This is a genomic window from Emticicia sp. 21SJ11W-3 (assembly GCF_024138715.1).
In the GTDB taxonomy this organism is placed as follows: Bacteria; Bacteroidota; Bacteroidia; order Cytophagales; family Spirosomataceae; genus Emticicia; species Emticicia fluvialis.
On record NZ_CP092074.1, the window covers coordinates 3,171,147 to 3,286,489 of the forward strand.

The 115,343-nt window shown below is 43.3% G+C and carries 113 protein-coding genes, 1 pseudogene and 1 CRISPR repeat array; of the genes and pseudogenes, 58 read left to right on the plus strand and 56 right to left on the minus strand.

From position 1 onward, the window contains the following. Window positions 1-387: 387 nt before the first annotated feature. Window positions 388-582, plus strand: a complete 195-nt coding sequence (locus MB380_RS13410; protein ID WP_253523794.1) for a hypothetical protein — start codon at window positions 388-390, stop codon at window positions 580-582. Between the two features lie 274 nt (window positions 583-856). Next, complete coding sequence (locus MB380_RS13415) at window positions 857-1,933, plus strand: TlpA disulfide reductase family protein (RefSeq protein WP_253523797.1); 1,077 nt, start codon at window positions 857-859, stop codon at window positions 1,931-1,933. 284 nt (window positions 1,934-2,217) lie between these two features. On the opposite strand, the gene MB380_RS13420 is transcribed toward MB380_RS13415, so the two are convergent. Both MB380_RS13420 and MB380_RS13425 read right to left on the minus strand, forming a co-directional pair. Further along, a complete protein-coding gene (locus MB380_RS13420; protein ID WP_253523800.1) occupies window positions 2,218-3,228 on the minus strand; it encodes an NAD-dependent epimerase/dehydratase family protein in 1,011 nt (336 codons plus the stop codon). 64 nt (window positions 3,229-3,292) lie between these two features. Then, a complete protein-coding gene (locus MB380_RS13425; RefSeq protein WP_253523815.1) occupies window positions 3,293-3,868 on the minus strand; it encodes a Crp/Fnr family transcriptional regulator in 576 nt (191 codons plus the stop codon). Window positions 3,869-4,110: 242 nt separating this feature from the next. On the opposite strand from MB380_RS13425, the gene MB380_RS13430 reads away from it, so the two are divergent. After that, window positions 4,111-4,641, plus strand: a complete 531-nt coding sequence (locus tag MB380_RS13430) for a histidine phosphatase family protein (protein WP_253523818.1) — start codon at window positions 4,111-4,113, stop codon at window positions 4,639-4,641. Between the two features lie 546 nt (window positions 4,642-5,187). Beyond that, window positions 5,188-6,573: a DHA2 family efflux MFS transporter permease subunit gene (locus MB380_RS13435; RefSeq protein ID WP_253523836.1), complete on the plus strand. Its 1,386-nt coding sequence runs from the start codon at window positions 5,188-5,190 to the stop codon at window positions 6,571-6,573. 260 nt (window positions 6,574-6,833) lie between these two features. Here MB380_RS13435 and MB380_RS13440 read toward each other — a convergent pair whose 3' ends face one another. Then, window positions 6,834-7,046: a hypothetical protein gene (locus MB380_RS13440; protein ID WP_253523839.1), complete on the minus strand. Its 213-nt coding sequence runs from the start codon at window positions 7,044-7,046 to the stop codon at window positions 6,834-6,836. 763 nt (window positions 7,047-7,809) lie between these two features. Here MB380_RS13440 and MB380_RS13445 point away from each other — a divergent pair. Together MB380_RS13445 and MB380_RS13450 are read left to right on the plus strand one after the other, a co-directional pair. Next, complete coding sequence (locus tag MB380_RS13445) at window positions 7,810-8,856, plus strand: hypothetical protein (protein ID WP_253523842.1); 1,047 nt, start codon at window positions 7,810-7,812, stop codon at window positions 8,854-8,856. Window positions 8,857-9,039: 183 nt separating this feature from the next. Beyond that, window positions 9,040-9,591 (plus strand): cupin, encoded by a 552-nt coding sequence (locus MB380_RS13450; protein ID WP_253523845.1) that lies wholly within the window; start codon window positions 9,040-9,042, stop codon window positions 9,589-9,591. A gap of 191 nt (window positions 9,592-9,782) precedes the next feature. On the opposite strand, the gene MB380_RS13455 is transcribed toward MB380_RS13450, so the two are convergent. Further along, window positions 9,783-11,297, minus strand: coding sequence for a tyrosinase family protein (locus MB380_RS13455; RefSeq protein ID WP_253523853.1), 1,515 nt, complete (start codon window positions 11,295-11,297; stop codon window positions 9,783-9,785). Between the two features lie 447 nt (window positions 11,298-11,744). On the opposite strand from MB380_RS13455, the gene MB380_RS13460 reads away from it, so the two are divergent. After that, the gene (locus MB380_RS13460; protein ID WP_253523867.1) at window positions 11,745-12,944 is read left to right on the plus strand and encodes a hypothetical protein; all 1,200 of its coding nucleotides are present in this window, start codon (window positions 11,745-11,747) and stop codon (window positions 12,942-12,944) included. 4 nt (window positions 12,945-12,948) lie between these two features. Beyond that, window positions 12,949-13,335 carry a hypothetical protein gene (locus MB380_RS13465; RefSeq protein ID WP_253523870.1) on the plus strand — a complete coding sequence of 129 codons (387 nt, stop codon included), beginning with the start codon at window positions 12,949-12,951 and terminating at the stop codon, window positions 13,333-13,335. Between the two features lie 84 nt (window positions 13,336-13,419). Here MB380_RS13465 and MB380_RS13470 read toward each other — a convergent pair whose 3' ends face one another. Next, entirely contained in the window at window positions 13,420-13,665 is a 246-nt protein-coding gene (locus tag MB380_RS13470; RefSeq protein WP_253523872.1) for a hypothetical protein, read from the minus strand. Window positions 13,666-14,100: 435 nt separating this feature from the next. On the opposite strand from MB380_RS13470, the gene MB380_RS13475 reads away from it, so the two are divergent. The 6 genes from MB380_RS13475 to MB380_RS13500 all read left to right on the plus strand — a co-directional run bounded on the left by MB380_RS13475 (window position 14,101) and on the right by MB380_RS13500 (window position 21,329). After that, window positions 14,101-15,219, plus strand: coding sequence for a hypothetical protein (locus MB380_RS13475; RefSeq protein ID WP_253523903.1), 1,119 nt, complete (start codon window positions 14,101-14,103; stop codon window positions 15,217-15,219). Between the two features lie 12 nt (window positions 15,220-15,231). Beyond that, window positions 15,232-15,861 (plus strand): hypothetical protein, encoded by a 630-nt coding sequence (locus MB380_RS13480; RefSeq protein ID WP_253523907.1) that lies wholly within the window; start codon window positions 15,232-15,234, stop codon window positions 15,859-15,861. 12 nt (window positions 15,862-15,873) lie between these two features. Further along, entirely contained in the window at window positions 15,874-16,686 is an 813-nt protein-coding gene (locus MB380_RS13485) for an N-acetylmuramoyl-L-alanine amidase family protein (RefSeq protein WP_253523910.1), read from the plus strand. Between the two features lie 978 nt (window positions 16,687-17,664). Then, on the plus strand, window positions 17,665-19,764 hold the full coding sequence (locus MB380_RS13490) for a hypothetical protein (protein WP_253523913.1): 2,100 nt from the start codon (window positions 17,665-17,667) through the stop codon (window positions 19,762-19,764). A gap of 370 nt (window positions 19,765-20,134) precedes the next feature. Beyond that, on the plus strand, window positions 20,135-20,776 hold the full coding sequence (locus MB380_RS13495) for a hypothetical protein (protein ID WP_253523916.1): 642 nt from the start codon (window positions 20,135-20,137) through the stop codon (window positions 20,774-20,776). A gap of 184 nt (window positions 20,777-20,960) precedes the next feature. Further along, complete coding sequence (locus MB380_RS13500) at window positions 20,961-21,329, plus strand: helix-turn-helix domain-containing protein (RefSeq protein WP_253523919.1); 369 nt, start codon at window positions 20,961-20,963, stop codon at window positions 21,327-21,329. A gap of 212 nt (window positions 21,330-21,541) precedes the next feature. Here MB380_RS13500 and MB380_RS13505 read toward each other — a convergent pair whose 3' ends face one another. From MB380_RS13505 to MB380_RS13520, 4 genes are all read right to left on the minus strand, one after another. After that, on the minus strand, window positions 21,542-21,988 hold the full coding sequence (locus MB380_RS13505) for a hypothetical protein (protein WP_253523931.1): 447 nt from the start codon (window positions 21,986-21,988) through the stop codon (window positions 21,542-21,544). Between the two features lie 5 nt (window positions 21,989-21,993). Beyond that, the gene (locus MB380_RS13510) at window positions 21,994-22,593 is read right to left on the minus strand and encodes a Panacea domain-containing protein (RefSeq protein WP_253523934.1); all 600 of its coding nucleotides are present in this window, start codon (window positions 22,591-22,593) and stop codon (window positions 21,994-21,996) included. A 139-nt stretch (window positions 22,594-22,732) separates the two neighbouring features. Further along, window positions 22,733-23,458 (minus strand): LytTR family DNA-binding domain-containing protein, encoded by a 726-nt coding sequence (locus MB380_RS13515; RefSeq protein WP_253523941.1) that lies wholly within the window; start codon window positions 23,456-23,458, stop codon window positions 22,733-22,735. Continuing rightward, window positions 23,451-24,485 (minus strand): sensor histidine kinase, encoded by a 1,035-nt coding sequence (locus MB380_RS13520; protein WP_253523958.1) that lies wholly within the window; start codon window positions 24,483-24,485, stop codon window positions 23,451-23,453. The genes MB380_RS13515 and MB380_RS13520 overlap by 8 nt, the downstream gene beginning before the upstream one ends. Window positions 24,486-25,012: 527 nt before the next feature. Between MB380_RS13520 and MB380_RS13525 the strand changes: the two genes are divergently transcribed. After that, on the plus strand, window positions 25,013-25,576 hold the full coding sequence (locus MB380_RS13525; RefSeq protein ID WP_253523961.1) for an isochorismatase family protein: 564 nt from the start codon (window positions 25,013-25,015) through the stop codon (window positions 25,574-25,576). Window positions 25,577-25,644: 68 nt separating this feature from the next. Here MB380_RS13525 and MB380_RS13530 read toward each other — a convergent pair whose 3' ends face one another. Together MB380_RS13530 and MB380_RS13535 are read right to left on the minus strand one after the other, a co-directional pair. Continuing rightward, window positions 25,645-26,286, minus strand: a complete 642-nt coding sequence (locus MB380_RS13530) for a YceI family protein (protein WP_253523964.1) — start codon at window positions 26,284-26,286, stop codon at window positions 25,645-25,647. A gap of 60 nt (window positions 26,287-26,346) precedes the next feature. Continuing rightward, the gene (locus MB380_RS13535; RefSeq protein ID WP_253523967.1) at window positions 26,347-27,438 is read right to left on the minus strand and encodes an exo-alpha-sialidase; all 1,092 of its coding nucleotides are present in this window, start codon (window positions 27,436-27,438) and stop codon (window positions 26,347-26,349) included. A gap of 515 nt (window positions 27,439-27,953) precedes the next feature. On the opposite strand from MB380_RS13535, the gene MB380_RS13540 reads away from it, so the two are divergent. Then, window positions 27,954-29,441 (plus strand): DUF1593 domain-containing protein, encoded by a 1,488-nt coding sequence (locus MB380_RS13540; RefSeq protein ID WP_253523970.1) that lies wholly within the window; start codon window positions 27,954-27,956, stop codon window positions 29,439-29,441. A 432-nt stretch (window positions 29,442-29,873) separates the two neighbouring features. Here MB380_RS13540 and MB380_RS13545 read toward each other — a convergent pair whose 3' ends face one another. The 5 genes from MB380_RS13545 to MB380_RS13565 form a co-directional block, all read right to left on the minus strand. Further along, window positions 29,874-31,607 carry an asparagine synthase-related protein gene (locus tag MB380_RS13545; protein ID WP_253523973.1) on the minus strand — a complete coding sequence of 578 codons (1,734 nt, stop codon included), beginning with the start codon at window positions 31,605-31,607 and terminating at the stop codon, window positions 29,874-29,876. Beyond that, window positions 31,604-31,759, minus strand: coding sequence for a hypothetical protein (locus MB380_RS13550; protein ID WP_253523975.1), 156 nt, complete (start codon window positions 31,757-31,759; stop codon window positions 31,604-31,606). The genes MB380_RS13545 and MB380_RS13550 overlap by 4 nt, the downstream gene beginning before the upstream one ends. 229 nt (window positions 31,760-31,988) lie before the next feature. After that, the gene (locus MB380_RS13555) at window positions 31,989-32,408 is read right to left on the minus strand and encodes a hypothetical protein (protein WP_253524004.1); all 420 of its coding nucleotides are present in this window, start codon (window positions 32,406-32,408) and stop codon (window positions 31,989-31,991) included. A 240-nt stretch (window positions 32,409-32,648) separates the two neighbouring features. After that, complete coding sequence (locus tag MB380_RS13560; RefSeq protein WP_253524007.1) at window positions 32,649-32,972, minus strand: nuclear transport factor 2 family protein; 324 nt, start codon at window positions 32,970-32,972, stop codon at window positions 32,649-32,651. Window positions 32,973-33,264: 292 nt separating this feature from the next. After that, a complete protein-coding gene (locus MB380_RS13565; protein ID WP_253524015.1) occupies window positions 33,265-34,056 on the minus strand; it encodes an SDR family oxidoreductase in 792 nt (263 codons plus the stop codon). 127 nt (window positions 34,057-34,183) lie between these two features. Here MB380_RS13565 and MB380_RS13570 point away from each other — a divergent pair, with 127 nt between their 5' ends. Continuing rightward, entirely contained in the window at window positions 34,184-34,567 is a 384-nt protein-coding gene (locus MB380_RS13570) for a helix-turn-helix domain-containing protein (RefSeq protein WP_253524018.1), read from the plus strand. 134 nt (window positions 34,568-34,701) lie between these two features. Next, complete coding sequence (locus MB380_RS13575; protein WP_253524032.1) at window positions 34,702-35,325, plus strand: DUF3267 domain-containing protein; 624 nt, start codon at window positions 34,702-34,704, stop codon at window positions 35,323-35,325. Window positions 35,326-35,416: 91 nt separating this feature from the next. Here the strand turns inward: MB380_RS13575 and MB380_RS13580 are convergent, their stop codons facing one another. After that, window positions 35,417-35,935, minus strand: coding sequence for a hypothetical protein (locus tag MB380_RS13580; RefSeq protein WP_253524035.1), 519 nt, complete (start codon window positions 35,933-35,935; stop codon window positions 35,417-35,419). A 236-nt stretch (window positions 35,936-36,171) separates the two neighbouring features. On the opposite strand from MB380_RS13580, the gene MB380_RS13585 reads away from it, so the two are divergent. The 6 genes from MB380_RS13585 to MB380_RS13610 all read left to right on the plus strand — a co-directional run bounded on the left by MB380_RS13585 (window position 36,172) and on the right by MB380_RS13610 (window position 39,745). After that, window positions 36,172-36,888: a DUF1080 domain-containing protein gene (locus MB380_RS13585; RefSeq protein ID WP_253524038.1), complete on the plus strand. Its 717-nt coding sequence runs from the start codon at window positions 36,172-36,174 to the stop codon at window positions 36,886-36,888. Between the two features lie 982 nt (window positions 36,889-37,870). After that, window positions 37,871-38,047, plus strand: a complete 177-nt coding sequence (locus MB380_RS13590; protein WP_253524055.1) for a hypothetical protein — start codon at window positions 37,871-37,873, stop codon at window positions 38,045-38,047. 223 nt (window positions 38,048-38,270) lie between these two features. Beyond that, the gene (locus MB380_RS13595) at window positions 38,271-38,426 is read left to right on the plus strand and encodes a hypothetical protein (RefSeq protein ID WP_253524058.1); all 156 of its coding nucleotides are present in this window, start codon (window positions 38,271-38,273) and stop codon (window positions 38,424-38,426) included. 109 nt (window positions 38,427-38,535) lie between these two features. After that, window positions 38,536-38,697 carry a hypothetical protein gene (locus MB380_RS13600; RefSeq protein WP_253524061.1) on the plus strand — a complete coding sequence of 54 codons (162 nt, stop codon included), beginning with the start codon at window positions 38,536-38,538 and terminating at the stop codon, window positions 38,695-38,697. A gap of 338 nt (window positions 38,698-39,035) precedes the next feature. Further along, entirely contained in the window at window positions 39,036-39,191 is a 156-nt protein-coding gene (locus tag MB380_RS13605; protein ID WP_253524064.1) for a hypothetical protein, read from the plus strand. Window positions 39,192-39,499: 308 nt separating this feature from the next. Beyond that, window positions 39,500-39,745, plus strand: a complete 246-nt coding sequence (locus MB380_RS13610; protein ID WP_253524067.1) for a hypothetical protein — start codon at window positions 39,500-39,502, stop codon at window positions 39,743-39,745. Window positions 39,746-39,846: 101 nt separating this feature from the next. Here MB380_RS13610 and MB380_RS13615 read toward each other — a convergent pair whose 3' ends face one another. From MB380_RS13615 to MB380_RS13625, 3 genes are all read right to left on the minus strand, one after another. Further along, window positions 39,847-40,848, minus strand: coding sequence for an IS110 family transposase (locus MB380_RS13615; protein ID WP_253523137.1), 1,002 nt, complete (start codon window positions 40,846-40,848; stop codon window positions 39,847-39,849). A 463-nt stretch (window positions 40,849-41,311) separates the two neighbouring features. Beyond that, window positions 41,312-42,313 carry an IS110 family transposase gene (locus MB380_RS13620; RefSeq protein WP_253523137.1) on the minus strand — a complete coding sequence of 334 codons (1,002 nt, stop codon included), beginning with the start codon at window positions 42,311-42,313 and terminating at the stop codon, window positions 41,312-41,314. A gap of 723 nt (window positions 42,314-43,036) precedes the next feature. Next, a complete protein-coding gene (locus tag MB380_RS13625) occupies window positions 43,037-44,038 on the minus strand; it encodes an IS110 family transposase (RefSeq protein WP_253523137.1) in 1,002 nt (333 codons plus the stop codon). 303 nt (window positions 44,039-44,341) lie between these two features. Here MB380_RS13625 and MB380_RS13630 point away from each other — a divergent pair, with 303 nt between their 5' ends. Next, complete coding sequence (locus MB380_RS13630; RefSeq protein WP_253524069.1) at window positions 44,342-44,905, plus strand: transposase; 564 nt, start codon at window positions 44,342-44,344, stop codon at window positions 44,903-44,905. A 419-nt stretch (window positions 44,906-45,324) separates the two neighbouring features. Here the strand turns inward: MB380_RS13630 and MB380_RS13635 are convergent, their stop codons facing one another. Beyond that, window positions 45,325-46,326: an IS110 family transposase gene (locus MB380_RS13635; RefSeq protein ID WP_253523137.1), complete on the minus strand. Its 1,002-nt coding sequence runs from the start codon at window positions 46,324-46,326 to the stop codon at window positions 45,325-45,327. Window positions 46,327-47,062: 736 nt separating this feature from the next. On the opposite strand from MB380_RS13635, the gene MB380_RS13640 reads away from it, so the two are divergent. Further along, window positions 47,063-48,064: an IS110 family transposase gene (locus tag MB380_RS13640; protein WP_253523137.1), complete on the plus strand. Its 1,002-nt coding sequence runs from the start codon at window positions 47,063-47,065 to the stop codon at window positions 48,062-48,064. A gap of 321 nt (window positions 48,065-48,385) precedes the next feature. On the opposite strand, the gene MB380_RS13645 is transcribed toward MB380_RS13640, so the two are convergent. The 14 genes from MB380_RS13645 to MB380_RS13710 all read right to left on the minus strand — a co-directional run bounded on the left by MB380_RS13645 (window position 48,386) and on the right by MB380_RS13710 (window position 57,648). Next, window positions 48,386-48,850: a cysteine peptidase family C39 domain-containing protein gene (locus MB380_RS13645; protein WP_310587329.1), complete on the minus strand. Its 465-nt coding sequence runs from the start codon at window positions 48,848-48,850 to the stop codon at window positions 48,386-48,388. 4 nt (window positions 48,851-48,854) lie between these two features. After that, the gene (locus tag MB380_RS13650; protein WP_253524079.1) at window positions 48,855-49,943 is read right to left on the minus strand and encodes a TlpA family protein disulfide reductase; all 1,089 of its coding nucleotides are present in this window, start codon (window positions 49,941-49,943) and stop codon (window positions 48,855-48,857) included. 446 nt (window positions 49,944-50,389) lie between these two features. Next, complete coding sequence (locus MB380_RS13655; protein ID WP_253524100.1) at window positions 50,390-51,196, minus strand: IS3 family transposase; 807 nt, start codon at window positions 51,194-51,196, stop codon at window positions 50,390-50,392. A 14-nt stretch (window positions 51,197-51,210) separates the two neighbouring features. Next, window positions 51,211-51,504 carry a transposase gene (locus MB380_RS13660; RefSeq protein ID WP_253524107.1) on the minus strand — a complete coding sequence of 98 codons (294 nt, stop codon included), beginning with the start codon at window positions 51,502-51,504 and terminating at the stop codon, window positions 51,211-51,213. Window positions 51,505-52,077: 573 nt separating this feature from the next. Next, the gene (locus tag MB380_RS13665) at window positions 52,078-52,218 is read right to left on the minus strand and encodes a hypothetical protein (RefSeq protein ID WP_253524110.1); all 141 of its coding nucleotides are present in this window, start codon (window positions 52,216-52,218) and stop codon (window positions 52,078-52,080) included. Between the two features lie 95 nt (window positions 52,219-52,313). Further along, window positions 52,314-52,820: a hypothetical protein gene (locus MB380_RS13670; protein WP_253524113.1), complete on the minus strand. Its 507-nt coding sequence runs from the start codon at window positions 52,818-52,820 to the stop codon at window positions 52,314-52,316. Between the two features lie 130 nt (window positions 52,821-52,950). Continuing rightward, the gene (locus tag MB380_RS13675; protein ID WP_253524116.1) at window positions 52,951-53,475 is read right to left on the minus strand and encodes a hypothetical protein; all 525 of its coding nucleotides are present in this window, start codon (window positions 53,473-53,475) and stop codon (window positions 52,951-52,953) included. A gap of 16 nt (window positions 53,476-53,491) precedes the next feature. Next, window positions 53,492-53,902, minus strand: a complete 411-nt coding sequence (locus MB380_RS13680) for a hypothetical protein (RefSeq protein WP_253524119.1) — start codon at window positions 53,900-53,902, stop codon at window positions 53,492-53,494. A gap of 11 nt (window positions 53,903-53,913) precedes the next feature. Next, window positions 53,914-54,396: a hypothetical protein gene (locus MB380_RS13685; RefSeq protein WP_253524122.1), complete on the minus strand. Its 483-nt coding sequence runs from the start codon at window positions 54,394-54,396 to the stop codon at window positions 53,914-53,916. Then, window positions 54,387-54,707 (minus strand): hypothetical protein, encoded by a 321-nt coding sequence (locus tag MB380_RS13690; protein WP_253524125.1) that lies wholly within the window; start codon window positions 54,705-54,707, stop codon window positions 54,387-54,389. The genes MB380_RS13685 and MB380_RS13690 overlap by 10 nt, the downstream gene beginning before the upstream one ends. Then, window positions 54,707-55,036 (minus strand): DUF6706 family protein, encoded by a 330-nt coding sequence (locus MB380_RS13695; RefSeq protein ID WP_253524128.1) that lies wholly within the window; start codon window positions 55,034-55,036, stop codon window positions 54,707-54,709. The genes MB380_RS13690 and MB380_RS13695 overlap by 1 nt, the downstream gene beginning before the upstream one ends. Window positions 55,037-55,047: 11 nt before the next feature. Continuing rightward, a complete protein-coding gene (locus MB380_RS13700) occupies window positions 55,048-56,130 on the minus strand; it encodes a major capsid protein (RefSeq protein ID WP_253524131.1) in 1,083 nt (360 codons plus the stop codon). Window positions 56,131-56,331: 201 nt separating this feature from the next. Then, window positions 56,332-56,913: a hypothetical protein gene (locus MB380_RS13705; RefSeq protein WP_253524138.1), complete on the minus strand. Its 582-nt coding sequence runs from the start codon at window positions 56,911-56,913 to the stop codon at window positions 56,332-56,334. Between the two features lie 12 nt (window positions 56,914-56,925). Continuing rightward, a complete protein-coding gene (locus MB380_RS13710) occupies window positions 56,926-57,648 on the minus strand; it encodes a hypothetical protein (RefSeq protein WP_253524153.1) in 723 nt (240 codons plus the stop codon). A gap of 139 nt (window positions 57,649-57,787) precedes the next feature. Here MB380_RS13710 and MB380_RS13715 point away from each other — a divergent pair, with 139 nt between their 5' ends. Both MB380_RS13715 and MB380_RS13720 read left to right on the plus strand, forming a co-directional pair. Then, the gene (locus MB380_RS13715; protein WP_253524156.1) at window positions 57,788-57,994 is read left to right on the plus strand and encodes a hypothetical protein; all 207 of its coding nucleotides are present in this window, start codon (window positions 57,788-57,790) and stop codon (window positions 57,992-57,994) included. Between the two features lie 262 nt (window positions 57,995-58,256). Continuing rightward, window positions 58,257-60,098, plus strand: coding sequence for a M20/M25/M40 family metallo-hydrolase (locus MB380_RS13720; protein ID WP_253524169.1), 1,842 nt, complete (start codon window positions 58,257-58,259; stop codon window positions 60,096-60,098). A gap of 150 nt (window positions 60,099-60,248) precedes the next feature. Here the strand turns inward: MB380_RS13720 and MB380_RS13725 are convergent, their stop codons facing one another. Further along, complete coding sequence (locus MB380_RS13725; protein ID WP_253524172.1) at window positions 60,249-61,133, minus strand: hypothetical protein; 885 nt, start codon at window positions 61,131-61,133, stop codon at window positions 60,249-60,251. A gap of 143 nt (window positions 61,134-61,276) precedes the next feature. Between MB380_RS13725 and MB380_RS13730 the strand changes: the two genes are divergently transcribed. Then, the gene (locus tag MB380_RS13730) at window positions 61,277-63,943 is read left to right on the plus strand and encodes an outer membrane beta-barrel family protein (protein ID WP_253524173.1); all 2,667 of its coding nucleotides are present in this window, start codon (window positions 61,277-61,279) and stop codon (window positions 63,941-63,943) included. A gap of 32 nt (window positions 63,944-63,975) precedes the next feature. On the opposite strand, the gene MB380_RS13735 is transcribed toward MB380_RS13730, so the two are convergent. Continuing rightward, window positions 63,976-64,959, minus strand: coding sequence for a Gfo/Idh/MocA family protein (locus MB380_RS13735; RefSeq protein WP_253524188.1), 984 nt, complete (start codon window positions 64,957-64,959; stop codon window positions 63,976-63,978). A 184-nt stretch (window positions 64,960-65,143) separates the two neighbouring features. Between MB380_RS13735 and MB380_RS13740 the strand changes: the two genes are divergently transcribed. Then, entirely contained in the window at window positions 65,144-65,725 is a 582-nt protein-coding gene (locus MB380_RS13740) for a hypothetical protein (protein ID WP_253524196.1), read from the plus strand. A 189-nt stretch (window positions 65,726-65,914) separates the two neighbouring features. Beyond that, window positions 65,915-67,483 carry a glycoside hydrolase family 43 protein gene (locus tag MB380_RS13745; RefSeq protein ID WP_253524211.1) on the plus strand — a complete coding sequence of 523 codons (1,569 nt, stop codon included), beginning with the start codon at window positions 65,915-65,917 and terminating at the stop codon, window positions 67,481-67,483. A 202-nt stretch (window positions 67,484-67,685) separates the two neighbouring features. Here MB380_RS13745 and MB380_RS13750 read toward each other — a convergent pair whose 3' ends face one another. Together MB380_RS13750 and MB380_RS13755 are read right to left on the minus strand one after the other, a co-directional pair. Beyond that, complete coding sequence (locus MB380_RS13750) at window positions 67,686-68,411, minus strand: LytTR family DNA-binding domain-containing protein (protein WP_253524214.1); 726 nt, start codon at window positions 68,409-68,411, stop codon at window positions 67,686-67,688. Next, window positions 68,408-69,469, minus strand: coding sequence for a sensor histidine kinase (locus tag MB380_RS13755; protein ID WP_253524253.1), 1,062 nt, complete (start codon window positions 69,467-69,469; stop codon window positions 68,408-68,410). The genes MB380_RS13750 and MB380_RS13755 overlap by 4 nt, the downstream gene beginning before the upstream one ends. A 276-nt stretch (window positions 69,470-69,745) precedes the next feature. Beyond that, a CRISPR array of direct repeats spans window positions 69,746-71,231; the repeat unit is 30 nt; unit sequence CTTTTAATCGCACCATGTAGGAATTGAAAC. Window positions 71,232-71,257: 26 nt separating this feature from the next. On the opposite strand from MB380_RS13755, the gene MB380_RS13760 reads away from it, so the two are divergent. Further along, window positions 71,258-71,590 (plus strand): DUF4113 domain-containing protein, encoded by a 333-nt coding sequence (locus tag MB380_RS13760; RefSeq protein WP_253524271.1) that lies wholly within the window; start codon window positions 71,258-71,260, stop codon window positions 71,588-71,590. A gap of 416 nt (window positions 71,591-72,006) precedes the next feature. Here MB380_RS13760 and MB380_RS13765 read toward each other — a convergent pair whose 3' ends face one another. The 3 genes and pseudogenes from MB380_RS13765 to MB380_RS21970 form a co-directional block, all read right to left on the minus strand. Next, window positions 72,007-72,474: a hypothetical protein gene (locus MB380_RS13765; protein WP_253524299.1), complete on the minus strand. Its 468-nt coding sequence runs from the start codon at window positions 72,472-72,474 to the stop codon at window positions 72,007-72,009. A gap of 396 nt (window positions 72,475-72,870) precedes the next feature. Then, window positions 72,871-72,963 (minus strand): annotated as a pseudogene (locus MB380_RS21965) (hypothetical protein); the annotation flags it as partial. A gap of 426 nt (window positions 72,964-73,389) precedes the next feature. After that, window positions 73,390-73,494, minus strand: coding sequence for a Rha family transcriptional regulator (locus MB380_RS21970; protein WP_409014576.1), 105 nt, complete (start codon window positions 73,492-73,494; stop codon window positions 73,390-73,392). A gap of 534 nt (window positions 73,495-74,028) precedes the next feature. On the opposite strand from MB380_RS21970, the gene MB380_RS13770 reads away from it, so the two are divergent. Then, window positions 74,029-74,205: a hypothetical protein gene (locus MB380_RS13770; protein ID WP_253524302.1), complete on the plus strand. Its 177-nt coding sequence runs from the start codon at window positions 74,029-74,031 to the stop codon at window positions 74,203-74,205. A gap of 34 nt (window positions 74,206-74,239) precedes the next feature. Here MB380_RS13770 and MB380_RS13775 read toward each other — a convergent pair whose 3' ends face one another. Continuing rightward, complete coding sequence (locus tag MB380_RS13775; RefSeq protein ID WP_253524317.1) at window positions 74,240-74,578, minus strand: zinc ribbon domain-containing protein YjdM; 339 nt, start codon at window positions 74,576-74,578, stop codon at window positions 74,240-74,242. Window positions 74,579-74,751: 173 nt separating this feature from the next. On the opposite strand from MB380_RS13775, the gene MB380_RS13780 reads away from it, so the two are divergent. After that, window positions 74,752-75,027, plus strand: coding sequence for a hypothetical protein (locus MB380_RS13780; protein WP_253524320.1), 276 nt, complete (start codon window positions 74,752-74,754; stop codon window positions 75,025-75,027). A gap of 24 nt (window positions 75,028-75,051) precedes the next feature. Here MB380_RS13780 and MB380_RS13785 read toward each other — a convergent pair whose 3' ends face one another. After that, window positions 75,052-75,603: a hypothetical protein gene (locus MB380_RS13785; protein ID WP_253524323.1), complete on the minus strand. Its 552-nt coding sequence runs from the start codon at window positions 75,601-75,603 to the stop codon at window positions 75,052-75,054. Next, window positions 75,600-76,253 carry a hypothetical protein gene (locus MB380_RS13790; RefSeq protein WP_253524326.1) on the minus strand — a complete coding sequence of 218 codons (654 nt, stop codon included), beginning with the start codon at window positions 76,251-76,253 and terminating at the stop codon, window positions 75,600-75,602. The genes MB380_RS13785 and MB380_RS13790 overlap by 4 nt, the downstream gene beginning before the upstream one ends. A gap of 260 nt (window positions 76,254-76,513) precedes the next feature. Between MB380_RS13790 and MB380_RS13795 the strand changes: the two genes are divergently transcribed. The 3 genes from MB380_RS13795 to MB380_RS13805 all read left to right on the plus strand — a co-directional run bounded on the left by MB380_RS13795 (window position 76,514) and on the right by MB380_RS13805 (window position 80,559). After that, window positions 76,514-76,939, plus strand: coding sequence for a very short patch repair endonuclease (locus MB380_RS13795; RefSeq protein WP_253524329.1), 426 nt, complete (start codon window positions 76,514-76,516; stop codon window positions 76,937-76,939). Between the two features lie 254 nt (window positions 76,940-77,193). Continuing rightward, window positions 77,194-77,964 carry an HNH endonuclease gene (locus MB380_RS13800; protein ID WP_253524337.1) on the plus strand — a complete coding sequence of 257 codons (771 nt, stop codon included), beginning with the start codon at window positions 77,194-77,196 and terminating at the stop codon, window positions 77,962-77,964. A 168-nt stretch (window positions 77,965-78,132) separates the two neighbouring features. Beyond that, window positions 78,133-80,559, plus strand: coding sequence for a TonB-dependent receptor domain-containing protein (locus tag MB380_RS13805; protein WP_253524340.1), 2,427 nt, complete (start codon window positions 78,133-78,135; stop codon window positions 80,557-80,559). 160 nt (window positions 80,560-80,719) lie between these two features. On the opposite strand, the gene MB380_RS13810 is transcribed toward MB380_RS13805, so the two are convergent. Then, entirely contained in the window at window positions 80,720-82,105 is a 1,386-nt protein-coding gene (locus tag MB380_RS13810) for a phage portal protein (protein ID WP_253524343.1), read from the minus strand. 273 nt (window positions 82,106-82,378) lie between these two features. On the opposite strand from MB380_RS13810, the gene MB380_RS13815 reads away from it, so the two are divergent. Continuing rightward, window positions 82,379-82,921, plus strand: coding sequence for a cupin domain-containing protein (locus MB380_RS13815; protein ID WP_253524346.1), 543 nt, complete (start codon window positions 82,379-82,381; stop codon window positions 82,919-82,921). Between the two features lie 40 nt (window positions 82,922-82,961). Beyond that, complete coding sequence (locus MB380_RS13820; protein ID WP_253524351.1) at window positions 82,962-83,786, plus strand: AraC family transcriptional regulator; 825 nt, start codon at window positions 82,962-82,964, stop codon at window positions 83,784-83,786. A 74-nt stretch (window positions 83,787-83,860) separates the two neighbouring features. On the opposite strand, the gene MB380_RS13825 is transcribed toward MB380_RS13820, so the two are convergent. Both MB380_RS13825 and MB380_RS13830 read right to left on the minus strand, forming a co-directional pair. Continuing rightward, on the minus strand, window positions 83,861-85,417 hold the full coding sequence (locus MB380_RS13825) for a hypothetical protein (RefSeq protein ID WP_253524354.1): 1,557 nt from the start codon (window positions 85,415-85,417) through the stop codon (window positions 83,861-83,863). Further along, window positions 85,410-85,877 (minus strand): DNA-packaging protein, encoded by a 468-nt coding sequence (locus MB380_RS13830; RefSeq protein WP_253524357.1) that lies wholly within the window; start codon window positions 85,875-85,877, stop codon window positions 85,410-85,412. Before MB380_RS13830 ends, MB380_RS13825 begins: the two co-directional genes overlap by 8 nt. A gap of 952 nt (window positions 85,878-86,829) precedes the next feature. Here MB380_RS13830 and MB380_RS13835 point away from each other — a divergent pair. From MB380_RS13835 to MB380_RS13845, 3 genes are all read left to right on the plus strand, one after another. After that, a complete protein-coding gene (locus MB380_RS13835) occupies window positions 86,830-89,076 on the plus strand; it encodes a TonB-dependent receptor (protein ID WP_253524360.1) in 2,247 nt (748 codons plus the stop codon). Between the two features lie 160 nt (window positions 89,077-89,236). After that, window positions 89,237-90,661 (plus strand): serine hydrolase, encoded by a 1,425-nt coding sequence (locus MB380_RS13840; RefSeq protein WP_253524375.1) that lies wholly within the window; start codon window positions 89,237-89,239, stop codon window positions 90,659-90,661. A 159-nt stretch (window positions 90,662-90,820) separates the two neighbouring features. Beyond that, window positions 90,821-91,540, plus strand: a complete 720-nt coding sequence (locus MB380_RS13845) for an RHS repeat domain-containing protein (protein ID WP_253524378.1) — start codon at window positions 90,821-90,823, stop codon at window positions 91,538-91,540. Window positions 91,541-91,580: 40 nt separating this feature from the next. On the opposite strand, the gene MB380_RS13850 is transcribed toward MB380_RS13845, so the two are convergent. Beyond that, window positions 91,581-91,949, minus strand: a complete 369-nt coding sequence (locus MB380_RS13850) for a helix-turn-helix domain-containing protein (protein WP_101726620.1) — start codon at window positions 91,947-91,949, stop codon at window positions 91,581-91,583. Between the two features lie 127 nt (window positions 91,950-92,076). Between MB380_RS13850 and MB380_RS13855 the strand changes: the two genes are divergently transcribed. Beyond that, on the plus strand, window positions 92,077-92,946 hold the full coding sequence (locus tag MB380_RS13855; RefSeq protein WP_253524392.1) for an SDR family oxidoreductase: 870 nt from the start codon (window positions 92,077-92,079) through the stop codon (window positions 92,944-92,946). 139 nt (window positions 92,947-93,085) lie between these two features. On the opposite strand, the gene MB380_RS13860 is transcribed toward MB380_RS13855, so the two are convergent. From MB380_RS13860 to MB380_RS13870, 3 genes are all read right to left on the minus strand, one after another. Then, window positions 93,086-94,054: an alpha/beta hydrolase gene (locus MB380_RS13860; RefSeq protein WP_253524395.1), complete on the minus strand. Its 969-nt coding sequence runs from the start codon at window positions 94,052-94,054 to the stop codon at window positions 93,086-93,088. A gap of 1,441 nt (window positions 94,055-95,495) precedes the next feature. Then, window positions 95,496-96,602, minus strand: a complete 1,107-nt coding sequence (locus MB380_RS13865; RefSeq protein ID WP_253524398.1) for an acyltransferase — start codon at window positions 96,600-96,602, stop codon at window positions 95,496-95,498. Between the two features lie 338 nt (window positions 96,603-96,940). Next, window positions 96,941-97,315 carry a hypothetical protein gene (locus MB380_RS13870; protein ID WP_253524401.1) on the minus strand — a complete coding sequence of 125 codons (375 nt, stop codon included), beginning with the start codon at window positions 97,313-97,315 and terminating at the stop codon, window positions 96,941-96,943. Between the two features lie 572 nt (window positions 97,316-97,887). Between MB380_RS13870 and MB380_RS13875 the strand changes: the two genes are divergently transcribed. The 10 genes from MB380_RS13875 to MB380_RS13920 all read left to right on the plus strand — a co-directional run bounded on the left by MB380_RS13875 (window position 97,888) and on the right by MB380_RS13920 (window position 107,361). Then, window positions 97,888-98,046: a hypothetical protein gene (locus MB380_RS13875; RefSeq protein WP_253524414.1), complete on the plus strand. Its 159-nt coding sequence runs from the start codon at window positions 97,888-97,890 to the stop codon at window positions 98,044-98,046. A gap of 5 nt (window positions 98,047-98,051) precedes the next feature. Further along, window positions 98,052-98,351: a YdeI/OmpD-associated family protein gene (locus MB380_RS13880; RefSeq protein ID WP_253524417.1), complete on the plus strand. Its 300-nt coding sequence runs from the start codon at window positions 98,052-98,054 to the stop codon at window positions 98,349-98,351. 133 nt (window positions 98,352-98,484) lie between these two features. After that, on the plus strand, window positions 98,485-99,327 hold the full coding sequence (locus tag MB380_RS13885) for an AraC family transcriptional regulator (protein ID WP_253524429.1): 843 nt from the start codon (window positions 98,485-98,487) through the stop codon (window positions 99,325-99,327). 126 nt (window positions 99,328-99,453) lie between these two features. Then, on the plus strand, window positions 99,454-100,773 hold the full coding sequence (locus MB380_RS13890) for a TolC family protein (protein ID WP_253524433.1): 1,320 nt from the start codon (window positions 99,454-99,456) through the stop codon (window positions 100,771-100,773). A gap of 35 nt (window positions 100,774-100,808) precedes the next feature. Further along, a complete protein-coding gene (locus MB380_RS13895) occupies window positions 100,809-101,984 on the plus strand; it encodes an HlyD family secretion protein (protein ID WP_253524454.1) in 1,176 nt (391 codons plus the stop codon). 20 nt (window positions 101,985-102,004) lie between these two features. After that, complete coding sequence (locus tag MB380_RS13900) at window positions 102,005-103,570, plus strand: hypothetical protein (protein WP_253524457.1); 1,566 nt, start codon at window positions 102,005-102,007, stop codon at window positions 103,568-103,570. 55 nt (window positions 103,571-103,625) lie between these two features. After that, window positions 103,626-104,210 (plus strand): TetR/AcrR family transcriptional regulator, encoded by a 585-nt coding sequence (locus MB380_RS21885; protein ID WP_305882489.1) that lies wholly within the window; start codon window positions 103,626-103,628, stop codon window positions 104,208-104,210. A gap of 335 nt (window positions 104,211-104,545) precedes the next feature. Continuing rightward, entirely contained in the window at window positions 104,546-105,283 is a 738-nt protein-coding gene (locus tag MB380_RS13910) for an Ig-like domain-containing protein (RefSeq protein WP_253524477.1), read from the plus strand. A gap of 243 nt (window positions 105,284-105,526) precedes the next feature. Further along, entirely contained in the window at window positions 105,527-106,186 is a 660-nt protein-coding gene (locus tag MB380_RS13915) for a hypothetical protein (protein ID WP_253524480.1), read from the plus strand. A gap of 446 nt (window positions 106,187-106,632) precedes the next feature. Next, the gene (locus MB380_RS13920) at window positions 106,633-107,361 is read left to right on the plus strand and encodes an Ig-like domain-containing protein (RefSeq protein ID WP_253524489.1); all 729 of its coding nucleotides are present in this window, start codon (window positions 106,633-106,635) and stop codon (window positions 107,359-107,361) included. 79 nt (window positions 107,362-107,440) lie between these two features. Here MB380_RS13920 and MB380_RS13925 read toward each other — a convergent pair whose 3' ends face one another. Continuing rightward, window positions 107,441-107,785, minus strand: a complete 345-nt coding sequence (locus MB380_RS13925) for a helix-turn-helix domain-containing protein (RefSeq protein ID WP_101726467.1) — start codon at window positions 107,783-107,785, stop codon at window positions 107,441-107,443. Between the two features lie 72 nt (window positions 107,786-107,857). Here MB380_RS13925 and MB380_RS13930 point away from each other — a divergent pair, with 72 nt between their 5' ends. Continuing rightward, window positions 107,858-108,937, plus strand: a complete 1,080-nt coding sequence (locus MB380_RS13930) for an alkene reductase (protein ID WP_253524492.1) — start codon at window positions 107,858-107,860, stop codon at window positions 108,935-108,937. Between the two features lie 157 nt (window positions 108,938-109,094). Further along, the gene (locus tag MB380_RS13935) at window positions 109,095-109,868 is read left to right on the plus strand and encodes a hypothetical protein (protein WP_253524506.1); all 774 of its coding nucleotides are present in this window, start codon (window positions 109,095-109,097) and stop codon (window positions 109,866-109,868) included. An 87-nt stretch (window positions 109,869-109,955) separates the two neighbouring features. On the opposite strand, the gene MB380_RS13940 is transcribed toward MB380_RS13935, so the two are convergent. Both MB380_RS13940 and MB380_RS13945 read right to left on the minus strand, forming a co-directional pair. Then, the gene (locus MB380_RS13940; protein WP_253524509.1) at window positions 109,956-110,369 is read right to left on the minus strand and encodes a hypothetical protein; all 414 of its coding nucleotides are present in this window, start codon (window positions 110,367-110,369) and stop codon (window positions 109,956-109,958) included. A 225-nt stretch (window positions 110,370-110,594) separates the two neighbouring features. Next, the gene (locus tag MB380_RS13945; protein WP_253524511.1) at window positions 110,595-111,023 is read right to left on the minus strand and encodes a hypothetical protein; all 429 of its coding nucleotides are present in this window, start codon (window positions 111,021-111,023) and stop codon (window positions 110,595-110,597) included. A 193-nt stretch (window positions 111,024-111,216) separates the two neighbouring features. Here MB380_RS13945 and MB380_RS13950 point away from each other — a divergent pair, with 193 nt between their 5' ends. From MB380_RS13950 to MB380_RS13960, 3 genes are all read left to right on the plus strand, one after another. After that, window positions 111,217-112,065 (plus strand): NYN domain-containing protein, encoded by an 849-nt coding sequence (locus MB380_RS13950; protein WP_253524514.1) that lies wholly within the window; start codon window positions 111,217-111,219, stop codon window positions 112,063-112,065. A 171-nt stretch (window positions 112,066-112,236) separates the two neighbouring features. After that, window positions 112,237-113,532, plus strand: coding sequence for an ATP/GTP-binding protein (locus tag MB380_RS13955; RefSeq protein ID WP_253524517.1), 1,296 nt, complete (start codon window positions 112,237-112,239; stop codon window positions 113,530-113,532). Continuing rightward, the gene (locus tag MB380_RS13960; RefSeq protein WP_253524519.1) at window positions 113,529-114,155 is read left to right on the plus strand and encodes an RloB family protein; all 627 of its coding nucleotides are present in this window, start codon (window positions 113,529-113,531) and stop codon (window positions 114,153-114,155) included. The genes MB380_RS13955 and MB380_RS13960 overlap by 4 nt, the downstream gene beginning before the upstream one ends. Here the strand turns inward: MB380_RS13960 and MB380_RS13965 are convergent. After that, window positions 114,141-115,337, minus strand: coding sequence for a multidrug effflux MFS transporter (locus MB380_RS13965; RefSeq protein ID WP_253524523.1), 1,197 nt, complete (start codon window positions 115,335-115,337; stop codon window positions 114,141-114,143). The genes MB380_RS13960 and MB380_RS13965 overlap by 15 nt on opposite strands. Between the last annotated feature and the right edge of the window lie 6 nt (window positions 115,338-115,343).

A 115,343-nucleotide genomic window follows, 5' to 3' on the forward strand; every position in this document is an offset into this window, starting at 1 on the left:
TCGCCAGGTTTAATTCAGGATAAAATCTTTTTTAAACAGCCCCATAGATTATATAAAACGGACAGGCCATCAATCAACAGCCTGTCCGTTCTTTCGTTTAATTGCCTTCACCCAAAACCTAAGCACATTTTTGCAGCTTCATCACAAAATGAAGATACACCTGCAAAAAAGCTGCTCCTGCTCGGCTGATTATCCAATCAGTCGGAGTGTTGAGCATTCTCTGAACACACTTTTAATACCATCTACTAAAACCAAACAGCATACCCCAAGCCTATCTGCAATAATAATACCTAATAAATTGCAATCAACACAACCGATAAATAAGTTTTTGTTATCTAACCTGAAATATTCAGTTAATTATGCCTTTGCATTACTGTATTGCCGCCTTTGAAACCGATAATCGTATTTTGTATCCTGTTGCTCCTCCTGTCGTCTTACGAAAACATCAACATGAATTGTTGCGAGAATCAGGATACTGAAACTGAAATAGCGGTGCTAAAAAAAAACACAAGCATAGACCTGCTGAATCAAAGCCAGCCAGGGCAGTATGTATTCGGTAACATTGCGCTCGCATACGGATGAGGCTTTGGGTGATTAAAACACAATAAAAATATACCCGAACGACACCGACACGGACGTATTTACGTTGCATTTCAAGAAAACAAAGGGGCTGATCTTTACAGATTTGGTGTTTTTAAACAATAAACTGGTGTATAACCATGCAAATGGTGAACAATTTATAACCATACTGAAATAACAAAGCTGACAACTCGTCGCATAGGTTTCGCCACTTCAAAGTTAAAGGCAATTAAATTTAGTGCAACGGTAGCTTAACAAACCATACACAATAAAACCCATGAAAACATTCTGCCTTGTTAGTTTAATCATTCTGTTTCCTGTTGTCTCACTTTCCCAGAGTTTTCAGCTTAACGGCAAAATAGATAACTGCCATAATAGATGGGTTTATATAGAGGAAGTCAATAAAAATACAAAATCAGACTCCGCACTATGTAAAAGCAATCAGTTCAGCCTGACGGGGTCTATTTCTGAACCTAAATTGGTGAGGCTGACGGTGAATGGCAGCGATAGCTGGGTAGATTTTTTTTTAGAGAAAGGTACAATAAACATAACTACACAAAAAGATTCTCTTTGGAAAATCAGTTTTACGAACTCACCGCTAAATCAATTATACCAGAACTTTAATACCCATAGCGCAAATCCAATCCGGATGAAATTGGTTGAGTTTAGCATTAAAAAAAACAATTTAATACAACCACAAGATTCGGTTCAAATAACTTTAGTGAATAATGCCATTGACTCACTGTACAACCAATCTGTAAAAAATATTATTAGCTTTATAGAAGAAAACAACGATAGTTTTCTGAGTTTGTATTATTTAGAATATCAGTATGGCGCTATTGGAATACCAAAATCGATTCAACTTTTTTCAGCTCTGCGTGAAGATATCAGGATAACACCGACCGGACAACGATTGATTGAAAAGTTGAATAAAATAGGAATCTTACAGATTAATGACCAGGCTCCGGCTTTTGTATTGAAAGATATGCAAGGAAAAGAATTTAGCCTGTCTCAGTTGGCAGGTAAAAAGGTTCTTTTAAACTTCTGGGCCAGTTGGTGCGGCCCTTGCCGTAAAGAGCACCCCGAGTTAGTGAAAATATATGAGAGACTAAAATCTAAAAATATTGAGTTTATCAGTATTTCGACTGACGAGGATATAACTAACTGGATAGAGGCGGTAAAAAAAGACAAATTACATTGGCCTCAGCTTATCGATAAAAAAGATACCAAGGGCCTTACAATTGCTAACAAATATGGCATTTATGGCATACCAGCCAACATTATATTAGATAAAAACGGCAAAGTGATAGCAAAGGATATAAATTTGAAAGACATTGACAAGTTTTTAAATTAAGTATCAATGAGTGATTTGCAACTTATCCAAACACCTTTTTTCGCCAGATTATCCAGTCAGTTGCCGTGGCAGCCGTTCTCTGAAAGGCTGCGTAAATCACCAGCGGCATAGGCTGAAAACCGGATACATTTCCTGATTATGCTGCTACCCAAAATCTAATTGCACGGGTTTTGGCAGGAAGCCATTCAACAACCCTGCCAACGGCAAGGTTTATTTGTTTGAGAAACCCGCCTGAGGGCGCCTCTGGCTCAGCAGCAACGCCCAACAGTAAAGGTATAGGTTGCTTACAGCAAATTGCGGTGCACCATCAGATACGCCAGCGCTTCGGTTACGGCCTGCTCAGGACTCTTAGGATTAAAGCCCAGTTCGTTTCTCGACTTCGATATATCAAAATCCTGTTGCAGTCCAGAAAACATCGCAATGTCTTTCCGTGTCAGTACAGGCGGTTTACCACTCAGTCTGGCCGACAGCTCCATCAGTCCGGCAATGGCAAACAACCCTATTTTCGGAACCGCCCCCGGAATCTTGATTTTCAGTTCAGGATACAGCCTCTGCGCCAGCCGGGTGGTATCAGTAATGGTCATGCTTTTTTCGTTAGCCAGTATGTATCGTTCGCCGGGTTTGCCATGTAGCGCAGCCAGCAGGCAGCCTTCGGCCACATCTTTTACATCTACCCAGTTCAGGGTAATGCCCGTGTCTACCGGTATCTGCCGGTTCAGTATCAGCCTCAGTATGCCGTAAGACACATTCAGGGGCAGAAAAGCCTCGCTGCCAATCATGGCGCCGGGCATAACGGCCACCAGCGGCACACCCAGGTTTTTGGCCAGTTCAAAAGCCAGTTTTTCACCATCATTCTTTGAGTTATAGTACATATCGCGCCGGTCCGGGTTGTAGCCGTTGCTCTCCCGGGTAGGCAGCCGGCGGTAATCCAGCGCGGCTATCGAGCTCACATATACTATCTTTTTTACCCCGGCCACGGCGGCCGCCTCAATGGTGTTGCGCGTACCGGCCATGTTTACGTCATAAATTTCTTTTTTAGGGTCTTTGGCCCATAGTTTAAAGGCGGCACCTACGGCATAGAAGGTATCTACCCCCTGCAAGGCGGCTATGAACGATGCCTTGTCGGTAATATCGGCCTGCACTACCTCGCAGGCCAGCCCCTTAAAGCTCTCGCGGTTGTTTAGGTTGCGCACCGTAGCCCGAACCGCGTATCCTTCTTTTAATAGTAACCTTACCAGATTATTGCCCAGATGCCCGTTAGCGCCAGACACCAGCACCAGATTTTTATTTTTCATGAATATTGATTTTAAATGATGGAGCAAAATTATGCCCGGCCCAGGTAAAACCACTTCACAAATGTTACCTAATGATCTGCTTCCGGATACGGCTGAGGCTTTTGGGGTTCATACCCAGAAAAGAGGCAATATACTGCACCGGCACATGGCGGATAACCTCTGGCTGCCCGGCCATCAGCTTCAGATACCGCTGCTCGGCGCTGAGGGTGGCCAGGTCTCTGGCGCGGTTTTCGTTATAGGCCAGCGACTGCTGAAACACCTGAATGCTGAAATCCCGGAAAGCCCGGCTCTGGTCAATGAGGTGGTCCAGCCCTTTTTTGGTTATGCGCAGCAGCTCGCAGGCTGTTATACATTCCAGGGTATCGCTGGCAATAGTCTGATTAATAAAATGGGCATAAGAAGTAATAAATCCGGGCGGACAGTTGATGTGCGTGGTTACTTCGTCGCCCTTATCATTATAATGATACAAACGCACAAAGCCCGACACCACAAAATACAGATGCCCCGGTATTTTGCCCTGTTCTTCCAGAACGGTATTTCTGGCATACGGCACGGGTTCAAAGTATTGCAGGCACAATTGTCTGTCGGTGTCTGTAAGCCCCACCTGTGCAGTAATTATGTCAATCAGTTGCTTGTGCATGGCACAAAAATAAACATTAGCCGCACATCTAAGGCTGATGCTTGTGTATTTTTAATGGGTGGGTTTATCAATAAGCATCTGTTTCAGATTTAATTTACCTTGCCTTATGGTCCAGAATTCTGAACCCCACCTCCTGCCCGGCTGATTATCCAGTCAGTCGGCAGGTCGGCTGTTTTCTGAACTCCTGTCTGTACCATAATGCACTGAAAGCACTATCTTTGCAAGGTTAAAAACTTTCAACATTGAAATTAGGACTCGTACGCCATTTTAAAGTTAAGCATAAACTCCCCGGCGGTTTTCTAATTGGGCATGGCGCCCTGGTAGAATGGTTTGAAGGATATGACAAGGCCGACCTCATCATTAATCCGGTTGACATGGGCGGCATCGATTGGAAACTTTGCTATGCCAGTTCTATGAGCCGTGCCTGCCAAACCGCCAGCCATATTTATACCGGCGATATTACGTTTCAAGACGAACTACGAGAAATAAATGTAATTAACCTGCTGAATAAAAAACTGCGTCTACCCATACTTATCTGGGCTTTACTCATCAAAAGAAAAACCCTTTCTGCCAACGTTATTACTGCCGAAGTAGAAAAAAAACTGGACGCTTTTCTTGATAACGTCGAACAAAATACCGAAAAAGAAATCTTAATAGTAAGCCACGGCTTCATCATGATGCTGCTGCAAAAAAAACTTACTTCCAGAGGCTTTACCGGACAGAAATTCATCAACCCTGCCAACGGTAAGGTTTATTTGTTTGAGAAAAATTAAACCCCTGCCGAAGACAAACCCCACCCCCCTACCCATGGCATACTCTTTTGGTTATAATAACCCGTAGTGCATCTGGAATCGGAGAATATAAGCTGCCAATAAATATTCTAAAGGGTTTGATTGAACCATTCAGTTCAACATCTTCAAGTCATTTGATGCAGCAATGAATCTGCACTTGCTTTGGATTGCTTTTAGATTGATTCTGCGTTTTTTGAAAGATTGGGTATCCCGTAGGGATGATATATCGGTAGAAAATATGGCTGATACACGTATAAAGTCCCATCGGGACGATATATTAACTACTCAACAATAAATATATTATCCCTGACGGGATACGCAGCTATAAGCCAAATCTACGTCTACTGATATCCCATCCCTATGGGATTCCGTTTGAATGGAAGGTTAACTGATTAAATTCAACAATCTTTGATTAGTGCTAATTTGAGGTCTATTTGTGTATTCATCTTAAATGCACTACGAGTTATAATAATATTTGTGAGCCGCCGCAAATACTTATATTTTTGATACCGCCATCCAAACCACTGCATGATGGCAAACCAGAGCCTTATTAAAGAAAGATTACCCATTACCCTGGCCATTGCTATTTTTATGCAAATGCTAGACTCCACCGTTCTCAACACTGCCCTGCCGGCCATTGCACAAGACCTGCATCAGTCGGCCATCAATATGCATTATGCCATTGTAAGCTATGTACTCACGCTTGCCGTGCTGATGCCCGTGAGCGGTTTTCTGGCCGACAGGTTCGGTACCAGAAAAATATTTCTGCTGGCGCTGGTGGTTTTCAGTGTGGGGTCTTTGCTTTGTGCCTTGTCGCAAACGCTTATGCACCTTATTATTGCGCGTATTATTCAGGGGGCGGGTGGAAGTTTGCTTACGCCTGTGGGCAAGCTGGCGCTTATCAAGACTTTTAACAGCAAAGAAATGGTGCAGGCCATGAACTTTGCCATTGTGTCTGCGCTGATAGGCCCGGTAATGGGCCCGCTGGTGGGTGGGTATGTGTCGGTGTACCTTTCATGGCACTGGATATTCCTCATTAATATACCCATTGGTGTGCTGGGCATAGTGCTGGCGCTTAATTATATGCCCGACTACCGCTCCGAATCGCCAAAGTTCGATTTACGCGGCTTCCTCTATTTCTCGCTGGCTTCGCTCCTGCTCTCGCTGTCGATAGAACTCCTGGGCGACATCCAGAATCTTACCCTGGTGCTTACTATCTTTATTATAGGCATACTGCTGTTTGTGCTGTACTTTGCCTATGCCCGGCGGTCGGCCAATCCGCTCTTTCCGCTCAACCTGTTTATGGTACGCACATTCAGAGTAGGCATACTGGGTAATTTTGCCACGCGGCTGGGTATCAGCGCGGTACCACTGTTGCTTCCGCTCATGATACAGACCATTTACGGGCAGTCGGCCATTGTGTCAGGCTGGATGCTGGCGCCTATGGCGCTTATGGCCATTTTTGCCAAGTCGCGCGTTATCAATATCCTGTCCCGGTTCGGCTACCGCAACACGCTGGTAGTAAACACCACCATTATAGGCCTGCTGATATGCGCCCTGGCTATACCGGGCATACATACCAACCTTTACTGGTTTGTACCCATTATTTTTTCTCTGGGGTTCTTCAACTCCATCCAGTTTACTTCTATGAACAGCATAGCCCTTGCCGACCTCCGCCAGCATCACACCAGCAGTGGCAACTCGCTATTGGCGGTTAATCAGCAGCTGGCCATTGGTTTTGGTATTTCAACCGGGTTGGTGGTACTGAAATATTTTCAGTTTAACACCACCCTTACCCACAACAACGCCCATAACGCTTTCCGCTACACGTTTGTAGTGATGGGCCTTATCAGCATACTGGCCAGCCTGGTTTTCAGGCGCCTGCACCCGTCAGACGGCACCAACCTGCAATAGCCCCTATAATACGTCAGAATCTAACCCAGGCCATACATACGCGTGGTTTTAGGCAATAAACCCATCTGCAAGGCCCATCAGGGTCTGTTCTGCTTTGGCTAATACCAGTACCACCATGCGCTTAACCTGTAAACAGAAGCATTTTTGGGCAAAGCTACGCCCGCAAAACCTTCTGTGGGCGTTTGTAAAAAGGCCACAGCGAGTCTCAGTCTCGTAAATCGCATATACACCGGCCATAAGGGCGCCGGTTTCAGAACTGCTTATTTAAATAAGCTCGTATCTTCTTTTGAGCCGAAGAACTTCCTGACAGGGGAACTTCGTCTGAAAAGAATCCTTAAAATAGTTACAAACACCATGTAAGCCGCCAGCCCGATAAACAGGCGTTTCGAAACAGGGATGTTAAAATAGCCTACCATGTAAACCCCTGCCACAAGAGGAGCAAGCAATAAAAAGAAGTAGTGACGGCGTCGCATAGATTTTTACGTTTTAAAAAGTCAAAAGGCCGGAGCAGTTTAAATCCGGCAAGCAGTTATTAATTAGTTATTTACTTTAGATGCAGATTTCATGCCATTGATACCTGTTGAAACATATAATTTTTTTTTCGTTTCGGGTAAAAAATTTTAATCTCACCAAATGTATCCGCCTGATAATTTTTTAAGCCTGCCTCAGGTGGTCTTCAGGCAAAACCCTGAAAGACAAACCGGCAAAAAGTATCGACAAAACAGACGCCACCACCCATCTGTAAAGGTACCGCTTAATAAATTATTGGACTGAAATAAGGAAAAATATAACGTTAGCAATCAACAACCGGGCATTATGGTTAGTTGTGTTATTTTTTGCGTTTTTTTACATAAATAAATCTGTTACCGCTTGATAATTAGTTTTTTTTACAATATTTTAGTGCCTGAAATCAGATAGAAGATTTCATAATGTCAGGATTCTAATATTTACTGCATTCTTTCTGAACCTCGTTTTATCATTGGTATGTCTTTTGCTTGAACGGGTTTTCAGCTTTCACCGGGCGTTTTAGAATGTATTGCATACCGAAAAAATTAAAGGCCGGGTTGCTCTATTAAGAAATATAACGGGTAAAGGCGGGAGGGTAAAAACCCTCTGATTGAAAAACTTGTGCGTATGCCGTCCTCCCCACTCAAATCCAAACAAACTAGAAAATTTAAATTTGCAAAAAACCAATTCAGATATAGTTAAATTATTACGCATCCAAAGTAAAAAAAAATGAAACCAAGAAACCATTTCAAATTCTTAAGCCTGAGCCTGATTCTGACACTAGCTGTCGGCTTGTATAACTGTAAGCCAACACCATCAGAACCGGAGATTCCGAAGTTTGAGGAAGACTTCAAGGGCGTAAAGTTGCCGGACGTTACGCCAACTACGCCTAAAGCCGCTACCACAACTGCCGCTTCAATTCAAACATCAACGGCAGTTTCTGGCGTTGCTACAGCAGCTGCAGCGGGTCCTTCAGCACCAGCAATTGTTTCAGCAACCACAAACATGCAGAAAATTGTTTCTGCCACTGAGGCTGCCGAATTAGTAGCTGCTTTTACGCCAGCGGTAATAAGCAATCTTCAAACCACGGGCGCTTTGCCTGCAGATTTGAGCATTAAAGTAAATGCAATTGCCTCAAACCCTGCTTTTGCAGCGTACTTGCCAAAAGTTACGCTTCCTACGGTAGATGGAAAAGTCGTTACTGGTGCGGTTAAAGAGTCAACATTCGACAAAAACCAGCCTTTAATCACTTTCCCTAACTACTCGGTAGCAGCTATCACCAGCCCTTGTACTGATGCAGCACAGGCAGCTTATAACACTAAAAAAGCTGAAATTGATGCAGCCAGAGCTACACAGGTTGCCTCTGTAACTAATACTTACACTACTGCTGTTACAGCTGCCAACGCCTCAGGAGCTTCTTGTTCTTCGGCAATACCTGGCAAATATGCCACCTTAAAAACTGGTGCCGCTACAGAACTTAACGCGGGTCTTGCAGCATTGCTTTCAGCCAAAGCAATTTTGGGTGAAAGTAATTACAATTTGTTGGTATTACTTTATTATTCAGCTTATGTAACTAACCTGAATGCACTTTCTAATCTGCAAACAGCAGAATTGAACGCCTGTGCTACTTTAGTTACAGCCAGCATTGCCAACGCAGCAGCCGCAAGAGATGCAGACTTAGCGAACATCACCGTTAATTATAACTCTCAAATGTCAACCTTGCAAAGCATCCTTACTGCAGGTTTCCAAAAATGCCATGACCAAGGTCAGGGTTGATATAAACTTTAGTCTGGCCTGAAACTGGTTTTCAAAGCCGGCCATCAAAACTCTGTTTGTTGCTCTTTGTTAATAAGAGCCACAGGCAGAGTTTTTTTGTTGCCTGTGTACCTGATATTTTTTCATTTTAGCAGCAACTGGCACGATTATTTTATTGATTGCCCTGTAACAAAATACAGCAAAATGAACTATCTGTTTGAAAAATATTATTTCCTTGACGACGGCACCATGCCTAACAGCGAGCTGCCCGTTATTGTGTATCGCCAGGTAACGCAGGCCACCAACAAAACCGAATGGCTGGAAGACACCTTTAAAACCAACGGCTGGACCAACAACTGGCGCGACACCGTTTATGGCTATGATCATTTCCATAGCATTACGCATGAGGTACTCGGCATAGGCGATGGCTCCCTGACCCTGCGCATAGGTGGCCGCAATGGCTTGTCGTTGGCTCTGGAAGCCGGCGACGTGGTTATTCTACCGGCCGGCACCGGCCATTCGGCGGTGTCTGAGCACCTGAATTATACAGTGGTAGGCGGCTACCCTAAGGGTATGGATTGGGATCTGCTCATTGGCAATGACGACGAACGCGCACAGGCGATTGAAAACATCAGCCGTGTGCCGCTTCCTGAAACCGACCCCGTTTTTGGTTTACAGGGCGAACTACTGAAACAATGGCAGTATCAGGAAATAAATCAGCTACCTGATTTCAAACGGGTAATAGGCGGTTGTTGAAAGTGTGTTGCGCCACAGCAGCAGCATTTTTTAAAGTAACAGCAGTCTGACGACATAGAAACACAAATTTAAATTTCTGCCCAATGCAAATACATGGCAGATACCGCATAAACCGGCCATAAATTGCCGGGTATATTACAGACACAGCCCTTTTATGCCGTGGCTGTGTCTGTAAACTTAGGCTCGCCCTCTTATTGTTTCACCACCGAAACGCTCTCAACCTGAATATCTTCAGCCTTTGAGCCGTTAAATTTAAGAATCGACAAATCAAAAGTCTTCTTATCAAGCGCTTTTGTATGAGCAGATTCATTGGTGATTTCATAATTAAAGGTTTTGTATATCTTGTTACCTGCCTTATGGCCATGCGCCGCGCTTTTAGAGTGCTTGTGGTCTGCCCCGAAGAACGTCATAGAACCCACATAATATTTATTACCCGGCGTAGGTGTCTCTTTAGGCGGCAGGTTCAGGTAAATCTCATAGTCAGACTTCGGCGCCTTGGTAAATGATACCTTCACCGACATCACCAGCACATCCTTGGGTTTTACGTTCTTTTGCATCCAGTTCAGACTTTGTTTAGGGTCACGCTGTATAATCAGTTTGGTCATTGGGTTAACCAGCTTTACGGGCTTGCTGGTATTACCAAGGGTATCTTCCTTGCTTACAGAGGCCGCCAGCATTTTCAAATTCTCTTTAGGTGCATTTTTAGGTTTCACAATGGCATCATCATAGTCGTAATCCAGGTTATAGATAATCTTCACCACCTCTTCAATGGTATAAGTAATTTTTTCGCCGTTTTCATTAAAGAAAACATAAGGCCAGGCTACTTTTTTCAGTTCTTCAAGCATAACATCCTGCCCGTTGGGCGAGTTAGTCCATTGCTGCCACAGGCGGTCAATATTAGAGTGATGCGCCCAGAAAATCGGGTCAAAAGCGGCCGTTGAAACGTCAGCCATCATACCGTAAGCGGTATTCTGATAAATAACCGAATACTGCGATTTACCGGTGGTGTCGTTACCAAAGCCTATGTAATTGTGCATGGCTCCGTGCGGTGCCGTGTTCATATTTTCGTTGTAAAGTGCATAGGTACGGTATTGGTTCAGCTTGGTCAGGTCAAGGCGGCGTACGGTTTTACCCGATATCGGGTCGCCGTTATTGAGGCTGTCCAGCCGCTCAACGGTGTAAAGGCTGTTGCTGGTATTACGCCATATAGGCGGCATGGTGCGGTTTTGGGTAATGTTGGTGGTATCGGTATAGCCCCAGTAAGGCAGGGCGAAATCCTGATAGCCAGACAATTTGCGCACAATTTTTTCAAAATAGTAAATGTACATGCGGTGCCAAACCAGAAAATGTATCAGCTCACCCTGGCCCAGGTGCGTACAGTTGTCCCAGCCTGCTTTGAGCTGCAATACATTCTGATAACTGCTACACAACTTGTTCTGGCCCGTAATGGTATCGGGTATCCAGTGAATAGCCCCCTGGTAATACCAGCTGGTGGGGTCTGAGCAGTCGGCTTTTCTCATAATGGCCAGGGCTTTATCCAGGGCTTCAAGGTCTTTGGCGGCATCAGGCGAATACGCGTTTTTCCGGATATACTTCTTGGTATCTGGCCCGGCAATGGTAGAATCTTTTCCATCCTCACCTTTGTTGGTGCAGCTCATGGCCATAACGGCCAATAACAGGCAGGTAAATAGCAGTAATTTTTTCATTTTCTTGACTATCGATTTAGGTTGTTAAAAAAACCATGTGCAATGTAAATGCAATTTCAATTAGTTTTATTGACAGGAACACTTACTTATTTTACGGTACCGTATTTTTACGCATTTACTACCGCTTAATAATTTTTTACCCAAAAACAGCACAAGGCACCTACCCAAATCAACCGATAAATAGAATAATTTGCCTGTAAATAAAATAACTATAAAGCCTATACGCAGCAGCTATATATTAGTGGTGCATTTACATTATGTACTTATAAAAAATTAACTACCAATATTTTACCACGGAGTGGCTCTGAGTTTAGCACAGCGTTTCACGAAGTTTAGAGAAAAATCCTCCGTGAAACTCCATATTTTCAACTTTGTGTTACTTCGTGGTTTCAATCTTTAATTTTAATTAATATTTTCTTTGTACTTACCCTCTTAAAAGCTGTACTCATGAAAAAAATTCTCCTCCTCATTTTTCTACTTTCCGGTAGTCTGTTGTATGCCCAAAAGAACCGTATCCGGCTGAATCAGTACGGACAAACGGTTGATAAAAACGGCAAAGAAGAAAACAGCCAGATGCTGCCCAATCAGAAGATACTACTTGAGGGAGAACTGAAAAAGCCCCTGCAAAACCCCGAAAAAATTTCGATGCTGGTGTATGCCTCATCTCAGGCACAGGCCACTGAGGTAAAAGCCGCCCCTACCACCACCGGCTACAGGGCATTGATTGGCCCGTTTCTACCCCGCGAAACCGTAGGGCTGGAGATATACGTTGAAAAAACACAGGATGATGCACAGAAAGACCTTATCAGAAATCAGATAGCCGAAGGCCTCCCTAAAGCCGCCGGGTCGCTGAGCGCCATTTACAAAAGCAACAACGTCGGCTTAACGCCCGACGAGTTTAAAGCCACTGTGCTGAAGGCGTTTCAGGAAACGCTACCGAACGACCTGAATATTTACTACGTGGGCGATAAAAAACTGAAAGATAACTTTGTAGAAATATTTACGCCGCTGTCGGCCACGTCAGATTACCTCAATTTGCTGAATACCTCATTAAGGCTGGCCCACCCTGGGTTTGCCCCCAAGGCTGATTCGCTTAAGAAAGTGATGGATACTGAAACAGATAAGATTTTCAGCGAGGGGCTTAAAAACCTGGTAGCCAAAGAGATTACGGCCGCTCAAACGCTGGATGTGTCGGTTATTGTAAGCGAAATCATGTACTACGCCTCTTTTGACATTACCCCGGCCATGACGTTTCTCGGCAACTCAAGGCCAGACTCCGTTAAAAGAAACTTTGGTATGTTTTTTACCATAAGCCCCTATTTGTTTGCCCGAATACCGCCCGATGTATCGCTGAAAGATTACGTTACAGCCGCGCCTGCCAAAAGTTTCCAGCGTTTCCACAGGGCCATCGCTTACCTGATACAGCCAACGCTGGGCGTGGGTATAATGGGTAACAAAGACGTAAAACTAACGCCCATTATTTATGCAGGTGGCACGCTCAGGTTTAACCAACTGTTTAAGTTTACCTATGGGGTAGCGTTAAACAGTAAAGATAAATACAGCACAATGGGTTTATCTATCAATATCAACTATTTCGGCGACATCCTCAAAGCATTCCAAACGGCGCAGGCCAATTCAAAATTCTAAAACAATGGCACTTACCATAGACATAAACTTTTCAACGGCTCAATGCAAGGTAATTGTAACCGTGGCCGACACCGACAATAGCGGCCAGCCCGGCACCATTACGCTGGTAAGAGGCAATAGCGCAAAACAGGTAAAACCTGTACCCTCTGTTACGGCAACCCCATTAGATGTAGATTTTGATGCCCCCAAAGATGGCCTGATATACCAGTTTACAGCCACCCTGGTAGTGGGCAGCAGCCAGACCAGCCTAACACAATATATACCCGTTTGTGATGCTGCCGCTGCCAAAGATGCCGAAGAAGCTGAGCCGGACACCGACACAAAAGAAGAAGAAGAAGAAGAAGAAGAGAAAACAGACCAAACAGACGAAGCACAAACAGACAATCCTTAGAGCGCCTGCTGATAAACGCAAAAAGCCGCACATACAGGCGGCTTTTTGTGACACGGCAAAAAATGAACTGCAGGCGGCAATTACCTAGCGGTAATCGTAGTACTGGTCATCAATGCCGGCTTTCAATCTTTCAAGCTTTTCTTTAGACATAAAAAGCTTCTGAACATACGAACTTTTCTTGTACAAAATCCGCAATAAAATAACTACGGTTATGTAGATTAAGAATCCAAGGATAACAGGTTTAGAGAATCCAATATTCAAAAAACCCATTAAATATCCCCCTAATACCGGGGGTCCCAGCAGCAGAAATAAAAAAAGACTACGTCTCATAAGGTAGTGTAAATTTAAAAAGTCACTAGAATTGGTTGGTGTGTTTCACCGGGTTAATTGATGCAAAATTAAAGATTCAGAAAGTAGCGAGGCGCAAAAAAAACAATAACTTATCAAAAGGTAGCAAATCATGTATATACATATAATTCTCAGGCACTTGAACGGTAGTAAAGATACGTAAAATTACGCAGTTGCAGCCCAAACCCCATCAGCTATAACCTGCTGTTTTTATCTGTAATCAGCAAAAAAACATAACCGTTTTTACGACGTTCCGGGGCGTTTAAAAATCAGTTGCCATTAAATAAATTCATCTTGCTTTACCGCCAGATTCTTTATCATTTTGTGCAGCCTAAAGCCAGAGTAAACCACTGGTTGTAGCTGTGCGCTGTGTTGCTCTCGCTCTTTACCCATTGCCTTAAACTAACCTGCAAAACCATGATTACCCGACTGACACTTTTGTATCTGTGCGGCCTTGTGCTGGGCTGGCAACCACTTTTGGCGCAACGCTACAACGTATATTATGGCAATATTCATGCGCATACGTCTTATTCAGACGGCTGTAAAGACGGCGCCGAAACCGGTGTGAAGACCCCGGCAGATGCGTTCCGCTTTGCGCGGGAATCTGCCCATCTCGATTTCCTCGGTATCTCAGAGCATAACCACAGCCAGGCAGGTATGCAGCTTGCCAGCTACGCCAAAGGCCTGGCCGATGCCGACGCACTGAACGAAAACGGCCGCTTTGTGTGCCTCTATGGCATGGAGTACGGCGTTATCAGCAAAGGCGGGCATATTGTTATTTATGGCTCAGACAAGCTCATTGGCTGGGAGCGCAACAATTATGACATTTACTCGGCCAAGTCAGACTACGCCTCACTGTTCCGAATCCTGGCCGCCAACCCCCATGTTTTTGCCACGCTGGCACACCCGGAGCCCACTCATTTTTCAGACCTGGCCGCGCAAGGCTATAACCTGACGGCCGACCAGGCCATTTGTGGCGTGGCCATCAGCAGCGGCCCGGCGTTTTCAAAAAAAACAGATTATTCAGACAAGCCCTCGCCCCGGTTTTACAGCTACTATAAAACGCTGCTGTCAAAAGGCTATATTGTAGGCCCCACCATAGACCACGACAACCACAATACCACCTTCGGGCGGATGTCGGCCACAAGAACAGCCGTGCTGGCTCAAACCCTGCACCGCGACAGCATCATTGCCGCCTACAAGGCCAATCGGTTTTATGCTACTGAAGACTGGAACGCAAAGGTTGATTTCACCCTGAATGGCATGCCGCTGGGTAGCTACAGTAAAAACAAGCGGACACTGCAACTGACGGTAACCGTAACAGACCCCGACACAACCGATACCATTAAAAGCATAAAGGTGCTGTATGGCAAGCCGGGTACAGGGCAAATGCCCACCGTGCTTGCCAGAAGCACCACCGACACCCTGAGCAAAACCGTAACACTGGCACCGGGCAATGCCTTTTATTACTATGTTGAAATTGTGCAGCAAGACGGCGACCGCATCTATACATCACCCATCTGGGCAAAAAACTAAACATTCATAAATATGAAACCTGTTCTTTGGTATTGGCTCATTTTCGCGGTGCTTACGTTCTGCGTAGCCTACTGCAATCACAAATATTGTATGCTGAAAGACCAGAGCACGGCCGAGAAGCAGCCGTACAGCTGGTCGCGGGTGCAACTGGCCTGGTGGACGGTTATCATCATGTCGGCCTTCACATCTATTATGATTACCCACAACAATGCCCCCGAACTCTGGGAGTCGACGGTTATTCTGCTGGGCATCAGTGCGGCCACCATTGCATCGGCACGGGTTATAGACGCAGCCGATGAAAGCGACCCGAACATCCAGCGGCATCAGGATACAAACGGAACCAACTTTGTGGTAGATATCCTGTCAGACCAGACAGGCGTTAGCATCCACCGCTTCCAGACAGTGGTTTTTAACCTGGCCTTTGGTATCTGGTTTATTCTGAAGGTGGTCAACAACCTCACCACGCCGCCACAAAACAACATCAACCTGATAATACCTGACATTGAGCCCAATAACCTGATTCTGCTGGGTGTGAGTTCGGCCACTTATGTAGCGTTGAAAGTTACCGAAAACAAAGGCACGGCCGCAAGCGCCGGTGCGGCCGGTACGCAACCCAATCTGGAAGAACAACCCGTAGGCTAAACCAATAACCAAATGGCATTTACAGAAAAATTCAGCATTGGCGCCAGCTACCTGCCCAAGCCGTCGCGCAGGCGGTCGGGTCTGGCCATAGCCAAGGTCAGGTTCCTGGTGGCACATGACACCGGCAACCCGGACTCTACCGCGGCTGGCAACATCAGCTATTATACTAACACCGCCCAAACGGTACCGCCTAAAAAAACGGCCTCGGCCCATATTTTTGTTGACGACCGCCAGATACTGGAATGTATTCCCGCTCTGACAGCCCCGCCCGAAAAAGCCTGGCATGTGCTATATGACCGCCCCAAAGACAACGAACTGTTTGGCGTAAACGCCAACGATGCCGCCATTGGCGTAGAATATTGCTACGGCGACAAAATAGATGCCGACAAAGCCTACAACAAGTTTGTGTGGGTGCTGGCAAAGTTATGTTATGAGTTTCAGCTAGACCCGGCCAAAGATATTGTGGGACACTTTTTTCTGGACCCCGGCCGTAAGACAGACCCCCTCACGGGCCTTGCTCACAGCAGGCGCACCTACGAGCAACTGCTGAAAGACGTAGTGGAAGAATACCGCGAATGCACCGGAGAAACCCAGCCAGAGGCCGACACCACCCCTACTGAAACCGGGCAGCTTACCACTTCAGTGCGGCTAAACATACGCACCCAGCCCAACAGAAGAGCCGCGGTGGTAGAAACCGTAGCCGCACGTACAGTGCTGGCTTACACAGCCAGAACAGAAAAAGGCGAGGCCATCAATAATAACCCGGTATGGTATCAGACAGCACAGGGCAACTGGTTCTGGGACGGCGGCATTCTGCATGGGTAGGATGCAGAACCCCGTTCCGTTCCCCGCCCGTTTGCTGTAATTTTGTAGCGTAAAACCAGAGCCGGGTGAAGGTCCCGGCTCGCTTTTTGGTACGGCCTGTGGCCGGGGTTTTCACACAGCTTTTGTCTCTGCCGCGCAAGGCGTTATGCCCATGCTGCCTTGTATTGATATAGCTAAATCTGCAATTTTTACTGCAATAGCACCGTATAATCAAAAAAACCACTCAAACTGGCTCAATTTTAATCGGATATTCTAAAATGCTTACAATAAATTCTAAAAATAGTAGAAATATGACTTGCTTTTTCAAATACCACACTTTAACTTTGAATAGGCATTTTTAACAGTCTGCCACTTTACAACACAACAAAACAGCCCACCGTTAATGACCAGCCATAAGTGCCAGCCACACTGCGGGAATCTGTTTTTTTTAATGTGCCAGCCAGCCTTACCACCAGCCATAAAAGATTGATAATCGGCCTTTAATGCATCTCTATACACTATTAGAAGCCTGTTGTTGATAGAAATACTTTATTTATCGTTAATATTTTTGCGCTTTAATAATTACTTTTGTGGGTTGAAACAAACGAAGCAGTATAAGACTTAAAAAAGAAAAAGGCCTTTTGGGCCACCGGTATTCAACCTTTAAGAACCAAACCCGCTGACTACCAGGCCTTAGGCCGTACTAATCTATTATCTACCCGCTGGCAGGCTCCCCAATACTGCCCGGGCGCCGTGTAAAGCGATATTTGCACCCCGTTACGTGTTTTTTAACTATTGAAACTCCTATGGATTTGACGCTTTGCACTATGGCTTTTTTTTCAGGCGCAAAAGGCAACCCTCAGTTTGATATTTAATAACAAGTACCCGCCCGTGTTATTATAAGCCGGGCAAAAGCAAACCTGTGTTTCGTGAGTTTTTTCAACATACAAAACAAAAAGCGATCAAACTGAAACTTATTTAACCAAACAATTAGTCTTTATGCAACCTATTTTCCGCGAAATCACCATTTCCGCATCATTTCTCTATTTTTCCGTTTTCTTTATCCTATTCCTGCTCTATTTACTGCTATTTTTCACTAAGAAAAACGCCATGCTGAGGGTGCTTTCGTGGCCCATTAAAAGAATCAGCAATGCCAATTTCAACAAACTGCTTGATAAATACTCATCAGACGAGAACAAGGATTTCAAAGGAATCATGATTATTACCTATACGCTGCTGTATCTGTTTTTCTCGGCGTTTGTGCTAAAAATCATGTTTATATTCTTCAAACAGTTGTTTATTGACAGTTCTACCATTACTACCACAGGCGGTAATGTGCAGCAATTTGTGCCGGGCGCCTTATATGAGTTACTGCTGCACATGGACCTGGCCGGTATCATCATCGGGTTTTTAGGTATTCTTTTCGGTATTATTATTGCGCTGATGGTTGACGGCGAAAACCGCAAAGAAAAAGAAGCAAGTTTTGCTACCATTTACGACAAGAGCCATAATCTGCTCGAAAAAACAAACGCAATAGTAAAGAACTTTACGGCTGTACAGCCTAAATATACGCTCAGAGAAAGACTAGACTCGCTGAAAAGCATTCTGGCGTTGAGCCTTGAAAACGAAGAAGAAAGCGAGTTGTATATCATGAGCTACTCGGCCGACCTCAACTACATGACCAGCCATAATATGGAAGTAGTGCTGAACTCGTTTGCACAGGGTAATACCGATATCAGCAAATTAAGCCAGCTTGACTACCACAAGTATTACAGAAAAATAGACAAGCAAAATACTGAAATAAACGACCTGATTGAGAAACTGGTAACACGCTACCGCCAGAAGTCAGACTCCATACACATGGCTATTCTGAACACCAAAAAAGACGACATTGAGTTTAGCCAGTACGAAAAATACCTTGAAAAAGGATTGGAAAGAGCCGATATTATTTACTACGACCAGTTTGGCGAAGAGGCGCTCAGCACCGGAAGTGTAAGCCTGAACGTGGAAGACGGCAACGTATATTATGCATTTGCCAAGGGTATTAACCTGGGCTTTGGCGAAACCATTGAAGAAAAACGTGAAGAACTGAAAGAGTTTTTATATGCCAATAACCTGAGCCAGATAGACAAACTGGTTGACTGGGGCTACCTGCGCGAAAACATACATGAGTTTGACAGCATACCGTTTCAGTTTGTGCTCACCAAGTCTATCACAGGCACAACACCGTCTAAAGCCTTAATAACCCTTACCAATATAGATGCCCTGGGCAAAAACGGCGGTATTTTCAGCTACGAAACCACCGACCCTAAAACCCTGGCTAATCTGGTAAATATCTTTAATGCGTACAGCAAAAGCCAGGAGTCTCGCGACAACGACGCCCGCGCCATTAAAGAAAGACGTGCCAAGTTCAGCAACCTGTTTAATGCCAACACCATTAACAGAAACAACATTGCCACTATACTTAAATACAAATTTATTGATACCGACAACGACGATTTCTACCCCGGTGTGCCCAAAACCGATATTAAAACGGCGGTGGCTATCAGAGAGGCCTTCTACGAAACCCTGGGTATTATACCCCTGCCGGTGTATATTGGCGTAGGCGAAAAATACAAAAACGTAAAAGAATTAATAAAAACCAGAAAACCGGGTGTATACGTAGCCATCGGTATTTTTGGCAGCGACCAGAACCCGCCAACTGTAGCTGAGTACATCATCAACTCCGACAACTCGTTGCCGTTTGAGCTGGTGCGGAAATCTACCAGACCTAAGAAAATTGAATACAAAGACGAAAGCGAAAGAAACATTTTCTACGCCAAGTTTGCTGATAAATGGGTTGAGTATGAAGAAAAATGGGTGAACGACGATTGTGCCGACTATGGTATTATTGCCAAACTAACCCTCGGAGACGACATCTCGGTGTTTATTATCGGTGGGTTGAACCACTACGGCACCGAAAAAATTGGCGCGTACCTGAGAGACTCTTGGGAAACCATTGCCGACGAAGTGGGCGACAACCAGTTCCTGTTCCTGTACGATATTCCGGAAAAACAATCAAGCGAACCTATCACGCTGAGAGAAAAAAGAATCTGGTAATAACCAGCCACCCGTGTTTCAGAAACCCTTTACCAGCCCCTTTGCCGGTAAAGGGTTTCATGTTTACAAGCCCTTGTAAACAACCTTTTTCAGGCTTGCATTTTACGTAGCTGTGTTCGTATATATGCTACGTTCACCTATGCGTGCAAATGCAACACCATTGCGGAAAAAAATATTCTTAAAAGTTCATTATTGTTCCTGCAAGTGCGCAAATGAGCCTTGTCCTTTAAGATGTTACTACTAATTTTGAGAGCGTACTAAACCTTTTTTAAAATAATTTTTCACGGCTGGGTGCTTTGTTGTCAGAGGCGTCATTAAACGCTTTTGGCCTGGCCTTGCAAAACCCAATTTCTACATAACACTATAAAATATGAACTCGGCTAAAAAAGTCAATCACGGAAAATCTCTGTCATTACTGTTTATATCATTTTGCTCGGGTTTTACAAGTTTCCATTATCAGGCTGTGTGCTCACAATACCTGTTTGCACATCATGGCTTTAGAACCTACAATTTTCAGATGTCGCTGGTGGCATTTTTGCTTAGTTGCCCACTGGGTTATCTGATGGCTAAACGGGTGCTTTTTAGCATCGGAAACCACTCTTTATTGCTGATGATTACCATTTTTGAAATTTTCTTTATTACTTTTGCTGTGTTTAGCAAAAATATTATGTGTAGTGGTGCGGTGTCTGCCATCCTTTTACCATTGCTCCGTTTGTTTGAGGCCAGCCTGCTTTATATCATTTCGTTAGCACTGCTGCCTTTATTAATGAGTACCTCTGTTGCTTTGCTGTCCAGAATTTTTGAAGATGCCGATGCGTCTACCCCAAAAACATTGTATCTGTGGTTCATAACAGGTTCCGTAACCAGCCTGTTTTTTTCGCAGGTATTAAGGCTAAACCTGATGGGGCTTGAAAATTCTCTTTACCTCTGTGCCTTTTTGAATTTTTCCTGTATTTTAATTTTGCTGATTCATTACAGTTTTACCCAGAACAGAAATCAAACTGGCAGGTAATTTGTATGGGTTGTCTGGTGCTATCCTTTATAACATGAAGCTATTCTGATTTTTTTACCGGCAAGCCAGTAGACGGATTGCTGAAACATCGAGTAACTATGTGCTAGTATTTTACGGCAGATTTTTTTACCTGCCTGTAAAGCAAGATAGCCTTAGAATGACGAACTATATTAAAACTTAAAGTATGTTGATAGGAAACAGGCTAAGGAAATTGCGTGAGTTAAGGAATTACACGCAAGAATATGTAGCTAAGGCACTGAACATGACTGCCACAGGGTATGGTAAAATAGAAAGAGATGAGTCGGAGGTATCGTTTCAGAAACTCAGAAAAATTGCGGAAATACTGGATATTCAACTGGAAGACATCCTGAATTTTAACGAAAACATGGTGTTTAATGTTAAAAACAGACAGGGCGCCGCAGAGAATGAAATACCAGGTGCTAACCCCGGGCTGGCAGATTCTGAAAAACGGCTATATGAACAAATCATTGAACAGCTAAGGCAAGAAAACACCTACCTAAAAACAATCATAGACAGGCTGCAACTTAAATGAAGCCGCAGGTTTTTACCGCAGTTTCGGTGTATTCAAATTAAAAAATTCCGGATTGCATTGCGTTGTCCCAACCAATTTCAGTGTCAATCCAGCAGAGTATCACTTCGGTAAATCCTTCCACACCTTTCAGCCCCACCGGGCAATTTGCACCAACTTACCTTTTAAACGGCCTTTTTTTAGGCCTGGCCTTGCATTTGCTGCAATGGAAGCAATTAAAGTATTCTTCTGAACTTACGCTTAACACTGGCAGAAGAGCGAAAACAATCTTTTATAAGGCCTAGCAACTCAGGCTTTAACTGCCCGATAATGTCATAATCAATACCTTCAACCGGATAAATGTCATACAGAATGGCTTCGTCATACGCATCAATCTGGCTGCCATACAAAAATGTTGGTAAGGGGAAGCCCCAGCCAGTAGTAGTTACAGCAGATTGCGGCTTTATAAAAAAGCAATTGAAGTTAAACTCTGCCAACTCAATACAAGTATGATGGTCATAATCTTGCCAGACAGACGGCACAAAATCTTTACTGGAAGGTAAAGTAGCCAGAATAAGCATCGAATCGATTCGTTTCAGAACAATAAAATATTTGCTCTTGGAATCGCTTCCGTTTTTAAAACGGAAATCATTGTAGTATAAAATAAGACCTTCCTGAAACACAGCAATCAGAATTTTAAGGAACGGCTAACTTCAACAAATTCGGTTTGTTCTAAATAGCGCGTATATTTTTGTTGGTCACTTAACAGTAATTGAGAAAAATCTATTTCAATTGCTGTACTATTCATTGAATCGTTTTCAAAGTATTCAAGCACACCGTTATCTTTGGCTGCCTTGTGCCAAAGGCCATGCTCACGATGGGTTAGTTTTACCAGTTCTTCTGCACTTACGTTCTTAAATTTTTCAGTTATAAAATCCAGCAATTCAATTTCATTGTCTGAAAACTCATCATCTACAAACCCCTTGCGCGCGCTTATTGTAGTTGTGCCATTTACAACAGTACTGTCAATGTAGCTATCAAATAGCGTAGGCTCAGAGCCTGACGATAAATCAATGAAAATATCTTTGGCAACGGGGCCGAACTTCCAGACCTGAAAACTTAAATTAAGAAATGGCATTCCGTATTTTTTCACCGACGACTCCTCAAGCAGATAAAGCAATTTAAGCAGCTTTGTTCTTGAGAGTGGCTGTATGCGCTGCGCCATATAAATCATAGAGTTACCTATTTTATCCAAGTCTGCTCTGGTATAAGGGGCTACAACTTTCATAGCGCTATTGATGGGGGAAGTCATATACAAATATAACAATAATCAGCCTTAAAAATTTCAATTCCGAACAATTTTTAAGTTTTCATTCTTTCTGCTAATGCTTTTGCCTTGCTGCCTTTTTTTAGGCCTGGCCTACCCTTTATTTAAAATGTTCTATCAGCTCGCGGCGGTAGGTAAGCCCGATGGGCAACGAAACGTCATGAATAAACAAGGCATTACCGCTGATGCGCGTAATGCGCCTCACCGCCACCAGGTAAGACTTATGCACCCGCACAAACTGCCCGGCTGGCAAGCGCTGGTCCAGCTCGGTTAAGGTAAGGGCTGTCAGGTAAATTTGGGTATCGGTAAAAATCTTTACATAATTACCCCAGCTTTGGGCATACTTAATGTCGTTGGTTTCAATCCGCATCCAGTCGCCGTCTACCCTTATCATTATAGAGGCATCAGGCACAACCGCGGGTAAGGCCTGAGTGGCTCTGTCGGGCAGGCCAAACAAATAAAAGGCCTTGTCTACGGCTTTCAGAAAGCGCGCAAGCTGAATAGGCTTCAGCAAATAATCAACCACATCGTAGCAATAGCTTTCAAGGGCGTAGTCAGAATAAGCCGTCGTAAAAATAACCAGCGGCTTTTGTTTCAGGGTGTTCAGCATTTCAAGCCCGCTCATTTGGGGCATGTTAATATCCAGAAAAACCAGGTCTACGGGTGCCTGGTGCATCAGGTTAATGGCCTCAATGGCGTTTTCGCAACTACCGGCCAGCTCAAGCCTGTCTACCTGTGCCACATAATGCTGCAATACCAGATGCGCGCCGCGTTCGTCGTCAACAATTATACATTTCAGTGTTTTGGGCAATACCGGGTCAGTCATGTAGGTCGGGGGTTAGTTGAAGGCGAAGCAAAGTATGGTACTGGCATTCGGTTTCGTGCATATCAAGCCTGAACCGCCCGGTATAAAAGGCTTCAAGGCGTTTCAGGGTATTGGGTATGCCCACCCCGGTAGAAACCAGCCGGGGCCTGCGCGCCGGTATAGAATTGAGGATATCAAGCACCAGCACCTGCCCGGCAAGGGTAATAGTAATGCTCACAAAGCAATTCTTAATGGCGCCGCTGCTATGTTTAAAGGCGTTTTCTATCAGCGGCAGCAGCAGCAAAGGCACTATATAATGCGGTGTGCCGGTATGTGTAGGGTAAACATAATTAAGCGTGCAGCGTTGGCCGATGCGCTCTTTTTCAAGATGTATATAGCTGGTGAGGTACGCAAGCTCGTCGCTTAGTTTTACCTGTTTCTTTGAGGCCGACTCTACCTGATACCGCATCAGTTGCGACAACTGCATGATCATATCGGGCATCCGGGCAGGCTCTTTTATGCTGATACCGTACAGATTGTTAAGCGTATTGAACAAAAAATGCGGATTAAGCTGCGCCTGCAGTAGTTTGGTCTGGGCTTCGCTCAGTTGCAGCAGCTGATTACTGCTTCTGATTTGCTGGCGGTAAAAATACTCAAGCAAAAAAACGGCCTCCATGGTAATGATACTGCCAGAGGTAGTAGCCAGATAAAGCAGCCCCATTTTTACCGGATTCTGGTTTTGATGAAACTCCCGAAAAAACCAGAGGTAGTCGGCCAGATACAATACCGCGCTGCCAGCCAGCAACACCACCATCGACACCACCAGAAACCGGTTAAACTGCCCGCTTTTAAAAAAAGGAAAAACAAATATGCGGTAAAAAACAGCCATGGCATAGAGCATCAGAAAATGCAGAAAACCAATGGTGATTTCTTCAACCGACGAAAGGAAGTTCCAGCGGCTGATAGACATCAATATAAAGAAACCCCAGAAAAACAGCAGTTCTCTTACCCAGTCTATTTTTTTTAATTTTATGCCTGCGTGCAACATTTTTTTTGGAGTTTCAACAAAAGAAAAAAAATCATGATTTGTTACCAAAAACAAATGACAAACCCAGTTCATCACAAATATTAGCGGGTTTATCACTCATTTTTCCGGCAAAAGGTTTTATAAATTACCTTAGCTGGCAATAATTAAGTAATATTTAATATTTTTTTAAGGTTGTTTCTATTATATTTGTAGAAATGACACTTATTCTTTTCCGGCTTTACCCAAGCCATAGTACCATCGGCTGCGACAAATATAAATGAAAAAGTTATTGACTTATCCGCACCAGCCAAAAACTGTCACGAACGTCAATCCATAAAAACAAAAAAGATGAAATTATTTTTCATCAGTTATCAGTGTTTTATTTAGCCATGAACAAAAGATATTGCGGGTATGTAAATACCCCTGAAGACGTTAGATTCTACATGAATCTTTCATACGCTTGTAGCAAAAAGCCCCTTAATTTAGGGGCTTTTTTGTTGGTATTTTTCCAAAAACTATCTATATTTTATCTTTGTAATTAAAAAACGATGAAAAACAGAAAAGCCTTACTAGTGATTGATATGCAGAAAGGTTCGTTTACTGCATTAACTCCGCGGCACGACACCGATGGGGTGGTTCAAAGAATAAATTTAATGGCTGAGGCTTTTCGTACCTATGGTTTGCCTGTATTTTTTATTCAGCACGATGGAACCCACTCCGGCAACTTTGTACCCCATACAACAGAGTGGGAATTGTTGGACGACTTAAAAGTGGAAGCCGGTGATATTCTGATTGACAAATACGCAAATGATGTTTTTTACAGGTCTGAACTTCAATCGCAACTGGATCAATGTTTGGTTGATGAGCTGATAATTTCGGGCTGCGCTACAGACTTCTGCATAGAATCAACGGTGCAATCGGCATTAACACGCGATTATAAGATAACAGTGGTTGAAGATGGCCACACTACGGGCGAAAGGCCCCACTTAAAAGCAGTGCAGGTAATTGAGCATTATAACTGGGTCTGGAAAAACATGATTCCTACTAAGGGCACTGTAAATGTCATGCCTCACCGGGCGATATTAGATGAATTGGCAGGTACCAGCCGATAGATTATAAAATTAGCAGGGCTTATTGCCGTGTTGGTTGCAATAAGCCCTGTTAAAGTACCTGAAGATGCTTATTTTCTGGCCACAACAGTCATCATTAACTCAATGTTATCAGATACAACCTGGTCGGCGGCTATATCATAAAACCTGCCTGAATTATACCTGATGCCCCATTCGGTGCGGTCAATCACCAGTTTGCCATCTGCCTTTAAAACTCCGTCGGCTAATGTCATTTTTGCCGGAAAACTAACCGTGCGCGTAACACCCTTAATGGTCAGTTTACCTTTTACTTCCAGCGTTTTTCCGGCTGCAGGCGTTACGCCCGTAATAACAAATGCAGCGGTGGGGAATTTCTCGACATCAAAATAATCGGCCGATTTTAAGTGAAACACGGGGCTGTTTTTATGCTGCTTGTCTTTATAGACCATTGATTTCATGTCTATTACCACTTTGCCACCCACCAGTTTGCCATTATCTGTTATCATTTCTCCACCCGACGGATACACATACCCGGCGTGGTCTTCGCCGGTGTCTAGCAGCAAGGAGCCGCGCCAGGTTACAAAACTTGCTTTGGTATCAATTATAAACTTTTGCGCCGACGCCCCATAGCTGCCCGCGGTGCTGCCGGTTTCATCATGCGCAGTCTGGCCGCAAGCCAGGCACCCCAAAGCAAACATAAAAACCAGACACGCAAATAATAGCTTGTTTTTCATAGTTCAGAAACACAATTGAGCAATAATGAATGATTTTAAACCAGTCGGGTTTACCCTTGCCTAGCAGCCCTTAAAGGGCATCACATACAATGTATTACCCGAAACAGAAACATGGAAACCGTAATTGCCAGTTAGAGGCACCGCCAGTGGATGCCAGGTTTTGCCCATGTCTGCCGAGCGGTAGATGCCATCTGCCCGCCCGCATATTAAAAATTCACCCATTTGTTTGATAGATAAAATAGTAGATGACGTAGGAAGCATACCTATTTTTCTCATAAACAACCTTTCGCTTGACGGCAGCAGGTCTCCGCCCACCGCATTCCAGGTTTGGCCTTTATCCGTTGAAATATACAGGCGGTTGATGCGGGCTTCCTTGCTGGTAACAATAGCCGCAAACCCGCCTGTTATGGGTTCAACGGCAACGCCAACGCCCCCCTCACCCAACACGGGCGCCCAGTTCAGTCCATTGTCCGTCGACCTCAGCACCCCTTCTTTATACGTAGCCAGAAGCACCCCGTTTTGCTCTGCCAGTTTCATCAGCCCACCCCCGATATGCACGCGTTTCCAGGTTTTACCATAGTCGGCCGTTCTGAAAAGATTGTTGCTGGCGCCTATAAAAACAATGCCTGCGGCCGTTTCAAAAACGGTATTTACCTGGCGCTCTTTATAACTGTTGTACATCCAGTCGATGGTTTTATCTAAGCTCACGGCTTGTTCCTGAAAATTGGTATAAATGGGTGCCCAATCATTGGTTCCGTTTATTTTTCGCATGAACTGACCTCTGAAATCAAAGGCAAACATCTTGTTGTTGCCCGGGGAAAGATACCGTTGCTTACCAGGGAAACCCTCTTTTGTCCAGTCTGAATTAGCCTTACTTGCTTCATTATAATAAACCCCGTCACCTGCACGTAAAAACAGCCCGTTGTCGCTGGCAATCAGGCTCTCTCCCCTCACCCCATCTTTCTGCAAATTTTCAGGCAGCCCTTTGCTGATGTCGTGCCAGGTTTGTCCGCCATCGGTAGATTTAAAAACAATGCTGGCAACACCCGCCGGTTTACCTGTTCTGTTTCCCTCCTTTTCTTTCCGCACAAAAGAATTGAGAAGAAATAAACCCAGCATAATTACCGGAATAAACACAAACAATTTTTTCATAATTTTATAAATTTAAAGGTAAAATCAATTTTGATGATAACCAGCCCAAAGTAGCAGGCAATGGCAGTTCTGGTTTAACAATAAACCCTGCCTGGTTTTAATTGCCGCTGCTTTTCCGGTGGCCGTTATATCAGCAAATCTACCTGTTGTTATTCCGGCAACTGTTAAAAGCCTGTAAAAAGAAGTAAACCAAATGTAAAATGATGTTTGGGCTTGCGTTAAGAACCTAGAAAATTGCCACAACCCCCATATATGATAAAAATGTATATTTGTAACCTAAACAAAACCACCGTATCAGCAGGAATAAAACCCAGACCAAAGCCAAAAGCTCTTTCCCCGGAACGCCGCCCGCTCAATCACCGGAACGCCGGCCGCTAATTCACTAAATCGCTCATTCACCGGAACGCCGGCCGCTAATTCACTAATTCACTCAATCGCTCATTCACTCAATCACTAATTCACTCAATCACTAATTCACTAATTCGCTCAATCGCTCATTCCCCCATTCGCTCCTCATGAAACTAAAAACAATATACCTCTTGCTGATGCTGCTGGCCAGTTTGTCGGCCATGGCACAAAAACCCCGCACCATCGTAACCACCGACGGCGAACTGGACGACGTGGACTCGTTCATCAGGATGCTACTCTATGCCAATGAATTAAAGCTGGAAGGCCTCGTTTACAGCAGCTCGCAGTGGCACTACAAAGGAGACGGCAAAGGCACGCGGTTCAGGTCTGAGATGCAGTTAACCGCCGAACGCTATGGCGAGCGCACCGAGTTGCGCTGGCCCGGCACTACATGGATGGAAGAGCTGCTTGATGAATACGGCAAAGTACAGCCGAATCTGGCCAAACATGCGGCAGGCTACCCCACCGCCTCGGCCCTGAAAAAACTGGTAAAAGTAGGCAACATAGATTTTGAAGGAGAAATGGACAAAGTAACGGAGGGTTCGGAACTGATAAAAAAAGTACTGCTGGATGCTAACCCGCAACCCGTTTATCTGCAGGTTTGGGGTGGCACCAATACCATAGCGCGCGCGTTGAAATCGATAGAAGAAGCCTACAAAAACAAACCCGACTGGCAGAAGATATACAACAAGGTATCAAAAAAAGCGATTATCTACACCGTGCTTGACCAGGACGCCACCTACCGCAAGTACATAGCGCCCAACTGGCCGCAGATACGCGTCTTTTATAATGCCAACCAGTTCTGGTGTCTGGCGTATCCCTGGACACAGGTAGTGCCTGCCGCATTGCAACCTTACCTGCGCGGAGAATTTATGAGCCGGAACATCATTCATAACCACGGGCCTTTGATGGCTAAATACTATTCATGGGGCGACGGACAAAAAATTGCCGGAGACCCCGAGCATACCCACGGCAGCCCAGAGGATATGGAAAAATACAAAATGACCCCTTATGATTTTATTTCGGAGGGCGACTCACCCGCTTATTTTCAACTGCTGGATGTTGGTCTGATGAACCGCAATAACCCCGAATACGGCAGCTGGGGTGGCCGGTTGGTGCAGTCAAAAGAGAATCCGTTCCGTTGGGAAGATGCCTCCACCCTGACAGACTTTAATCATTTTACAGGTAAGCAGGATGCCTCTTTTCCGCAAACCCGCTGGATAGATGCCCTGCAACTGGATTTTGCCGCCCGTGCCGACTGGTGTGTAAAACCTTATAAAGACGCCAACCATGCCCCTAGAATTTCGGTAAAAGACGGTAACATCAGAAGAGTAAAAGCCGGTGAAAAACTGAGCATCAGCGCTGCGGCATCAGACCCTGACGGACATTCGGTAGCGTTTACTTACTGGCAATATGCCGAGGCGGGTACGTCGCCGGAAAATGTGACCATACAGTCAGCAGCCAACAATACGGCCACCATAGAAATACCACAAACCGCCAAAACCGGATATACCATACATATTATTGTAGAAGGGAAAGATAGTGGAAGCCCGGCTTTGATACGGTACCAACGCGTAATATTCGTAGTTTATTAATATTTGTGGCGCGAATCTCCAGATTCGCAGCATCCACCAGCGTGCCACTCCTACCCTCGATTGAGAAAGGGCATGGCGCGCTTAATTATTTTAAAGAAGGTATCTGGCAGGCACAAAAAAAGGCTTAAACCCGCCGGTTTAAGCCTATAAGAGGAACGGTGTTCCCAAACCGGAACCGATGATAGTGTTTCATGACCTAATGATTAGCATTTTTCCTGCCCGTTCAGGCAAAAAGGTACATCTCTTCAGGAAATTAAAGTTTGGCGCTATGCGTACTATCGTTCTTGTTGATATCGTAAGATACCAGTATCCGGGATACCTTACGAAGTTAACAAAATAAATTCCGGATTTCAAAAATGTTTTTTTGCAATGGAACAGAATTGAATGCGTATTTTAAAACACAAGGCCTAAGCCAGCGGTGTGATGCCCCTACTAAAACCCGTTCTGCTCCAGAAAAAACCCGAACGCAACTAATTTAAGCAAACAATTCAATTGACCCAGTCCGGGTGGGGTATCTGTTTTCAGTTGCTGCAAGGATCGTATCATGGCCGAGGTATCAGCAAAGTGGCTAAAAACAGCATTTTTTTCAAAATGCCTGCAATAATCAATTAATATGTCGGCTTCGGTAATTAGCCTTTGGTCTATGTCTGAACCCTGCAATCCTCTACCTTTCTCGTTTAAAACCATATCGGGCAGGCGGCCTGCCATCATACGCTTCAGCACTTGTTTGCTTTCAGATTTTTCATTAAAAAAAAACTGATTGGGTATAGCCATACAATATTCAAGTATTCTGCTATCAGCCGTGGGGTCAAGAATTTCAAACGGAAATTCGCTGTCTGTACTGGCTAAACGGTTCCGGTTTCCGCGCTGTGTCAGATACATCATTTCTTCCTGTTTGGTAAAAAAAAACGTTTTGCTGCAACTGCGGTTCAGTAGCACATCTTTTCTGATACCATATTCGCCCAACAGGCTTTTGTTCAGAAAGCTACTACTGAAATAGGCTTCAAATGCCCGGTATTCAAGCAGGTTCTTCAATAAAGGTCTCACCACCTTTTGTTTAAGTGCCTTTAAGCCGGGTGGCATTGGCAATTGTACACGGCTGCCTGTATACGACAAGGCTACATTTCCGAACTGCCCCGAAAGCAGAACTTCAACACCCTGTGCAGCGGTGTGTTCATAAATATCAAGAACCCAATTAGCACTAGAGCCATTGAAAGCAAATGAATTGTGAATAGCAACCAGTTTCCTGATGCTTTGGATGGGTGAAACCGTGGCCGACTGCAATAAAAATGGCTTTATATTGGTTCTGGTGGCGGCTGTTGCCTTTATGTAAGGGCTTTCGTCGGCTATGCATCTGGGAATCGCCGCCGGATTGCGGTGCGGATACAAAGGCACATGGCTAAAAGTAACCAAAGGTGCATTGCCCAGGCATTCGGCAGCCAGATAAGCCACAGTGCCTGAATCAAGCCCGCCGCTGAGCATAGCCGCAACCTTAGCATTGCCCGGTATCCTGCATCTCACAGCCTCTTTGGTTATTTCAAGTAATTCATCGGCATAATCTTGAGTCTGCTTGTAGCATTTGAGCGGAATCTGCTCTGGTTGCCAGTATCGGTAAAAAGTAAGACGACCTCCAAACCAGGTTAATGAATGCCCTGGCAGTATTTTTTCTATACCCCTGAATAAGGTCTGGGTTTCAGACCCTTCATAATTCCACCGGCTTAACCGGCTTAGTGCAAAAGGCAAATTCAGTTCTTTGCCTGTGGCCGTAAGCAAGCTAACCGAGCTGCCAAATACCAGCCCGTGCGGTGTTTGCCTGTAGAAAACTTCTCCACTGCCGTTCTGGTCTCTGGCCAGGAAAACCTCGCCCGTTTGCGTATTACAGGCAAAAAAAAGCCAATCGCCCAACAGGCGTGAGGCACATTTTTTTCCCCATGCCAGGTACGCACGCCACATATATTCAGGCCCGCCTGAACAAACACCGGTAAAAGGTTGCAGGTCTTGCGGGTTGTCAATGCGGCCCTGTGCGGCAAATACCAGATGGCGTTCGGGGTTTTCAAACATTGCACAAGCCCTGCCTTGGCAGGCCAGCCTTAATGCAGGGGTTTCAAGAATCTGAAAACCAGTAAAATCTAAATTGGTATAGAGGTCGGTAGACCCAAAAATCATGATGCTGGATTTCCGGTACTAATTGAACCGTCAGGGCTGGTATTACCGCTATTCTTCAAATTCAAAACTCTCAGTGCTGGTTTAATCCAATCTTTTTTTTGTGCAATCAATTCAATCTCTTGGCTGCTTAAAGTTTCTTCGCTTGAAGACATAGTTGGGCTATTGCTAGAATCTATCATAAAATTTAGGTTGATATTTAGTACTCCATTTTTCAGAATACCCCCAAAAATAAAGACTGTAACGCTAACTAACAAATGGTTGGATAATTTTCACCCAAGTTTTAGCAGGCAGCTCAAAATCCGGCATTCAGAACAGACAGGTTTAGTCTTAAAAAAACAGAAACGCCTTTGCCTGCCGGTGCTTCTAATAAACCGGAAATGGCTATACGATGCCGACTCCCCTTACCAGCAACCAGCGGCAAAGTACCCAGAAATTGGCAATGAAAACTATCAGATTAACCAGAAAGATGTTATCAAAAAAATAAGAGAAGTACCTGAACTCCATGCTGTTGTCGCCGTCGTTTCTGAACGACCCCACATTGGCATACAAATACACCACAAAGCAACTTACCAGTGCCAGCAAGCCAAAATTGAGATTATGAAGTAGTAAAGCTCTTGTTTTGCTGGTAAACTGCCCCCGCCATAACAACACCACGTGCAACGCCTCTAGCAGCCCAAACACCACCCAGAAACTGCGCGATACCCCGGCGGCCTGAAAGGTATAAAAAGCCATGGCCACAATGGCCGCCACCACCAAAGAAACAACAAGCCAGCATAAATGATACAAAATACGGTAAAGCATGTGTATGTTTTTTTGTAAAGGTAATGATTTATAATTACGCATTCTCTGCCTATATTCTCACTGAAAAAATAACATAGTCCCCTATCATTTATAATAGTAAATTTTGGTAGAGGTGCGATGCTTGCGGCTTCAGGTGGCTGTGAAAACAATAAATGATTAATATTGGCATGGTTCTATAGCAACCTAATTCTGCGATTAGCCGCATTCAATGCGGCTCTACGAATGGCTACAGAACACAAATCATCCGGTAATCTTCAATGACGCAATCTTATCATTATCCAATTCAAAATGATATTTAAACACAATCGGACTACCAGGGAATGTCCCCGAACCCAGGGTTGTCAGAATACCTCCTTTCGGCGTAGTGGCATAATCAATCGGCGCAAGAATGGTGGCGTATTCGGCATTGGTTTGCTCGTTCCAGGCTTTTATTTGTTCAAAGCCCTGGTGGGTGCGGCCTTCGTCATACACCAAAGCATTGTTTGCAAAACAGCGGGCATAAGCTGTGCTGTCGAAATCGTTCTGGGCTTTCAACAAAGCCGCTATTACATCTGGTAAATTCATTGTTTTGTGTTTATTAAAGTGATAAAATTTAACCACGCAGTGTCACGAAGCTTTACGCTGAGTTTCACTGAGTAAAAAATAACAAGTAAAATTCAGTATCCGCAAAACATCATTTCCTGTTGAGGCGGACGGCTAGTCGCGGACGGCTAGTCGCGGACGGCTAGTCGCGGACGGCTAGTCGCCGACGGCTAGTCTTGGTTACTTTTTCCGCAAAAAGTAACAACAGAGGAAGAAAAAAAATGTAGATTTTTTCTTCAGAATTGTACTATGCGCCTGAAAGTAAAAAAAACCACTAAACAGTCGGTACTGTCCCACCATCAATCACATATTCAGTTCCGGTGAGATAAGAAGCCCGTGGAGAAACCAGAAACCCTACCAGCTCGGCTACTTCTTCAGGTTGCGCCGGTCTGCCGACGGGTATCCCGCCCAGGGCATCCATCACACCTTGGGTGGCCTGTTCTACCGTTATGCTGCTGCTGGTGGCAATGCGCTGCATCATTCTTTGTGCTGCGCCGGTCATAATCCATCCCGGCGAAACCGTCAGCACACGTACCCCCTGCGGAGCCACCTCGTTCGACAACCCTTTGCTATAATTTACAAGCCCTGCTTTGGCGGCCGCATAGGGTAGCGTTGAATCATACAGCGGCAACCGTGCCTGTATAGAACCTACATGAATAATAACCCCGCTCTTTTGCGCCAGCATAGCAGGCAGAAAAGCCCTGTCTAACCGCACCGGAGCCAGCAGATTAGTTTGCAGGGTTTGTTCCCAGTCGTTATCAGTCAGTACGGCAAAGCCTCCGCCGGGGGTTTCAGAGCCACCCAGGTTATTCACCAGTATATCCAGGCGGCCATATTGTGCCAGTATAGCATCGGCTACCTTGCGGGTTCCTTCTGTCCGGCTTAAGTCTGCCCTTATCAGGTGCATCTGGCTGTTGCGCTCTTCGGGTTCGTTTCTGGCGGCAATAATCACCGTTGCGCCGGCTTGTAATAACCGCTCTGCAATGGCCCTGCCCGTGCCTTTGGTTCCGCCGGTTACCAGCGCAATCTTGCCTTGCAACTCATTATTGAAATTAAATTGTTCCATTTTCATTGTTGTTGATGGCGCAAAATTGGGGCATAAAAACAGTTTGGACAAGTACGGAAATACGATTCAGATACGGATAAATTTATCCCCTGTTGCGCATACAGGCACTAAAACATACATTTGTACTATGTACGAAAGAAAGACCTTACCGAACCTCAATTGCGGCCTCGACCTGATAGGCGAAGTGCTTTATGGCAAATGGAAAATGCGTTTGCTGTGGTTTATTCATCAGGGACATCAGCGACCAAGCCAGTTGCAACGCAAAATTCCGGATGCTTCGCGGCGGGTTCTGAATATGCAACTGAAAGAACTGGAAGAACACGAGCTGGTAACAAAGGTGATATATCCGGTGGTGCCGCCAAAGGTAGAATACAGCCTGACCGACTTCGGCAAAAGCCTGATACCCCTCATTGGCGCCATTGGCCAGTGGGGCGATACGCATGAAGAACGCCTGCGACAGCTCATTTTAAGGCAGCTTGAAAAGACGGATACAACAGACGTACAAAATTAATATTCCTATATTTTCAATATATATTGAAACATCAAAATTATTCATATTTTCAATACGTTCAAATTCTCATTATCTCTTTAAACGCTTTTGTATATACGGAAAATTGATTATGTTTAGATAAAAAATACCCCGTAATGCGCCTCACCCCTGAAGAACTATCAACAGAACAATATGTCTTGCTTGAGAAGCTCGACCATCAGGAACTTATCCCCTTTGTGCAGAAATACCTGAAGCAACCCACCTGGGCATCCAGGTTTTACTATGCTGCCAACCTGCTTATAATGGCAGCCATTGCGCTGCTGGTATGGCGGTATGGCACGCAACCCGGCGCCAAATGGTGGAACGCCCTCAACTACCTGGCCATGGGCATTGCTTTTACTTTTTTGCTGATACCTGTGCATGAGTACATACACGCGCTGGCATATCGTAGCGTAGGTGCAACGCATACTTCATTTGATATGTACCTGCGGAAGTTCTACTTTATGGCCGTTGCAGACAAATTTGTGGCCAGCAGAAAAGAGTTTACCATTGTGGCGCTGGCGCCGTTTGTGGTGATAAGCGTTGTGCTGCTGGGGCTGTTAATAGTAGCCACGCCACAACAGGCTTTTATTATTATGGGTACTTTGCTTTTTCATACGGCGGCTTGCTCGGGCGACTTCGGCCTGCTGAGTTTCTACAACCACAACCGGCAAAAAACCATTCTTACTTATGACGACAAAACCAGCCGGATTTCTTATTTTTATGAGAAGGTAAACTAACACCTGCCACCAAAAGGCATTGAAGTGGTGCATCAGCAAAATACACCAGGCTCTACCGGCAGGCAGGCCATTCTAAGCACTACCCCCCCCATTACATAACTACGCCATAAACGCGGCGGTAAATTTCGGTTTTAACAACGGTTAAATCTACTATTCCGGTGGCCATCAGATACATGTGTATGCTGTTTTTGGTTTGGTCGTAGGCAGGTTGGCGATACTGCTCATCTACCACCTTGAAACCGCTGTTTTCGTAAAACGCAATGCGTTTTCTGGCCACGTTGCCCAGTTCAGGTGGTTCGGTCTCCAGCACAATTACCTGATACCTGTTTTTTAAAGCCTGCAATGCCCGGGCTCCCAACCCGGTGCTTCTGAAAATGGCATAAATCTCAAAAAACTCAACAAACAAAAAATCTTCAAAAGGCCAGGTTACAAAATAGCCCATCGATTTATCGTTAGAATCGATACTGAAAATCCGGGTGTGTTCGTTTTCGAAAAGCTGATGAAACTGGCCTTCGTTTCTACGTTCGTCTACAGGAAAAGTATGTTCATATTGTTTATATATAAACGTGCGCTCTTCTACTGAGGCACCTTTTAAATCTCTGAAATCCATCTCAATTAGCAATTTATTTTTACAGCACAAAACTACGGCTTTCAACAAAAAACACGTAATTATTCTATAAATTTATTCATTTTTCAGGCCAAAACTACCAAAACAAACTAAATTATTTTCAGAACGCGCCCACATCATCCGGCTGAGCGGGTGTGGCGGCCTCATTGGCAAAAAACGTTTCAGGCTGCATTCATAAAAAAAGCTATATTTGTTTCGGACTTCAACCTTATACCACAATGAAACATTTAACACTGATTGCTCTTCTGTGCGGCCTTACGCTGCACTCCGTTGCACAAACCACCCTTAGCCCCGAAGAAAAAAAAGCCGGCTGGAAACTGCTCTTTAACGGCCGCGACCTGAAAGGCTGGCATGCCTACGGTGGCGGGCAGCCCGGCTCTGCCTGGGTAATTGACCAGGGCGCCATTAAACTGAACGTACCCGAGCGCGCCGGAAACAAGGCCAAAAACGGCGGCGATATTGTGATTGACGAAGAAATAACCGGCGATTTTGAACTGAAAGCAGAATGGAAAGTAAGCAAATTTGCCAACAGCGGCCTTTTCTTTTTTGTGAAAGAAGCCCCTCAATACAAAAACATGCACGACACCGGCCTTGAACTTCAGGTAATTGACGACAAGATTTATGAGGGCTCGCCCGAAAACACCCATCGTGCCAGCGATTTCTTTGGTGTGGCCAACGCCCGCCTGCGCGAAAGCAACCCGCAAGGCGAATGGAACAGCATTCATTTTATAATGCGCAAAGGGAAACTAACTGTTTTGCAAAATGGCTTTACCGTGCAGGAACACGACCTGAACAGCCCCGAATGGAAAGAGAAGATTGCAAAAAGCGGCCTGGCTAAAGCCCCCATAGGCAAAGGTAACTACAGCGGCCGCATTGGCCTGCAAGACTGGGGCAGCACTGTTTGGTATAGAAACATAAAATTAAGAAAAATGTAAGCTGCACCCCCCAACTGATAAAGCTGAACCAGGTGCATTACCGCAGGTGTTGAAGACGAGACACTTTATTGATGATTGAGACCTGCCTGAAAAAATAAAGACTGCTCAAAGAGCAGTCCCTATCTAAAATAACTTTTGCTGTGACTTTTGATGCAAGTTAGCTTGTAAACACACGCTGCCGGAAAAAAAATAGTTGAATGAACTGAAATCATCGCCGAACTGCAAAAAATTAAGGGTTTTTGAAATGGCTTTCTGCCAAAAGACAGATAAAACCAACAAAACCGGGCGCGAATCAGGTGCCGGAAGAGCCCGGCATTTGTGGGGGTATATAAAAAAATAAAGAGCTACTCAAAGAGCAGCCCCTATCCAAAACAACTTTTGCTGTGACTATAAGTCTCAAATTTATAGCATTTTTTTTAAGTAGCAAAAAAATATATCAAATATTGTTACATTTTAATCTGCACCGGGTTATTATTTTATTAAATGGCTTTTACTGATGCCTATATGGCATCTGCCGGATATACGCCCCTTCTTCCATTATCTGCCTCCGTATAAAACCTGCCGTGAGCGCAGCAATTGCTGCCTCAACACATTTTTTCGGTAACGGGTTTGCGTATATTCATTAGGGAAGCACTATCGGGCAATAGCACTTAAACACCTCATTATAAAAAAGTTAATGCGAAAATATTTTTTATTTTATACTAAAACCAATATATTTGGTAAGGCATTTCAATCAGTCAACTGCAACGATTAAAATCTGACTAACCGAAATGCCCTAACGATGCTGTAGATTAGTGCGCTTCTGTTTTTTCTTTCTATTGAGTCTCTTAATTAATACACCAGTATAATCTACCAATGCCAACGGTCAGTTAACCATGCCTATGCGTGTAGCCGGTTGTTTGGTTGTGCCTGTATGAATATTCGTTACCAATTTTAAGCCCTTTCAATACCCTTTTAATTACACAATTAAACCAGCAATTTTATGTTAAAAAACGAGCAATTAAATGATCAAACACGCTGTACTGAAAAACCTGAGGCCGTTTTAAAAAAGAAATGGTCCACACCCAGGTTCGAGAAAATTGAAGTTGCCTTCAGAAGCCTGTGGCTATTGCAGCCCGGCCCCGGCCCGGGGCATACGCCGTCAGGGCCATCTTCCTGAAATGATAACCGGTTTTACCAGATAGCAGTTTTAAAAAATACCCGGGCATACAGGCGGCAGCACTTGCTAAAAACCGTATAACCGGGTATTTGCCTGTAAACTGCCCGGCAGACAGCAATGCCACCCAAGCACAGAAAGGGCATTTTAACAAATAAAATCTGCACTATTTTTTGTTAAAACTAATGAATATCTTATTTTTGTTTCAAATACTTAGATAACCACAATGCAAACACCGCCTATCAAAACCAACCATTCTGTGGTGAAAAAACACACCCAAACCACCAAAAAACGATGGGCTACCCCGGCAATAGAAAAAATTGAGTTGAATACCTCAGTTTTTACCCGGTTAATGAAAGCGGCCGAGCCGTTTGGTTCTTGATACATCCATCTGCCTTTTACAGCTAAAAGTATATTCAACCACAGGCACGCCTTGATGCGTCTGCTTGTCTTACATTTCAACCTATTATAAACGCAAAACAAAACTGTACATGAAAAACAAAGCAAACAACCACCCAATGCCAACCGTTGCCAACCAACCCGAAGCAAAAAAAATGTGGATAAAGCCATCTATTCTAAAAATTGAAGTAGCAACCCAAATTAATGTAGCCAGCTTGCTGGGCCTTAATTCAGCTACCCCTATTCACTCGTAATTACTATGCCTGCTAATGGAACAAACCCTCCGAACAGGCGCTGGATTCAGAAAAAAGAATGAGTATACCTTATTAACCTATTAATGAAATTGCCAGATGATCAAAAAATCAGAAAAGGAATCGACTTCGGCCATTGCGAGCCGTGTAGGTTCAAAAAAAACTTGGGTGAAGCCCGGAATTCAAAAAATTGAAGTAGCGTTCAGCATAAAAGCAGCATCTTTACTTAGGCTGGACCCAACAGGTGCGGTATCCTGATAAGTGTTGCGCCAGTTGAAAACTGTTTTCTGAAATGCCGGCAAAGTATGAATCTTTCAAAAATCTTTAAAAATAACCGTAACATGACAACAAATTCAAAAAAAGGGCTGGGACAATTTGCCAACCAACTTAAAGCAAAAAAAGCCTGGGCAAGGCCGTCATTTCAGAAAATTGAAGTTGCCGCCAGAATCAACGCAACAAATTTGCTGAAACTGGACCCAACAGGTACTTTATCCTGATGAGTGGCGCACCTGCTGAAAACAATAGGCTGAAAGTCTGGCCAAAACATTCATTTCAGCAGATGCAAACGCGCCGTCCTGAAAGGTTTATCGTTGAGACCATCATCCCTGCCGGGGCGATGGTCTTTTATATTTACCCCTGCCCTTCGCATGGCCTAAAGTACCCCCGGCAACTCTGCCAACCAAAAACCAGCAACAGCCCTACCACTAGCTGACACGGCCAAACCCCTGCTATTGCGCTAAAAATACTGATTACTACTTTGGTTTATTTATTATGGCTATCTTTGCAGCTATTAAACCAAGCAAAGATGACAGCCCAACAGGTAGATAACGTGCTAGACAAGCTAAGTGCCAACAGTTTCCTGAACCATTTTGAAGGCATTAACCATGACGCCGACATGCTGCATGTATTTTATACGTCATTTACGCTACTAAACTATGAGGCGCTGGTTGAATTTTGCGCCGAAGAAGAACTCTTCTTTTACTCAGCCCCTAACAAACAATACTTCCAGCTGACACTCATCAATGACCCGGTGTACGAAGCAGGTAATTAGTGCTGGATAAGCTACCGGCTGATAGTTTATTGTCCCGACAGAGTCTCCCGTAAGCCCAGGCCGGAACCAAGCAAGGGGATTTCTATGATAAAGACAAAGAACTAGTTCAAGGAAAAGTTAAATTTTTCTTGTTTGCGAATCAGCGCAGAAACTATATGTAAAATTTTGTTTCTAACAGCATTCAAAGCCGACATTTTGCTTTTATCTTCGGCAAGTTTTCTTTCATAATATTGCTTAATAGGTTGACACCATTTGACCGTAGATAGCGCGGCCATATGCAGTGCTTGCTTTAGTTTTTTATTAGCCAGATGTGAAACTCGTGGTGTATTTTTAAGACTACTCCCTGATTCTTTTTTAAAAGGTACTACACCTGCATGACAAGCAATTTTTCTTGGATCAGAAATCGTTTCAAAGTTATTAGTTGCCGTAATCAGGGCAATGGCAGTTTGTTTGCCAACACCTGGAATACTTTCAATCAAATCCTTGTTATTGTCAACTTGCAGATCTTCTTTGACTATTTCATCCAACTCTTTGTCAATTTTGGCAATACTTTTGGCTAATCCTGCTATTGAATCCTGTAAGGTCTTCTTTAAAGATGCATGGTCTTTTGTAGAAACAAATCCCTTCATTTCATTGACATGCCGTTCTATCTGATGCTTCTGTTTGAGTAATAATTGTCTAGCAGATTGTAAACGTTTCATCTTTACAACCACTTTATTATCAGGTTTATATATCCTGATTGTTGGAAGATTCTTTCTTAAATACTGGGCAATTAGATACGCATCAGCACTATCTGATTTCTCTCGCCTAATACCCTTTGAGTTAGCAATGTCTAGGGCATTAGATACCACCAAATCTAATCCTTTTTCGACCGCATAAACTTTAAAAGGATTTGAATAGATACCCGTATTTTCCATCCCAAATAATATCGAGCCTAAGTCTTTATACCCTGCATTCTTCAGATTTTTTAACAAACCAGAAATGTCTTTTGCTGTATTGTCAATCTGCCCATTTAATAGAACTTTGTCCATTGAATCAATTAGCGAATAATCAATCGTCAATTTTGATACATCCATTCCTAAAAATAATGTCTTGGTTTTCATATCTTTGTAATAGTTGAAGAATAAGAAGTTGGTTTCGATAGATTGACACATGTCTTTAATAATAGGGTCGGTAGCCCTGAATTTCTATTTGTGTTGACTATCGAAGTAGCGAGGGTAGGACTATATCCCCTTATAGGCTCCAAGCCTATGACTCTAATTAGTTTCCCTACCCCCCACAACTTCTATAATTGTTAATCTTACCAAAGATAACCTTTCTTGGTTTTGTACAGCTTGCTTTTCATTTACAAATCTAAAAGACTCTGTCGCAGAAACTGTCATAACAAATAGAAAAAAATTGTCCCGACAGAGTCTCCCGAGTGCGAATGCCAAAGCCTAGCAAGGGGACTCTGTCGCGGAAACTGTCATAACAAATAGAAAAAATAACAAAATAATTGTCCCGACAGAGTCTCCCGTAAGCCATGCCGGAACTAAGCAAGGGGATTTCTATGATAAAGACAAAGAACTAGTTCAAGGAAAAGTTAAATTTTTCTTGTTTGCGAATCAGCGCAGAAACTATATGTAAAATTTTGTTTCTAACAGCATTCAAAGCCGACATTTTGCTTTTATCTTCGGCAAGTTTTCTTTCATAATATTGCTTAATAGGTTGACACCATTTGACCGTAGATAGCGCGGCCATATGCAGTGCTTGCTTTAGTTTTTTATTAGCCAGATGTGAAACTCGTGGTGTATTTTTAAGACTACTCCCTGATTCTTTTTTAAAAGGTACTACACCTGCATGACAAGCAATTTTTCTTGGATCAGAAATCGTTTCAAAGTTATTAGTTGCCGTAATCAGGGCAATGGCAGTTTGTTTGCCAACACCTGGAATACTTTCAATCAAATCCTTGTTATTGTCAACTTGCAGATCTTCTTTGACTATTTCATCCAACTCTTTGTCAATTTTGGCAATACTTTTGGCTAATCCTGCTATTGAATCCTGTAAGGTCTTCTTTAAAGATGCATGGTCTTTTGTAGAAACAAATCCCTTCATTTCATTGACATGCCGTTCTATCTGATGCTTCTGTTTGAGTAATAATTGTCTAGCAGATTGTAAACGTTTCATCTTTACAACCACTTTATTATCAGGTTTATATATCCTGATTGTTGGAAGATTCTTTCTTAAATACTGGGCAATTAGATACGCATCAGCACTATCTGATTTCTCTCGCCTAATACCCTTTGAGTTAGCAATGTCTAGGGCATTAGATACCACCAAATCTAATCCTTTTTCGACCGCATAAACTTTAAAAGGATTTGAATAGATACCCGTATTTTCCATCCCAAATAATATCGAGCCTAAGTCTTTATACCCTGCATTCTTCAGATTTTTTAACAAACCAGAAATGTCTTTTGCTGTATTGTCAATCTGCCCATTTAATAGAACTTTGTCCATTGAATCAATTAGCGAATAATCAATCGTCAATTTTGATACATCCATTCCTAAAAATAATGTCTTGGTTTTCATATCTTTGTAATAGTTGAAGAATAAGAAGTTGGTTTCGATAGATTGACACATGTCTTTAATAATAGGGTCGGTAGCCCTGAATTTCTATTTGTGTTGACTATCGAAGTAGCGAGGGTAGGACTATATCCCCTTATAGGCTCCAAGCCTATGACTCTAATTAGTTTCCCTACCCCCCACAACTTCTATAATTGTTAATCTTACCAAAGATAACCTTTCTTGGTTTTGTACAGCTTGCTTTTCATTTACAAATCTAAAAGACTCTGTCGCACAGGCCTTTCAAAAAAACAATAACTTTGTCCCGACAGAGTCTCCCGTGTGCGAATGCCAAAGCCTGGCAAGGGGACTCTGTCGCAGTGGCCTTTCAAATAAACAATAAATGCTGACACCCATGGCTGTAAGAGTAAGACAAAATCAAAAAGAAGCGGTTTATTTCGTGACATTCACCTGTTACAACTGGATACCCCTTTTTGAAATCACTCAGTTATATGATAACCTCTATCAATGGCTTAACCTACTGAATCGGCAGAACATCCGGACGTTGGGTTATAATTGTCCCGACAGAGTCTCCCGTGTGCGAATGCCAAAGCCTAGCAAGGGGACTCTGTCGCAGAGGCCTTTCAAAAAAACAATAACTTTCATAGCAAAAAAAAATTATCCAGACAGAGTCTCCCGTGTGCGAATGCCAAAGGCTGGCAAGGGGATTTCTATGATAAAGACAAAGAACTAGTTCAAGGAAAAGTTAAATTTTTCTTGTTTGCGAATCAGCGCAGAAACTATATGTAAAATTTTGTTTCTAACAGCATTCAAAGCCGACATTTTGCTTTTATCTTCGGCAAGTTTTCTTTCATAATATTGCTTAATAGGTTGACACCATTTGACCGTAGATAGCGCGGCCATATGCAGTGCTTGCTTTAGTTTTTTATTAGCCAGATGTGAAACTCGTGGTGTATTTTTAAGACTACTCCCTGATTCTTTTTTAAAAGGTACTACACCTGCATGACAAGCAATTTTTCTTGGATCAGAAATCGTTTCAAAGTTATTAGTTGCCGTAATCAGGGCAATGGCAGTTTGTTTGCCAACACCTGGAATACTTTCAATCAAATCCTTGTTATTGTCAACTTGCAGATCTTCTTTGACTATTTCATCCAACTCTTTGTCAATTTTGGCAATACTTTTGGCTAATCCTGCTATTGAATCCTGTAAGGTCTTCTTTAAAGATGCATGGTCTTTTGTAGAAACAAATCCCTTCATTTCATTGACATGCCGTTCTATCTGATGCTTCTGTTTGAGTAATAATTGTCTAGCAGATTGTAAACGTTTCATCTTTACAACCACTTTATTATCAGGTTTATATATCCTGATTGTTGGAAGATTCTTTCTTAAATACTGGGCAATTAGATACGCATCAGCACTATCTGATTTCTCTCGCCTAATACCCTTTGAGTTAGCAATGTCTAGGGCATTAGATACCACCAAATCTAATCCTTTTTCGACCGCATAAACTTTAAAAGGATTTGAATAGATACCCGTATTTTCCATCCCAAATAATATCGAGCCTAAGTCTTTATACCCTGCATTCTTCAGATTTTTTAACAAACCAGAAATGTCTTTTGCTGTATTGTCAATCTGCCCATTTAATAGAACTTTGTCCATTGAATCAATTAGCGAATAATCAATCGTCAATTTTGATACATCCATTCCTAAAAATAATGTCTTGGTTTTCATATCTTTGTAATAGTTGAAGAATAAGAAGTTGGTTTCGATAGATTGACACATGTCTTTAATAATAGGGTCGGTAGCCCTGAATTTCTATTTGTGTTGACTATCGAAGTAGCGAGGGTAGGACTATATCCCCTTATAGGCTCCAAGCCTATGACTCTAATTAGTTTCCCTACCCCCCACAACTTCTATAATTGTTAATCTTACCAAAGATAACCTTTCTTGGTTTTGTACAGCTTGCTTTTCATTTACAAATCTAAAAGACTCTGTCGCAGTGGCCTTTCAAATAAACAATAAATGCTGACACCCATGGCTGTAAGAGTAAGACAAAATCAAAAAGAAGCGGTTTATTTCTTGACATTCACCTGTTACAACTGGATACCCCTTTTTGAAATCACTCAGTTATATGATAACCTCTATCAATGGCTTAACCTACTGAATCGGCAGAACATCCGGACGTTGGGTTATGTTTTTATGCCAAATCACCTGCATTGCATGATTTACTTACCCAAAGATGCTCCTGAACTCTACAAAGTTATCAGTAACGCAAAAAGATTTATGGCCTATGAAATTGTCAAGCGGCTAGAACAAGCTAATAATTCAGAGTTATTGGAAAGGCTCGAAAATGCTGTAAAAGCCAGAGAAGCAAAAAAAGGAAAGTTACATCAGGTATTCAATGAGTCTTACGATGCCAAAGAATGTTTTAATGAAGATTTTATACTGCAAAAGCTAAATTACATGCATAAAAACCCATTAAGTGGTAAGTGGAATCTGGCAGCAAATTATCTGGCGTATGCTTATTCATCTGCCAGATTTTATAATTTGAACGAGAAAGATGCGAAAGTAGAACTGACTCACTATCTGGATATTTAGTGTTTAGATAGTACCAACGACAGAGTCCCCTTGCTTATGCTCATACCAAAACACGCGGGAGACTCTGTCGGAACCAGCTTTTCACAACAAGAACCTTATAAATATACAAAAACCTTGGCTGTCTCAGCAGTGTCTCCTGACTGTGCGTCCCCGTGCGCCTAAGTCCACGTCAAGCAAAGGGACTCTAATGCAGCCGGGGAAATATTAAAGAAGAAAATGGCTAATCGTAAAACTTTAAAAAATAATCCCTAACCCAAAGGCCATAGCGACAGTGTCCCCTTCCTTATGCTCATACCAACACACGCGGGAGACTCATAAACAATAAATGCCATAACAAATAGAAAAAAATTGTCCCGACAGAGTCTCCCGTAAGCCCGGCCGGAACTAAGCAAGGGGATTTCTATGATAAAGACAAAGAACTAGTTCAAGGAAAAGTTAAATTTTTCTTGTTTGCGAATCAGCGCAGAAACTATATGTAAAATTTTGTTTCTAACAGCATTCAAAGCCGACATTTTGCTTTTATCTTCGGCAAGTTTTCTTTCATAATATTGCTTAATAGGTTGACACCATTTGACCGTAGATAGCGCGGCCATATGCAGTGCTTGCTTTAGTTTTTTATTAGCCAGATGTGAAACTCGTGGTGTATTTTTAAGACTACTCCCTGATTCTTTTTTAAAAGGTACTACACCTGCATGACAAGCAATTTTTCTTGGATCAGAAATCGTTTCAAAGTTATTAGTTGCCGTAATCAGGGCAATGGCAGTTTGTTTGCCAACACCTGGAATACTTTCAATCAAATCCTTGTTATTGTCAACTTGCAGATCTTCTTTGACTATTTCATCCAACTCTTTGTCAATTTTGGCAATACTTTTGGCTAATCCTGCTATTGAATCCTGTAAGGTCTTCTTTAAAGATGCATGGTCTTTTGTAGAAACAAATCCCTTCATTTCATTGACATGCCGTTCTATCTGATGCTTCTGTTTGAGTAATAATTGTCTAGCAGATTGTAAACGTTTCATCTTTACAACCACTTTATTATCAGGTTTATATATCCTGATTGTTGGAAGATTCTTTCTTAAATACTGGGCAATTAGATACGCATCAGCACTATCTGATTTCTCTCGCCTAATACCCTTTGAGTTAGCAATGTCTAGGGCATTAGATACCACCAAATCTAATCCTTTTTCGACCGCATAAACTTTAAAAGGATTTGAATAGATACCCGTATTTTCCATCCCAAATAATATCGAGCCTAAGTCTTTATACCCTGCATTCTTCAGATTTTTTAACAAACCAGAAATGTCTTTTGCTGTATTGTCAATCTGCCCATTTAATAGAACTTTGTCCATTGAATCAATTAGCGAATAATCAATCGTCAATTTTGATACATCCATTCCTAAAAATAATGTCTTGGTTTTCATATCTTTGTAATAGTTGAAGAATAAGAAGTTGGTTTCGATAGATTGACACATGTCTTTAATAATAGGGTCGGTAGCCCTGAATTTCTATTTGTGTTGACTATCGAAGTAGCGAGGGTAGGACTATATCCCCTTATAGGCTCCAAGCCTATGACTCTAATTAGTTTCCCTACCCCCCACAACTTCTATAATTGTTAATCTTACCAAAGATAACCTTTCTTGGTTTTGTACAGCTTGCTTTTCATTTACAAATCTAAAAGACTCTGTAGCGGAGGCCTATAATTAAAGCAGTTGAGAGCATATATTCAATACCTACTATGATGAAGGAAATATTTCCGCTTTGGGGAATAAAAAGTAGAGATTGCGCCTAAGCCCACGTTAAGCAAGGGGACTCTGCTGCGGCCAATGACTAGAAATTCATAAAGAAGAAAATGACTAACCTTAAAAAACAATCCCAAACCCAAAGGCCACAACGACAGAGTCTTTTAGATTTGTAAATGAAAAGCAAGCTGTACAAAACCAAGAAAGGTTATCTTTGGTAAGATTAACAATTATAGAAGTTGTGGGGGGTAGGGAAACTAATTAGAGTCATAGGCTTGGAGCCTATAAGGGGATATAGTCCTACCCTCGCTACTTCGATAGTCAACACAAATAGAAATTCAGGGCTACCGACCCTATTATTAAAGACATGTGTCAATCTATCGAAACCAACTTCTTATTCTTCAACTATTACAAAGATATGAAAACCAAGACATTATTTTTAGGAATGGATGTATCAAAATTGACGATTGATTATTCGCTAATTGATTCAATGGACAAAGTTCTATTAAATGGGCAGATTGACAATACAGCAAAAGACATTTCTGGTTTGTTAAAAAATCTGAAGAATGCAGGGTATAAAGACTTAGGCTCGATATTATTTGGGATGGAAAATACGGGTATCTATTCAAATCCTTTTAAAGTTTATGCGGTCGAAAAAGGATTAGATTTGGTGGTATCTAATGCCCTAGACATTGCTAACTCAAAGGGTATTAGGCGAGAGAAATCAGATAGTGCTGATGCGTATCTAATTGCCCAGTATTTAAGAAAGAATCTTCCAACAATCAGGATATATAAACCTGATAATAAAGTGGTTGTAAAGATGAAACGTTTACAATCTGCTAGACAATTATTACTCAAACAGAAGCATCAGATAGAACGGCATGTCAATGAAATGAAGGGATTTGTTTCTACAAAAGACCATGCATCTTTAAAGAAGACCTTACAGGATTCAATAGCAGGATTAGCCAAAAGTATTGCCAAAATTGACAAAGAGTTGGATGAAATAGTCAAAGAAGATCTGCAAGTTGACAATAACAAGGATTTGATTGAAAGTATTCCAGGTGTTGGCAAACAAACTGCCATTGCCCTGATTACGGCAACTAATAACTTTGAAACGATTTCTGATCCAAGAAAAATTGCTTGTCATGCAGGTGTAGTACCTTTTAAAAAAGAATCAGGGAGTAGTCTTAAAAATACACCACGAGTTTCACATCTGGCTAATAAAAAACTAAAGCAAGCACTGCATATGGCCGCGCTATCTACGGTCAAATGGTGTCAACCTATTAAGCAATATTATGAAAGAAAACTTGCCGAAGATAAAAGCAAAATGTCGGCTTTGAATGCTGTTAGAAACAAAATTTTACATATAGTTTCTGCGCTGATTCGCAAACAAGAAAAATTTAACTTTTCCTTGAACTAGTTCTTTGTCTTTATCATAGAAATCCCCTTGCTTACACTTTATCCCTCATACACGGGAGACTCCGTCGGAACCACCTTTTCATTATAAGAACAATAAACCCATAAAAAGCAGTAACGGTCTCAGCAGTGTCTCCTGACTGGGCGTCCCCGTGCGCTCAAGGCCACGTTAAGCAAGGGGACTCTGTTGTGGCCGAGGATATCTTAAAGAAGAAAATGACAAACCTCAAAACCTTAAAAAGCAATCCCCAACCCAAAGGCCACAACGACAGAGTCCCCTTGCTTACACGTTATCCCTCACACACGGGAGACTCCGTCGGAACATTCATAACTGCCACAACAAATAACAATAAAATTGTCCCGACAGAGTCTCCCGTAAGCCCGGCCGGAACCAAGCAAGGGGACTCTGTCGCAGAGGATCTTTTGTGTAGGTAAGCAATTCTTTGCCCGGATCAGCCACATGAACAGTTATATCTCTGCCAAAACGGCTTTTTGAAATCTTATAAACCACCACAAAATGATTCTGCTGCCAGTGCACTATACATGGCAAAGGTGCTTCTGAAACGAGTTTTTCAAAGCTTACTTTTACGGCCAATGTTTTAAAACCAATATCTTCAGCGGCTTGGGCAATACCCAATAAAGAAACACCCTCTTTGCCAATTTCTGCTTTGTTGCGCAGTGTCTGTATGCTCAGACTCTTCTTATAGTGCTTTGCCACCATGCGTAAGCAGGTAGGGCCGCAATCCATCGCGTCGTGTTGCTGTATATAAGGAAATTTAGTACTTGGCACAACTTTAGTTAATTAGTTTTTCCTTCAATAATTTTTCTAATTTTCCCGGAGAAATATCAATGGCAATAATCGTACCTTCTGAGTCAATTAAAAAGTTAGAGGGCAAACTGTTTATATTCCAGTTATTCAAAACTTCGGGCTCCATCATATTCTCCCATTTCATTTCGTATTTCCTGAGAGTTTTTTCATAAATAGCTTTTTTTGAGGCCTCATCACTAGAAATTCCATATATTTCAAAGCCTTTAGAATGATAATCTGTATAAATTTTCTTTAAGTCTGGAATAAGCGCAAGACATGGCTTACACCATGTTGCCCAAAATTCTATAAGTGTGATTTTATTTTTATGAAAATCCTTGTACTTATTAGGTAATATATTCCTGCTGATTTGCGAGCCGACTACTAAGGTTTTTTCAATATTTAATTTTTGTATTAATGTTTTATAAGGTCTGCTTGATTTTATTTCATCAGAGAATAATGTGGTATTATTAAATATCTCGCTAATGTATCCATTACTCGTATAATCTAAAATCGTAATCCATAATGCTATGTAAGAACCCGGATGCTCAGTAATATACTTATTAAGGATTTTATGCTTTTCATGAATGTCTGTTACGTTAGGAAAAAACATGGAAGACTGATTATTTATCTCTAAATGTTTATATAAGGCTCTTATTTTTAGAAATTCATTATTGGCTGCAGTGATGTCCAATAATTCTATAACCGGACTCTGTAAATTATTTATTTTTACATGAGTTACACCGGCTTGTACAAAAAAAACGTGAGATATATTAAAATTTATGCTTCCATCTATCATTTTCTCCTCCGTTATTTGCATAGGTATAGGATAATCTACTTTACCTTTTATTTCAAAAGCATTATTTCTTACTTTTACGTATTTCATCGGAAAATCAACTTTATCAAAAGAACTATCTATACCTATTTCCAGATAATCTTTGTCAAGACCAACAGCTGCAATTAATAATTCTTTTTTATCATAATAATTGGACTTTCCGATAATTTTAAATTCTTTTTGATTCTGTCCCATTATCATTTGAGCAGAAATAATCAGCAAAAAAAATGTTGATTTCCACATAATTTCTTTTTTAAAGAATAGAAGTTATTTAATTTTATGTTTTTGTTTGTAGCCGTTTTCAAGAAACGGCAAGTAAATGAGATTAAAGTGATTTCTGCTTTAGTTTCAAATCTAATTAATAATGATTTAAAACTATCCATCCATGCGTTTGCATATTCGATTACACAACGTCTCTTATAGAGTTCTTCATCAAAGTATTGATAAGGATTAGTTAGTAGCGTATTCTTAGCATTTCTTGAATTATAACCAATATTAGCTTCAATTCCCTTTATGCTACTCCCCAATGGTTGTACCACGAAGTGGTAAAGTTAAGTTGAGAATAAATAATTTATTGTTGTAAATCTGTGTTGAAAGCGGGAAATAACTCAAAGAGTTATTCTCGTTTTCAACACTTTTTCTTTTTGGTTCTTTTTCTTTTTGTTAGTAAGCTGTGATTATGTTGATAACTAAGCTGCCTTAATCAAGTAAAGACCCTGGGGCGTCTGTCTGCCAATTCCCTGATGCCTCAATTCTATATTATAATGTTGAAAATAATTCTTCAGACCTCTATACAAGCTTTTTCCATCTTCGATAACATTCACATATACATAGTCATATTTGACAGACCTCCATAATCTTTCAATATATATATTGTCTAATGCCCTTCCTTTGCCATCCATGCTAATCTGCATTCCCTTGGTGGCCTGTAACCATGCCTCACAAGTAAATTGACTCCCTTGGTCGGAGTTGATTATCTCAGGCTTGCCATAGCGTTCTGAAGCTGCTCTCAGAACCGCATGACAGCTTTTTGCATCAAGGGTATTACTGAGATCCCATCCGGTCACGAAACGGCTGTATACATCAATGATAGCTGTTAAATAAAGAAACCCTTTGGCCATCGGAATGTAGGTGATGTCAATTTGCCACACCTGATTGGAGCGGGTAATCTGCAGCCCTTTCAACAGGTAGGGATATTTATATTGTATTTCACCAGGCTTGCTCAGGTTTTTCTTTGGATACAACGCCTGTTGCCTCATAAGCCGTAATAACCGCCTGATTCGCTTCACGTTAGCCACATACCCTTTGGAGTCTACAAAATCTTGCATCCTCAATACACCATAGCTTGGATGGGAAAAGTAATGTTCGTCCATCAGCCTCATGATTTCTAGATTCTCTACCGACTCCTCACAGGATTTATAATACAATGAACTGCGGCTAACGCTCAATAAATCACATTGACGACGGATACTTAGAGGCGATGTAGCATCAACCATCGCTAATCGCTGCTTTATAGTCCGGCCTTCTTTATGTTTTTTTTTAGAAAATCATTTTCCATCTCCAATTGACCAATCTTGGCATAAAGATTATTTATATCCAATTCTGGCTCCTGGATTGCTCCAGATGATTTATCAAACACCCCACTAGATAAATCAAGAAATTCCTGCTTCCATTTGCTAATCACAGCAGGCTGTAGTGAATACTTAACAGCCAAATCAGACAAAGTTTGTTGCTCTTTTACAGCCTCAATCGACACTTTCCATTTGAATGCCGAAGTAAATTTCCGCCGAGTTTTTTTCATCATGATACTTTAAAGTTAACGTTTTAATTTTAACTTAACCAATGGTACTGTTTTCGGGGAGTAGTATAATTCAACCTACATTAAAGCTAATGTATGGTCACTTATTTAACAACCACTACCGCCACCTCCACATGGTTCACGAGGGGGTTTAAAAGATGTGGAGTCTTCACCGACTGCAAATATACTCTTGTAGTCATTAGATTTACTTTGTTCTTTTGTTACGGGCTGAGGAGATTCGCTTCTACAAGCCAAAAGTCCAAAACAAATCAATAACGCAATTAGGAAAAGTGCCTTGAGTTCATGGGCAGTATTGCCTATGAAATTGGATAGAGAGTGTTTCATTTCTATTTTTTTTTTTTAGTTTCTTCTAAATTAACCTCTAAATAAATAGTAACAAAAGCAATTCTGAATATTTTATTATAAGGCACCTCAATTGTATTTTCTGTTAGAAGGACATCTAAAATCTTTATTCATAGTTTCCTTTTATTAAATACTATAGCTGCTAATAAGCCTTTTTTGAAATCTTGTTTCAGTACTAGTCTTAACCAACAAAAAAGCCGCGTCCCGCGGCTTTTTCTACCCACCCCCATTCAGACTATTAAAATAATCCATCATTTCCTGGGCGTTTTTGTTGGTTAGTTTTTTGGCGTGTTTCAGGTTCTTGGGCTTGCCTTTGTCGTCGGTATCGTAGTTATACTGCGGTGCGTCGGCCAGCATGCGTTGCACGATACCCCAGCGGATACCCCAAACCAGATACTCATAAGGCCAGTGAAAATGGCTGCAGATAGCTCCTCGTGAGCCAAACGGACTGTTTAGTCCGCTGGTGCGGCTGTCTCTATCCGATGAGGAGCTGTCGTCCGGGTCGCGGACATCAATCTGATAGAGCTGATAAAATCCCCCAGGTTATTAATCTGGTTAATGTATATCGTCAACTGAATTAGCTTAGATGGCTGTATATGCCACAGAAAATAATTGGCCAGCAAACCGGCAAACAATCGTATCTTCCATTTCGAATTCAGCACCGATACCGCCACGGCCATGGCGCATTTCTTAGCCGACTCGGCCGTTATTCGCTTCGCCTCCGCCAATGCGTTTTCTGATAGCATTTCTTCATTAAACTCAATGCTCAGAAACAAATGGCTCAGGGTATCGAGCGTACCCAGGTAAGGCTGTTCAATAGAAAATGTACGCTGCTTCTGCTTCGAAAAATATCTTAAAATGCTGCGCTTAGGCACCGTAAACTGCACACCGCGGTTTATCAGCACATCTGCTTCGTGCATTTCTGCTCTGTGTGGGTCAAAATTCAGGTTTTCAAACATAATTGGGTGAGTTTTATGGTAAAAACACCTCACCCCTGCCCCTCTCCTTGGAGGAGAGGGGTTTTAAAGTCTCCCTCTCATTTAGGGAGAGGGAGATTTAGTGGGTGAGGTGTAGATTTGTCAATCAAAATCAATCTTCTTCTTCACCTTCATTAGCTGCCAAAGACAAAATCATTGGTGCTGCATTACCTGCAGGTTTCAGAACAGTAATCACCACTTCAACTTTCAGAGTTTCAGAACGACCAAACTGACCCGTAAACTTGGCAGTAATTTTGGCTCTCGGAATTTTAAATACAATTCCCTCTTTAGGTGTAATTTTTACCGATTTTTCGATTGTCTGCAAGCCTGAAGGATAGTTCCAAGTGGCTGATACGCCAGTACCAGTTACACTACCGCCAAACACCTTGGCACATTGTGCTAAATCGGGTGCTGCCAATTGGAAGGTAATAGTGGTTACAGCCATTTTAGCAGCTGTGTGGATAGGTTCGTCCTGCTCTTCGGAAAAAAACTCGGTTATCTCAGGGTCTGCTGTTTCAATGGTGCAGCTACCTTCTGCAGTGTGTCCGATAGTTGCCAGCGGACTGCCCATTGCTCCGTCAGTTCCCAGAGGAGCTACTTCAATTTTGGCTAAGCCAATCGTTACTAATTTATCCATTTGAATTTTGTAATTTTTAATTTGTATCCATTAATCTGAATTCAATTCTGAAATGAAGCCTGGTTTGTTTCATCTCAGGCTCATCATAATCTCCCTGCCGCGATGTCCAAAGTGAATAATAGCTCCCATAAGCCTCTCTCAACACCCCTCGCGCTACTGCCAGCACCTCGTCTACCCTTTTGGTATCTTTCAGTGTCTGCTTTTTGCCGTTAATGTTCTGGTAAACCTTGGGTACATAAATATTTACGTTGGCCACACCTGCCTGCAAGGTTCCGTCTCCTACCAACATACTGCTGATCACCACGTCTTCGCCGGGCGAGTCCAGCGGGCGTTCGCCCTTGTAAACGCCACCTCTGATAAAGGTTCTGAGCGGCGAGCTACTGATTAAGTCATACAATATGTTGTCCTGATCGGCTGTTGTTCTCATTTTTCTGACGATTAAACTTTCCCTTTCCTGAGCTTTTCAAGCGCATCCGTCACCGTTTTACCTACATACATTTCAGCGCCGGTCAGTACGTCTTTCGACATCGACTCGGCCTGCACCGCATATTCCGACCCCGAAACCACAATCAGCGCATAGCCCTTGCCATATTGGGCCGCCAGTTCATAAGCCAGGCTTTCGCCTTGTTGTGCTTCGTTCACCGGTGGTTCGGCCTCTGTGCCATCAGGGGCGCTGGCAGGCGCATCGGGCATAGGCAAAAAATCTCTGGCTACCACCATCCCGTCTGCCACTATCACGTAGCCAATAGAAGCCGCCAGCCTGCCCGAAGCATCAATTGTGTGGGCATTGGCGCGCGCTTGCTGCACGCTCTCCTCACCCGCCTGCTTCAATATCTGCAGAAACGCCTCCTTTACCTGTTTAATGCCCGCCTCCAGTTCCTTCCTGATGTCGGCATGGCTGAAAGTGGATTTCAGAGCCATAATCTTGTATGAAAACGGTCTTTACTTGCAAAAATCACCTCGCCCTCCAACCGGATAGTGCCGTCAGCCTCCAACACCCTTACGCGCTCGCCGGCCTGCAAAGGCGGTACACCCTTCGGGCAGTGTATCAGGTGTGTGGCCTGTAAATAGCTGCCATCTTCCTTGCTGAACTTCCTTTGCCTGCCTGCTTCGTTACGGCAGGCGCTCACTACTATCCAGGCGGGTTCGTCGGTCACAAAATTGCCCCGGGCATCTTGTGTAGCCACCGGCACATGGAGCCTGTGTAATACGTATGGATACTGGATTGACATCACCACAAATCAGATTTGTTTTTAATTTTTGGTTGTGCTGCTTTCTGCACTTTGTTTTCGCGCCCCAGGTTATGGCACAGCAATGCGTAATAATCCTGAATGCCTTCCTTGTCGTAGCTGATGCTATAGCCCCCTTCAGAGACCGACGAGACCACCAGCAATTCGGGAATAAAACCATACAACGCCTGCTCGGTTCTATCTACACTATCCAGCGTATACGTTTCATCTGAGGCTATGCCGTTTTTCAACAGCAGGGCTTCAATCTCATTGTGGTCAATGATGAACCCAAACCTCCCGAGCTTACTTCTTATGTAGTCCGCAACTAGCATCGGCATATCGTTTATTTAGACCACGCAGGGTTCAAACCATCTACCAGCCATTTAGCGCTGGCGCTGTTCAGCACCGGAAACGCATTGGCAATACCCAGGCAGGTTTCAACCAGTGGTTCTTCGCTCGCAAAGCGTTTAATCAGCACGTGTTCACGTTTGATTTTCAAAGCAGTTGAGCTCTCCACATCTTCATCTGCCAGGCGCGTATGGGCAGTGTTGCCCAGCACCGGGGTTTCAGAGAACAGCAGCACTCCCGCTTCCCAGGGGTTCACCTGTGTGCGTACGCCTTTGATTTCGATGTCGATGAAACTTTCTACCAGACCAATCACCGGTAGCCCCTGCGCTTTCAAAGCCATGTTTAAGGTTGAAAGCAGCGTAACCTGTGTAGGTGCAGGCGTCTGATTAGCCCACGGAGCCACAAAGGCTATGGTTTCGGCCGATACCAGAATGGCATCAATCATATCCTGGTCTGTAAAAATGTAGTTCAGCTTTTTGCCTTTGGCTCTGGCGGCCTTCACTACGTCTCTTATTTTGGTGATAGGCTTTGATGTTTCGGCATTGGCCACCGTGATGCTCACCGACACGCCCGACTTGTTAGCCGCCGGAATCAGGAAATCAACATTGGCTTCTGTTACCAGCCCGTCGTTATTGGTATTGGTCAACACCACTTTGCCTGTGGATGCCGCCCGTAACGCCAGCCATTCCAGCCGCGCATTTACCCCATTGAACACAAAGAGCTGGTCTTCCCAAATCCAGTTCAACAATTCTTTTTTGGCTGCATCGTCTTCGTAGCGTTTCAGCGTGTTGTACTCGTTCATCTGCGATTCGGTTTTTTCACGAGCCACCCCGATTTTCGGGATACTGCCGCTCAGTTTAGAAACCACCTCACGTCTTTTACGAGGCGCACGTGTATCCCACGAAATCACATCACCCGCCACCGGTGCACCGAACTCTCCTTCCAGCGACTCCCACTTCAGAGAGGTGACGAATTTGAGCGGAAAAAGCGTCGGGAAGTAAAAGTCTGTCAGGGCATATTCATTGGCCACTGCCTGCATATCCTTCTCGCTCAGTCCGTTTATCAATGATTTTATCATTTACTGAATCAATTTTGAATGAAAAAATAAAATACTTAGGTTGTAAAGTCCGTGGGAGGGTTTAGTATAATGATTTCACCTCACCCAACCCTCTCCTTGAAGGAGAGGGCTTTTTTGAATCCCCCTCTCCTCTTAGGAGGGGGCAGGGGTGAGGTGTAGTCGTAAAGCCAACCCCTCCCATTCCTCACAACCATACAATAATTACACCCACAAAATCTGAGGCAGGGCCGCTTTCATCTGGGCAGTGGCCACCGGAGCATTGGCTTCAAAAAGCGTAGCTCTCAGCCAGGCATCTACCGCGTTGGTTTCGCCTGCTTTCACCTTAATGGCATGGCCTGTAACCGCAAACGGCGTTACTTTAAAGGCAGATGTGTTGGTGGTAGCCTCGGCCGCTGCCTGAAAAACACCCCCATACTGCGCCACAGCCACACCCAGGGTGGTAGCTACGGTAAGGGTGTCGTAATCGGCATTTGAGGTATCAATACCTGTAATTGCATAGGCTTTGGCACCGGTAAGGGCGGCAATGAAATCGCCGGTTTTAAAGCCGTGCCCCTTAAACACCAGATAACTGGTAGCCGTATTACCGGCAGCCGTATGCAGCCTGGCAGTTTTCAGCACGTGGTATAAACCGTTGTTGTCTTTGCCCACCACCGACCCGGCCTGAACAACCGTGCCGTCGGTAAAATCGGCAGCTGCAATGGTAATACCTCCGCTGATATCTTCCAGCTTGGTAGCGAACGCCAGCTTATCGGCCAGGTCGCTCTCTTGAAAGTTTTGCATCATGAGATTTTGAAATTAAGAATGAAAAACCTGCTTGCCCATACCCGCAACACTGCCTGCCTCAGCTGGCGCCAAACCTAAAACCGGCTTGCCGGGCGTTGGCCCTTTGCCTTCTTTCTCGGCTTTTCTGGCATCAATGTAGGCCTGCGTATCAACCGACACCCCGTTTCTGGTGGTGCGGCCGGGCATAGGCTGTGGAATCTTACCCAACCCTTGGTCGCCAAACAGCGGTTTCACCTCATCCAGCCCTGCTTCCAGTTCAGTTTTATAGGTTTCAAACTCGCTTTCGTCTCTGAAATTCATCCGCCCAAAATCGCGCAGTTTCATTTGTCTGAACGACTCCGGCGTGTCTTTCAGCAGCGTCTCAAGTGTTGCCCTCCGCAACTCAGTGGTTTTGCCGTTTTCCAGCGCGCTTACTTTGTCTATCAGCGCTCTGTTGGCCTCCATCAACCCCTGCGCCCAGGCAGGCACATCATCATTGTCGGGCCTTGTAAAGCCGTTTTCGTTGCCCTCTCTGGGTCCTTTTTGTTTGGCAATGGCCTCGGTTACCCGCTTGTCGGCATCGCCCTGAAAAGCCTTGAGCAGCGCCTCTACCCCTCCGGTTGCGGTGTCAATTTCACTTTCGTCTGTTACCGTGGTTTCCAGCATGGTGGCAACAGCGTCAAAAGTTTTTTCGCCAAACCCCAGGTGCTTGTATCTGGTTTTCAGCGCTTGCAGAATTTTCCCCTTTAATAACATAAGGTGTGGATTGTGTGAAAAATTTAATGATTATGTTGTGTTCATAACAAAGATAAAAACATTATTTTTGTACTTATAATATAAGCACATCCAATAACACAAAACCGTGTTAGTCGCATAACCATCACGGATTCCACACATGAAACACCGCAAAGACATCATCTATCGCCTCACATTCAGGCGCATCGAAAAGGCAGAATATTACCACCAGCTAAAGAGCATCTACGCCTATCACACCCGCGACGAAATCGGCTGCCGCATTGGCCACCTGTACGACTCTAAAATTGAACCCGACAAACCCTTTAGCAATAAGAAAGTGATAATTGAAGTGATAGAAGTGAGGTGAAGGATTGTGGCCGGTGCGCCGATGCGACGAACTTTCAGTTCGCAGCATATATTAAAAAATTGCGAAACATTGCCGCAATGGAATTGTGCCTTTTGTGTACATAGTGGCTAATAATTTTGCCACTATGTCCTCAAAGTACTCAATGTTTCACAATTCAAATTTTATGGCAATCTCATACACTTACATCATTTATGTACGTTTATACATAAACGCCGGCTTGAGGATCAGGATATTTCATTTCATTTTCTGTCAAATCCCTTGTATGTCTACTAACCTTTTAATTGCCCTATCTGCTTTTCTATGTTTTTTCAATGGCTTTGTGCAGGCACAAAATCCGGCTGATAGTGTAGTGCTCCGCAAAATCAGAGCAGCGGCAGAAACAAACCGTCTGCAACAGATAGTTACCACTCTTGCCGATATAAACGGCCCGCGACTTTCAGGTACCCGCAATTACTATGAATCGGCTCGTTGGGCAAAGCAGGAACTGGCTTCTTACGGGGTTGACAGCACCTGGTTTGAATCGTTCGACGAAAAATACAGGGGTTGGCAGGTGAAATCATTTAATATAGAATTGACTTCCCCCACCTACATGCACCTCATTGCCTATCCGCTTGCCTATACACAAAGTACCAAAGGAACTGTAAGTGGTGAAGCCATTATAGTAAACCATATAGATAGTCTTCCCAAATTGAAAGGCACACTCAGAGGCAAGGTTCTTCTTCTGGCACAGGATTTCCGTTCTTTTAATGCTTCTACGCAGATTCTATCAGAGCGTTTATCAAAAGAAACGCTGCAACAGGCTGCCGATAACCCCGACCCCAACGACCTAATGATTGGGTATCATAGTCGAAGGTCCACCAATCAAGCCATTGAAAACCAGGAAGCAGCGCGAAGTAACCTGAAAGACTTTTTTACTTTTTGTGAGAAAGAAGGTGTTTTAGCCCTCATTGAACCCAGCGATTATCCTTATGGCATTCTTCATGCAGATGGGAATCACCATGTACCCTCTTACCGGCATTTGACAGAGATAAAACCTATAGCTTCTTTTGTAGTTGCTAACGAGCATTTCGGACGGATAGTAAGGCTGATAAAAGCCGGAGAAAAACCAATGCTGAAACTGAACCTGCAAACTGAATTTAACTACAATCCTGAGTATAACGTGAATGTCATTGCTGATATGAAAGGGCATGACCCGGCATTGGCACAGCAGCAGGTGATCATAGGCGCACATCTGGACTCATGGCATGCAGGCACCGGAGCTGTTGATAATGCGGCAGGTTGTGCAGTAATGATGGAGGCCATCAGGCTATTGAAAGTGGCTGGCCTGCAACCCCGCCGAACCATCAAAATAGGCTTATGGGGTGGTGAAGAACAGGTCTTTGCTGGCTCCAGAAAATATGTAGAAACGCACGTGGGGAGTTTGACTGATGGCAAACCACAGAAAGACTTCTCTCATATTTCGGCTTATTTCAATCTTGATAACGGCACAGGTAAAATCAGAGGTATTTATGCGCAGGGAAACAGCAAAGCAAAACCCATACTTGAGCAATACCTGCACCCTTTTAACGCGGCAGGTAATGGCACTGTTACTTTACAAAATGCCAACCAAACCGACCATGAGCTATTCGATGCCCTTAATATACCTGCTTTTCAATTCATACAAGATCCGCTCAATTATATTTCGGCAGTGCATCATACTACAATGGATGTGCGCGAATACGTCAACTTCAAAGACCTGAAAGAAAGTGCAATTATTGTGGCCTATATAGCCTATAAAACTGCAATGGCTGATGATTTACTACCTCGTCGCGACCACATCAGTATTCTGCCAAGCACAGAAGGTAACACCACTTTTTTTCTCAAAGGCTTCGAAACTGCCCGGGCAGTTTCAATAGTAAGCGATTTCAACAACTGGAATATGTTTGGCACACCACTCGCCAAAGTGCCGGGTGGCTGGCAATGCAAGCTGAATCTGCAACCAGGGAGATACCTTTTTAAGTACATTGTAGACGGCGACTGGACAGCAGACCCAAACACACCCACCAACCAATTACTAAGAGACGGCAAAGGCCACGCCGGACTTACAGAAGTGATAGTGAAGTAAATTTGTGGCTTGTGGCCGGTGCGCCGATGCGACGAACTTTCAGTTCGCAGCATATATTGAAAAATTGTGAAACATTGCCGCAATGGAATTGTGCCTTTTGTGTACATAGTGGCAAAAAGTACACTAAACTAATTAAAAAATCACCCGTCACTACTCTTCCACCTTATTGATTAATCTGATTTTATTATTGGTTCGATTGCTTTCGATCCGACCCATAATTGTTAAATTGATGGCCGAATAAACATCCAATTCAATATTCTGAATAAGCATTTGGTATTTTTCAGACATGCCGATAACCCCTTCATACTTTACTTCTACTATTTCACTTTCAGCTTGTATGCCCTTGCCCGGCACCAGATTATTGTAATCGTCATTGTTCTTTTTCAAGGAAGCATCCGCTGATTTTTTGAGTGGCACAAAGTATCCTTTTAATTTATACTGCTTTTTGGCTTCGTCCAGAACCACATAGCTATTTACATAATATCCTTCTCGAACGGCAATACTGTCTGTCCAGCCAGTGTTACCTACCGGCCAATTCAACAAAACCCCCGACAAAGCACCCGCTGAGTGGAGTTCGGGTAAATCAACCCTTGAAAGCTCAATTATTTCTTCCTCAGTTTTGGTAAGTTCATTGCTCTCTTTCAGCTTTATTGTAATACTTTTTTTAACCAATGGAAGATAATTTTCAACCGCCATTTTAGAAATCTCATCACTCCCAAACGGTGCATGGGTATCTATGCTGTATCGGCTGTTTTTATCTTGCACGCGCATAATTTTAAACGTCAGTATAGGAGCATCCTTGCCCTTAAACGCCAGGTTTCTGGTAACAGAAAAACGATTGACACCCTTCGAATAATTGGTAATGATAGTCATGTTGTTTTTTTCATCAACAACTGTGGTGGGTTCGGTATCAAGGTGGGCGGTCTCTTTATAAAAAACCGAAACTATGGTTTTGTTATCTAAAACCTGATAAACACCGCTTTGTGCAAAAGCATGATGAATGGTAAGCGCCAGCAAAATAAATATTTTTTTCATGGGATTATCTTTGCTGCAAAAAAAGGAAAAAATCCGGTTATGTTTTATCTAATTAAGTTTTTTTAACTATCCCTGCAAAATAAAAACCCAACCACAAAGGTTTAATATGTGGTAATATCCAAAAACCTCTGAACCCACCCTTTATGCGTTCCCCGTGCCTGGCAACCTTGCTGTGCTGTGTCACTTTCATTACTTCATTTGGTCAGGGCAGCAGGCACGTCCGTGTCTGTGTTAGGGCAACCGCCAACACAAAAAATTACACCATCAGGCTTATCCGGGTTTCGGGTATCGCAGAAAAAATGGTCTCTCAGCAAACCGTCTATTCCTACTGCACCGATATCGCCGTGGCCGCACATGGCACCTACAAGCTATCGGTTCAGTCAGACTGCTGCGCTGCCATAACAGAAGCCTGGTTAGCAGATACGCTCAAGAACAACCACCAGTTTAACATCAATCTTGAAGAAAAAAGCATCCAGCTGAAAGAGGTGGTTGTAAAAGAAAAAAAAGACCGTTTTGAACGCCGCGGCGACACCCTTTTTGTAAACATTGCCGATACCGACGCCCGCCCCCATGCCGCAGCGGCTACACTTTTTGATAGAATCAATGGTCTGAATTCTTCTTTTGGAAGCGTAAGCATTTTAGGCGAAGACGTGCAGGAAATAACCATTGACGGAAAGCGGATTTTTGGAGGAATATCGAAACTGACGCTTGAAAGTATCAGAGCAGACATGATTGAGCGAATGGAGTTTATACAAAAAACACTAGCCAACGGACAAAAACAAAATCTGCTCAACATCAAACTGAAAGCCAACAAAAAAGATGGCATATATGGCGATATTGAAGCCGGACCAGGAGAAAACCGAAACTATATCGGCAGGGCAAGTGTCAACAAAATTACAAAGAATGGGTTTATTAATGCCTTTTCAACGGCCAACTCAATTAATGAAACAGGCATTGATACAAAAGTTATGGACAGAATATCTCTCAACACCTTCAGAAACGCCTTAAATGCCAGTAGCTCGGTTATAGGGCTTTATGAACCGCGCACCATAGAAAACAATACAGAGAAACTGGAGCCACGGTTCAGAGGCATCAACAAATATTTTGATACCGGCCTCAACTTTACTCATGAACAAAAAAAGCTGGCCTTTGATGGATTCATTTTTGGTCATTTCAACCGCCAGACTTTCTGGCAGGCCTCTACCCAACAGCAGTTTTACCCCAACGTCTCCCAGACAATCAATAGCCAAATGCAAGATAAAAGCCGGATCGGAAACATAAACGCCAACATTAATCTGAAATGGAATATAAACGAAAGAACCAGTCTGCGCGTTTCCAGCCAGTTAAACCATCAAAACCAAAGCAGGTCAGTTGCTGACACCACCATTACCGGTTTTTCAAGCGTACCTGCCAGCACTTTAATTATCTCCCGAGGTCAGAAAGGTATCAATGCACTGAACCACATATCTCAACTGAGCCTGGTGCAGAAAGGCCGCCGGGGTGGCTTTGTAAGTTCACTGTACTTTAGGCTCGACAACCAGTTTCAGGCAGATTCAAACCATTTTGACAATTCACTGCAGAACCCCGCTGCCCGATTGCACCAAAACCAGATAATCAACAAAAGACAGAATAATACCACCCAAACCGTTCAGCTGGTACAGTCTGTACCGCTGTCCAGCCAGTTTCTGATAGAAGGCAAATTAAAAGGCTTGTTTGAGAACTATTCCATCCGCCAGCATACTTCCTGGCCGATTGAGGGCAATCCGCCGGTGCCTGTCGCCAATTCTATCAATAACCAAATTATTGAAACCGGCATCTATGTCTTATACAAACGCGCAAAGATTGACATCATCAGCGGGCTGGCCTATTCTCACTGGCATATACACAGGCAAACCCTAAAAGACTGTTTTACAGACAGGCCCTCTTTTTTGTTTAATCCGTTCACTAAAATAGAGTACCGCTTTCCATCAGGAAAACTATCGGCAAGATTCGCTCAGGAGCCTCTTTTACCCGGAGCAATCGCATTGATTACACCACCGGATAGCAGCCATCTGAATCAGATTACTGTGGGCAACTTGTTTCTGAATCCCTATCAGCAGAAAACATTTGAACTCACTACGCACCTACAGACAAGAAACGGGCATCAGTTTAACCTCAACTTCAACTATAAGCGGCTCAATGGCGCTGTCATTAATGAGAACTTTTACCAGCCAGATTTGAATATATTTACTTCGGGCTTCATCAATGCCCCGGCCCCAGTAAGCAACTGGAACCTGAATTTCAGCGCGTATCAGATAAAACTTAAAAGTAAATTTTCTTGGTTCTTTATGGGCGGCATGTATCAGATAAACTCCCTGACAAAAACCCTCGAAGCGCTTTCGCCGTTACAACTAAACCTGGCGTATCTGAATGTAAATACAACACTAAAACTGAAAAGCACATTTAATCTGAAGGCCAACTGGGAGTCTCAGTTCAGGATTATCCGGAACAATGCCATCATCAATCATTTAGTAAATCTAAAAAGTGAAGCCGATATATGCAATAAATGGTTTGTTGACAGTGGTTTAAGGCTGAACATCAACCAAAGCGGCACCACAAGCACCCAGTTATTGGCAGATGCAGTAGTAGGTAAATTCTTATTAAAAAACAATGCTTTAAAAGTATCTCTGGCAGCCAGAAACATTTTTAATACAAAACAGCAAATAACCATTGAGCAGGGCAATAACTACCAGTCAACCATGAGCGCCAATACCCTACCCCGGGTTATACTGTTGAAGTTTACCATCTATCCTGAATCATGGAAAAAGTAGCTATAGCAACCGGCTACTTATCTTACCGCCAACTACAAGTTCGCGCCACAACTATTTTCCATCATCCGCATCACCTCTGCTCCCTCAAAGCCGTTGCAGGGGTTGGGGGCGTTGCCTAAAAAGTATTGCACCGTTGCGGCTATCATGGGTTGTTGCACGTGTGCAAGGGCATCAAAATGAATGGTTTCTGTATTACCGCCGGTTTCAACAGTAATGCTGTCTGTACCAAAAACCGCAAAACTGATTTTGCCCTTACTACCTTGAATCTCGCAATAATCAACGGCCTGTGCGGCATTAAAACACCAGGTACCATTAAAAACCACTCCGTTTTTAAACAGCACATTGCTCACCACCATATCGTCGGCAGGATACAAGCCCCCCTGATTCGTCGCCAGTCCGGTTACCTTTTCTACGTCGCCAAAGAAATAATACATCAAATCTAGCTGGTGCGGAGCCAGGTCATGAAACAGCCCGCCTCCGGCCGTTACGGGGTCTACGCGCCAGGCATTCCGGGGGTCAGCCAGTTCGTGTTCAGTCAGCGGCGGCTTGGCCAGCTCCAGCCTCACCAGCCGCACATCGCCGATGGCGTGTCCGGCCAATAGTTCCTTCACTTTCCTGAAACGCTGCTGCGCACGCCTGTAATGCGCCACCACCAGTTTTACGCCTGCCTTTTGGGCGGCATAGGCTATTCGCAGGGCGGCGGCGTAATCGTCGGCCATTGGTTTTTCTACATACACAGGTTTGCCTGCTGCTATGGCTGCCAGCGCGTATAGCTCGTGGCTTGATGGCGGCGTGGCCACATAAATGGCATTGATGGCCGGGTCGTTTATCAGCGCATGGGCGTCGGCATACCATTTGGGTACCCCGTGCCTATGGGCGTAATCTTCAGCCCGGGAGGCATCGCGCCGCATTACGGCTATCAGGGCAGAGGCCGGCACCTTGTTAAAGGCAGGCCCGCTCTTTACTTCGGTTACGTCTCCGCAGCCGATAATCCCCCAGTTAATTGTATCAGGCATATCGTTTCTTTTTCAGATTTTGAAGCAAAGCAAATATCGAAAGAATATTCAACTTAGCAAAGGGCACAGGTTGAGGCACATATTTACGCCTTCAATATTTGTACGCAGCCCGAACAATATCGGCCTTGTATTAGTTATAACGGCACGGGGGAAACCCTACACGACTTTATCATTAAAATATACCATGAAAAAAAACATCATTCTTCTTTGCCTTGTATTAGGCGCTTTTGCGGGCGCAGTTGCGCAGGAATCTAAACCCAGATTTACCATTACCGCAGGTTACGGGCTGTTGACCATGCCGCAGTTTGCCGAAGGCCTGAGCGATATCCTAAGCACCACCGTTACCGGCGGCACCGTACGTTACGAAGACGCCAGTTTTTCTGGCGCGTTGGTGCTGGGCGTAAAAACCGCAGGCACAGGCCGGGTAAAACTGGGTATTGATGTAGTGAGCGAGCGTTTCTCGAAAAAGGTGTACAACACCAGCAATAACGAGTTTCTGGGCGACAGCCGTGGTAGTTACCTCAGCTTTATACCGCGGATAGACTACCACTGGTATAACAAATCATTGTTGCGCCTGTACTCTGGCGTTGGGGCGGGTATTTCGTTTGCGTCGCAGAAATTCCAGAACACAAAAGACAACCATACTTTTTTTGCTTTCAACGTAGTGCCGGTGGGTGTTGAAATAGGCGGCAATTTGTCTGTTTACGGCGAAACCTCAGTTGGCTACAACGGCCTTATCAACCTGGGGCTTCGATACAAACTTTAAAAACAGTGTGCTTCTTACAATCCGGAAACTATCCTTTTACCACAATTAGTAAAGGATAGTTTTTTTATTCCCCTCGCTTACTCATTCTTCAGTAGCAATCTCGCGGCTGTCATTTGGCCTCTGCACAATACCCTTTTAATTGTCATAATATTTTCTTTTCTTCGTCAGATAACTCAATCTATCAACCTGATGAAATCATTAAGCGTATTTATTTTACTTACATTCCTGTTTGCTTTCAGCATACAGGCTCAGAAGCGCACCCCTGTTAATACCTACCGAAACCCCGTTATTGCCGGAGACTTTGCCGACCCGTCGGTCATTCGTGTGGGAGACACCTATTATGCCGCCGGAACATCGTCTGAATGGGCACCGGCTTACCCGATTTATACATCCAAAAACTTAGTCGACTGGGAATATCTCGGCCCGGTTTTTAATGAAATACCGACATGGACAATGGGCAGCTATTGGGCACCTGAGTTGTTCTATCGCAACGGCACCTATTACGTCTATTATACCGCCCGCCGGAAATCAGACAAGCAATCATACATTGGCGTAGCCACTACCAAAGACCTGAAAAAAGGCTTCACCGACCACGGACTGATTATTGAATGGACAAACGAAGCCATTGATGCCTACGTGGTGGAAGACAAAGGCAAGCTGTACATTACCTGGAAAGCCTACGGACTCGACAAAGGCAAAACCATCGAACTACTGGGTGCCGAATTATCAGCCGACGGTCTGAAAGTAACCGGAGAAGCATTTACAATGATATCAGCCAACAAAAACGATTGGGAAGGCGGCGGTGCCGAAGGGCAATCTATCTTTAAACGTGGCAAATACTGGTACATGCTGTATTCGGGCAACTCTTGCTGCGGTAGCAAATGCAACTATATGGTGGGCGTGGCAAGGGCAGAAAAACTGCAAGGTCCCTGGACAAAATTCGCAGGTAACCCCATATTGGTAAGTGACGATGCATGGAAATGCCCCGGACACGGCACCGTAGTAACCACGCCAGATAACCGTTATTTTTACCTGCACCATGCCTACAGCGGCACCGACTTCACCTACGTGGGCCGACAAGGCGTGCTGACCGAAATGGTATGGAACGAAACCACCCAGTGGCCTGCTTTCCGTTACGGCAAGGCTACTCCTGAACAGGCAGAATCACCAGCCGAAACCAGTGTAGCCAATTATGAAGGTTTTTCGGTAGATTTCAGCAAGAATATACCTAATCTGCGATGGATATTCGATGTGCGCCAGCCAAAACCTGCTTATGCAGTTCAAAACGGAACACTACAGATTGAAAACAGCAACACTACCCAAACCGGAAACTTCATTGGTTTCAATATCAAAAATGGAAGTTTTGCTTTCTCGGCACAGGTGCTGCCAAAGGCTGACGTAATGCAGAACATTGTCATTTACGGCGATGCCAACAACGCCTTAGGCTACGGAATAATGCAGAATACGGTTCAACTATGGCGCGTTAAAGACGGCGTGCATGAGGTAATAAAAACGCAGGGGTTACCCCACACCAACAAAGAAATAACCCTGAAACTGCAAAGCTACAACGGCCGTTTTTATGAATTCAGTTGGGAAATAAAAGGCGAAAAAACCGATGGCAGCAACAAACTGGCAGAAGTAGACACTTTATGGCTTCCGCGTTGGGACAGAGCCCCCCGCGTAGGCCTCAATGTATCAGGCAAACCCGGCGGCAAGGGCGAAGTAAAGCATATAGAGATGAAGTACTTGTCAAATTGAGCAGAATTAATTGCCATATTTTAACCACAGAGTTTCACTAAGCAAGACACGGAACTGTATATTCAGTTCTAAACTCACTCCGTGACACTCTGTGCTTTAAACTTAGTAACACTCCGTGGTTAAAAAATTTACCCATCTGCCCCATGCCTTTTGCAATTACATTCCCAATTCGACATTCTGCAATCCAAAATCGACAATAACTTCACTTACTCAACAGCCTACTCTTCACCACCAGCTCAATCACCTGCTCGCGCATGGTGCGGCTCACAGGTATCAGATGCCCCCCAATCGTCAGGTCGTTGTTTTCAATGCTTGCTATTTTGGCCCTTGCCACCAGATAAGACTTATGCACCCGTAGAAATCTATGAGGGTCCAGGTATTCCTCCACCGCTTTCAGGGGCAGCAGCGTCATGTACTTACCCCGGCTGGTGTATATCATTACATAATTTTGCATGGCCTGCACAAACAAAATCTCGTCAATCAGTATCTTCTCATACTTGCTTTCGCACTTAATAAACAGGTAGTCCGGCTCATTACTCACCACCATATTCCCCGGCTTGCGGTTCTTCAACTCATGCAGTTCGCGCGCCTTGTTGGTGGCTTTGTAGAAACGGTTAAAAGTGATGGGTTTCAGCAGATAATCAACCACATCGAACTGAAACCCCTCCAGCGCATAGTTGGGGTAGGCAGTAGTAATAATCACCATAGGCAGCTTAGGCTTTATTTTCAGGAAGTCCAGCCCCGTCATGTGGGGCATCTGAATATCCATAAAAATCAGGTCTATGGCCTCATTTTCCAGTATTTTGTTCAGCTCAAGCGGATTCTCAGCCACAGCCACAGCCTCAAGGTAATCAATTACCTCCATGTATTTCAGCAGGCCTTCGCCCGCCAGTGGTTCGTCGTCTACAATGACACACCTGAGTTTCATTTCAAATCTATGGTCAGGTTTACCTGATACGTTTGTTTGTCAGTATCAATCCATAATTTATGCCGATGCGGATACACCAGATTCAGCCGCCGTTCCACATTCTTTAAGCCTATCCCATTTGCAGTGGCGGGTTCATCATTTCTGCTGTTTTCAATCTGCATTTCAAGGGTCTGATGCCCCTTTACTGCCAGGCACATCCTGATAAAATGCGGCCGCCCTTTGCCCTTCGACACATGCTTGAAGGCGTTTTCAACAAAAGGCAGCAACATAAACGGAGCGATGCGAACGCCCTGCGCCGACGCGTGGTTAATCTCAAACTGCAAATCGGTCTGGTTCTCGTTCAGCCTCAGCGACTCCAGTTCAATAAAATTTTCTACAAAATGCAGCTCTTTGCTGAGCGGAATCTCCTCGTCGTTACACTCATAAAGCTGATACCGCAGCATCTCTGAAAACGAAGCGAGCGACTCCGACGCCCTGTCGGGGTTTTTGTGTATCAGCACAAAAATAGAATTAATGGTATTGAACAAAAAGTGCGGATTAATCTGCGATTTCAGGTATTTCAGTTCTGTTTCCAGGTTGTCTTTTTCGAGCGTGAGCCTTTTCTTCTCGGCTTCCAGCCAGTTTTTGCCCAGCTTTACGCTCATGGCCAAAGTCATGCTGGCCGCCGTAGACGGCAGCGCATTGATAGTAAAAATAAACAGGTAGTCGGATGGCGGGCGACCAAACATCTCATAAAAACTGAGACCCGAGAAATACGGAGCCAGATAATACCCGCCCGTAATCAGTGCCGAACAAACCAGAATAGTAACAATAACCAGCGCAATGTAAGTATGGTAAGCCCCCACGTACAAAAACCGCGGGATAAGATAATACAGATTAAAATAGGCGCCCAGTGCCTGAAAAACAATATAACCCAGAAACTTAACCGGCAGCGGCCCCAGAAAAAGATACGCGAAGGCATCGTGCAGGTTACCCACGTTAATGAGCATCCAGAGCAGATGATACCCTATCCAGAACGGAATATGGTGGAGTTTATACCTGAAAAACCAGTTTTGCATCAATAAAGCCTTAACAATCAATAGCCCTAAGATACAGATAATCTCCCACCCCCCAAACCCTGATTGACGTATGGTATTAAATAGATGATGAAATGCAGAAACCGAACACCGCATCGTATATTCAAATAAATTACTACCTTCGTTAGTTTGCAGACGGGCATCGGGTTGTCGTCGATGATAAGGGAAAAACCTATTATTGGAGGTCGACGACTTTTTTATTTGGATTTCTCCTCAAAAACCCCTAAAATAGCACCTGCAAAGCCACTTTCGTAACGGCTTTTAATCGCACCATGTAGGAATTGAAACATTCCAAAATAGCTTTAAATGGCACCGCCACAATTCTTTTAATCGCACCATGTAGGAATTGAAACTTCAGTTGATGTATTTCTACTTGAAAACGACGGCAATCTTTTAATCGCACCATGTAGGAATTGAAACTATTTTTAAAATTTTTTTAGATTAATACTTTATTGAACTTTTAATCGCACCATGTAGGAATTGAAACAAATTAAAAGCCACCAAAACAATCAGTTTTTGACCTCTTTTAATCGCACCATGTAGGAATTGAAACATAACGCCCGTGAACTTGTCAGGCATTGAACGGAACTTTTAATCGCACCATGTAGGAATTGAAACATACGAACTATTCGGGGTTATTTCTACGGGCAATCCGGCTTTTAATCGCACCATGTAGAAATTGAAACATAAAATAAGAATCGTATTCTTGTGTCTGGAAGGTTTCTTTTAATCGCACCATGTAGGAATTGAAACTTACATTTTTTTTGCCGTTTTGTTCGTAATTGTTGACTTTTAATCGCACCATGTAGGAATTGAAACAAACAAATGATTATATTCTTGGAAAGTCTCTCTATCTTTTAATCGCACCATGTAGGAATTGAAACTAGCGTAGGTCTATCCCAACTCATTTGTACAAGTATACTTTTAATCGCACCATGTAGGAATTGAAACACCAGTGGCCTATGTTCTTTCTGTTTAGCTCTTCTTTCTTTTAATCGCACCATGTAGGAATTGAAACTTCACATCGCGCATCACTTCACCTAGTTTGCTTTCACTTTTAATCGCACCATGTAGGAATTGAAACTTTTTATCACTTAATGTTCCTGTTTCTGCATTATAACTTTTAATCGCACCATGTAGGAATTGAAACATCGCATCAGCTACGCAGAATCTCTTTAAAACAAGGCTTTTAATCGCACCATGTAGGAATTGAAACTCTACTTTTGAAATGACAACCATTTTCATAAGATACCTTTTAATCGCACCATGTAGGAATTGAAACCTAATCCAATACGCTAAACCATAAATTTTAAATTACTTTTAATCGCACCATGTAGGAATTGAAACTACTTCCGCTTCATTAGTATTATTAAATACTAAAGGGCTTTTAATCGCACCATGTAGGAATTGAAACCATATTTGCGCCTGCTGTTTCTAATTCTTCATGTGTTCTTTTAATCGCACCATGTAGGAATTGAAACAATAGGTTTGTCAGGAGACAACTTCATTAATAACACTTTTAATCGCACCATGTAGGAATTGAAACTTCTTAAAGCCGCATTTATTTCTTCCTCGCTTGCATTCTTTTAATCGCACCATGTAGGAATTGAAACCAAGCAATTAGGGTTCGAGCAAGAACAAAAGTATAACCTTTTAATCGCACCATGTAGGAATTGAAACACTATACCATGTTGTTTGTATGGTATCGTCTTCACCATTAATCGCACCATGTAGGAATTGAAATCAGTATTCTAATTCAGTTACCCAGCAATGCCTGCTGCAAGCAGTTCATCTATTGAACTGATAAAATACGACTGCATCAGACTAAAGAAAATATTCTGGGCGCACTATCAGTATAAGAAAGTGGGATTCTATATAAGTGAAATTATGCCAGAAGAAAATATAGTCCCTGACCTGTTCGATACAGTTGACAGAGAGAAGCATAAAAAGACTATGATGGTGTTGGATAGATTAAATATCAAGCACAGTAAAGAAAGCATCAATACAAAAGTAGCACATCAAGGCTTTGGCCGGGAGAGGAAACTAAGGCAGGAAAAGATTTCGCGCCCCTTTACTACTAATATGGATGAAGTAATTAATTGAAGTTTGGTGAATAAAAAAACCGATGTTATGGGCTTATGGTTTATTTAAGAAAGTTTTAAGCCTGGTTAAGTGACCCTTTGCTTGATTTGCGCTTGATAAAGAAGTATTATAGCGTTTATATCTAGCTGTCATACATGAATCATGTAGCCATTTATATAAAGGATATGCCCCTGCAATGTGTCTTCTGACTAACTTTATTGTAAGCTTATGTTTACTCTCCTTGCTCCGCGTTATAGTTTTATATTCATCTATGCTATTATAACTATTACCCCCTTCGCTTAGTGGGAATATTTCGTATTGCACAAAATGTAATGCAGAATAAAAAGCTGTAGTAACAACCCAATCGTAATAATCTGGGCTATTTAAAAGGTAATCACAAGCTTTTTCGTTATGTTCAGCGTGTTGCTTTCTCAATTCTACAAAACATTATGCTTAAAAATATAACCATCGGATGAAACACACCCTTCATCAAAAGTATCTGCAACGCCAATAATTGACACGCTCAATTTATAAAAATCCTCTTTAACCTTGTCTTCAAATTCTCCAATAAAATTGTACAAATCTAGCATTTTCTCAGACAAATAATCTTCTTCAGATACTACTATCAATATATCAAAGTCTTCCCAATCATTTACCCTTAAAAAACCACTTATAGTACGAATCTCATGTTCCTTAAATACACCAAAAATTGCATTAATATTCTCAGCACTCTTATTGATGTTTTGGGAGAGCTGTTTAATTATTAAGCGAGTCTTTTCTTCTAATCCATATTTTTTGCCCTGAATATACGCATCAATTACATGGTCGCTTGTGAAGAAATTTTCGGCAGAAGGCGTAAGTGACCAACCTTTTTGTTCGGTGAATATTTCTGTTAGAGCTGTCATTTTCGTAGATTATTTATATCTAAATTATTGCAATTTAAAAACTAAAGACTTAAAAAGCCTACACCACAATAGAGTAAACTATATGATATTTTATTACTATGCACAATAACTAGATTAAAAAGGAATAAAACAGTATATTGTGGAAATTTAAAGACAAAAATATTTTGATTTTACAGGTTATTTCATTTTTTACCATATTATAGAATTATCTAGCTAAATAATTGTATTACAAATTTTACTCTTGTAATATAACTAGTATAAATTTAAAACGAATTAATGTAGATGTTTAGTTCGTTGCCTAGTTGGATATCCTTATCTCCCCTGTTAGTATCAGTTTCAAGACGGGTTGTTATAAACCAAAAAAGGGGGCTGTTACACCTTTGTATTTAAGGCTAATTAAAACAAATAATGTATAAGCATTCTTCCTGCTTCTGTCCAGACTAAATATGGCTTAGTATGTAAAACGCCGGAACTATCAACCCATTGATGCGTTCTTGTAGAGGCATAGCCCTTTTCAGCAAATTTCTGATAAAGTACATAGTGTCCATCATGAAAGAATTGTCGTCTCTTTTAATTAGCTCAAGGTTGAGTTCTACTGCACATATTCATTTCTTTTGCAATGGTCGTAGAGGTCATACTATCAACCGATGCAAGAACCTTATCGACATACTCGGCCTTTGGTCTTAGATCTGCCTTTTCAAGAGATAATATTTCGATAGCTTCTATAGTTTCAGGATCCAACCTTAAAGCCAGTGAAAGAGTTTTGGGAACATTGTTCATTGGGTTCGTTAACTCAAGCCATTCTGAATTAATTTTGTGTCTCAGAGGAGCTGAATCAAAAGAAAGTACTTCATCTAATAGAATCTTAGAGATAAAGTCTCTTTCATCCTTAATTGCCTGATACTGAAGATTGCCCTAATTTGAAAAATCTCTTTCTAGTTTAGAAATCATATTATTGATATCTCTGATAACATTATCATGACGTTTACCTTTCAATTCTGCAATTCGCTTGCTCGACATCCTATCGGTCTTTTGAACATTATACTTGTTATATAGTTGTGTGATATAGATTTTTATAGTTGTGGATTAACACTATCATCAAATGTATCTGACGATACAAGAATACCATCCTGCATAAACGGTCTATGTCAAGACGTGAGGATTCTATTCCGCCATAGCTGAAATAAGGAAATTCCAAGATAAATCTTAATATCCTCAAGACTGCAGTTGTGGTTAAAAAATACGTTGATTTGTTGTTGCAGTTTTTAATCGCACCATGTAGAAATTGAAACCTAAATCCTTTTTCAGCTTAGCCGTTTCCGGGCTAACTTTTAATCGCACCATGTAGGAATTGAAACGAAAACAGGCGATATGCCCGGCGGCGGGGGTTATTACACTTTTAATCGCACCATGTAGGAATTGAAACTAAGAGCAGATGGCAAGTACGTAATCGAGGGCGTATACCTTTAATCGCACCACGAAGAAATTGAAATCAATAGTTTTTCGTAGAAAAACACCCTAATTACCTTTAAAGAACCAAATTTATAACATTCAATGATAAAAAACCTTGCCAGAACCATTCCTTCTCTCCTGATTATCCTATGTATATTACTTTATAAAACTAAGGTTTTAGACTTAAACGGCGCATCCATCCTGTTAGTAGTTGCCGTTGTGGTAGGTGTTTACCTGAACCTGTCTGGGGCTGGCTCAAAAAAACGCAGAAGGTTCTGAGTCAGCCCGTTCATTCTTCCAGGTGTGCCAAAGCCTACGCCTTGCGCACAAACTCCGACTTCAGGCTCATGGCGCCGAAGCCGTCAATCTTGCAGTCAATGTTATGGTCGCCGTCGGTAAGGCGTATATTCTTTACTTTCGTGCCGGCTTTTAAGGCTTTAGGCGCTCCTTTTACGGGTAGGTCTTTTACTATTACTACGGTGTCGCCGTCTTTCAGCTCGTTGCCGTTGGCATCCAGTATTTTCGCTGCGCCCTCTTCAACTTCTGCCTCCTCAGGGTTCCACTCATAAAAACATTCAGGGCATATCAGCATACCATCGCTCGGATACACATACTCACATTTACATTTCGGACAAGGCGGAAACTCAGACATATTCTGTTCTTTTTACTGTTTATAGAAGAAAACTACTGCCGCAAAAGTACAGATATTTTACAGATAAACATATACTGTATTGAAACCGGCCTCATTTCTGCCGCCCGATACCCAAAAACACTAAACCGGTGGTATAGTTTTTTTGGCTCAAACTTTATTAAATCAACCCAATTATGAAAAGTCTACATTTTTTGGCACTGGCTCCGGCACTGATGTATCAATTCAGATTTCTTAATTTTTTTCTGAATCCCGGTCATGGTACAACTTATAACGGCGGAGCCATTGCAGATGAAGAACAACTGGCCGACGAAAACCTGGAAGACGAAGACCTGCCCGACGAAGCCCCCAAGCCCGCCGCTGACGGTTTTAACTATACGCAAACAGACCCCAATACCCCACACGAGCGCGAAGTGTCTGAAATAGAAACCAATGATATGGATGAGAAGTAGCCCCTTGCCCGGCACGGGCAGGCCTTATTTTTTTACCTCCTGCGGGCGCCCCTTCGGCTCGGTATCTACCTGTTTTATCGGATACACATAAATGAGGTACAAATAAAAAAACGCCAGCGATATTACCAGTATAATAGCCCCCAGTATAGAAGAACTTACCTTTACCCCGCTGAGCGAAATCTCAACATTGGTTGGGTCTTCCTTGTTAACCACTTTCATCGACTTATAAAACTGTATGGCAGCAAATGCCAGGCCGCAGAATACAATCAGCAGCACAAAGGTAAAGATAATTCTGGACGACAACGCCTGAAAATCATACACCTTCTGTGTATAAGCCAGTTGTTGGACATAATGGTCATGCGCGACCTTCACTGACTCAAATTGAAGGCTTTTGATAGCGGCAGTAATAGCAGAATCGAGCGAATCTAATGCCGCAGGCTCTACAGCAGAATCAGGCTTTGATGCCACATACTGCTTGTAAAGCGCCTCTAATGATTTAACTGTGGTATCCTGAGCAAAGCAGCTTTGCCACCCCACTACACACAAGAATGCAAAAAAGAAAAAGCTAGTTTTCATTGCCCATCTTTTAGTTTGGTCAGTAATCCAATCATGTTTGTTCTATATTTAAGCCTGTCTGCTTTGGTTATACACAACTGGTTTTCGAGATTCCGCCATTCAGATGGATTTCTGGTCGGGTAAACTATCTTCCATAAACTATCAATTCTGGTTTTCAGCTCATTTAATTTTGTATCAATCTGATTGGCATTATTAGCAGCCGGAGTTACAGGCGTGGGCACATAGTTCGGAGGCTTGATTATCGGCACGTCCTGATACACCGTCATGGTCTGAGCTTTAATTTCCTGCAATACCTTGTCGTAGCTTAGCTTCCCATCCTGCAAAATACTGCTTTTTTCAATCAGCGTAAACCCGAGTACATACTTGCCTTTATCCTGATTCTTTTTTAAAATTTCCTGAATGGCTTTCTTCGATACCACCGTATCCTGCCTTTGGATACTGACAATATCGTCTGCCTCATTTTTTACATACGCGAATGCTATGAATCTGGAAGTATCCAGCAAGGTCGGATATTTCTGCGAAAAAGACTTCCAATCTTTAATCTCCAGAATCTTTTTGGTATTAGCATTTACAGGTTGCTGACCAAATAGAGGAGCAGCCGACAACAAAAAGAAAAATGCAGATACGAGGCAGGCCGTTTGAGTTTTCATTGCAAAGCATGAGTTACATAGCGAAGAGAACATAATTACCTAAATATCTATACGCAACCCCAACCATACAAGTTATTTTTATTTTGCGGTTGCTGAATTTCAGGTTGAAATTAACTTTATCAATCTTTGGCCTGAAATTTTGCGCCTCAAAAGTAAAAATTGAATCTTTCTCTTTAGTTTCTTTAAAAACGAAAAACACATCGAACAAACTAAAACTGATTTAATTTTGTAGAATAACTACTTACAAAAAATGATGAAAAATGGACGTTTTAACTAAAGAACAAAGACGGAAAAACATGCAGGCTATAAAATGTAAAGATACAAAGGATGAAGTTCTTTTGGCAAAAACACTATGGCGGCTAGGTTATCGGTATAGAAAAAATGATAAAAGAATATTTGGTAAACCAGACCTTACTTTTACCAAACACAAACTCGCCGTTTTTGTGGATAGTGAATATTTCCATGGAAAAGATTGGGATACTGAAAAGTATAGAATAAATACAAACCGCGACTTTTGGTGGAAAAAAATTGAAGGTAATATTAAAAGAGATATGCAGGTAAATAATGAACTAACAGAGAAAGGCTGGAAAGTTTTAAGGTTCTGGAGCAAAGAAATAAAGAAAAATTTAGCAACTTGCGTTGAAAAAATTGAGCAATTCAAATTAAAAAAAAGCACAATGCATTAGACTAAGAAAGGGTTTACGATTATAAATTTCTCCCTTAATGCAGGACTATCTACTTCAACATTAAACTTGTAAAAAAAAGGCCCAATAATGGACAAATTAGAAATATTTTTAAACTCTGAACAACCAGCCACTTGCCCTAAATGTGGCAACAGAACTGAGATAGTCAGAGATATTAAAACCTCTCAGCACCACAAGTGTTATTCAGAAAAGTGTAATTTCGAATTCATTTTAGAGTTTGAAAATGAGGAGTAATCATGAAAGAAGGGCAAAAATTATGGACAAGAGATGAATTAGTATTAGCAATAAATTTATATTGCAAACTTCCTTTTGGAAGATTACATAGATTAAACCCAGATGTTATAAATCTCGCAAATCTTATTGGAAGAACTTCTAGCTCTGTTGCCTATAAACTAGTAAATTTTGCAAGTCTTGACCCCAGCTTGCAAGCAAGAGGAATAAAAGGTGCGGCTAACACTAGTAAACTGGATAAAGAAATTTGGAGTGAGTTTTATAATCATTGGGATATCCTACCTTATGAAAGCGAGAAATTACTGGCACAGTTAAAACACACTACGATTGAACGATTGAATAATATACCTGAAGATGAATTACCGAAAGAAGGTAAAATTAGAGAACAGGTTGTAAAGGTTAGGGTAAATCAATCATTCTTCCGTAGCTCGATTTTAGCGGCATATAATAACACTTGTTGTATCACCGGAATTAACCAATCTGAACTTTTAATTGCAGGCCATATTCGTCCATGGGGAGTTGATGAAAAGAACAGGTTAAATCCTAGGAATGGAATTGCTGTCAATGCACTTCACGACAAAGCATTTGAAACAGGGTTTATAACAATTACACCCGATTATACAATCAAAGTTTCACCAAGAATTTTAAAACAAAAAGACCATCATACGTTTGATTTCTTCGGAAAATATGAAAATCAAAAGATCATTCTCCCATCAAGATTTTTACCTGATAAAGATTTTTTAAAATATCACAATGATGAAAGGTTTAAAAAATAGTCTCTCAAAGAGGTATATAAGTATCTAATTTGGTTTTATACTAAATATGCCTTTACCAGCTCTTCCACCCCCCAAACCGCTACATTTCATCAACCGCCACCTGCAGTTCGTCAATTCTCAATAAATCCTGGGCAACAGTTTTCTAAACTTGAATAAAATTCAAGATATATGAAAACGCTATTGCTGACCCTATCAGGCCTTCTGTCTTATCCGCTGCTGGCACAAATCACGGGCAGGGTACTCACCGCCAAAGCCGAAGCCGTTCCGTTTGCCAACGTGGTATTGCTTTCGGTGCAGGATTCAACCATCATAAGCGGCACCACAACAGACGAAAACGGAGGCTTCCGCCTGAACCCCACCCAAAAGGGTACGTTCTTTCTGCGTATCAGCAGTATCGGCTATTATACCTATCAATCGCCCGGTTTCAGTTTCGCTGATACCCCACTGGCCATGCCTGTTATACAATTGATAGACGAAAACAACACCCTCAACGAAGTAACGGTATCGGCACGCAAAGAACTGATTCAGCATACGCCCATCGGCAAGATTATCAACATCCAAAGCAGCCTCATGACCAAAGGCAGCAATGCCATGCAGGTGTTAGAACGGCTACCCGGTGTGATATCCGACCGCCGCAATAACCAGTTCAGCCTGAACGGACAAGCCGGTGTAACCGTCTTATTCAACGGACGGCGTATCCAGATGGCCATGGACGAACTCATGGCGCTGCTGGAAAGCACCCCTGCCGACAACATCGAAAAAATAGAGCTGATAACCTCGCCAACGGCTCAATATGATGCAGACGGCGGCGCGGGAATCATCAACATTGTATTTAAAAAGAATGAAAACGAAGGCACACGCATCAACCTGTCGGCCACTGCCGGATACGGCTACCGCGAGAAAGCGCAGACGGCCATCAGCCTGTCGCGCGGATTCAAAAAAGCGAGCCTCAATGCCTCTTATGCGTTTGGGCATAACCATAGTTACTCGGGCTACCGCGGGCATGGCACAGCAGATTTTCCGTTTATGGGCGGCTTGAATAGTACTGAGTTCGGAGGCTTAACCGACCGCAGCCAGCAATCGCATAACCTGAATCTGGCTGCCGAATACCACCCTGTTACAAATACCACCATCGGTGCCGAACTCACCTTTTCGGCTTCCAAAAGCCATAACCGGGTGGCCATACTGGGCGACAGAATCATGCCCGACAGCAGTTTTCTGGGCTCAACAGGGCTATCAGACGGCACATCCGGGTTGCAGAATCTCATATCATCGGTCTACGTCAATCACAAGTTTTCATCACGCGCACAATTGAATGTAGATGCCAGTTATATCGCCTACCGGAACAACAGCCCCACGCTGGTTACGTACCGGTATTACGACGAATCCGGAACCGACATCCCCCCCACTAACCCTATTTTCAACTATGGCAACCGTGGCCAAAGCCACTCAACCATTCAGGTAGGGGTTTTTAAGGCTGATTATATCCTTGATGTTTCACCCAAAATAAGGCTTGAAACAGGGCTGAAAGCCAGTTATGCCCGCAACGCCAACGATAGCAACGTAGAACGCAAAGTGAGCGACGCCTGGGAAATTGACCCCCGCACCCAAAGCAATATTCACGGCAACGAGAATATTCTGGCCGCCTATGTTCAGTCGCGTTTTATACCTGACCCGAAGGTAAACTTGCAGGCAGGCATACGGTATGAATACTGGCAACGCGACATCAGCACCAGCCATGAGGCCTTTACTATTGCGCAGTTTTTCCCGTCGGTGCTATACACTTACGCGCCTAATGCCCATACCTACCTCAGCTTTAATTACAGCAGGCGCATCAGCCGCCCTGCCTATACCGATTTAATCTCTAACCTGTTTTATAACGATGCCACCTTTGTTTTTTCGGGGAATCCGCTGCTTAAACCAACCCTTACCGATGCGCTGAAGGCTGAATACAGCTACAAAGGCTTCAGCGCCGGACTAACTTTTCAGTACGATTTGCACCCGATACTGCGCTACCAGATTACAGCCAACCCACAGAACGACATCGGCGTGTCATCACCCCAAAATCTGGATTACCAGAAAAGCTTCACCCTAAACCTGAACGCTCCGATACAGTTAACAAACTGGTGGAAATTAAACCTCGGTAGCACCACCGCCCTACGCCGATACAAAATATCGTACACCCTGCGCCCCGCCACAGAAACGTATGTGTACCAGAACCTGAACTTCACCCAAACCATCAGCCTGCCCCGAAACTTTGAGGTTGAACTCTCGGGCTGGCAGAACTTTGCCTTTCTTGATGGAGCCAACAAGCTGAAAGGCTTCGGCGTGGTAAACCTGGGCATTGCCAAAAAACTGAAAGGCGACAAAGGCACATTCCAACTGTCACTACCAGACCTCTTCCAGACCTTTTCCATATACACCCACATCGGCAGCGTTGCGCCCATTGCTTTTAACATCAGAAGCGAATCCAACTACAAAGACGAAACCGCCTTTTACAGGGTCATCCGCCTCACCTACTCCCGCAGTTTCGGAAAGAATACGAAGAGTATTAGCAGGAATAATGAGAATGAAGAAAGGGAAAGAGTAAGATAAAAGTTATTGGTTCTTTGCTTAAAATTTCCCCCGTGCGACGGTCGCTCCTTTTAAAGGAGGGGTGGCAATTTTCCCAACAAAAGTTGGGAAAATTGACGGGTCGGACCGCCGATGCGGTGGTTGAGGCCTTTAAATGAGCTTTGAACCTATTCAGCTCCACCTACTTCCCAACTTTCCCTACCCCTTCCTCACTCTTAATCCGCTCCCACTCCAACCCGGCGTCCGCCACAAGGCCCGATTTCTCAATAGCCGTTTTCTGCGATAGAATAGCCTTGCCACCCACTGCGCTTTTCATGTTCCGCACCAGGCTGTCGAGGTCGTTAATCAGATACGGTGTAATTTCCTGGCGGATATCCATTGCCCCCAGCGTAGTTTTCAGTTCAGGTTTCAGCCAGGCAATATGTGCTTTTACCAGGCTCAGGCGGCGTTGCAGGTATTCATCAAAAATCTCGCGTTTTTCCTGCACTTTCAGGTGGGCATCCATAAACAGCATTTCAAGCGCCACGCCCGATATCCCCTGTTTTAAGTCTTTCAGGGTATCGAACGAAATATCCGGCGTTTGGGTGAACGAATAAATCACCTTAAAGAGCGTTTCAATTTCCAGTCTGATAGACTCAGGCGCGTGGTCCCAGCTCAGGTATGACGCCTTAGAACCCTTCTCGCCCTGTATAATCGCCCCCGATTCTCCTTTTTTTACAAAGCCCTCAATTTCGCCCTCAATAAAAATCTTGGGGTTACCGTGGTAGTCGTTGGTATCGGCAAAATTGCTGAGCAAATGCTCCAGCCGCTCAATAGCCGTTTGCACATCTGCCCAGTCGGCCTGTTCTTCCTGCGCAAAAATAACCGGAACCTTCCCGATGCTATTCACCGCCGACTCCCTTTCCAGCCAGCCGTCGCCGGTCTTTTCAAAGAGTTTATATTCTTCGTCGGTAAACACCTCAAAAAACGCCACTTCCCTGTTATCACGGTAAAGACTATACGCACGCGAAAACGCCACCAGATCGCCATAGCTATTAAAGCAAGGATACAGCTCGTCGCCGTCCCAGGGGCTTAGTTTCAGCACCTTTATCCGGTAAGGCGTTTCAAAGCCGTAGTCATTATGCTTGCGGTCGGTACTTTCGCCGCTTACAAACCAAACCTCGGCCACGGCCGTAGCCCTCAGTAAATCGCGGGCAATTTTGCGGTTAAAACTATCCATCTTATTGGCCTGCAGCACTTTTTTTACCAGACCAAGCGCCTGTGCCTCGGCCTCATTTTTAGTCTGACAAACCAGTTTTACCGGATTCCCGAACAGAAATGCCACCGATGCCCCCACAATTTTTTTCTGGATAGGCAGCCCGAGGCGATTCACAGAATCCCAGCGGTCAAAGCTGCCGTCTTCTTTCAGCACCTTGCGGTCGGGGCGTTTGTGCAAATCAAATACCGGGTGTTCAGCCACCTGATACTGCGCTTTCAGTTTCTCAATATCGGGTTGGCTCACAGCGCCTTTCAAGAACTTCACCAACGCCTCAATGTCGTCAGTCTCAGCAATTTCAAATACTTTCATTTAGTTGTGTTTTTTTAGTAAATATACTATTTTGTGCTTATATTATAAGCATATTTATTAGAATAAAATTGTGAGACAGGATAGCCACAAGGTACGCTAAGGATACACCATGTTTCACGATTTAAAATTGTGATACCTAGTGTCATTTGTGTTCATAGTGGCAATATTTCAAATCTTTCATCAGGCTATGCTTAAATGTCCATTTCTTACCACTAACCAATCGTTTCAACCAACCATCTTTGCTGGCATATTGAACCTAAAACAGCATCTGATATGCAACGCAGAAAATTCATTCAGGCCTCTCTGGCATCTATGCCCATCATGGTTGCCCCTTACACCGGCAAAGCCCGCGCTGCCAAAAGTTTTACAGTGCCGGCCGGTAAAGACCGCTTCAACCAGCCCACGCCATTTAAAGGCGTAAACCCCAACGATGTTAAAATATCTGCCAAAGACACCGACGGCGAGCTTTCGGTATTTGAATACACAGGCTACCAGAAAACCGGGCCATCGCTGCATGTACATTTGTATCAGGATGAAACCTTTTATGTGATAGAGGGTGAATACCTGTTCCAGGTGGGCGACGAACGCTCAACACTTAAAGCGGGTGACACCATTTTTCTGCCCCGAAATATACCTCACACCTGGCTGCAACTGACCGACAAAGGCAAAATGATTTACTTCCTGAACCCTGCCGGTAAACTGGAAGAGTTTTTTAAAAAAGTATCTGCCGCCCAGGGGCCACCCACCCGCGAGGCCATAGACAAATTGCACCACGAACACGGCATGAAAGTACTGGGCCCGCCCATTTCTTTATAAAAAATGCTTATCTTTGTTAACATACCCATGTTTGCAAGCCATGCCATTTTTTTATGACATACCGCCGGGGTTTGCGCTGAGGCAGCACGTAAGGGTGTATCGGTTTCTGAATTTTTCATTTACCGATACGGCTCCGGTAAAGGCTTACCCTCCGCGCCCCGAAATAACACTGGCGTTTTATCCGCGAGACCCCGAGCAGGTAAGCTATGCCAAAGGTAAGCCATTACGATCGGTAAAATCGGCGATTATAGGTCAGCAAAGCGTCGTGAGCCAAAGGCAGGTCGGACAAGAATTTCTGCTGATACAGGTGGTTTTTCAACCGGGTGGGTTTTACCGCCTCACGGGTATTCCAAGTTTCCATCTTACCAATCAATACCTGGACGCTGAAGCCGTTCTGGGCGCCGAATTGGGCAGACTGAACGAACAACTGGCCAATATCAGCCATTATCCTGCCATGATTCCGGCTGTTGAAAATTACCTCATGTCTTTGCTTTTCAAATCCACCTACCAGCTTCGCCCTATCGATAAGCTGGGTTTGGTGATGCTTGAAAACCCGGGCGGCTACACATTAGACCAACTGGCCAAAGAAGCCTGCCTCAGCGCCAAACAACTGGAACGCAACTTCAACGAACGAATGGGCATTAACCCCAAATACTTTGCCCGCATCATCCGGTTCGACAAAGCCTTCAGGATGAAAAACGCGTACCCCCATAAAGACTGGCTGAGTATTGCGCTCGACTGCGGTTATTACGACTACCAGCATCTGGTGCGCGACTACAAAGAATTTACAGGCGCAACTCCAACAGCCTTTTATCTCCAAGACACCCAATCGCCCGAACGTAAATTTGGCATTGTGGAAGTGTGATGGTCATTCTGGGTGCCGATACTTTGTTTTTCATTCCCCTTTAGGGCGGTCCGACGTTTCGGCTAGGGGCTGCATTAAAATAAATTCGCCAGATTCTTCACCCGCCTGCTCACCCTAACCGGATAAAACGTATTGGCCAGGGCATCAAAAGCATCGGTACTTCTGCCGAGGCGTTTCTTGATTTCTTCTTTCGGCTCTATGATAATCGCCCCATTGCTCTGAAACCTCCACCGTATCTCTGTTGCCTCCTCCGTCAGCCCGAAACCCGGCGGCAACATTGCCTGTTGGTTATTCTTTGGGTTCAGCCAATCCCTCACCGCCCAGAACAAATACGCCCGCATGTTGGCAAAAGTGTACTGGCCAGTCAGGTCGGTCAGCTTTTCTCCTCTGGTATCACTGGCGGCCTCGCTATACTTGCAAGACAAAGCCCTGGCTTTAAACCCCAGCTCTGCTATGCGGGCATACACCCCTGCCCCCTCGCCAATGGTATCTATCAGGCTCATGGCGTGGGCATCATGCTGCAATACCGACACAATTTTTCCGGCCACCTCCATGTGGTCGGCGGTGCCGCCGCTGTTGGCCATGGTAAATTGCTTTACAATAGGGCCGTAACGGTAGCAAAATACGGTGCTGTCGCGCCCCATGCCGGCTACATCAACGCCCAGTCGTAATTGCTCCGGGTAATTGCTCTCCAACCCATGCGACTGGTGATACTCCGCCCAACGCTTCTGTGCCAGTTCAATCCATATTTCCGGAATCAGGCTGTCTTCCGCTACTTTCGGAAACCGCCCCAGTACTTTCTTGCGGAAATTATCTTCCGGCCTGTACCATACCCCCTCAAACTGAAAATCATCAAGCGTTTCGTTAAAATCACTGGCCTGTATAATGCTGCACCAGTTTTCAATCTTGTCTTTTACCCAGGGATAATCTACCTGCCCGGGTATAATCACCTGCTTTTGCACCACATTGGGGGCAGTTAAAGAATTAAGCCTGAACTTCGCCCAACGTTCGCCTTTCTGGCTGCGGGCAGCGTAACCGATAGTGGTATTGGGGTTAAAGACAATCAGCATCCGTGAGTTTCCCTGCAAATTGCCCTCAATAGCCGCAAAAGTATCATCCAGAATCCCCGATGCCTCCGTAACCACAAACATGGTATTAACTGCATGAAAACCCGACCATGACTCATGCCGGTGCGGGTCAGCCCTGAAAGCCGTCAGAAACCACTCTTCGTGGTCTGTGCGTATATCAAAGGCCGTCAACTTGCCGGGCAACTCAATGCCCCGGCTGCGCGCACGGTTAAACAAGCGGGCAACCTCCGGCACACAGATGTTCTTCACCTGTCGTTCGGTTGGGGCTGTCATAGCCACCTTTGTGTTGGCAATCAGCTCACCTTTTTCGTTCCATTTGGGGGTCAGGTACATAAAGCAGACAGCCGCCACAGCCGCCACAAAGTCTTTACCCCGGGCTGTACCCGAAGCCACACTGGTGCGCGGATACACCTGCACCGACCGCAGAATGGCCTCCTGCTCGGCATCCAGATGCACACCCAGCGCTTCACGCGCAAACAAACACCAATCCTGTCGCCACTCTATGATTTTGGCCTTGGCGGCCAGTTCATAGTTTTCATTCATCTTCATCCCTCGCTGATGTTTCCTTCAGAAAATCAAAAAAACCTCTGTTTATACTTTCTCCGCCCGACGTATGGTCTTTTTTATCAACCAAGCCCAGTTTGCGGGCTATTATATTGGCATTGAGCAGCCCCGAAGCCACCCCCTCAAACTGCTGATTATCAATTATCTGCCGTATACGGGCGGTAGTAGAGGCAAATTCCTGGCGTGCTTCATAAGTTTTAAAAGTACCCAGGCTGATGTCGATAAAATTGCAGAGACCCTCAAGCGTAAACGGGCGCATACGCCTGATATCAGCAGAAACAGGCCGCCCCTGATGCTGAAAAACCTTCTCTTCCAGCAGCGGATTATCTGAGCACCATCTGAAATATTCATTGCAGGCTTCAATCAGGGCTTTCGGGGTTCTGAATACCCTGTCACGCCCGGTTGTCGACCGTAGTTGGTAGTATTCTTTCTCAGTCATGCAGATTTAATTTACACCAAATATAAACATTTATGCTTATATTATAAGCATGATTTTGGAAAAATATTCGGGCTTAAAAACATAAAGATATATAACGGTAGTGACGCACTGCGTGCGTCTTCAGAGGGCTGTCTAGTAAACGAAAATGTTTTCAGGTGCAGAACATACAAGAAACTATTCGGGCATAACCAAATTCGTCGATGAGCCGCATTGCAACTCGGCTCTACCCAATTCAATAAATTCTACACCACCACCACCAAAATCCCTTCTTCTCCACCCAAACACGCCACCAATTCACCATCAACATGGGCATACGGTATAGTTTAACAATTGTGGAGTTTTGTCGATGCCCTTCTGACATTTAACAACACTCGCCAGAAAACAATACAAAGACAAACCAAATAAAGTCCCGATAGGGACGGTATATCTGTAGAAACGACACAAAGACAAACCAAATAAAGTCCCGTCAGGGACGGTATATTAATTCTCCGTTACTAATATACTATCCCGAAGGGATACAAAAACATTATTCAAAGCTTTACTACAGATATAACATCCCTGACGGGATTTAGTTAATCACAAATTTTTTAACAATTCTTTAAATGGGCTAATGCACCATTACTTTATCTACACCCTTCACAGCGCGTACTTGTGCTAATGCAATTTTCATAATGCCGCCCCTAGCCCCTAAAGGGGAACCTTTTTAACTAAATCTAAATGATGTGTTTGATACGTTCTAGCAGTTCCCCCTCCTTTTTTCAAGGAGGGGTGGCATTTTTCAAGACAGGGTCTTGAAAAATGCCGGGGTGGTTGAAGGTGTTGTAAGCCCCTTAACCCAATATTTACCACAATTCTTCCTACACTTCCCTCACAATAGCCTATCATCTTTCAAATTAAGTATTTATTTTTGTAACCCATAGGCACAACCCGCATTTCATCACGCAAACAACTTATGAAGTTTTACAAACCTCTACTATTCTTACAACTATTAACGTCTACAACCGCCTTTGCCCATTTGGGTACTATTGTGGGCAAGGTAACAGACGCCCGCACCAGACAACCCGTTCGCGGAGCCAACATTGTTTTAACCGGCCTTAGTCGCGGTGCCATTACCGACGAAGCAGGGTATTTCCAGATTAACAATCTGTCACCGGCCACTTATACCGTCGAGGTGTCATTCATTGGCTACACCGCCCAGACCCACACCGCCGAGGTAAAAGCCGACGAAGCCACGGTAGTAAATTTTATACTAACCGATACCGAGGTATCGCTTAACGAAGTGCAGGTGTCAGCCACCAACCCACAGCATCAACAGGTTATTTCGGGGCTGGATATCCGGCTGCGTAACATCAATAATTCGCAGGAAGTGCTGCGCATTATTCCGGGCGTGGTTATCGGGCAGCATGCGGGAGGCGGCAAAGCCGAACAGATTTTCCTGCGGGGTTTTGACCTCGACCACGGTACCGATATCCGCCTGACAGTAGACGGAATGCCTATCAACATGGTTTCTCATGCCCACGGACAAGGCTATGCCGATGCGCATTTCATTATCCCCGAACTCATTGAGGGGGTTGATTTCAAAAAAGGTTTATATGATGCCGACAAAGGCAATTTCAGCACGGCTGGCTGGGCTAATTTCCGTACCAGGTCGGTTCTGGAACAGAACTTCGTGAAGGCCGAAGCCGGACAGTTCAATACTTACCGACTCGTAGGCGGTGCCAATGTGTTGAAAAAGAACGACCAGAACGCCTACCTGGCCGGAGAATACAATTATTCTGATGCCTATTTTGATGCGCCACAGCATTTCAAACGGCTTAACCTGCTGGGCAAATACCACGGGCATTTAAGCCCCAATACCAATCTCAGCTTGACGGCTTCTACTTTCTGGAGCAAATGGCTGGCATCAGGCCAGATACCCGACAGGGCGGTTGAAAGCGGACAAATCGGCTTTTTCGGTGCCATTGACCCCGACGAGGGCGGCCAGACCAGCCGTACCAATCTGAATGCCGAACTGGTTACACTTACGAGGCATAATCATGTCTGGAAAAACCAGTTCTTCTATTCAAACTATAATTTTGACCTGTATTCAAACTTTACTTTTTTCCTGGAAGACCCCACAAACGGCGACCAGATTAAGCAAAAAGAAGCCCGCAACCTATGGGGATACAACAGCCATTACTCTATTGCGCATGGCATTGGCCAGAAACAAGCTACGTTTAACGCCGGCCTTAATTACCGCCACGATATAACCCACGATTCTGAGCTTTCGCATACCTTAAACCGTACCCGGCTGCTGAAAGCCATCAAACTGGGCGATGTAAACGAAGCCAATTTGGGCATTTATGCCGACGAGAGCATCCAGCTGAGCAACCGCCTGTCGGCAACTGTCGGTATCCGCTTTGATTATTTCCATAATCAGTACCTCGACCACCTGCAAAACACCACCACCACCAAAGCCAGTGCCTCTATTGTATCGCCTAAACTGAATCTGTATTATACCCAGAATAAAAACCTGCAGTTTTATCTGAACATGGGCGAGGGTTTCCACTCGAACGACACCCGTGCCGTAGTAGCACAAAACGGACTCGAGATTTTACCCCCTGCCTACGGAGCAGACCTCGGCACTACCTGGAAGCCCTTCCCGAAACTGCTCATCAACGCTGCTTACTGGTATTTGTGGATGCAGCAGGAATTTGTGTACGTAGGCGATGCCGGAGTCGTGGAACCATCTGGACAGTCAGTCAGAACCGGCTTTGACGTATCGGCGCGCTACCAGCTAACCCGCAGTCTATTTGTTGATTTTGACGCCAACTGGGCAAAACCACGCGCAGTGGGCGAAGCCGAAGGACAAAGCTACCTGCCGCTGGCGGTAAAATTCACCAGCATAGGCGGTTTGACATTGAAGAACAAAAACGGTTTCAGCGGAAGCCTGCGCTACCGTTACCTGGCCGACCGCCCCGCCAATGAAGATGGCAGCATAGTAGCCAAAGGCTATTTTGTAACCGATGCCCTGGCCAGCTACACCAAAGGCAAATACACGTTGGGCGTTACGATACAAAACCTCTTCAACACCCGTTGGAAAGAAACCCAGTTTGCCACCGAAAGCCGCCTGAAAACCGAAGCCGAACCGGTAGAAGAAATCCACTTCACACCCGGCACACCCTTCAATGCAAGAGTGTTTTTGCAGGTGAGTTTCTAAACAACAAACCGTGAAACATCGTGTAATTCGTGTACATCGTGGCTATTTTTAATTTGCCACGATGTACACAAAGTGCGCACTAAGTTTCACAATCTTTAAAAAAACGCTGTAACCTTTCCCCAAACCCGGAGTTTCCCCATGAAAATCACTTTACATTTTCATGAAGAAGCTACTTACTTTATTACTTTTAATCAGCCAACTGGCCAACGCGCAATCGAAAGAAAAACAAACCGAGGCTTTTCTGCTCAGGCAGATGAAAGACCTGAAAATACCCGGCCTGCAAGCCGCCGTGGTGCAGAATGGCAAAATTGTGTTCAGTAAAGCTTATGGCATGGCCAATCTGCAAGATAATGTGGCCGTAGATAACCATACCATCTTTGCCATTAACTCCTGCACCAAGGCGTTTACAGGTGTAGCCATTATGCAACTGGTAGAAGAAGGCAAACTGAGCCTCTCTGCCCCTATCTCCCATTTTGTCGACAGCCTGCCTGCGCTCTGGCAGCCCATTACCATTAAGCAATTGCTGACACATATTTCCGGCCTTCCTGATATTCTGCGCATACAGGACCCCGCAGGTGCTGCCAACGAAGAAGCCTCATGGAAAAAAATACAAACCCTGCCGATGGACTCGCCCACCGGTACGCAGTTCAGTTACAACCAGACCAATTATGTGCTGCTGGGCAAGGTAATAGACAAACTACGCGGCCAGCCATTTGCCCGGGTGTTTCAGGAAATGCAGTTTAATGTAGTGGGCATGCCGCATACGCTATTTGGTGACTCGCGCGACATCATCCCTCATTTTGCCCCTACTTATAGCTTCAAAAAGGCAATGGATGGCATAACCTTACCTGAACCCCGACTGACCAACAATTATGCAGAATTTATGCCTGCTCGCCGGACAGGCTCAGGCCTGAACAGCACCGCCGAAGACATGGCCCAATGGATAATTGCCCTTCAAAAAGGCAAATTATTTAAAAATAAAGAAACACTGAACGCCCTCTGGACACCCGCTACCTTCAATAACGGCCAGCCTACCCAATGGGCTATGGGTTGGGGTGTTAACAAATGGCGGCCGCGCCACCGCGCCTTTGGCATGACAGGCGGTGCCCGTTCTGCCTTTCTGGTATATCCTGATGATAACCTGGCCGTTATTGTACTCACCAATCTGGGTGGTGCATCGCCCGAAAACTTTCTGGAAGAACTGGCAGGTATCTACAATCCTGATATTCCGGCGGCCGACCCGATTACTACCTTAAGAATTGAACTCAATAAACGTGGCTACAACAAAGCCATAGAAACAGTGGCCGACATCCGTAAGAAAGACCCCACCTTTAAACCCGACGAAAACGAGCTGAACGACTGGGCCTACCGTGTTATGTCATCTGACCGTACGGCTGATGCCCTCGCACTCTTTCAGCTAAACGCCCATCTGTATCCTGAAAGCTGGAATGTGTTTGACAGCCTGGGCGAAGCCCTGCTGAAACTGGGTCGTAAAGAAGAAGCAATCCTGATGTATCAGAAATCAATAGAACTCAACCCTAACAACAACGGCGGCAAGAAAGTATTGGAGCGGTTGGGGAGATAGAAAATGAAACCCCAACGAGGGGCAAGGGGGAGAATATGCCCCCCTCAAAAAATTCTCTACCGTTAAATCACTAATCCGCTCATATTCAAGCCTTTTCTATTGCTTTTTATTAAATTTGTTTAGCGCCATAAACGTATTCATACAAATTCGGTAAACACCATGAAAAAGCTTTTTGTCTTTTCTGTTATTTCACTAGCTCTCGGTTGCGCCAAACCCTCAACCGAACCAAATCCTGTAGCCGGAGAAAAAAAACTGGTAGCGCTTACAGCCAACAACAAACCCAACCAGAAATTTGAGTACAATAACCATTTACTGGTAAAAGAAAACCTGTTCATTGGCTGCGAAACCAACCCAACCGACGAATACACCTACGAATATAAAAATGGCAGGGTATCGCGGCTGCTCACCACACTCCGTAGCTTATATTCAAGTAGTACGGCTTTGTGTGACCCGGCGGCAGGCATGAAATCAGAAGAAACATTTGAATATAACAACGCCGGGCAACTGACAAAGATTATCAGAGCCAGCTCAACTACCGAATACACCTACAATGCCAAAGGGCAGGTTGAAAAACAGGCGGTTGTCAGTAGAGGCAGCGCTTACGTTACCACTTATGAGTATGACAACAAGGGGAATCTTATCAAACAAACCGACCCCGGCGGAGCATCGGCTTATTATACTTATGACGACAAAATCAATCCATATTATAAAATCAACCATCGCCAGCAATGGATAAGCGCTTTCAACAAAAGCCCTAACAATGTAATTAAAGCTACCGGTAAAGTAAGTTTTGAACGTACATTCAGATACAGCGCCGACGGCTACCCCATTGAAGTGTACGAAGACAACCTTGTTACTTACAAGTTTGTATATAAATGATACAGCACCCTACAAAGTGCAGAAGAAAAACTTCCGGCACTTAGTTGTTCGTCATAGTAGCCCGGCGGTGGTTCAGCCCCCACATCAGCATACTGTCAATCACGTCTGACAACTTACGGGCAGACTCCGTCAACTCATATTCTACCAGCACCGGGGTGGCATCGTACACCACCCGCTTCACCATGCCGTTCAGCTCCAGTTCTTTCAGTTCTTTAGAAAGCATACGGGGTGTTATCTTCGGTATATTCCGCTGAATCTCCGTAAATCGTTTAATTCCAAACAGCAAAGAACCCAGAATAGGCATCTTCCATTTTCCGGTCAATACATTCAGGGTGTCGTTTAGCGCCAGCACAAACTGCTCGGGGCAGGCTTTTACATCGGCAAAATCCATTATTGTTGTAGGTACCATTTTCTGATTTTTTTCTTTACTATACTTTAGTATAGCGCTATACAAAAGTATATCACTATATTTTATATAGCAAATATATATACTTTTGCAGCAACATAATTATTTTATAAAGAAAATTTTCAAGAACATGATTTTAGTAACAGGCGCAACCGGACAATTCGGTGCCACAACTATCGACTTCCTTTTAAAAAAAGGCACACCAGCCAACGAAATAGCCGCATTGGTAAGAGACGAAGCCAAAGCAGGCGACTTAAAAGCCAAAGGTGTGCGTATCGTAACCGGTGATTATGACAACTACAGTTCATTGGTTGAAGCCTTTAAAGGCGTAGACAAACTATTGTTTGTGTCAGGCAGCGACGTAGTGAACCGCATTAAACAACACGAAAACGTAGTAAAGGCGGCCAAAGAAGCAGGCGTAGGCCATGTGGTGTACACCAGTTTTATACGTAAAAATGAAACCGAAACGTCGCCCATTGCCTTGGTGGCGCAATCGCACTTGTTTACCGAAAATGCTTTGAAAGAGAGCGGTATCACCTATACTATTCTTCGCAATAATATTTATGCCGATATCCTGCCTATGTTCCTGGGGCCTAATGTTACTGAAACAGGCGTGTTTTTCCCTGCCGGCGATACCCCCGTGGCCTTTACATTGAGAAGGGATATGGCCGAAGCAGCCGCCAACATACTAACAGGCACCGGCCACGAAAACCAGGATTACCGGATTTCAAACACCGAAACCGTTACTTTTCATGACATTGCCCGTTTCATAGGCGAAGCAGCAGGCAAAGAAATAGGCTACGTAAGTCCGGAATCGGCCGTTTATAAACAAGTGCTAAGCGGCGTAGGTTTGCCTGAAGAGGTAGTGGCCATATCGGTAGGTTTTGCCGAAGCCTTTAAACAAGGAGAGTTTGATTCAACCGAAACCGATTTAGATACACTACTGGGCCGCAAACCAGGCACCGTAAAAGATTATCTGACAGCCGTGTACTCGGCGTAGAGACAGATTGCATCCGTCTTCAGGCTATGATATCACCCAATACATGATTATCAGCCCCAATGGTTTATTATCTGCTGAACAGACAACCCCGGAGCCACATGCAATGTGGCTCTACCCATTTCTATCACTAATTCAGACCCTACTTCACAAACATTTTATCCAGCCAGCTGACACACGCCTGCCATGCCTCAACCGGAATTTTGGCATGATACGTATCTTTCAGCACCACAAATGCTTTCTGGTTGCCGGGTATGGTATCATAAAACTCTCTGGCTTTTTCTACCGTAAACAGCTCGTCTTTATCGCCAATGCCTACCATTATCGGCAGGTGCAGGTCTTTCTCAATTTTTAGTTCTTTTACGGGTATCATGGTTACAAACCGCAGCGTGTAAGCATAATTATACAGCGGGTCTTGGGCAACCGTCATGCCCTCCCGGTAGTATTCCACCGCCTGGTGCGACGGCCGGAAAATAGAGCTGGCCACAATACGGGCCTTTTGCAGTAACGACGGCTGCACTACCTCGCCCTCTTTTTTGCGCTCATAAGCCGCCGAAAGCAATATTAAACCTGCCATTTCCTGAGATGCCGCATTGGCCGAAACAATAGCCGACACCACCCCCAGGCTATGCCCCATTACCACCACTTTAGCAAAACCAAGCCCTTTAATGTACCGGATAGCCTCTACCAGATCGGCAATAAAGCGATCTTTGCCGGGTGCATCGGCTCTGTTGCCGCCCGATAACCCATGCCCGCGGTAATCAAGCCCGAAAGTGGTATAGCCCCCGGCTGCCAGGGTTTTTCCGGCCATGTCGTACGCACCGCTATGCGCCGTAATGCCATGAAAAATAAGCACGGCCAGGTCTTTTTTGGCAGGCACAATGCTATCCGGGTTCCATCGCCTCATAAACAGCGTTTCACCGTCAGTGGTAGTCAGCAGCTCATGCGGGGCCTTATAACCCTTTCTTAAAGACGCTGCCTCGGCAGGCGAAATACCCTTATGATTGGTCTTAGATTCAGCAGGCAGATAAGCCAGCGCCACCCCGGCCAGCAGGATAACCACTATAAGCGCAAGAACTATATACACTATTTTTCTGGTAGTTTTTTTCATAGAATTCCAGGGGCAGGGTTTATATACAAAAATAAACCAGAAAAATGCAATTTTGGTGAAATGTTGGAGATTTTTTTGAGGGTGCTATTTTAATGCCCAGAATATACATTTATCAATTCTGGTAGAGACGCACTGCGTGCGTCTTCAGGGGCAGATGCGTGTTTAGTAGATTGTTTAACAGCATAATAGTGTTCCGCTAAATGTTTCATCTGCAACGGAGGTGTTAGTCGGTGCGTCAGGCGTTCTTGAATCTCAAATAATAAAAGTTATAAAAGCATAATGATATAAGGAGGATTAACCATTATAAAGTATTGGATAATAAAAAGAATTTGAATTACCCTTTTAATGTAACTTTAAGTGTATAACATATGAATAGAGAAAATACAATAGAAATCAAAATTTTGGTGGAAAATATGGCTTACAACAAACTTTTAGAACATCGATACAGTAGTTTGACAATCTAGGCTTTTTGTCGTTCTGTAACGGACAAAATAATTTTACTTTACAAAATGATGACACATGTACAATTGCACTATTTAAAGAATTCAAGAAAAACAGACGTAATTTAATTGGATTTTTCTTGTTTTATAATGGTTTTTACTATAAGTTTACATAACAAAAATACCCCAGCCTATCGACTGAGGTATTTTTTGTCAGCGGTCTAACGACCTTTACCCTTCAAGCAAATAGCAAAAACTTTTGCTTTTTTGGGATATACTTTTCGACCTTTCACGGTTATAAAGCGTCGAAAAATTAACTGACCTCCTTTCTCCTCGCATGAACACATGGTGAAATTGGGTTAAGTTAAAAAAACTGAGGATACCGAGTTTCCCTCCACTATTGCCCGTTGGTTGTTGGCGCAACCTTCGGGTAATTTTTTTTATATTTTTACCATTCTAATTTCTCCGTTTACACTTATTTTTCCTTTAACTTATATATAAGTTGATTATGTAAATTTACAAAAATCAGTATGCTCGTAAAAGACCATTTTCTATACTTATTTAGCAAAAGCAAAAAAGCTCAAAATTAGCAAAACCTTAAAGTCTAGTAATCAAGCAATTAGTTTTTGTAAAAAATAAAAAAATCTAAAATAAAAAGTTATCCACAAACTTATTGATAATTAATATCTTAATAAGAGATTTATTTCTAATCATTTACATTTGTTATTAATAAACCTATGCTATGCTACTAAACATTTCCTTATTCGGCTAAATTTCAATTTAGTCACTATCAAACATTCTTAGAACTTCATTTAGACAATCATTGAAAATTAAAGACTCAGTTCATTTAAAATCTTCTCCTGCTCACACAGGTTTTAAGCCGTATTTCAAAACGGCTCTACCTAAAATACCTCAAAAACCTAATCCCCATAGATGGCGTTTGCAGAACGCAAGCAAAAAACAATATTTAAAGAAAATCAGCTACACTGCCTATATCTATACTACTCAAAATACCTTTTCAATTTCAAAAACGGAGATTCCAGCACGTAAAAAGAAATGGAAGATACCATCACCGTAAGCACACAAATCAGCAGGAAATCAAATGCCATGTTCCCCGGGTTGAAATAATGGCTGTGCAGCAACATTACCAGCCGGTGCCAAACATAAATACCATAACTTATTTTGCCCAGGTATTGCATCAATCCGCTGTTTAGAAAGCGGTTAACTACGGTGGCAGACTGTTCTGCAATGCAATAGCCCGTCAGGCCCATGTACAAAAGCCCATAGGCATTGTGCTTAAACACATTCAGGTAAAAATAATCAAGCCTGCTGCACAGAGCAACAGCTATGGCGCCCAGGGCAGTAAGTGCCAGAAACCAGCTGCGGGCTTTGGCATTAAGGTAGCCTTTGCTTTCCAGAATGGCCAATATGCAGCCTAAAGACAGCTGGTCGAGGCGGGTAAAAGTAAAAACATTTATTTCATAATTATCTATCAGCATCAAATAACGCAGGGCTGTTGCCCCGGCAACCAACGCTAACGATAGCAGCAACAGGCGGTTTTTGCTTTTACTGATAACCCAATAAACCAGGGCTGGCCAGATGAGATAAAAATGCTCTTCAACCGCCAGCGACCAGAAATGCGACGGCCAGGATATGGGCCAATTGAAAGTCCGGGCAAAGTTCTGCAGATACACATAAAAATACCAATGGGTGCTGAACTTCGGAAAAACCGGATTAATACCTAGCAAATAAGGTAGAAAATGGTAGCAAAGCAGAGCAAAATAATAAAGCGGAAAAATGCGGAGCGTACGACGGCCATAAAAATTACGGAAGTAATGAGCCCCTTGAACCGATTTCAACAGAATGCGCGTTATTACAAAACCCGAAAGCACAAAAAACCACGACACCCCCGTATGCCCCTGCAACGACACCGCCTTTAAAAGCGGAAAGGCATTGAGTTTATCTTCAAAAAAATGCGCTACTACCACACCTAATGCGGCAACGGCGCGCAGGCCGTCGAGATTACGGAAATAGGTAAGTTTCATATATATTTTGTTGGCGTAGATATCAAATCCAGGCATCAGATATGCCAGTTTCTCTGAGGCCATAAAACTATCTACCGCAAAACAAATATGAGAAATTTTCCGGGTTTTATAAGAAAAAGAAGCAAATAAGCAGTTTTAAAAGGCAAATACTCACAAAAGCCTTTAATCGGGTTCTGCTTGATTACAATTTAGTCGGTGGGGATGGCGTTCGCAGAACGCATAAAAAAACATAGCCCATGCAGTCTGCAAGCCAAATGCGACAGATACAATACCTGATAATCAGTAAAAATTCACTTACCGGTTAAATGAAGTAACTAATCATAAAAAGCTACCCGGCAGCACATTCAGGCAAAAATAATTGCCCCTCGCCCATTTGCCGTCAGTGCACAAGGGGCAATGCCTTACTTGTCTCGGGTATAAACTCTTTTTCCGCCTTCTACTTTGCCCATGTTGGTATTCAGCACGCCGCCAACGGCAATGCCACCAATCTGGGTTTTGTCAATCTTCCAGAAAACAGAGTCATTCTTTACGTAGTAAGTACCTTGCTGGGTGTTAGTACCCGAGCCAAAACCTTTTGTTTTGCGGATATCGATTTGCTGGCATTTATCACCAGACATAAATTCGATAGTAGTAGTGCAGGTCGGGCCGTACAAAAATTCGGCGATGTCGTCTGTGGCTGTCCAACTCGTGCCAACATACGGGTTTTTGGGTTTTACATCTTTTTTACAAGCAAAAGTGAGTACAACCAGGATTAGAGGGAGTGATTTTTTCAGCATAAATGACAGTTGTTTTAATTTTTTACTTTTCTTTTGGGGTTACTCCATAGGATATGGCTTTCCCGCTACGGTCGTTTCACTCAAAATCAACCAACCACGAGACATAAAGGAGACACTATATGTTCCTGACACTCAAATAAATTGAAGCAGCTTAAAAATGCAGAGTTGGGTTTAATAAGAAAACAGCAGTGATACACCCAACACCTTTTTTTCACAGACAGTGTTACTATTCTACTGCAAAGGTATATTACTAATAAATTAATTCAAAGTAAATACCCCGACAGAATTTTGTACCGCCTTTTCGTATTTATGCCAAATGCCTCATCAACTGGCTTTTAGTTCAGCCTGTCAAGACAAATTCACCCAACCTGGATAGGTTTCTTTGCCAGCTTCATTGCAGAACAATAACCTGCGAAACCCGTCCTGAAACCACCTCTCAATCTTCCATTTATTCTGCCTGCCGCTGCAGGTTAGTTTTACCTGTTGCAAGGCTCACCTTATTTTGTCGTTTTTTGGCTTATCTCTTTTTATTAATTTGCATTTCCTTTGCAAATAAAAACCCACCTGATTGAATGGCACCCGAAAAAATAACATTTACTGCCGAGCTGCTGCTGGCGCAAAAAACAGCCACAGGCATTGAGGTACCACCACAAGTGGTAAACCAACTGGGCACAAGTAAGCGCCCACCCGTAAATTTACCATTAATGGCCACACTTACCGCAGTAAAGTAGCCGTAATGGGCGGCGCCTTTATGCTGCCAGTGAGCGCCGACGTTAGAGAAAAAGCGGGCATAAAAGCAGGAGACACCATAGAAATAACCCTTGAAGCAGACACCCGGCCAAGGGTGGTTGAGGTTCCGGCCCATTTCCGGGCTGCATTAGATGCCAACCCTACCACCGCACAGTTTTTTGAGGGACTTTCTAACAGCAACAAAAAGTTTTATATTGGCCCCATTGAACAGGCTAAAACTGCCGATACCCGCACCCGGCGGATTGAAAAAGCAGTAGCAGACCTGCAACTGCAAAAAAAAATATAGACGGCCCCCGGTTAACTTAAACAGAAACAAACCGGAAATTGCCATGCTAACTGAATAAAGTGTTGAATTACCTGCCGCTCCACCGGCATTTTGTGTTTGATTCTCTGATTTTTCTAATTTTCAATGCTGAAGCATGATCAAGATTTTAACAGAAGAAAACATCTTTAAAAACATAAATAAGAGTGTTTCTTTCAGGCCTAGTAACTATGCACTGTTTATTATTTATCAGGGAACTTTAGAAATAGAACTCTCTGGGGTGTTGAACATATACCAGGAAAACAGTATTCTGGTGGTTTCTCCGCTAAAAGTTTACCGGCTGAAAGAACACTCGCAAAACCTGAAAGTATATATACTGGTACTCGACAGGGAGGTACTTCGCGCCAGAATCAATTTTAATTTTAGTTTGTATGATGTTTACCGGTTAGCCAATTTTGAATGGAAAGGCGATGTAATAAAAGTCGAGAAAAGTGAATTTGATTCCCTTTTAAGCATTGCCAAACAAATCTACAACTACCTTTACGCAGATACTCACCGATTTTTTAAGGCAGAAATCATTACTGGCCTGGTTACGTCTGTCGTCTATATGATCACGGGTCTGTTAATTGAAAAAAAGGATTTTGATTTTAAAAACAGCTCCCGGAAAGAAGAAATTACAATTAAATTTTTCAACCTGGTTTCTCTCCATTTCAAAGAACAAAAAGAACTGCGGTTCTATGCCGACCACCTGTCGCTTTCTGTCAAATACCTATCCAATTGTGTGCGCGAAATAACCGGCGTACCGCCTACCACGTTTATTGCCGATATCCTGGTCAATGAAGCAAAAATAGCATTGCTCAACTCCAAAGCTACCATAAGTATGATTACTGACACGCTAGGATACTCTGACCAATATGCGTTCGGCAAGTTTTTCAAAAAACATACGGGTTTAAGCCCCAGAAACTTCAGAAAACAGAATCAGCTCAGCAATATAGTATAGCTGGTAGCCGCATTTCTATGCGTTTCAGCTCATTTGATACCATCCGGACTTCTTTTTGCGTTTTTACGACCTTTTTTAATCAAGCGTTTGATTGAATCTTTGCACTGTAAAAACAAGTGTAAATTAATGAAACGCAAACGATACAACATTTTATTACTGCTGGCCATTTCACTATCCTCATTACAGCCTGCCCATGCCCAACAGGTAGAAAGAAAATTTTCGATAGCCAGCCTGCTTGCCTTGGTTGAAGAAAACCACCCGAGCCTGGCTGTATCAAAAACCGATATTTATATCGCAAAACAGGGCATAGAGGTAGCAAAAAATGCCATGTTGCCCACCATCAGCACAGCTTTGCAGGGCTATTATCTGGGCGATGCTCAAATCATCACAAAAGATTTATCTGATAATACCCGCATTAATATGCCACACCTGGGTAATACTTTTTCGGTAGATGCCAGCCAGCTTATCTGGCGCGGAGGCATGGTACGCAATGGTATTGAGGTACAAAAACAACGAAAAGAACTAACCGAACTGAGCTACAAAGGCAACGAGCAAAACATCAAACTTCTGGTTTTAGGATACTATCTGGACTTGTATAAGCTCATCAATCAAAAAAAGATTTATGAACAGAACATCATACTTGCCGAACAAAGGCTGCTAAACATCAACAGGTTTTTCGGCGAAGGCATGGTTACGCGCAATGATGTTATCCGCGGGCAGTTGCAATTATCTAATCTCAGGCTTGCCCTGCAGGTATTAGAAAACAACCGGCAGATACTCAACAGGCAGCTAACCACCGCCTTGGGTTTAACAGACCAGACACAAATAATACCCGACGAAGCCCTGCTGACTGCAAGACCGCAAATTCTGGCGCCAGACAATTACCGGAAAGAGGCAGTGAATCATCCTATGGTGCTCATGACCCAAAAAGCCGTTGAAATGGTCAGAACCTCAGAAAATATCACCAGAGCAGAGCTGATGCCCGCACTGTCGGCCTTTGCCGGAAACCGCTTGGCGCGCCCGATTACCACTTCTCTGCCAGCCCGTGATATGTACTACAACGGTTGGAGCGCGGGCTTATCGCTCAACTTCAATATTGATGCTTTATACAAAACCCCAAAGAAAATAAAACAAATACAGTTTGAAAAAGACAAAGCCCTGGCACAGGCAAACGAAGCCCGGCTGATGATAGACGTTGCCATTAATGCCGCTTACATTAAGTACAATGAAGCCCTGACACAGAATAACACACTGGCAACCAACAAAAACCTGGCCGACGAAAACTACCGCATCATGGAGAGTAAATACAACAACCAACTGGCCATTTTACTGGACCTGATTGATGCCAGTAACCAGAAACTGGATGCCGGGCTGCAATATGTTAATTCTGAAATAAACATCATTTATGCCTATTATAAGCTACTGAAAGAAAGCGGCAAACTGTAAAATATTTAACAGCAAAAACAAAAGAAACAAAGAAGATGTCACAAAATAAAGCTAATACAACCACAGAAACTCAACAGCCCGCAGCCGTGCAACAGGCTGCTCCTGCACCCAAAGTAACCGCACATAAAGCAAAGCATAAAACTAAAAAAAGAGGCGCATTTATAGTAAATATGCTTGTGCTGGCGCTGGTACTGGCAGGCTTGTATTATGTTGCAAAGTCGTACGTTAGTGTTGGTGAAGACAACTACACCAATGCCGCACAGGTGGAGGCGTTCATAAACCCTGTCAATACCAGGGTGTCTGCCTACATAAAAGAAATCCGTTTTATTGAGCACCAGTACGTAAAAAAAGGCGATACACTGCTCATACTTGACGACCGCGAGATACAAACCCAGCTGGGGCAGGCAGAAGCCGCCTACATGGCTGCGCTGGCTTCACGCAATGCCACCTCTAACGCCATTAAAACGGTAGCTAACAACGTAAAAACAGTGGTGGCAAATGTCGACGCCGCCAAAGCCAACATTGAAGCATCTAAAGCCCGGTTGTGGAATACAGAACAGAACTTTAAACGTTACCAAAGGTTATTAAAAGACGAAGCCGTAACCCAACAGCAGTTCGACCAGATAAATAGCGAATATCAGGCACAGAAAGCACAACTGGAAGCACAGATATCGCAGTACCAGTCTGCAATCAACACCAGAACGTCCAGCGAATTATCGGTAAACGAGGTACAATCACGGCTTGGCATGAACGATGCCGAAATCAAACGGACAGCCAGTGCCTTGCAAATGGCAAAACTCAACCTTTCATACACAGTCATTACGGCTCCGCATGATGGAATAATGGGCAGAAGAACCGTCAATACCGGGCAGTTGCTCAACCCCAGCCAGCAGGTAGCTACCATCGTTGATATTGATCATATCTGGATTACAGCCAATTACCGCGAAAAACAAATGGGGAACGTTAAAATAGGTGGATTGGCCACGATAAAGGCCGACGCACTGGGAGGCAAAGTCTTTGAAGGAAAAATAGTGGCCATTTCCGGAGCAACCGGGGCAAAGTATGCAGCCGTGCCGCTGGATAATTCAACAGGTAATTTTGTAAAAGTTCAGCAGCGGATACCGGTAAGAATTGAATTTACGGCCAACAACCGTCCCGGCGACCTTAAACAGCTTCGGGCAGGTATGAATGTAGAAGTAACTTTAAATTAACCGGCAGGTAATTACTGCCAATGTCTTACAAGAAACAAACCATGTATAACAAAGGTCCGTTTGCAAGCTGGGTTCCCAAGCCGGTTATGCTGATACTTATTTTGGTCATTCTATTTCCGATGATGACCATTTCGGGGGTGTACCCAACCACGCTCACAGACGTAACAGGGGCCATGGCAACTTACACCGAATACATTTCTTTGGCCAACAATGCAGGCACAATAGGCATGGGAGTCATTTTTCCGATAGCCATGCGCTTAAAAATGCGTTTCAGAAGCAAAGAAATTATTACCACAAGCGCCATTCTGCTGGCAGTGTTATCTTATATGTGCGCCACCACCGACAACCCCCTGGTGTTAATCGGCTGCAGCTTCATGATTGGATTCATAAAATTTTTGCCCATTATTGAAATGATTCTGCCCGTGATGTTTATGATAGCGCCCACCGGAGACAGAGGCAAGTTTTACGCCATATTTTATCCTTTATCTATCGGTTTTGGTCAGCTTTCGGCCTATACCTTTGCTTCATTGGTATTCAATGGCAGTTGGCAGGCGCCTTATTTTCTTATGTCGGCCATAATGCTGTGCATTGCAGCCTTGTCGCTCATATTCCAGCATAACCAAAGGTTCAGTTTCAAAATGCCATTGTACCAGGTAGACTGGCTTTCATTGGCTTTAATGGCGGTTTCATTAATGTGTTTCAATTATTTCCTTGTCTTCATGAAACAACAGGGCTGGTTTATTTCTCCCGCCGTCGTGGGTACGTTAATAGCCGGTGTTTTACTTTTTGCCGCGCTTATTTACAGACAGCAATTCCTGAAAAGAAAACTCATTGATTTCAGTGCATTAATGAAGAAAAACGTAATCCATTCCATAATTCTATTACTTTTTCTGGGTGCGTATCTGGCAAGTTCAAGCATTTATTCTCAATATTCTGTGGCTGTTCTTGGATACAACAACCTTATCAACGCTCAGCTGAACCTCTGGATGATACCAGGCATTGTGCTGTCCGGAATAATGGCCTACTTTGGCTTCAAAAACAATTGGTATATCAAATACTACATAGCGGCAGGTTTTGTATCTTTTTTCCTGCATACCCTGCTCTTGTATCTTATTATTCAGCCCTATGCCGACATCCGTTATCTGGCATTCGCCATGTTTTTGAAAGGCCTGGGTATGGGCATACTTTTTATCGGAATATGGTTTTACACCTCATTGAACCTCTCTATGCAGCAATTATTAGGCATAATGGGCATATTAATTGTTATCAGAGCTTTTCTTGCCACCGCCATTGGTGGTGCCATTATAGGCTGGGCCGGTTATCAGGCACAATGGCAAAGCCTGAACGACATTTCGGCTTACCTTGATACGGGAGATTTCCCGAACGGAATGGCCATTTACCAGAACATAAGCCTGAATGCCCTGATGGCCTCCGGAAAAATCGTGCTGGGGTCTATGTGCTGGCTTATTATTCCGGTTCTGATAATCATTGCCACACATAGCTATGGTAAGTTTCATTTCAAGAGAATTGTTCTTTTAAGAAAAATCATAAGAGGAAATTCAATAAAAGGATACAGGCTTACCTGATGCTTTTAAAAATGGTTTTCATAGTCTGGCAAAGCATACCAAGCGCAAAGACATTATGTATCTGAATGCCGATGCAGGCAATAAGCCAAGGCATAACCAACCACAACAAAACCTTAACATGAATACCAAAGCACAAATACTGAAAGCGGCTGAAGATTTATTCTTCCGTAAAGGTTACCACGCCACCACCATCCGCAATATTGCGGCAGAGGCCTCGGTTAATAATGCAATGGTCAATTATTATTTTCAGAGCAAAGAAAACCTGTATCTGGCTGTGCTACAACAACTCCAGAAAAGTTTTGACACGGTTCATCCTCCGGTCGACAACGGCCGGGGGCTAACCGAAACACTAGAGTTATTTATCAGACAAACCATTGAAGTATGTCATAATCATGACAAGGTATTTCATCTCTTTATGCAAGAGCAACTGCAGGCCTCTACCCCACAGACAGCAGAAATAGTAAAAAACGTAGAGAAAAATCACTTTGAATGCTTTTGTTCTATCCTGAAAAGCCACCACAACTATAAGGCTTCTGTTCCCGACAGTTGCACAACCTTGAAATACCATGCCATTTTCGGAATGGTAAAAGAATTTATTCGAATTGAGAACAATAAAATAATGATGAAAGCAGCATCATAAACTGAATACCCGGCCGTTTTTTTTAAGCCCAAAACTGCCTATACTCGCACCCGCCATATTGCCGATACAATAACAGACCTGCCACAGCCAAAAAAAAACAAAATCGGCCTCAGAATATTACCTGAAGCAGTTTTTAATATGATAGCCGTCATATTTTTTTTTAAAAAACACTTACCGTTTAATAAATTTATCATAGATTTGCGGTTACCTTCTATTAACTTTGAATAACAATTTTAAAGGGCGTAGAAAAATCGTGTTTTCACTAATAATTACAAACAAAAAGTAAAAATAATCTGCTGTAGATTGTTTTAATTAACCTCCCTTTAGTAAATCTTATGAAAAGATTTTCACCAATGCTGTTGGTGCTATGCGTTGCATGCACTACTGTTGAAGAACCGTTGACCATCATGGACGACACAAACGTTCAATTAAAGTATGATGGCTCGCATCAATTTGTTGTGAAAAGAGGCAATTCAATTGTCTCAAGCAGTGAAATTACCTGGCAAAGTGCCGACGCCAAAGTTGGTAACATTAGCAAATCAGGTAAATTCGAAGGCCGTAAAATCGGCACTACAGAAGTTACCGCCGCTACTCAGAATGGCTCCTTTAAGGCAGAAGTTGACATTGAGCCTTATTACAACACTTATTCAGAACCCGTGCTGGACTTCTACTCGTCAAAGCAATCTATCAAAGCAAAAGAAAAGCGTGAGCTGGTAAGTGACGACGGAATCATGCTGGTTTACCACATCGGTAACACCAAAGCACAAAGGTTGATTTACTTTTTTGAAAAAGACCAACTGATTGGCTGTGGCGTGTTCTTTACCGACAAATCGTTCAGAAAAGAGGTAAACACTTTTCTGCGCGAACGCTACCCCGAAGCCATTACCCGTGGTGATTTATCCGGCTACATGGCAGACACCGAGCAATTTGCGGCCCTTATTAACGAACAGGCCGCCGCAGGTTTGGCTGTTACCTACCTTCCTGAAAGCGTCAATGGTCGCCGCATAGCCAATAGCAATGCACAGGCAGGTAAAGTATTAAGTCTGGTACAAAGCTATAACTGGCAAAAATAACATTAATACCACTGGTGGTATTAAAAACTGAAGGCGGGCAACAGGCAGAGTTGGTCGCCTTTCAGTGCTTATATTCTACATAAGGTACCGTTAAATTATTTTTTTTGCAACGCTGCACTAATCTTTTTATATTTACCACAGAAAGCCACACAATATAGCTTCAACCACCTGTCATTCGTTTATAAAATTTGTAGCTGTAGACTTTTAGGTTCAAAGCCCATACCTTTTCCCAGTGTACATCTGATGAAAAAGCTAACCATACTTTTCATATCATTTGCTGTTGTCTCCTGCATTGGCGAAGAAGAGCCGGTAACCACTTTGTCTGACACCAAAATTGAACTCAACCATGATGGCAAACATCAGTTTGTGCTAACGTATGGCACTATGCCCATTGATAACACACGGATTATCTGGAAATCGCGCGATGAAAAAGTGGGTACCATTGATGTTAGCGGCACATTCCATGCGCGCAAGCTGGGCAAAAGCGTTGTTTCGGCCTATACCAAAGACGCCATTTATCAGGCCGATGTAGAAGTGGTTACTTATGACAGGTCTATTCAAGACCCTGTTCTTGATTTTTATGCCACAAAAGCTGCTATAAAGGCCAAAGAGAAAAGAGTACTTCATAAAGAGAGCTCTGAAACGCTTCACTACTCCAATGGCATAAAGGGCCTGCCATGCAGCCTTATGTATTACTTTGAAAACGGGAAGATGATCAAGTGTATGGTTACCATCCCGTACAGTATTTTCAGGAATGATGTAGAACGATTCTTAAAAGAAAGATACCCGGTTATGGTAAAAAATGGTAACACCGAAGTTTACTACCCTGATGAACAACTGTTTACTGCATCATTAACGCAAACCCAAGACGAAGACTTAACAATAATTTACTCAGCCAAATAAAAAGAGAGCATTAATTTCTATTAAAATTCAAAGCGCCAAATTGTAGAAATATCTCTGAGAGATTAAATAACAACTAAAAATTAAAGTCCTCTAAACATCATTTTCTATTGAGGCGAACGGCTAGTTACCGATTAAAAATCGAGTAAAATATTTAGAAAAGATAAAAGTAATATCGGATTTTTAATTGGGCGAGTTTAAATGATGCTGGTTGCGGACGGCTAGTTTTGGTTACTTTTTGCGTAAAAAGTAACAACAGGGGAATATAAGTACAGTAGGTTTTATTAAAACAAATTCTTAAGAATCCTTAGAAGTAAAGTTTAAATCAGAATTAACAGTAAAACTCAGCAGAACTCGCTGTAAAATATCACCAACTGACAACAAGATTTTCTTAATCCAAACCATAATAATTTAAACCACGTATTACAAAAAAATCATTTGTCACATTTATGAAAAAACTCACTATCCTTTTCATAGGTTTATGCCTTGCTGCCTGCTCTAAAGAAGACCCCATGACTATCAACCAGCCGAATGGTCAGTTAAAATATGACGGCACCCACCAATTTACAGTAAAAAAAGGCGGCAATAGCGTTTCAGGCATTACCTGGAAAAGCAGCGACACCAATGTGGGCACGGTAGACAATACCGGTAAATTTAAAGCGCGCAAAATTGGCAAAACCGAAGTAAGTGCTGCCACTAAGGACGGCACAGTGAAAGCATCAGTAGAGATTTTGCCGTATAGCAAACTTTATACCGAACCCGTACTTGATTTCGGCCAGACCAAGGCCACTGTTAAAGCGAAAGAAAAACGCAAGGTTATATTAGATGACGGCGACCTGCTGGCTTACCAAGGCGAAAACAGCAGTATTGAACTCGTATTATATGTTTTTGTTAGTAACAAGTTGGAGGTTTGCGGTCCGGTTTTACAGGAAAGCTCTGCTGTAGTGAAAGAAGCCGGTACTTTTCTGAAAGAACGCTATCCTAATAACGGTGTTGTTAATGGAGAAATAGTGTTTCTTGACGATAGCAAAAAGTATGGTATAATACTTGGCTATGATGAACAATACGGCCCAACAGCTATTTATGCAGCAAATACCCCAGGTGGTAGAAAAGCCCTTACTCCTAAGCAAACAGAAAGTTTCAAAAAAGCATTGGCCGCCTTCAAAGCACGCCGATAAAAACCCGGATTAAGAAAATATTGTTTGCAGAACCGAAGTCATGTGATACCTTCACATGGCTTTTGTTTTTTTAGCGGCTTTAATTAAAGGCTTCAAACTGCCGCAGCAAAGGTATCAGCTGCTTGCCTTTGTCGGTCAGGCAATATTCAATATGCAGGGGTTTCAGTTGAATGGTGTTTTTCAGAATATAACCGTTTTGGGTTAAATCTTTCAGTGCAACAGACAACGTTTGTTTATTAGAGCCATGAATACGGCGCAGAAACTCGCTAAAGCGCGATTTCCCCGTTACATGCAAAATAAACAGCACCTGCAACGTCCATTTGCTGGTAAGCAATTTTAATACATCCTGTGTAGGGCACACAGGCACGCCTCCCTCCAGAGGGCAAACCAGATTAGTCTTGATTTCGGCAGTAGTAGTGGTCATGTTTTTCTGACTAATTGACTCTCAATTTCATTTATTGCAATTTTGCAACATAAATTTTAAACCATTAGGTTCATGTCTGAAACAATAAATTTATTTACTCCTTTTAAGGGTAAACTAAACCTGAAAAATAGAATTGTAATGGCGCCCATGACACGCTGCCGCGCCATAGGCAACCTGGCCAATCCGCTTATAGCTACCTATTACAGCCAGAGAAGCACAGCAGGGCTGATTATAACTGAGGGGGTAGCCCCCAGCCCTAACGGATTAGGCTATGCCCGCATACCGGGGATATTCAGCCCCGAACAAACCGAAAGCTGGAAAACCGTAACACAGGCCGTGCATGCAGCCGGAGGCCAGTTATTTATGCAGCTGATGCACACGGGTCGTGTGGGTCATTCGGCCAATTTACCTGCCGGTGCGCAGTTACTTGCGCCGTCGGCCATTAATGCCGACAGCCCCATGTGGACCGACACCCAGGGTATGCAAACGACCGAAACACCCAAAGCCATGACGGCTGACGAAATCAAAGCCACCATCGAAGAGTTTGCACAGGCCGCCGCCAATGCCATAGAAGCAGGTTTCGACGGCGTAGAACTGCACGGTGCCAACGGGTATCTGCTTGAGCAGTTTCTCAATGCAGGCACCAACCAACGAACCGACGAATACGGCGGCAGCATAGAAAACAGAGCCAGATTTGTGATTGAAACCGCCCGGGCAGTAGTAGAAAGAATCGGAGCCGACAAAACCGGAATCCGGTTGTCGCCCTATAACAGTTTTAACAATATGCCTGCTTATGATGATACCGCCGCGCTGTATGATTACCTGGCCATTGAGCTGAACAAACTTGACCTGGCATATCTGCACCTGATAGACTACGCATCACGTGCCACCGAAGAAGGCCGTGCATTGTTGCAAAGCATCAGAACCAGTTTTAAACCGGCCTTGATACTTAATGCGGGTTATACCAAAGAGAGAGGGAATCTGGCACTGGCCAATAATGAGGCTGACCTGATATCGTTCGGTACTCCGTTTATCGCCAACCCAGATTTACCGCATCGCCTGGCCAACGATATTGAGCTGGCACAACCAGAAACCAATACTTTTTATACAGCAGATGCCGTAGGCTTTACAGACTACCCCGCTGCCGTATAAAACCAACAGGTGAAAAACGCAAAAACGCCGTTGAATGCTCATTCAATGGCGTTTTTGCGTTTTATAGCAAGTATCCTTTATAATAAATTGATTTGGAGCCTTCCTGCATTTAACCTAATATTGCGGCAAAATAATACTCACACATAAAACTACCTTCATGAAAAAAATTTATTTGCTGTTAACAGTATTGCTCACACAATTTAACTCTTTTGCACAGTGCATTGAAAAGCGTATCAAAGACAAGACTACCGAAACGTTTTACCTTAATGCACATAAACAGCCAACGAAAGTTGAAATTATAGAAGAAAACAAGACAAAATCGATTGCGAATTTTAAATATGATACAAAAGGCAATTGCATTCTGGTAAATATTGCAGGAAAAATGCAAATTAAAGGAAAGTATAACACAGCAAACCAGTTAACTTCCACAGCAACTTCCATCGATAAGGATTTCACTATTATTAATGAATTAGAGTATAAAGATAATCTGGTTACCAAAATAAAAACATCAGTGGTGATGTTTGGTTCCTCACCTGATCTGGCAAATGAAACCAATTTAACCTATGAAAATGGCAATCTAACACAAATAGAAGTACGAGAAGTCATAAAAGATAGCGTTTTTACTGTAATTCAGAAAGTCACTTATGATGAGGCCATCAATAATGATACGAAAACTGAACGAATGCTTCATATAGCTACCTATACAGGTTATGACGGTTTCAACTCTTTATTGGCACTAAGTCGTAATAATCCTTTAAAACTGTCTTACTCCGGAAAAGAACCAAAAGAGGGATGTACATCGAAAATTGTACATGAGGAATATGATTATCAGTATGATTCCTCAAAACGGTTGATAAAGTCTATCACAAAGACAACTTGTGATGAAACAGTAGAAACCAAAACTACCAGAATAGAAACTACCTGCAAGTAAGAAAATACGAGCAATGCAATACATAACGAGCGTCTCATTAGCCAATGAGACGCTCGTTATGTATTTACCAGTAATACAACCAAAACCTTATGGGTTAGTAGTAGCAGCATCTACCGGCATAGATACCGTACAGGTCTGGCCACCAAAGTTAATCATAAATGAAGCCGTACCTGCCACAGATGGCGTACCGGTAACATTAAATGTTAAATGGCCGCCATTTACTGCCAGCGTGCCGGGTGTAAGCGTGGCCGACAACCCCGTAACACCAGTAGAGGCTATACCTGTGCTGGTGGTATAAGTTACTCCGTTGCCCTCTGCATACGGTATTTTAAATGTACTTGTGTAGCTTGTACCTGCCTTGGCTCTGCTGGCAAATTCAGCATCCTGGCATTTCAGTCCTGATATCGTCCCGATAATTATCTGGTTATCATCGTCTTTGTCACAGGCCTGTAAAGTAAAAAGCGCAATCAGCGTAAGTCCTAAAATTTTAACAATTTTCATAGCATTCTGTTTTTTTGATTTGTAAACCGAAAGCTAAAAACGCCATGCCATAGCCCCCGGAGGCACTGTTTCTACAACATCAGGCATAAAAACCTCTTTTATGACGCATTTCAGGGATATTATTCAGCAACAACCCTCAGGCATACCTCATTGCTGAAAGGCGGGCTAAGCAAATAAAAAAGCCCCTGCACGCAGAGGCTCCCAAATATATTTTTGCAGGGCACGCTATTGCCCCAGGGGTTGCGGTTCAACCGGCGACCCACCCACTGCCATAGACACCGTGCAGGTTTGTCCGCCAAAATTAATCACAAAAGATGCAATGCCTCCCGTATTGGGGGTTCCGGCAACTGAGTAGGTCAGCATACCCGAACCTTGGGCCAGCGTACCCGGCACCAATATGGCCGACAACCCCATTACACCCGTTGACGACACCCCGTTGTTAGAACCATACGTACTGCCGTCGCCGCCATTATAAGGCACCGTAAACACACCATTATAAGTAGTACCTGCCGTAGCCGAACCAGTAAATACAGCCCCGGGGCAGGTTAGTTCTGCAATGCTTACGGGTTCGTTAGTAAGCTCCTCTTCTTTTTCACAGGCCTGCAAGGCAAAAAAAGCCAGCACGCCTAAACCCAGTATTCTAATAGTTCTCATAGTATTTAATTTTAAATTGTGTGAATACCCCATACAATCAAAAATCTATGCCAGTTGGTGCGCAATTAAACAGGCATAGCTAATCAGGCATTTAAAAAGGCTCAATAATGTTTGTGCCTGGCTGTTGCACACCACATCTTGTTGGCCATAAAAACAGAAAATAAATAAGAAACCATATATTTGTGCAGGGAAAATGATTTTCTGGCTTCACATCAAATCAAAAGGATGCCTTACCAGCACCAAAATTTCTTACAAAAACACTAAAAACATGAGCGGAGATAAGTTTAACATTGCGGTTCTGATTGATGGCGACAACGCTCAGGCAAAATTAATCAAGGAAATTCTGGCTGAGGTATCCAAATACGGAAAGGCCACCATAAGACGTATCTACGGCGACTGGACCAACACCGGCATGAAAAGCTGGAAAGAGGTTCTGAACCAGTATTCTATCAACCCTATTCAGAAATTTGCCTATACTACCGGAAAAAACTCAACCGACAGCTCGCTGATTATTGATGCCATGGATATTCTGCACGGCAAGAGCATCAATGGTTTTTGCATTGTTTCCAGCGACAGCGACTACACCGGGCTGGCCAAAAGAATACGTGAAGAAGGCCTCTTTGTAATGGGTATAGGCAGAACCAATACGCCAACCGCCTTTGTTAATTCCTGCGACATCTTTACTTTTTCAGAAAACCTGATAGCCGAATCGGAAATGGCCGAGGCCATACAGGTAAGCAAGAAAAAAGACCGCCAAAGCAAGGTGGTACAAAAAGAAGCCCCGGCCGTTACCCACCTCAAAAAATTTCAGGAACTCGACGAGGCCATTATCGACAAAGCCTTTGAGATTTCAACCACCGACGACGAAACCTACGTATCAAACATCGGCCTTTCGTTAAGAAAAATCGACCCAAGTTTTGACTCCCGTACGTATGGTTACAAAACGCTATCGAAACTGCTGGAGAACCTGGACAAATACGAAGTAATCAGAAAAGAAATCAACGGCATCAACCACCCGTTGTTGAGGTTGAAGCAGGGGTAGTAAACAAGACCCTCCGGGTACTAATAACAATCTCAATACTTCCAGGCAAACATCTAAGAATAACAGAATAAACCATTTTTTAGTCCGTTTCTGCAATTCATTTACAAAAACAGACACAAAAAACTATTATCAATACTTTTTTGTTATATTTACAACGAAATAACTATAACAATGATTATTGATTTTAGCATAAAGAATTTTGGCCCGGTAAAGGAAGAACAAACGCTTTCTTTTGAAGCGGATAAATCAACTCATCTGGAAGACCATTATATCATTGATGCAGGCAATGGTTTACGGCTTTTGAAAATGGCCTTGATATACGGGGCAAATGCTTCCGGCAAAACTACTATACTCAAAGCCCTTGAGTTTTTGAGAAAGTTAGTACTTGACCCCGAAAAGAAAAAAACGGATGAATTAGAATACAATCCTTTTTTATTTGACCCTGAAACGCCGAAACAAAACTCGGTGCTTTCAATCAATTTCATCCAGAATCAGATAAAATACTTTTATGAGGTAGAGTTCACAAAAAAAGCAATTGTGAAGGAAGAACTCTATTTCTACAACCCGAATAAAGCGAAGGTATTTACCAGAACTACTGATGAAGTAAATCAATTTTCTAAAATTGATTTTGGTGGAAAAATTAAAATCGACACAACCTCTGAAAAAGTGCTGGAAGGCAATACGCTCTGGAACAACACTGTTTTAGGCGGCTTTTTAAAAACCAATATTGAAGTAAAAGAATTAAAAGAGGTAACTACGTGGTTTAGGGAATATCCAAAACCTCTGATAACAACAAGAACTAGTTTAAAACAATTTATTAATAATCAAATCAAGAACTCATTCATCTCGAAAAATGATGTAGTTAACATTCTTCAAAAAGCAGACTTTAATATCTCAAATGTAATTATTGAAGAAAGGGATATTACTGAAAAACTCCTCGAATTACTCGAAAAAGATGATAGATTTACTAAAGAAAAATTAATTGAATTAAAATCCAAAGGTTTAATTAAGTCTGATGAATTAATAATTGAACATTCTATTAAATCTGATAAATATCAGTTACCATTTGAACTTGAATCAGAAGGCACCAAAAGATATTATGAGTTTTCAGGCATACTGGCTATGCTCATAAAAGACTCGATGGCTTTTCCCATAGATGAGTTAGAGAGTTCATTGCATCCTGAGCTTTTTCAGCACTTTATTATTTCGTTTCTTATCAATGCTAAAAATTCTCAGATAATTGCTACCACGCATAATCGCGAGATTCTGGATAATCGCGATTTGTTCAGAGATGATGCCATCTGGATAGCAGATAAGGACGAAAACGCAGCTACTATTTTATATTCTCTGGCGGATTTCGACAGCTCTATAACAAGGAATAACAAAAACATATTAAATGCCTATAAAAGTGGCAAACTGGGTGGAACCCCAAATTTAGGTGACTATTATATTGAACTTAATCCATGAGAAAAACAAGAAAAATTTCTTCATCCAACCCAACTTATGCTGTTGTTGGAGATGGTGAATGCGAAGCTTGGTATGTAAATATGCTGAAAAGAAACGAGCGTTCAATAAGGGTATCTATCAAACCGGAACTGCAACAAAAGAAAAGCTTATCTCAACAATATGAAATGGTCTGTGACCTTTCCAAAAGTTACGATAAAGTTTTCTGGATTATTGATTTAGATGCCATTTTGCTTGAAACCAGACAACATACGAATCCTGTCAATAAAACCGCATTGCAGCAATTTGAAGCATATAAAAAGGAGTTTAAACCAGAACAAAGTAAAGTTAAAATAATAGTGAACAACCCATGCCTTGAGTTTTGGTTTTTACTTCATTTTGAAAGCACTAATAAATACTTCGATAATTGCGATAAAGCAGGAACGCAACTTAAAAAATATCTTGCTGATTATAAAAAGTCTCAGAAATACTTCACACAAAACAACAATGATATTTACCTTAAGTTAAAGCCAAACTTAGGCAATGCAATTACAAATGCAGAACGCTATGACCAAACCGGATTAGATTTATCAAGCACCAGTATATCTCAGATGTATCTTTTATTTCAGGAACTAGGCATTAGTTGATTTCGCCCCCCTCCCCCACAAAAACAAGCCCAAAGCCAGGCAGCCGTCTATGCAGTAGGCAATGGCCAGCGGGGTGGTTGAATTTACCAGAAGGCTGTCGATAACAGACCCCAGAAACGCCCCGATAACCAGATAAGACGTGCCGTAAATAGAGGCGGCCATGCCTGCTTTGTCGCCCATTGGCTCCAGCGCCAGCGAACTGCTGTTGGGTTCAATGGCTACGTTGACACTCTGCAACAAACCAATAATACCAAACAGCACAAACAGCGGCACTGGTGCCTGCCAACCAAGCGTAAGCGCCAACAGAACCAGGGCCCCGGCCACATATACCAGCAACAACATACGCAGGGTGCGCCTGGCGCCGAATTTTGCAACCAGCCTGGCATTCATAAACGTAAACAGGCTCATACAAAAACCAATACTGCCAAATATATACACAAACCATTGCGGCTGGCCATAAATAGTGCCGATAATGCGTTCAGAACTACCTACATAAGAGCTGAAAGCCGCAAATAATACCGTAGTAATGGCGGTGTAACGCACAAACTGCCGGTTGCTGAAAACAGCGCGGAACGATTTCACCAAAGCCAGCACATCGGTTGTTTGCCGCCCTTCTGCTGGTGCCGACTCAGGCAAACGCAACGACCACACAAAAAACACCACCGCAAAAGCAGCAGGCGTAAGAAACACCACCTGCCAGTTAGAAACCGACAGAATAGCTGCCCCCAGCAGCGGAGCCAGCACCGGGGCAATCAGAAAAATAGTCAGTATCAGCGACATCGTACGAGCCATTTCGTTGCCCGAAAACCGGTCGCGCACGCAGGCCAGCACGCTTACAAACATAGCCGAAGACCCCACGCCCATCACAAACCGCGCCGCCGACAGCCAGATAATATCAGGAGCCAGCGCGCCACCCACACAAGCGCTTATAAACAACACAAAACCTGTGCGCATAACGGGTATGCGGCCGTATTTATCAGCCATCGGCCCAAAAATCAACTGGCAGACCTGTCCCATAAAAAAGAAAGTAACCAGCCGCGCCGTAGCCGCCGACACACTGCTTAGGCCAAAATGCCTGCGTACATCGGCAAAAGTGGGTAGCATAATATCAATGGCCAAAGCCGTAAGCAACTCAATGCAGGCCATCATGGCAATAAATTCGGCGCGGCTTATGTTTTTCATGTAGGG

Bases quoted from the DNA above. Each gene is read 5' to 3' on its own strand.
- MB380_RS13415 (WP_253523797.1), top strand. From the start codon at position 857: ATGAAAACATTCTGCCTTGTTAGTTTAATCATTCTGTTTCCTGTTGTC.
- MB380_RS13420 (WP_253523800.1), bottom strand. From the start codon at position 3,228: ATGAAAAATAAAAATCTGGTGCTGGTGTCTGGCGCTAACGGGCATCTG.
- MB380_RS13425 (WP_253523815.1), bottom strand. From the start codon at position 3,868: ATGCACAAGCAACTGATTGACATAATTACTGCACAGGTGGGGCTTACA.
- MB380_RS13435 (WP_253523836.1), top strand. From the start codon at position 5,188: ATGATGGCAAACCAGAGCCTTATTAAAGAAAGATTACCCATTACCCTG.
- MB380_RS13440 (WP_253523839.1), bottom strand. From the start codon at position 7,046: ATGCGACGCCGTCACTACTTCTTTTTATTGCTTGCTCCTCTTGTGGCA.
- MB380_RS13445 (WP_253523842.1), top strand. From the start codon at position 7,810: ATGAAACCAAGAAACCATTTCAAATTCTTAAGCCTGAGCCTGATTCTG.
- MB380_RS13450 (WP_253523845.1), top strand. From the start codon at position 9,040: ATGAACTATCTGTTTGAAAAATATTATTTCCTTGACGACGGCACCATG.
- MB380_RS13455 (WP_253523853.1), bottom strand. From the start codon at position 11,297: ATGAAAAAATTACTGCTATTTACCTGCCTGTTATTGGCCGTTATGGCC.
- MB380_RS13460 (WP_253523867.1), top strand. From the start codon at position 11,745: ATGAAAAAAATTCTCCTCCTCATTTTTCTACTTTCCGGTAGTCTGTTG.
- MB380_RS13465 (WP_253523870.1), top strand. From the start codon at position 12,949: ATGGCACTTACCATAGACATAAACTTTTCAACGGCTCAATGCAAGGTA.
- MB380_RS13470 (WP_253523872.1), bottom strand. From the start codon at position 13,665: ATGAGACGTAGTCTTTTTTTATTTCTGCTGCTGGGACCCCCGGTATTA.
- MB380_RS13475 (WP_253523903.1), top strand. From the start codon at position 14,101: ATGATTACCCGACTGACACTTTTGTATCTGTGCGGCCTTGTGCTGGGC.
- MB380_RS13480 (WP_253523907.1), top strand. From the start codon at position 15,232: ATGAAACCTGTTCTTTGGTATTGGCTCATTTTCGCGGTGCTTACGTTC.
- MB380_RS13485 (WP_253523910.1), top strand. From the start codon at position 15,874: ATGGCATTTACAGAAAAATTCAGCATTGGCGCCAGCTACCTGCCCAAG.
- MB380_RS13490 (WP_253523913.1), top strand. From the start codon at position 17,665: ATGCAACCTATTTTCCGCGAAATCACCATTTCCGCATCATTTCTCTAT.
- MB380_RS13495 (WP_253523916.1), top strand. From the start codon at position 20,135: ATGAACTCGGCTAAAAAAGTCAATCACGGAAAATCTCTGTCATTACTG.
- MB380_RS13500 (WP_253523919.1), top strand. From the start codon at position 20,961: ATGTTGATAGGAAACAGGCTAAGGAAATTGCGTGAGTTAAGGAATTAC.
- MB380_RS13510 (WP_253523934.1), bottom strand. From the start codon at position 22,593: ATGAAAGTTGTAGCCCCTTATACCAGAGCAGACTTGGATAAAATAGGT.
- MB380_RS13515 (WP_253523941.1), bottom strand. From the start codon at position 23,458: ATGACTGACCCGGTATTGCCCAAAACACTGAAATGTATAATTGTTGAC.
- MB380_RS13520 (WP_253523958.1), bottom strand. From the start codon at position 24,485: ATGTTGCACGCAGGCATAAAATTAAAAAAAATAGACTGGGTAAGAGAA.
- MB380_RS13525 (WP_253523961.1), top strand. From the start codon at position 25,013: ATGAAAAACAGAAAAGCCTTACTAGTGATTGATATGCAGAAAGGTTCG.
- MB380_RS13530 (WP_253523964.1), bottom strand. From the start codon at position 26,286: ATGAAAAACAAGCTATTATTTGCGTGTCTGGTTTTTATGTTTGCTTTG.
- MB380_RS13535 (WP_253523967.1), bottom strand. From the start codon at position 27,438: ATGAAAAAATTGTTTGTGTTTATTCCGGTAATTATGCTGGGTTTATTT.
- MB380_RS13540 (WP_253523970.1), top strand. From the start codon at position 27,954: ATGAAACTAAAAACAATATACCTCTTGCTGATGCTGCTGGCCAGTTTG.
- MB380_RS13545 (WP_253523973.1), bottom strand. From the start codon at position 31,607: ATGATTTTTGGGTCTACCGACCTCTATACCAATTTAGATTTTACTGGT.
- MB380_RS13550 (WP_253523975.1), bottom strand. From the start codon at position 31,759: ATGTCTTCAAGCGAAGAAACTTTAAGCAGCCAAGAGATTGAATTGATT.
- MB380_RS13555 (WP_253524004.1), bottom strand. From the start codon at position 32,408: ATGCTTTACCGTATTTTGTATCATTTATGCTGGCTTGTTGTTTCTTTG.
- MB380_RS13560 (WP_253524007.1), bottom strand. From the start codon at position 32,972: ATGAATTTACCAGATGTAATAGCGGCTTTGTTGAAAGCCCAGAACGAT.
- MB380_RS13565 (WP_253524015.1), bottom strand. From the start codon at position 34,056: ATGGAACAATTTAATTTCAATAATGAGTTGCAAGGCAAGATTGCGCTG.
- MB380_RS13570 (WP_253524018.1), top strand. From the start codon at position 34,184: ATGTACGAAAGAAAGACCTTACCGAACCTCAATTGCGGCCTCGACCTG.
- MB380_RS13575 (WP_253524032.1), top strand. From the start codon at position 34,702: ATGCGCCTCACCCCTGAAGAACTATCAACAGAACAATATGTCTTGCTT.
- MB380_RS13580 (WP_253524035.1), bottom strand. From the start codon at position 35,935: ATGGATTTCAGAGATTTAAAAGGTGCCTCAGTAGAAGAGCGCACGTTT.
- MB380_RS13585 (WP_253524038.1), top strand. From the start codon at position 36,172: ATGAAACATTTAACACTGATTGCTCTTCTGTGCGGCCTTACGCTGCAC.
- MB380_RS13590 (WP_253524055.1), top strand. From the start codon at position 37,871: ATGTTAAAAAACGAGCAATTAAATGATCAAACACGCTGTACTGAAAAA.
- MB380_RS13595 (WP_253524058.1), top strand. From the start codon at position 38,271: ATGCAAACACCGCCTATCAAAACCAACCATTCTGTGGTGAAAAAACAC.
- MB380_RS13600 (WP_253524061.1), top strand. From the start codon at position 38,536: ATGAAAAACAAAGCAAACAACCACCCAATGCCAACCGTTGCCAACCAA.
- MB380_RS13605 (WP_253524064.1), top strand. From the start codon at position 39,036: ATGACAACAAATTCAAAAAAAGGGCTGGGACAATTTGCCAACCAACTT.
- MB380_RS13610 (WP_253524067.1), top strand. From the start codon at position 39,500: ATGACAGCCCAACAGGTAGATAACGTGCTAGACAAGCTAAGTGCCAAC.
- MB380_RS13615 (WP_253523137.1), bottom strand. From the start codon at position 40,848: ATGAAAACCAAGACATTATTTTTAGGAATGGATGTATCAAAATTGACG.
- MB380_RS13620 (WP_253523137.1), bottom strand. From the start codon at position 42,313: ATGAAAACCAAGACATTATTTTTAGGAATGGATGTATCAAAATTGACG.
- MB380_RS13625 (WP_253523137.1), bottom strand. From the start codon at position 44,038: ATGAAAACCAAGACATTATTTTTAGGAATGGATGTATCAAAATTGACG.
- MB380_RS13630 (WP_253524069.1), top strand. From the start codon at position 44,342: ATGGCTGTAAGAGTAAGACAAAATCAAAAAGAAGCGGTTTATTTCTTG.
- MB380_RS13635 (WP_253523137.1), bottom strand. From the start codon at position 46,326: ATGAAAACCAAGACATTATTTTTAGGAATGGATGTATCAAAATTGACG.
- MB380_RS13640 (WP_253523137.1), top strand. From the start codon at position 47,063: ATGAAAACCAAGACATTATTTTTAGGAATGGATGTATCAAAATTGACG.
- MB380_RS13650 (WP_253524079.1), bottom strand. From the start codon at position 49,943: ATGTGGAAATCAACATTTTTTTTGCTGATTATTTCTGCTCAAATGATA.
- MB380_RS13655 (WP_253524100.1), bottom strand. From the start codon at position 51,196: ATGGTTGATGCTACATCGCCTCTAAGTATCCGTCGTCAATGTGATTTA.
- MB380_RS13660 (WP_253524107.1), bottom strand. From the start codon at position 51,504: ATGATGAAAAAAACTCGGCGGAAATTTACTTCGGCATTCAAATGGAAA.
- MB380_RS13665 (WP_253524110.1), bottom strand. From the start codon at position 52,218: ATGCTGGCCGACGCACCGCAGTATAACTACGATACCGACGACAAAGGC.
- MB380_RS13670 (WP_253524113.1), bottom strand. From the start codon at position 52,820: ATGTTTGAAAACCTGAATTTTGACCCACACAGAGCAGAAATGCACGAA.
- MB380_RS13675 (WP_253524116.1), bottom strand. From the start codon at position 53,475: ATGGATAAATTAGTAACGATTGGCTTAGCCAAAATTGAAGTAGCTCCT.
- MB380_RS13680 (WP_253524119.1), bottom strand. From the start codon at position 53,902: ATGAGAACAACAGCCGATCAGGACAACATATTGTATGACTTAATCAGT.
- MB380_RS13685 (WP_253524122.1), bottom strand. From the start codon at position 54,396: ATGGCTCTGAAATCCACTTTCAGCCATGCCGACATCAGGAAGGAACTG.
- MB380_RS13690 (WP_253524125.1), bottom strand. From the start codon at position 54,707: ATGTCAATCCAGTATCCATACGTATTACACAGGCTCCATGTGCCGGTG.
- MB380_RS13695 (WP_253524128.1), bottom strand. From the start codon at position 55,036: ATGCTAGTTGCGGACTACATAAGAAGTAAGCTCGGGAGGTTTGGGTTC.
- MB380_RS13700 (WP_253524131.1), bottom strand. From the start codon at position 56,130: ATGATAAAATCATTGATAAACGGACTGAGCGAGAAGGATATGCAGGCA.
- MB380_RS13705 (WP_253524138.1), bottom strand. From the start codon at position 56,913: ATGATGCAAAACTTTCAAGAGAGCGACCTGGCCGATAAGCTGGCGTTC.
- MB380_RS13710 (WP_253524153.1), bottom strand. From the start codon at position 57,648: ATGTTATTAAAGGGGAAAATTCTGCAAGCGCTGAAAACCAGATACAAG.
- MB380_RS13715 (WP_253524156.1), top strand. From the start codon at position 57,788: ATGAAACACCGCAAAGACATCATCTATCGCCTCACATTCAGGCGCATC.
- MB380_RS13720 (WP_253524169.1), top strand. From the start codon at position 58,257: ATGTCTACTAACCTTTTAATTGCCCTATCTGCTTTTCTATGTTTTTTC.
- MB380_RS13725 (WP_253524172.1), bottom strand. From the start codon at position 61,133: ATGAAAAAAATATTTATTTTGCTGGCGCTTACCATTCATCATGCTTTT.
- MB380_RS13730 (WP_253524173.1), top strand. From the start codon at position 61,277: ATGCGTTCCCCGTGCCTGGCAACCTTGCTGTGCTGTGTCACTTTCATT.
- MB380_RS13735 (WP_253524188.1), bottom strand. From the start codon at position 64,959: ATGCCTGATACAATTAACTGGGGGATTATCGGCTGCGGAGACGTAACC.
- MB380_RS13740 (WP_253524196.1), top strand. From the start codon at position 65,144: ATGAAAAAAAACATCATTCTTCTTTGCCTTGTATTAGGCGCTTTTGCG.
- MB380_RS13745 (WP_253524211.1), top strand. From the start codon at position 65,915: ATGAAATCATTAAGCGTATTTATTTTACTTACATTCCTGTTTGCTTTC.
- MB380_RS13750 (WP_253524214.1), bottom strand. From the start codon at position 68,411: ATGAAACTCAGGTGTGTCATTGTAGACGACGAACCACTGGCGGGCGAA.
- MB380_RS13755 (WP_253524253.1), bottom strand. From the start codon at position 69,469: ATGCAAAACTGGTTTTTCAGGTATAAACTCCACCATATTCCGTTCTGG.
- MB380_RS13760 (WP_253524271.1), top strand. From the start codon at position 71,258: ATGCCTGCTGCAAGCAGTTCATCTATTGAACTGATAAAATACGACTGC.
- MB380_RS13765 (WP_253524299.1), bottom strand. From the start codon at position 72,474: ATGACAGCTCTAACAGAAATATTCACCGAACAAAAAGGTTGGTCACTT.
- MB380_RS21970 (WP_409014576.1), bottom strand. From the start codon at position 73,494: ATGTCGAGCAAGCGAATTGCAGAATTGAAAGGTAAACGTCATGATAAT.
- MB380_RS13770 (WP_253524302.1), top strand. From the start codon at position 74,029: ATGATAAAAAACCTTGCCAGAACCATTCCTTCTCTCCTGATTATCCTA.
- MB380_RS13775 (WP_253524317.1), bottom strand. From the start codon at position 74,578: ATGTCTGAGTTTCCGCCTTGTCCGAAATGTAAATGTGAGTATGTGTAT.
- MB380_RS13780 (WP_253524320.1), top strand. From the start codon at position 74,752: ATGAAAAGTCTACATTTTTTGGCACTGGCTCCGGCACTGATGTATCAA.
- MB380_RS13785 (WP_253524323.1), bottom strand. From the start codon at position 75,603: ATGAAAACTAGCTTTTTCTTTTTTGCATTCTTGTGTGTAGTGGGGTGG.
- MB380_RS13790 (WP_253524326.1), bottom strand. From the start codon at position 76,253: ATGAAAACTCAAACGGCCTGCCTCGTATCTGCATTTTTCTTTTTGTTG.
- MB380_RS13795 (WP_253524329.1), top strand. From the start codon at position 76,514: ATGGACGTTTTAACTAAAGAACAAAGACGGAAAAACATGCAGGCTATA.
- MB380_RS13800 (WP_253524337.1), top strand. From the start codon at position 77,194: ATGAAAGAAGGGCAAAAATTATGGACAAGAGATGAATTAGTATTAGCA.
- MB380_RS13805 (WP_253524340.1), top strand. From the start codon at position 78,133: ATGAAAACGCTATTGCTGACCCTATCAGGCCTTCTGTCTTATCCGCTG.
- MB380_RS13810 (WP_253524343.1), bottom strand. From the start codon at position 82,105: ATGAAAGTATTTGAAATTGCTGAGACTGACGACATTGAGGCGTTGGTG.
- MB380_RS13815 (WP_253524346.1), top strand. From the start codon at position 82,379: ATGCAACGCAGAAAATTCATTCAGGCCTCTCTGGCATCTATGCCCATC.
- MB380_RS13820 (WP_253524351.1), top strand. From the start codon at position 82,962: ATGCCATTTTTTTATGACATACCGCCGGGGTTTGCGCTGAGGCAGCAC.
- MB380_RS13825 (WP_253524354.1), bottom strand. From the start codon at position 85,417: ATGAATGAAAACTATGAACTGGCCGCCAAGGCCAAAATCATAGAGTGG.
- MB380_RS13830 (WP_253524357.1), bottom strand. From the start codon at position 85,877: ATGACTGAGAAAGAATACTACCAACTACGGTCGACAACCGGGCGTGAC.
- MB380_RS13835 (WP_253524360.1), top strand. From the start codon at position 86,830: ATGAAGTTTTACAAACCTCTACTATTCTTACAACTATTAACGTCTACA.
- MB380_RS13840 (WP_253524375.1), top strand. From the start codon at position 89,237: ATGAAGAAGCTACTTACTTTATTACTTTTAATCAGCCAACTGGCCAAC.
- MB380_RS13845 (WP_253524378.1), top strand. From the start codon at position 90,821: ATGAAAAAGCTTTTTGTCTTTTCTGTTATTTCACTAGCTCTCGGTTGC.
- MB380_RS13850 (WP_101726620.1), bottom strand. From the start codon at position 91,949: ATGGTACCTACAACAATAATGGATTTTGCCGATGTAAAAGCCTGCCCC.
- MB380_RS13855 (WP_253524392.1), top strand. From the start codon at position 92,077: ATGATTTTAGTAACAGGCGCAACCGGACAATTCGGTGCCACAACTATC.
- MB380_RS13860 (WP_253524395.1), bottom strand. From the start codon at position 94,054: ATGAAAAAAACTACCAGAAAAATAGTGTATATAGTTCTTGCGCTTATA.
- MB380_RS13865 (WP_253524398.1), bottom strand. From the start codon at position 96,602: ATGGCCTCAGAGAAACTGGCATATCTGATGCCTGGATTTGATATCTAC.
- MB380_RS13870 (WP_253524401.1), bottom strand. From the start codon at position 97,315: ATGCTGAAAAAATCACTCCCTCTAATCCTGGTTGTACTCACTTTTGCT.
- MB380_RS13875 (WP_253524414.1), top strand. From the start codon at position 97,888: ATGGCACCCGAAAAAATAACATTTACTGCCGAGCTGCTGCTGGCGCAA.
- MB380_RS13880 (WP_253524417.1), top strand. From the start codon at position 98,052: ATGGGCGGCGCCTTTATGCTGCCAGTGAGCGCCGACGTTAGAGAAAAA.
- MB380_RS13885 (WP_253524429.1), top strand. From the start codon at position 98,485: ATGATCAAGATTTTAACAGAAGAAAACATCTTTAAAAACATAAATAAG.
- MB380_RS13890 (WP_253524433.1), top strand. From the start codon at position 99,454: ATGAAACGCAAACGATACAACATTTTATTACTGCTGGCCATTTCACTA.
- MB380_RS13895 (WP_253524454.1), top strand. From the start codon at position 100,809: ATGTCACAAAATAAAGCTAATACAACCACAGAAACTCAACAGCCCGCA.
- MB380_RS13900 (WP_253524457.1), top strand. From the start codon at position 102,005: ATGTCTTACAAGAAACAAACCATGTATAACAAAGGTCCGTTTGCAAGC.
- MB380_RS21885 (WP_305882489.1), top strand. From the start codon at position 103,626: ATGTATCTGAATGCCGATGCAGGCAATAAGCCAAGGCATAACCAACCA.
- MB380_RS13910 (WP_253524477.1), top strand. From the start codon at position 104,546: ATGAAAAGATTTTCACCAATGCTGTTGGTGCTATGCGTTGCATGCACT.
- MB380_RS13915 (WP_253524480.1), top strand. From the start codon at position 105,527: ATGAAAAAGCTAACCATACTTTTCATATCATTTGCTGTTGTCTCCTGC.
- MB380_RS13920 (WP_253524489.1), top strand. From the start codon at position 106,633: ATGAAAAAACTCACTATCCTTTTCATAGGTTTATGCCTTGCTGCCTGC.
- MB380_RS13925 (WP_101726467.1), bottom strand. From the start codon at position 107,785: ATGACCACTACTACTGCCGAAATCAAGACTAATCTGGTTTGCCCTCTG.
- MB380_RS13930 (WP_253524492.1), top strand. From the start codon at position 107,858: ATGTCTGAAACAATAAATTTATTTACTCCTTTTAAGGGTAAACTAAAC.
- MB380_RS13935 (WP_253524506.1), top strand. From the start codon at position 109,095: ATGAAAAAAATTTATTTGCTGTTAACAGTATTGCTCACACAATTTAAC.
- MB380_RS13940 (WP_253524509.1), bottom strand. From the start codon at position 110,369: ATGAAAATTGTTAAAATTTTAGGACTTACGCTGATTGCGCTTTTTACT.
- MB380_RS13945 (WP_253524511.1), bottom strand. From the start codon at position 111,023: ATGAGAACTATTAGAATACTGGGTTTAGGCGTGCTGGCTTTTTTTGCC.
- MB380_RS13950 (WP_253524514.1), top strand. From the start codon at position 111,217: ATGATTTTCTGGCTTCACATCAAATCAAAAGGATGCCTTACCAGCACC.
- MB380_RS13955 (WP_253524517.1), top strand. From the start codon at position 112,237: ATGATTATTGATTTTAGCATAAAGAATTTTGGCCCGGTAAAGGAAGAA.
- MB380_RS13960 (WP_253524519.1), top strand. From the start codon at position 113,529: ATGAGAAAAACAAGAAAAATTTCTTCATCCAACCCAACTTATGCTGTT.
- MB380_RS13965 (WP_253524523.1), bottom strand. From the start codon at position 115,337: ATGAAAAACATAAGCCGCGCCGAATTTATTGCCATGATGGCCTGCATT.